Origin of the sequence: Methyloprofundus sedimenti (assembly GCF_002072955.1) — a bacterium.
Classification (GTDB): domain Bacteria; phylum Pseudomonadota; class Gammaproteobacteria; order Methylococcales; family Methylomonadaceae; genus Methyloprofundus; species Methyloprofundus sedimenti.
On the sequence record NZ_LPUF01000001.1, the window covers coordinates 2113501 to 2228843 of the forward strand.

The 115343-nt window shown below is 40.4% G+C and carries 98 protein-coding genes and 4 pseudogenes (1 of these 102 running past the window's edge); 72 read left to right on the forward strand and 30 right to left on the reverse strand.

Going from position 1 to position 115343, the window contains the following annotated elements; translation table 11 throughout:
- The 9 genes and pseudogenes from feoB to AU255_RS09410 all read left to right on the forward strand — a co-directional run.
- Window positions 1–30, forward strand: the final stretch of a protein-coding gene (gene feoB, locus AU255_RS09370; RefSeq protein ID WP_080522627.1) for a Fe(2+) transporter permease subunit FeoB. Its footprint begins 2283 nt before the window's first position; the window shows 30 of its 2313 coding nt (coding positions 2284–2313); its start codon lies off the left edge, out of view; its stop codon occupies window positions 28–30.
- Complete coding sequence (locus tag AU255_RS09375) at window positions 27–254, forward strand: FeoC-like transcriptional regulator (protein WP_080522628.1); 228 nt, start codon at window positions 27–29, stop codon at window positions 252–254. Before feoB ends, AU255_RS09375 begins: the two co-directional genes overlap by 4 nt.
- Window positions 255–1171: 917 nt before the next feature.
- On the forward strand, window positions 1172–1417 hold the full coding sequence (locus tag AU255_RS09380; RefSeq protein WP_269844807.1) for a transposase: 246 nt from the start codon (window positions 1172–1174) through the stop codon (window positions 1415–1417).
- A 177-nt stretch (window positions 1418–1594) separates the two neighbouring features.
- Window positions 1595–3253 (forward strand): ATP-binding protein, encoded by a 1659-nt coding sequence (locus AU255_RS09385; protein WP_080522630.1) that lies wholly within the window; start codon window positions 1595–1597, stop codon window positions 3251–3253.
- Between the two features lie 233 nt (window positions 3254–3486).
- Window positions 3487–3990, forward strand: a complete 504-nt coding sequence (locus AU255_RS09390; RefSeq protein WP_080522631.1) for a hypothetical protein — start codon at window positions 3487–3489, stop codon at window positions 3988–3990.
- Window positions 3991–4061: 71 nt separating this feature from the next.
- Window positions 4062–4664: a hypothetical protein gene (locus AU255_RS09395; protein WP_080522632.1), complete on the forward strand. Its 603-nt coding sequence runs from the start codon at window positions 4062–4064 to the stop codon at window positions 4662–4664.
- Window positions 4665–4765: 101 nt separating this feature from the next.
- Window positions 4766–5760, forward strand: a pseudogene (locus AU255_RS09400) (IS30 family transposase).
- A gap of 893 nt (window positions 5761–6653) precedes the next feature.
- The gene (locus AU255_RS09405) at window positions 6654–7217 is read left to right on the forward strand and encodes a tetratricopeptide repeat protein (protein WP_080522634.1); all 564 of its coding nucleotides are present in this window, start codon (window positions 6654–6656) and stop codon (window positions 7215–7217) included.
- A 20-nt stretch (window positions 7218–7237) separates the two neighbouring features.
- Window positions 7238–8128, forward strand: coding sequence for a fructosamine kinase family protein (locus AU255_RS09410; RefSeq protein ID WP_233144599.1), 891 nt, complete (start codon window positions 7238–7240; stop codon window positions 8126–8128).
- 115 nt (window positions 8129–8243) lie between these two features.
- On the opposite strand, the gene AU255_RS09415 is transcribed toward AU255_RS09410, so the two are convergent.
- From AU255_RS09415 to AU255_RS09430, 4 genes are read right to left on the reverse strand one after another with little or no spacing between them, the layout of a single operon-like run.
- Window positions 8244–9221 carry a peptidylprolyl isomerase gene (locus AU255_RS09415; protein WP_080522635.1) on the reverse strand — a complete coding sequence of 326 codons (978 nt, stop codon included), beginning with the start codon at window positions 9219–9221 and terminating at the stop codon, window positions 8244–8246.
- Window positions 9222–9236: 15 nt separating this feature from the next.
- On the reverse strand, window positions 9237–9503 hold the full coding sequence (locus AU255_RS09420; protein ID WP_080522636.1) for a BolA family protein: 267 nt from the start codon (window positions 9501–9503) through the stop codon (window positions 9237–9239).
- Window positions 9500–9802: a YciI family protein gene (locus AU255_RS09425; protein ID WP_080522637.1), complete on the reverse strand. Its 303-nt coding sequence runs from the start codon at window positions 9800–9802 to the stop codon at window positions 9500–9502. The genes AU255_RS09420 and AU255_RS09425 overlap by 4 nt, the downstream gene beginning before the upstream one ends.
- Before the next feature lie 5 nt (window positions 9803–9807).
- Entirely contained in the window at window positions 9808–10359 is a 552-nt protein-coding gene (locus AU255_RS09430; RefSeq protein WP_080522638.1) for a septation protein A, read from the reverse strand.
- Window positions 10360–10629: 270 nt separating this feature from the next.
- On the opposite strand from AU255_RS09430, the gene AU255_RS09435 reads away from it, so the two are divergent.
- The 4 genes from AU255_RS09435 to AU255_RS09450 all read left to right on the forward strand — a co-directional run bounded on the left by AU255_RS09435 (window position 10630) and on the right by AU255_RS09450 (window position 15410).
- On the forward strand, window positions 10630–10923 hold the full coding sequence (locus tag AU255_RS09435) for a DUF1244 domain-containing protein (RefSeq protein WP_080522639.1): 294 nt from the start codon (window positions 10630–10632) through the stop codon (window positions 10921–10923).
- A gap of 416 nt (window positions 10924–11339) precedes the next feature.
- Entirely contained in the window at window positions 11340–12671 is a 1332-nt protein-coding gene (locus AU255_RS09440) for an ABC transporter permease (protein WP_080522640.1), read from the forward strand.
- Window positions 12668–14266 (forward strand): ABC transporter ATP-binding protein, encoded by a 1599-nt coding sequence (locus AU255_RS09445; protein ID WP_080522641.1) that lies wholly within the window; start codon window positions 12668–12670, stop codon window positions 14264–14266. Before AU255_RS09440 ends, AU255_RS09445 begins: the two co-directional genes overlap by 4 nt.
- Window positions 14267–14414: 148 nt before the next feature.
- Window positions 14415–15410 carry an IS30 family transposase gene (locus tag AU255_RS09450; protein WP_143735847.1) on the forward strand — a complete coding sequence of 332 codons (996 nt, stop codon included), beginning with the start codon at window positions 14415–14417 and terminating at the stop codon, window positions 15408–15410.
- 44 nt (window positions 15411–15454) lie between these two features.
- On the opposite strand, the gene lpdA is transcribed toward AU255_RS09450, so the two are convergent.
- Genes lpdA through AU255_RS09465 form a run of 3 tightly spaced genes read right to left on the reverse strand, consistent with a single transcriptional unit; the run spans window position 15455 to window position 20984 of the window.
- Window positions 15455–16894, reverse strand: a complete 1440-nt coding sequence (lpdA, locus tag AU255_RS09455) for a dihydrolipoyl dehydrogenase (RefSeq protein WP_080522642.1) — start codon at window positions 16892–16894, stop codon at window positions 15455–15457.
- 14 nt (window positions 16895–16908) lie between these two features.
- Window positions 16909–18147, reverse strand: coding sequence for a 2-oxoglutarate dehydrogenase complex dihydrolipoyllysine-residue succinyltransferase (gene odhB, locus AU255_RS09460; RefSeq protein ID WP_080522643.1), 1239 nt, complete (start codon window positions 18145–18147; stop codon window positions 16909–16911).
- A complete protein-coding gene (locus tag AU255_RS09465) occupies window positions 18144–20984 on the reverse strand; it encodes a 2-oxoglutarate dehydrogenase E1 component (protein ID WP_080522644.1) in 2841 nt (946 codons plus the stop codon). Before AU255_RS09465 ends, odhB begins: the two co-directional genes overlap by 4 nt.
- 303 nt (window positions 20985–21287) lie before the next feature.
- Here AU255_RS09465 and AU255_RS09470 point away from each other — a divergent pair, with 303 nt between their 5' ends.
- Both AU255_RS09470 and AU255_RS09475 read left to right on the forward strand, forming a co-directional pair.
- On the forward strand, window positions 21288–24905 hold the full coding sequence (locus AU255_RS09470; protein WP_080522645.1) for a hydantoinase B/oxoprolinase family protein: 3618 nt from the start codon (window positions 21288–21290) through the stop codon (window positions 24903–24905).
- An 11-nt stretch (window positions 24906–24916) separates the two neighbouring features.
- A complete protein-coding gene (locus AU255_RS09475; RefSeq protein WP_198942579.1) occupies window positions 24917–26458 on the forward strand; it encodes an SLC13 family permease in 1542 nt (513 codons plus the stop codon).
- A 188-nt stretch (window positions 26459–26646) separates the two neighbouring features.
- Here AU255_RS09475 and AU255_RS09480 read toward each other — a convergent pair whose 3' ends face one another.
- From AU255_RS09480 to AU255_RS09495, 4 genes are all read right to left on the reverse strand, one after another.
- Window positions 26647–27453 carry a hypothetical protein gene (locus tag AU255_RS09480; protein WP_080522646.1) on the reverse strand — a complete coding sequence of 269 codons (807 nt, stop codon included), beginning with the start codon at window positions 27451–27453 and terminating at the stop codon, window positions 26647–26649.
- 317 nt (window positions 27454–27770) lie between these two features.
- A complete protein-coding gene (alsS, locus tag AU255_RS09485; RefSeq protein WP_080522647.1) occupies window positions 27771–29417 on the reverse strand; it encodes an acetolactate synthase AlsS in 1647 nt (548 codons plus the stop codon).
- Window positions 29418–29430: 13 nt separating this feature from the next.
- A complete protein-coding gene (locus AU255_RS09490; RefSeq protein ID WP_080522648.1) occupies window positions 29431–29613 on the reverse strand; it encodes a hypothetical protein in 183 nt (60 codons plus the stop codon).
- 365 nt (window positions 29614–29978) lie between these two features.
- On the reverse strand, window positions 29979–30650 hold the full coding sequence (locus tag AU255_RS09495) for a spondin domain-containing protein (protein WP_080522649.1): 672 nt from the start codon (window positions 30648–30650) through the stop codon (window positions 29979–29981).
- Window positions 30651–31609: 959 nt separating this feature from the next.
- Between AU255_RS09495 and AU255_RS09500 the strand changes: the two genes are divergently transcribed.
- The 5 genes from AU255_RS09500 to AU255_RS09520 all read left to right on the forward strand — a co-directional run bounded on the left by AU255_RS09500 (window position 31610) and on the right by AU255_RS09520 (window position 34834).
- On the forward strand, window positions 31610–31897 hold the full coding sequence (locus AU255_RS09500) for a sll1863 family stress response protein (RefSeq protein ID WP_080522650.1): 288 nt from the start codon (window positions 31610–31612) through the stop codon (window positions 31895–31897).
- Between the two features lie 215 nt (window positions 31898–32112).
- A complete protein-coding gene (locus AU255_RS09505) occupies window positions 32113–32289 on the forward strand; it encodes a PLDc N-terminal domain-containing protein (RefSeq protein WP_080522651.1) in 177 nt (58 codons plus the stop codon).
- Between the two features lie 60 nt (window positions 32290–32349).
- Window positions 32350–32628 carry a hypothetical protein gene (locus tag AU255_RS09510; RefSeq protein WP_080522652.1) on the forward strand — a complete coding sequence of 93 codons (279 nt, stop codon included), beginning with the start codon at window positions 32350–32352 and terminating at the stop codon, window positions 32626–32628.
- Between the two features lie 611 nt (window positions 32629–33239).
- Entirely contained in the window at window positions 33240–33998 is a 759-nt protein-coding gene (locus AU255_RS09515; protein WP_080522653.1) for an Ntn hydrolase family protein, read from the forward strand.
- The gene (locus tag AU255_RS09520; RefSeq protein WP_080522654.1) at window positions 33995–34834 is read left to right on the forward strand and encodes a transglutaminase-like domain-containing protein; all 840 of its coding nucleotides are present in this window, start codon (window positions 33995–33997) and stop codon (window positions 34832–34834) included. Before AU255_RS09515 ends, AU255_RS09520 begins: the two co-directional genes overlap by 4 nt.
- 213 nt (window positions 34835–35047) lie before the next feature.
- Here the strand turns inward: AU255_RS09520 and recN are convergent, their stop codons facing one another.
- Complete coding sequence (gene recN, locus AU255_RS09525; RefSeq protein WP_080522655.1) at window positions 35048–36724, reverse strand: DNA repair protein RecN; 1677 nt, start codon at window positions 36722–36724, stop codon at window positions 35048–35050.
- Window positions 36725–36726: 2 nt separating this feature from the next.
- On the reverse strand, window positions 36727–37608 hold the full coding sequence (locus tag AU255_RS09530; protein WP_080522656.1) for an NAD(+) kinase: 882 nt from the start codon (window positions 37606–37608) through the stop codon (window positions 36727–36729).
- 84 nt (window positions 37609–37692) lie between these two features.
- Here AU255_RS09530 and AU255_RS09535 point away from each other — a divergent pair, with 84 nt between their 5' ends.
- The 5 genes from AU255_RS09535 (at window position 37693) to AU255_RS09555 (ending at window position 42305) form a co-directional block, all read left to right on the forward strand.
- A complete protein-coding gene (locus AU255_RS09535; protein ID WP_080522657.1) occupies window positions 37693–39504 on the forward strand; it encodes a Na/Pi cotransporter family protein in 1812 nt (603 codons plus the stop codon).
- Between the two features lie 21 nt (window positions 39505–39525).
- On the forward strand, window positions 39526–39777 hold the full coding sequence (locus AU255_RS09540) for a hypothetical protein (RefSeq protein ID WP_080522658.1): 252 nt from the start codon (window positions 39526–39528) through the stop codon (window positions 39775–39777).
- Between the two features lie 278 nt (window positions 39778–40055).
- A complete protein-coding gene (locus AU255_RS19780) occupies window positions 40056–40406 on the forward strand; it encodes a hypothetical protein (RefSeq protein ID WP_143735896.1) in 351 nt (116 codons plus the stop codon).
- Window positions 40403–41608, forward strand: coding sequence for an acetate/propionate family kinase (locus AU255_RS09550; RefSeq protein ID WP_233144600.1), 1206 nt, complete (start codon window positions 40403–40405; stop codon window positions 41606–41608). The genes AU255_RS19780 and AU255_RS09550 overlap by 4 nt, the downstream gene beginning before the upstream one ends.
- A gap of 169 nt (window positions 41609–41777) precedes the next feature.
- Window positions 41778–42305 carry a hypothetical protein gene (locus AU255_RS09555; protein WP_080522661.1) on the forward strand — a complete coding sequence of 176 codons (528 nt, stop codon included), beginning with the start codon at window positions 41778–41780 and terminating at the stop codon, window positions 42303–42305.
- Window positions 42306–42339: 34 nt separating this feature from the next.
- Here the strand turns inward: AU255_RS09555 and AU255_RS09560 are convergent.
- Window positions 42340–43482: pseudogene (locus tag AU255_RS09560) on the reverse strand (IS3 family transposase).
- Window positions 43483–43564: 82 nt separating this feature from the next.
- Between AU255_RS09560 and AU255_RS09565 the strand changes: the two are divergent.
- Complete coding sequence (locus tag AU255_RS09565; protein WP_080522662.1) at window positions 43565–43786, forward strand: DUF4357 domain-containing protein; 222 nt, start codon at window positions 43565–43567, stop codon at window positions 43784–43786.
- A 183-nt stretch (window positions 43787–43969) separates the two neighbouring features.
- Here AU255_RS09565 and AU255_RS09570 read toward each other — a convergent pair whose 3' ends face one another.
- The 4 genes from AU255_RS09570 to AU255_RS09585 all read right to left on the reverse strand — a co-directional run bounded on the left by AU255_RS09570 (window position 43970) and on the right by AU255_RS09585 (window position 46757).
- The gene (locus AU255_RS09570) at window positions 43970–44212 is read right to left on the reverse strand and encodes a DUF2442 domain-containing protein (protein ID WP_080522663.1); all 243 of its coding nucleotides are present in this window, start codon (window positions 44210–44212) and stop codon (window positions 43970–43972) included.
- A gap of 95 nt (window positions 44213–44307) precedes the next feature.
- Complete coding sequence (locus AU255_RS09575) at window positions 44308–44490, reverse strand: DUF4160 domain-containing protein (protein WP_233144601.1); 183 nt, start codon at window positions 44488–44490, stop codon at window positions 44308–44310.
- Between the two features lie 107 nt (window positions 44491–44597).
- Window positions 44598–45962 carry an adenylosuccinate lyase gene (gene purB / locus AU255_RS09580; RefSeq protein ID WP_080523323.1) on the reverse strand — a complete coding sequence of 455 codons (1365 nt, stop codon included), beginning with the start codon at window positions 45960–45962 and terminating at the stop codon, window positions 44598–44600.
- Window positions 45963–46136: 174 nt separating this feature from the next.
- Window positions 46137–46757, reverse strand: coding sequence for a hypothetical protein (locus AU255_RS09585; RefSeq protein WP_080522664.1), 621 nt, complete (start codon window positions 46755–46757; stop codon window positions 46137–46139).
- Between the two features lie 866 nt (window positions 46758–47623).
- Here AU255_RS09585 and exaC point away from each other — a divergent pair.
- Window positions 47624–49150, forward strand: coding sequence for an acetaldehyde dehydrogenase ExaC (gene exaC, locus AU255_RS09590; RefSeq protein WP_269844782.1), 1527 nt, complete (start codon window positions 47624–47626; stop codon window positions 49148–49150).
- Between the two features lie 134 nt (window positions 49151–49284).
- A complete protein-coding gene (acs, locus tag AU255_RS09595; RefSeq protein WP_080522665.1) occupies window positions 49285–51237 on the forward strand; it encodes an acetate--CoA ligase in 1953 nt (650 codons plus the stop codon).
- Window positions 51238–51581: 344 nt separating this feature from the next.
- On the opposite strand, the gene AU255_RS09600 is transcribed toward acs, so the two are convergent.
- On the reverse strand, window positions 51582–52457 hold the full coding sequence (locus AU255_RS09600; protein ID WP_080522666.1) for a universal stress protein: 876 nt from the start codon (window positions 52455–52457) through the stop codon (window positions 51582–51584).
- Between the two features lie 583 nt (window positions 52458–53040).
- On the opposite strand from AU255_RS09600, the gene rimK reads away from it, so the two are divergent.
- From rimK to AU255_RS09630, 6 genes are all read left to right on the forward strand, one after another.
- The gene (gene rimK / locus AU255_RS09605) at window positions 53041–53967 is read left to right on the forward strand and encodes a 30S ribosomal protein S6--L-glutamate ligase (protein ID WP_080522667.1); all 927 of its coding nucleotides are present in this window, start codon (window positions 53041–53043) and stop codon (window positions 53965–53967) included.
- A 4-nt stretch (window positions 53968–53971) separates the two neighbouring features.
- Window positions 53972–55015, forward strand: a complete 1044-nt coding sequence (locus tag AU255_RS09610; protein WP_080522668.1) for a succinylglutamate desuccinylase/aspartoacylase family protein — start codon at window positions 53972–53974, stop codon at window positions 55013–55015.
- Window positions 55016–55172: 157 nt separating this feature from the next.
- Window positions 55173–56585, forward strand: a complete 1413-nt coding sequence (gene mgtE / locus AU255_RS09615) for a magnesium transporter (RefSeq protein WP_080522669.1) — start codon at window positions 55173–55175, stop codon at window positions 56583–56585.
- A 33-nt stretch (window positions 56586–56618) separates the two neighbouring features.
- Window positions 56619–59060, forward strand: a complete 2442-nt coding sequence (locus AU255_RS09620; protein WP_080522670.1) for an amino acid permease — start codon at window positions 56619–56621, stop codon at window positions 59058–59060.
- A gap of 25 nt (window positions 59061–59085) precedes the next feature.
- Window positions 59086–61152 (forward strand): hypothetical protein, encoded by a 2067-nt coding sequence (locus AU255_RS09625; RefSeq protein ID WP_080522671.1) that lies wholly within the window; start codon window positions 59086–59088, stop codon window positions 61150–61152.
- Between the two features lie 12 nt (window positions 61153–61164).
- Complete coding sequence (locus AU255_RS09630; RefSeq protein ID WP_233144602.1) at window positions 61165–61776, forward strand: YdbL family protein; 612 nt, start codon at window positions 61165–61167, stop codon at window positions 61774–61776.
- Between the two features lie 272 nt (window positions 61777–62048).
- Here the strand turns inward: AU255_RS09630 and AU255_RS09635 are convergent, their stop codons facing one another.
- Window positions 62049–63044 (reverse strand): transposase, encoded by a 996-nt coding sequence (locus AU255_RS09635; protein WP_158083096.1) that lies wholly within the window; start codon window positions 63042–63044, stop codon window positions 62049–62051.
- Between the two features lie 26 nt (window positions 63045–63070).
- On the opposite strand from AU255_RS09635, the gene AU255_RS09640 reads away from it, so the two are divergent.
- On the forward strand, window positions 63071–63949 hold the full coding sequence (locus tag AU255_RS09640; protein WP_080521034.1) for an IS982 family transposase: 879 nt from the start codon (window positions 63071–63073) through the stop codon (window positions 63947–63949).
- Window positions 63950–63973: 24 nt separating this feature from the next.
- Here the strand turns inward: AU255_RS09640 and AU255_RS09645 are convergent.
- Window positions 63974–64378: pseudogene (locus AU255_RS09645) on the reverse strand (transposase); the annotation flags it as partial.
- Between the two features lie 123 nt (window positions 64379–64501).
- Here AU255_RS09645 and AU255_RS21380 point away from each other — a divergent pair.
- Window positions 64502–64630, forward strand: a complete 129-nt coding sequence (locus AU255_RS21380; RefSeq protein ID WP_143735897.1) for a transposase — start codon at window positions 64502–64504, stop codon at window positions 64628–64630.
- Between the two features lie 677 nt (window positions 64631–65307).
- On the opposite strand, the gene AU255_RS09650 is transcribed toward AU255_RS21380, so the two are convergent.
- A protein-coding gene (locus tag AU255_RS09650; RefSeq protein WP_143735875.1) for an IS3 family transposase occupies window positions 65308–66449 on the reverse strand; the annotation gives its coding sequence in 2 pieces (ribosomal slippage) (window positions 65308–66194 and window positions 66194–66449; 1143 coding nt in all).
- Between the two features lie 149 nt (window positions 66450–66598).
- On the opposite strand from AU255_RS09650, the gene ltrA reads away from it, so the two are divergent.
- Both ltrA and AU255_RS09660 read left to right on the forward strand, forming a co-directional pair.
- Window positions 66599–67912, forward strand: coding sequence for a group II intron reverse transcriptase/maturase (gene ltrA / locus AU255_RS09655; RefSeq protein ID WP_080522674.1), 1314 nt, complete (start codon window positions 66599–66601; stop codon window positions 67910–67912).
- 561 nt (window positions 67913–68473) lie between these two features.
- Window positions 68474–69064 carry a M20/M25/M40 family metallo-hydrolase gene (locus AU255_RS09660; RefSeq protein ID WP_080522675.1) on the forward strand — a complete coding sequence of 197 codons (591 nt, stop codon included), beginning with the start codon at window positions 68474–68476 and terminating at the stop codon, window positions 69062–69064.
- Here AU255_RS09660 and AU255_RS09665 read toward each other — a convergent pair.
- Window positions 68983–70563, reverse strand: coding sequence for an IS66 family transposase (locus AU255_RS09665; protein ID WP_080520980.1), 1581 nt, complete (start codon window positions 70561–70563; stop codon window positions 68983–68985). The two genes, AU255_RS09660 and AU255_RS09665, sit on opposite strands and share 82 nt — an antisense overlap.
- A 36-nt stretch (window positions 70564–70599) precedes the next feature.
- Between AU255_RS09665 and AU255_RS09670 the strand changes: the two genes are divergently transcribed.
- The gene (locus AU255_RS09670; RefSeq protein ID WP_080522676.1) at window positions 70600–71370 is read left to right on the forward strand and encodes a M20/M25/M40 family metallo-hydrolase; all 771 of its coding nucleotides are present in this window, start codon (window positions 70600–70602) and stop codon (window positions 71368–71370) included.
- Between the two features lie 376 nt (window positions 71371–71746).
- Here AU255_RS09670 and AU255_RS09675 read toward each other — a convergent pair whose 3' ends face one another.
- The gene (locus tag AU255_RS09675; RefSeq protein ID WP_080522677.1) at window positions 71747–72079 is read right to left on the reverse strand and encodes a transposase; all 333 of its coding nucleotides are present in this window, start codon (window positions 72077–72079) and stop codon (window positions 71747–71749) included.
- A gap of 381 nt (window positions 72080–72460) precedes the next feature.
- Here AU255_RS09675 and AU255_RS20340 point away from each other — a divergent pair, with 381 nt between their 5' ends.
- The 6 genes from AU255_RS20340 to AU255_RS09700 all read left to right on the forward strand — a co-directional run bounded on the left by AU255_RS20340 (window position 72461) and on the right by AU255_RS09700 (window position 79455).
- Window positions 72461–72856, forward strand: coding sequence for a TetR/AcrR family transcriptional regulator (locus AU255_RS20340; RefSeq protein ID WP_198942580.1), 396 nt, complete (start codon window positions 72461–72463; stop codon window positions 72854–72856).
- A 14-nt stretch (window positions 72857–72870) separates the two neighbouring features.
- The gene (locus AU255_RS20345; RefSeq protein WP_198942581.1) at window positions 72871–73113 is read left to right on the forward strand and encodes a hypothetical protein; all 243 of its coding nucleotides are present in this window, start codon (window positions 72871–72873) and stop codon (window positions 73111–73113) included.
- Complete coding sequence (locus tag AU255_RS09685) at window positions 73103–74281, forward strand: efflux RND transporter periplasmic adaptor subunit (protein ID WP_198942582.1); 1179 nt, start codon at window positions 73103–73105, stop codon at window positions 74279–74281. Before AU255_RS20345 ends, AU255_RS09685 begins: the two co-directional genes overlap by 11 nt.
- 104 nt (window positions 74282–74385) lie before the next feature.
- A complete protein-coding gene (locus AU255_RS09690; protein WP_080522678.1) occupies window positions 74386–77559 on the forward strand; it encodes an efflux RND transporter permease subunit in 3174 nt (1057 codons plus the stop codon).
- A gap of 398 nt (window positions 77560–77957) precedes the next feature.
- Complete coding sequence (locus AU255_RS09695) at window positions 77958–78776, forward strand: IPTL-CTERM sorting domain-containing protein (protein WP_080522679.1); 819 nt, start codon at window positions 77958–77960, stop codon at window positions 78774–78776.
- 403 nt (window positions 78777–79179) lie between these two features.
- A complete protein-coding gene (locus tag AU255_RS09700) occupies window positions 79180–79455 on the forward strand; it encodes a hypothetical protein (protein ID WP_080522680.1) in 276 nt (91 codons plus the stop codon).
- 158 nt (window positions 79456–79613) lie between these two features.
- Here AU255_RS09700 and AU255_RS09705 read toward each other — a convergent pair whose 3' ends face one another.
- The 4 genes from AU255_RS09705 to AU255_RS09720 are packed head-to-tail and all read right to left on the reverse strand — an operon-like array spanning window position 79614 to window position 82236.
- Window positions 79614–80186 (reverse strand): HvfX family Cu-binding RiPP maturation protein, encoded by a 573-nt coding sequence (locus AU255_RS09705; RefSeq protein WP_080522681.1) that lies wholly within the window; start codon window positions 80184–80186, stop codon window positions 79614–79616.
- The gene (locus tag AU255_RS09710; protein WP_080522682.1) at window positions 80176–80994 is read right to left on the reverse strand and encodes an HvfC family RiPP maturation protein; all 819 of its coding nucleotides are present in this window, start codon (window positions 80992–80994) and stop codon (window positions 80176–80178) included. The genes AU255_RS09705 and AU255_RS09710 overlap by 11 nt, the downstream gene beginning before the upstream one ends.
- A 9-nt stretch (window positions 80995–81003) precedes the next feature.
- Entirely contained in the window at window positions 81004–81852 is an 849-nt protein-coding gene (locus AU255_RS09715) for an HvfB family MNIO-type RiPP peptide maturase (RefSeq protein ID WP_080522683.1), read from the reverse strand.
- An 18-nt stretch (window positions 81853–81870) separates the two neighbouring features.
- Window positions 81871–82236, reverse strand: coding sequence for a hypothetical protein (locus AU255_RS09720; protein ID WP_080522684.1), 366 nt, complete (start codon window positions 82234–82236; stop codon window positions 81871–81873).
- A gap of 746 nt (window positions 82237–82982) precedes the next feature.
- Between AU255_RS09720 and AU255_RS09725 the strand changes: the two genes are divergently transcribed.
- The 26 genes and pseudogenes from AU255_RS09725 to AU255_RS21385 all read left to right on the forward strand — a co-directional run.
- Window positions 82983–83402: a MarR family winged helix-turn-helix transcriptional regulator gene (locus AU255_RS09725; RefSeq protein WP_080522685.1), complete on the forward strand. Its 420-nt coding sequence runs from the start codon at window positions 82983–82985 to the stop codon at window positions 83400–83402.
- 134 nt (window positions 83403–83536) lie between these two features.
- A complete protein-coding gene (locus AU255_RS09730) occupies window positions 83537–84061 on the forward strand; it encodes a hypothetical protein (protein WP_080522686.1) in 525 nt (174 codons plus the stop codon).
- 202 nt (window positions 84062–84263) lie between these two features.
- Window positions 84264–85757, forward strand: a complete 1494-nt coding sequence (locus AU255_RS09735; RefSeq protein WP_080522687.1) for a SulP family inorganic anion transporter — start codon at window positions 84264–84266, stop codon at window positions 85755–85757.
- Window positions 85757–86623 carry a universal stress protein gene (locus AU255_RS09740; RefSeq protein ID WP_080522688.1) on the forward strand — a complete coding sequence of 289 codons (867 nt, stop codon included), beginning with the start codon at window positions 85757–85759 and terminating at the stop codon, window positions 86621–86623. The genes AU255_RS09735 and AU255_RS09740 overlap by 1 nt, the downstream gene beginning before the upstream one ends.
- Window positions 86624–87253: 630 nt before the next feature.
- Window positions 87254–87688, forward strand: a complete 435-nt coding sequence (locus tag AU255_RS09745; protein WP_080522689.1) for a DUF6524 family protein — start codon at window positions 87254–87256, stop codon at window positions 87686–87688.
- A gap of 493 nt (window positions 87689–88181) precedes the next feature.
- Window positions 88182–90686 carry a hypothetical protein gene (locus AU255_RS09755; protein ID WP_080522691.1) on the forward strand — a complete coding sequence of 835 codons (2505 nt, stop codon included), beginning with the start codon at window positions 88182–88184 and terminating at the stop codon, window positions 90684–90686.
- A gap of 14 nt (window positions 90687–90700) precedes the next feature.
- Window positions 90701–91027: a J domain-containing protein gene (locus tag AU255_RS09760; protein WP_080522692.1), complete on the forward strand. Its 327-nt coding sequence runs from the start codon at window positions 90701–90703 to the stop codon at window positions 91025–91027.
- Window positions 91027–91686, forward strand: coding sequence for a nucleotide exchange factor GrpE (locus AU255_RS09765; RefSeq protein WP_080522693.1), 660 nt, complete (start codon window positions 91027–91029; stop codon window positions 91684–91686). Before AU255_RS09760 ends, AU255_RS09765 begins: the two co-directional genes overlap by 1 nt.
- A 3-nt stretch (window positions 91687–91689) precedes the next feature.
- Complete coding sequence (locus tag AU255_RS09770) at window positions 91690–93450, forward strand: Hsp70 family protein (RefSeq protein ID WP_080522694.1); 1761 nt, start codon at window positions 91690–91692, stop codon at window positions 93448–93450.
- On the forward strand, window positions 93450–93845 hold the full coding sequence (locus tag AU255_RS09775) for a hypothetical protein (RefSeq protein ID WP_080522695.1): 396 nt from the start codon (window positions 93450–93452) through the stop codon (window positions 93843–93845). Before AU255_RS09770 ends, AU255_RS09775 begins: the two co-directional genes overlap by 1 nt.
- 56 nt (window positions 93846–93901) lie before the next feature.
- Window positions 93902–97303, forward strand: coding sequence for a mechanosensitive ion channel domain-containing protein (locus tag AU255_RS09780; RefSeq protein ID WP_080522696.1), 3402 nt, complete (start codon window positions 93902–93904; stop codon window positions 97301–97303).
- Window positions 97304–97693: 390 nt separating this feature from the next.
- Window positions 97694–98098: a tol-pal system-associated acyl-CoA thioesterase gene (ybgC, locus tag AU255_RS09785; protein ID WP_080522697.1), complete on the forward strand. Its 405-nt coding sequence runs from the start codon at window positions 97694–97696 to the stop codon at window positions 98096–98098.
- The gene (gene tolQ, locus AU255_RS09790; RefSeq protein WP_080522698.1) at window positions 98091–98765 is read left to right on the forward strand and encodes a protein TolQ; all 675 of its coding nucleotides are present in this window, start codon (window positions 98091–98093) and stop codon (window positions 98763–98765) included. Before ybgC ends, tolQ begins: the two co-directional genes overlap by 8 nt.
- Window positions 98765–99187 (forward strand): protein TolR, encoded by a 423-nt coding sequence (gene tolR, locus AU255_RS09795; protein WP_080522699.1) that lies wholly within the window; start codon window positions 98765–98767, stop codon window positions 99185–99187. The genes tolQ and tolR overlap by 1 nt, the downstream gene beginning before the upstream one ends.
- A gap of 51 nt (window positions 99188–99238) precedes the next feature.
- Window positions 99239–100144, forward strand: a complete 906-nt coding sequence (gene tolA / locus AU255_RS09800) for a cell envelope integrity protein TolA (protein ID WP_233144658.1) — start codon at window positions 99239–99241, stop codon at window positions 100142–100144.
- Between the two features lie 94 nt (window positions 100145–100238).
- A complete protein-coding gene (gene tolB / locus AU255_RS09805; protein WP_233144604.1) occupies window positions 100239–101504 on the forward strand; it encodes a Tol-Pal system beta propeller repeat protein TolB in 1266 nt (421 codons plus the stop codon).
- Between the two features lie 113 nt (window positions 101505–101617).
- On the forward strand, window positions 101618–102202 hold the full coding sequence (gene pal, locus AU255_RS09810; RefSeq protein WP_080522701.1) for a peptidoglycan-associated lipoprotein Pal: 585 nt from the start codon (window positions 101618–101620) through the stop codon (window positions 102200–102202).
- A complete protein-coding gene (ybgF, locus tag AU255_RS09815; protein WP_080522702.1) occupies window positions 102202–103086 on the forward strand; it encodes a tol-pal system protein YbgF in 885 nt (294 codons plus the stop codon). The genes pal and ybgF overlap by 1 nt, the downstream gene beginning before the upstream one ends.
- A gap of 5 nt (window positions 103087–103091) precedes the next feature.
- Window positions 103092–103739, forward strand: a complete 648-nt coding sequence (gene queE, locus AU255_RS09820) for a 7-carboxy-7-deazaguanine synthase QueE (RefSeq protein WP_080522703.1) — start codon at window positions 103092–103094, stop codon at window positions 103737–103739.
- 600 nt (window positions 103740–104339) lie between these two features.
- Entirely contained in the window at window positions 104340–105347 is a 1008-nt protein-coding gene (gene rluB / locus AU255_RS09825) for a 23S rRNA pseudouridine(2605) synthase RluB (RefSeq protein ID WP_408606480.1), read from the forward strand.
- Window positions 105348–105517: 170 nt separating this feature from the next.
- Complete coding sequence (locus AU255_RS09830) at window positions 105518–106489, forward strand: FAD-binding oxidoreductase (RefSeq protein ID WP_080523329.1); 972 nt, start codon at window positions 105518–105520, stop codon at window positions 106487–106489.
- A 230-nt stretch (window positions 106490–106719) separates the two neighbouring features.
- Window positions 106720–110622, forward strand: a complete 3903-nt coding sequence (hrpA, locus tag AU255_RS09840; RefSeq protein WP_080522705.1) for an ATP-dependent RNA helicase HrpA — start codon at window positions 106720–106722, stop codon at window positions 110620–110622.
- Between the two features lie 335 nt (window positions 110623–110957).
- Window positions 110958–111299 carry an IS66 family insertion sequence element accessory protein TnpA gene (tnpA, locus tag AU255_RS09845; protein ID WP_080522706.1) on the forward strand — a complete coding sequence of 114 codons (342 nt, stop codon included), beginning with the start codon at window positions 110958–110960 and terminating at the stop codon, window positions 111297–111299.
- A gap of 9 nt (window positions 111300–111308) precedes the next feature.
- Window positions 111309–111599 carry an IS66 family insertion sequence element accessory protein TnpB gene (tnpB, locus tag AU255_RS09850; protein ID WP_080522707.1) on the forward strand — a complete coding sequence of 97 codons (291 nt, stop codon included), beginning with the start codon at window positions 111309–111311 and terminating at the stop codon, window positions 111597–111599.
- A 137-nt stretch (window positions 111600–111736) separates the two neighbouring features.
- Window positions 111737–112084, forward strand: a complete 348-nt coding sequence (locus AU255_RS20350; protein ID WP_198942583.1) for a transposase — start codon at window positions 111737–111739, stop codon at window positions 112082–112084.
- Window positions 112085–112269: 185 nt separating this feature from the next.
- Window positions 112270–112578, forward strand: a pseudogene (locus AU255_RS21385) (IS66 family transposase); the annotation flags it as partial.
- Window positions 112579–112613: 35 nt separating this feature from the next.
- On the opposite strand, the gene AU255_RS21390 reads toward AU255_RS21385, so the two are convergent.
- Complete coding sequence (locus AU255_RS21390; protein ID WP_080522708.1) at window positions 112614–112733, reverse strand: transposase; 120 nt, start codon at window positions 112731–112733, stop codon at window positions 112614–112616.
- A gap of 1067 nt (window positions 112734–113800) precedes the next feature.
- Window positions 113801–114082, reverse strand: a complete 282-nt coding sequence (locus AU255_RS09870; protein ID WP_080522710.1) for a hypothetical protein — start codon at window positions 114080–114082, stop codon at window positions 113801–113803.
- Window positions 114083–114386: 304 nt separating this feature from the next.
- On the opposite strand from AU255_RS09870, the gene AU255_RS09875 reads away from it, so the two are divergent.
- The gene (locus tag AU255_RS09875; protein ID WP_080522711.1) at window positions 114387–115322 is read left to right on the forward strand and encodes a LysR family transcriptional regulator; all 936 of its coding nucleotides are present in this window, start codon (window positions 114387–114389) and stop codon (window positions 115320–115322) included.
- Window positions 115323–115343 lie beyond the last annotated feature (21 nt).

Here is a 115343-nt window from a genome sequence, read left to right on the forward strand (position 1 = left end):
AGGACTGAGCTAAGGGGGAAAACAGCATGATTTTATCTGAGTTGCGTGATTATTTAAAACAACAGCAGCGACTTTCTTTGCTCGAGATGGCTAATCATTTTGATATTGAGGCAGATGCTTTACGCGGTATGTTACTTAAATGGATTAGTAAAGGTAAAGTTAGACAATTGGATAAAGGATCTGCCTGTGGTACAGGTTGTTGTAAATGTGACCCTGCAATGACCGAGCTTTATGAGTGGGTGGATAAAGTTTAGAGTTCTTTCATCCATATGATAATTTCAAATGCGTAAGCCAGCTCTGCTGGGGGACTAGTAAAGTTTTACAATTACGGGAATCGTCGTGAGTCTCCTTATCCGTGAACCTCTTAAAGTTCAATAGATAAGGAAACAAACGATGAATACCTCATATAATTTGGCTATGCACCGTTAAGTATTGAAAATCACCCAGAGCGGAATGTAACATTGCTCAGGTGTTAGATTGTGGTTCCGACCCATAATTCTGCACCAAACCAAATAATTAGGTAAATCCTTGGTTGCTACACCATGACTGCAGTCTAGCCATGCTTTAAAGTGGTGGTATGCATTTTCATTTTATATATTGATGGGCCTCTTTAGTAATTCGGCTGCCCTTGACGCATATTAACGATTTTATGAGATACTTTTCAGCTTTACAAAATGCACCATAAGTTGGATTGCCATCACTCACAATGAGAGCATCCTGGTCTAGCATTAGCTTAAACCTAGAAATATCAGTTGAGCACGGATTTTTAGAAAATCTGAGTGTGAAAGACACTGCACTGTACGCAGGTAATGGCCCGTAACCCTTGGCAAGAGCTGTAACGCAGTATTTCGTGCTCAGGTTTATCCTCAAAACTGTGAAGCGGAGTAGAGTCACTCAACAGGTGACAAGCATTTACGATCATTATATTTTTATTCAGTCACTTATAATGTTTTATAGCGGTCAACTGCGGTTTCTAGGTTTAAATGAGTATCAAGAACAATTTTGCTTATTGGGCTATTGCCTGTTGCAAAATCTACTGTTTGTTTTGAATGATCACGAGCAATTAGAATGCAAACTTGCTCATCAGAAATTCCCCCGCTTAGTCGCACAGCCCCTTTTTCTAGCTAGATAAAATCCACATTTAACAGTGACATAGCCTATTTTAATCTCGATTCCTCCCAAATATTCAGTGTCACAGGTTGTTGTATTTATTAAAGGGCAATGTGCTATATCGATTACCCGAACCTATATGGGGCGAAGCAAGAATTTTACAGGGCAGAGTTTCTGGGCAAGAGGTTACTATTTTTCCATAGTGGATAGAAATGAGAAAACGGTGAGAAATTATATTAAGCATCAGGAAGACGAGGATAAGCGAATAGGTCGATTCGATTTAAATAAAGCTACTTACCACCTTTAGTTGGTAAATGAATTAACCCACTTCGAGCGGTTCACGATTACAAGCCTCCTGCTTGGCCGAAGGTATTTGACTTAATCAGCTGGAGTAAAAAAGCGTCGGCGTTTTTAGCACGCTCTCTTAACTAAAACAGAAAACTGGGCTAAGCTAACATCATTATCTAAATAATAGGGAATCTTAATGGCAGAGCAGCAATCCAATATTTTAATCGGTATTCTAACGGAAGTGAGGGGCGATGGCATGGAAGCTCGTGTCGTCGAAGAATTCGCGACTGAAACCCCCGTACTGATTATTGGTGACGAGCAAATGTTGGCTGCCAGTATTGGCTCCTACGTGGTTATTCGACAGGCCAATATAGCCGTTTTGGCGATGGTTTTTAAAATGCGTGAGCAAGATCGTTTTGAACATGGAGAGCGACGAACTGATCGTTTCTTTGCTTTAATTCCCGTGGGTGAATTAAAAGGAAATGAAACCTTTATTCGAGGCGTGCGCCATTATCCAACACCGGGGGCCAAAGTTTATGCCGTGGGTCTTGCCGAAATTAATGCTATTTTTTCACAATATAGAAGCTATGAGTTCTTTATTGGACAACTTTCTGCGCACAAAGATTATCATTTAAGTCTTGATCCTCGTGCCTTATTTGGACGGCATTTTGCCATTGTTGGGCAAACAGGATCAGGTAAGTCCTGGACTGTCACCAGTTTAATTCAGAATACCATAAAATCCATGCCCAAATGCAACCTTCTGTTGCTGGATTTACATGGTGAATATTGCTGGAAAGATGAATCAGGCAACATTCAATCGGCTTTTCCTCCTGCGGCAGTTAATTATGTTGCAGCAACAGAATTGGAAATGCCATACTGGATGATGACTTATGCGGAATTAGTCGACTTATTTATTGACCGATCAGAATCAGGCGCATCCATTCAAATGGCTTTTATGCGTGAGATATTACAACACTTAAAGCGTGAGACTGCTAAAGAACTAAACTTGGGTGTTGTCTCAGTTGATACGCCTATTTATTTTTCATTAGCTGAAATGTACCGTCAATTTAAAAATGCCAATGAAGAAAGGAAAGAATTTGGCAAAGTGACAGGCCCGTTATTTGGACAGTTCGATGAGTTTTTAGTGCGCATGCAAAGCCGTTTCAATGATGTGCGTTACGACTTTTTACTAAAACCCAAAAAACGTACTAGTTCAGATACCATGGCAGATTTATTACGTGAATTTGTAGGTATAGGAGCGTATAACTCTAACGTGACCGTGATCGATTTAAGTGCTATTCCTACCGATGTAAGGCCCGCTGTTTGTGCACAGGTGGGTAGACTTGCTTTTGAATTTAATTACTGGAACCCAAGACGACGTGAGTTTCCGATTACTTTGATTTGTGAAGAAGCACATGCCTATATTCCCAGAGAAAAGTATGGTCAATATGAAGGAACCAAGCGCCAGATGGAGCGTATAGCGAAAGAAGGGCGTAAATATGGAGTTTCGATAGGAGTCGTCAGTCAACGACCTACAGAGTTATCAGAAACTATGCTGGCCCAATGCAGTTCGTTTATTTGTTTGCGTACCACTAATCCGGACGATCAGGATTATATTCGGGGTCTGGTACCAGAAGCTGAAGGCGATTTAGCGGATATTTTGGCTTCATTAGGCCGAGGAGAGGCGTTAGTGTTAGGTGAGGCCGCACCATTGCCTACGCGAGTCCAAATTTATAAACCTGATCCTGAGCCGAAAAGTAATGATGTAGACTATTTTACCAGTTGGCGAAAAGGAGTAGATGATATAGATGTGGATGAAATCGTACATCTATGGCGAACTCAAACACATAAATAAAACCACGCCTACTTTATGAGTTTGAGTAGGTGCAAATATATCAACATGGGTATAATAGAATTCTAATAATCCTGAGTAGTTTAGGCAAGATGATGTAGTATGTTATTAATGTACCAAGTTTTATTTGATAGCTTGAATATCCGCTTATTCTAAAGGTTTATGTATATGCTCTTTAATATTATCAGTGAGTCATTAAACATGGCGAATCTTTAAGCAATACCAAGATTAAAAGTATGGAACAGCCAAATAATTTTGATAAAGAAAATGCTGTTGAGAATGATATAAAACTTGATATGCATGCACCTCATTCCGATAAGGAAATGCTGATACATGTGGCCCTAAAATTTCTTTTAGTGTTTATCATCATCCTGAGTTTTGATTTTCTGATAGATTTAACACTTATGGCGCTAGAACTCATTTTTGAAGTCATTCATTTACTGATTGAATTTATTGAGGAAATTCTGGAATCAGTAATAGCAGAGACTTTTTCGACCGCTAAGCATCATAATGAAGTAATTATTGTTAATGTAGCACTGATTATTGTTTTGTTTGGTTTATACAAACTATTTCATGGCGTAAGATTTGTCTATCGTCTGAAAAGGCATCTCACGGTTGACTGGTTAAACTATAAAAAGCGTAAATCTTCACACTGGCAGTCGCTTTCATTAGCTAGCAAGATTAAATTGGTCTGTGCTTATTGTTTGGGTTTTACGCTGATTTTTTTGTTTGCTTTTTGATGGGAATGGTTTTTATATGAACTTATATCAAAGCAAGTTATTTTTTTAAGTGACTATAAATATAGGATAGTATGTCAATTTTTCAGCTAATCAAAATACCGATCATAACTTTCTCAGTCTTTAATCTACTAGCGTGTGTTCAACAGGTAGATCAGCAAGAAAATATCCCGATAATCTGTGTATTTCCGAATCAGCAGGCGGCGCCTGGCTGGATCTGTGGTGGGCCTGTTTCTGGATTAGATATTCAAGCTGTTGGTGTTGTAGATAAATCGGTTGCAGGAATAAATTATATGCAAGATATGGCTGAAATAGCTGCACTTAAAAATCTTACCGAGTTATTTAAATTGAAAGCGGGTAAATCAGTCACCCAATATCTCACTTCGCTTGGAGTAGAGAATAAAAAAGCGATTAAAGCCGGAGCGAGTACAATTAATAATATTTCGGTGGAAACACTGGATGTAGCTAAGCCATATAAGTCGCAACTTGGGCCAGAGGGCAGGATGTATGTGCTGGTCGGCCTGGATAAAAATACCAGTAAGACTTTACTAGAAAATGCAGTAAAAACCAGTATGAAAAATGATATTGTTATATGGCAAAAGATGCAAACGCAAAAATCTCTGGATGAAATGACAGCTGGTATAGTCGCAATGGAAAGCGTTAACGCTAAGCAATAAGCGTGTGAACCCGAATTCATATAATAACTGCAACACCTCTTTAAAGGGTTAGATGGTATAGTTTCCGTCGACTAAAACCTGAAACTAAAAAGAGGTGCTCAATGAACACGTTTAACCATCTAACCCAAGAGGAAAGATTTTACATTTATACGCAACTAAAACAAGGCGTTTCTAAGAATCAAATAGCCATCACATTGGGGCGTCATAAATCGACTATTGGACGTGAAATTACGCGTAATACAGGTCAGTGTGGTTATCGTTACAAGCAAGCTGAGAGAATAGCTAAACAACGCCATATTGATAAGCCCAAAAACATCAAGATGACGGCTGAGTTACAACAGATAATAACGCCTTTAATCAAAGAGAAATGGAGTCCTGACTGTATTTCAGGACGCTTAAAACAACAAGGTAAGGACTCCGTCAGTCATGAGACTATTTACCGTTATATTTTAGCTAACAAAGCAGCCGGTGGCGATTTGTATACTTATTTGAGGCATCAAGCCAAACCTTATCGTAAGCGATATGGAAAAAATGATTATCGCGGAACGATACCCAGCCGTGTTGATATTGATGAGCGACCAAAAGTGGTTGATGATAAAACGCGTTTAGGTGATTGGGAAGCAGATACTGTTATCGGTAAAGGACATAAAGGCGTATTGGTGACGCTGACTGAACGGGTCTCAAGGCTCAACTTCGCCATCTCAATTGAGCGTAAAGAATCTGAATTAACGAAAGAGGCGATTATCAATGCTCTTGAGCCTTTTAAACGTTGGGTTCACACGATTACCTTTGATAATGGACGTGAGTTTTGTGGGCATGAAGCCATTGCAAAAACACTCGACTGCGGCACTTATTTGCCAAACCGTATCATTCGTGGCAACGAGGTTTAAATGAAAACCACAATGGCTTATTAAGGCAATACTTCCCTAAAAAAGAACCTTTGGATAAGGTAACTCAAGATGAGGTTGATAGTGCAATTACAGCACTTAATCATCGTCCAAGAAAAGGGTTAAATTACAGAACTCCATGGGAAGTATTTTGCCAAATAACGGGGGTTGATATAAATAAATCACAGGGTGTTGCATTAATTGCTTGAATTCGCGGAAGTTTAATGTTTAGTTATTTTGAATACAATAATTGAGGATAGCTACTTTCCTAGTTTACGCTTTATTGATTTGCTGAGTTGGGGAATACCTCGTAGACTTAAAATAAGCTTTTTACCTGCGATAAAGATTTTTACTTCTCGTTTGAATACATTCAAATTTCAACCTGATTACCCACAAGCTTCAGCTATCTTTAAAAATGCGTATAAATCTAATGTAGACCGTATGGGGTTTACGGAATGTGAGGAATAGATGCCATGAATATCCCCTATTCCGCTAGCACCATAACGGGCTACAAAGAATTTTAGTTATAGGCTGACGTTATACGTATTTAGGAATATTATTGCTTTCATTACATTTTTTGTAGTTACAATCGCTATCGCAGGAAAGTTACTCAAGAAAATTAATAATCTCATTTGTTTTATGTCTCTCTATAGATTTATTTATAGCAGTGATGACAGTATCCATTTTCGGTTTCAATCTATCAAACTTTAACGCTATACTTCGCGTGGCCACATATGCGGTTTTCTAGCGGCCGACTTTAGCCGATAGCCGCGTTGCTGAAACAGTTGCGTAGCTTGCTATACATCAGTTTCACCGCCTTTCTCTCGACTAAAATCAATTCGTTATAAATTCCGCACTCGCGACCACACGTAGTATATATTAAACAGGTATTTATCCAGGCTCCAGATTTCCGACATTAGCTGTTTACAATACCAGAATAACCAAATGTGGAAAAAACTCAACACAGAATGGGATATAATTAGCAGTTATAATAATTAGGTCCGTGTGAGTTATTTATTTTTATGAATAATTATGTAATGAGTTGTTGTTCTTGGATAATTATTTTCAATGTGTTGTGTTGTTTCAATAAACTATTTTTAATATGAAAAAAAAAATTACGTTACTTGTTTGTATTGCCTGGCTATTAGCCGGTTGTAGCAGTTTTGGCAGTAAGCAAGCTCCCGCGCCTGTTTATGAGAAAATTGACCGCTCCGCCAATAAGGAAAAAAAGTCTACAATTAATACAATCCCGGATCAAACAACACAGATTAAGACCGTGCAAGATCCTGTTATTATTAAGCAGCAAGACCTTGACCCTGCTGTTAATGTTAATTCTCAGCCAAAATCATCGACTGTGGTTATCGCATTACTTTCAGAAGCAGATTCCAGTTATAAGCAGGGCAACCTGAATGAATCAGTGGCAACTATTGAGCGCGCATTGCGTATAGAACCACGCAATGCATTGTTACTGTATAAATTAGCTACATTACGATTGCAGCAAGGTCAGCCTGACATGGCTGAGAACCTGGCAAAGAAATCTGAATTATTAGCTGAAGGCAATGCACAGTTAAAGAGACAGAACTGGTTATTAATTGCAGAGGCGCGTAAACAACTGGGAAATATGGCAGGGGCAGAACAGGCTAGAAAGAAAGCCAGTCAGTATTAGGTTTACGAGGTTTTTCGGTAATGCAGATGCAAGAGTGGCAAATAGTTATTGAAGCGATCGAACAGGCGACAGGAAGAAGCTTTACCCTGTTAAAAGCCAATGCAATACATGGTGGAGATATTAATCAGGTTTTTCATTTGCAAGGCGCAGAGCAAAGTTACTTTGTTAAGCTGAATCGTGCTGATTTACTGGCTATGTTTGAAATGGAAGCTTTGGGGCTACAAGAATTAGCGCAAACTAAAACTTTACGCATTCCAGAAGCTATTGCATACGGGATATCAGGTCTATTTGCCTTTTTAGTACTGGAGTATGTTGAATTAAAGTCGGCACTACAATCGACCCAGCAACAGTTAGGCAGCAAGTTAGCAGAATTACATGAAATAAAGCGAGATTATTTTGGCTGGCATCATGATAATTTTATCGGTAGTAACCAGCAAAAAAATACCAGGGATAATAACTGGGTAAATTTTTGGCAGGAACAGCGATTAACTGCACAGCTTAAATTGGCAGCAGACAATGGTTATACGGGTAAAATTCAATCGCAAGGTGAGAAGCTATGTCAGCTAATCCCTGTTTTTTTCTCTGATTACCAACCTCAAGCCTCTTTATTGCATGGCGATTTATGGTCCGGTAATGCAGCCGCAGATTTAGCTGGCCAAGCGATTATTTACGATCCAGCTTGCTATTATGGAGATCGAGAGGCGGATATAGCGATGACCGAATTATTTGGCGGATTTAGTGCAAATTTCTATGCAGCTTATAGTGAACACTGGCCTTTAGATTCAGGGTATAAAACACGAAAGAATTTATATAATTTATATCATATTCTGAATCACCTGAATTTATTTGGTAACGGTTATTTGCGTCAGGTAGAAGTGATGATGCAGCAATTAATAAGTGAAAGTACTTAAAAATTACGGCTAGAATTTGTATCTAGGGTATATTGCTCATGTGTACAAGCAAAATTGGTTGCTAGCCCTTGAAGAAGGGCTAGCAACCATGATTTTTCATCTGGGTTAAACAATACTACTCTGCAGTAGGTACTGCTTCTACTTCATCTACTGTTTCAGTGACAGTATCCGAGGTAGGTGTTATTTCTTCTACTGTGTCAGTGACAGTGTCAGTTGTTGGGGTTGCTTCCTCAGTGACTGTTTCAATAACAGCTACTGGTTCAGGTTGTTCGTCTGAAATAAGAATTTCAACTTTTGCATCTTTAAGTAGTGAATCTAGATAAGCCGTCATTTTTTGTCTTTGAACTAAAGGTTCTAGCTGTGCCTTAACTGCTTCAAATGGAGGTGGTGTTTGCTCTCTTGAATCTTCGCGTAAAATGACATGCCAGCCAAACTGAGTTTTAACCGGTGTTTCAGTATATTTGCCATTTTCTAAAGCAACCACGGCCGCTGAAAATTCTGGAACCATTTGCTTAGCAGCAAACCAGCCTAAATCACCGCCTTGTGTTTTGGACGGGCCGGTAGATTTTGTTTTAGCCAACTCTGCAAAATCAGCACCTTTATCAAGTTCAGCAATAATTAATACAGCCTCACTCTCTTCAGGTACTAAAATATGACTTGCTTTATATTCTGTTCCAGCAACTGCAGCGATTTGTTTATCATATTCAGCTTTTAGTTCAGAATCTGTAACAGGGTTTGCTTTCATGTAATCTTCAATAGCAAGCTGTGATAACAGCGCATTTTTCATCATGGCTAGACGTTCTTGTGTTTCAGGTGTCTGGTCAAGGTGCTTGCTTTCAGCTTGCTGAACTAATAACTTACGTCGTACGAGTTCATCTATAAGTTTCTCAGTTGGAATTTTTTGTCCACGAGCACGTTCGCTAACTTCTTCGGTCAAAGTTTCCAGAGCAAATTTGCTGATATATTGACCATTAACAACCGCAACTGCATCTTCTTTCTGAATGGTAGGTGAAGTAATGTTATTGGCATTTTGTTGACAAGCAGTTAATAAAACAGATCCTGCTAGTAAAAAAGGGATTACTTTTAATTTCATAATGGTCATTTTCCTCTAGTGTGACTCAGTTGGTGTGAAAGCATCTATACCCAGGGCATGAATTTCGTGTTTCATCAAATCGCCCAGGGCTTTATAAATTAGTTGGTGGCGCTGTACTAATGATTTACCTTCAAAAGCACTGGATACAATTCGCACATGATAATGGCCACCACCACTTCGAGCACCGGCATGGCCAGCGTGAGCCTGACTATTATCGGCTACTTCAAGTTGCTCGGGTGTTAAGGATACTGTAAGTAATGATTTAATTAAATCAACGGTCATTGTGGGAATACCTGCTTAAAAGGTTTAACGGAAACTTTTGCATAAACACCTGCATCAATATAAGGGTCATTATCAGCCCAGTTTTTTGCCGCTGTTAAATTATCAAATTCGGCAATGACCAGGCTGCCAGTAAAGCCTGTATCACCTGATGTGTTACTGTCAACGGCTGGGTGCGGGCCTGCGATGACGAGGCGACCTTCATTCTGAAGGGCCTGCAAGCGTTCTAGATGTGCAGGGCGTGCAGACATTCTTTTTTCCAGGCTTTCAGCAATATCCTCACTTAGGATAGCGTATAACATGATATTTATTCCTTTGATTCAGATTCCGTGTCAGGCATGAAGCGATACATAAAAATAACCTGTAGCAAAATAAAGACGGACATTAATGCAGGGACTCCAAAAGTTTTAAACTCAACCCAGGTTTCAGTATCGTAATTAAACATCACATAAATATTGATACAGCCAACACTAATAAAGAATAGCGCCCATACAAAATTTAAAATAGACCAGATTTTATTTGGTAATTCAATATTACCCCCCATCATTTTTTCAATAATGGTTTTTTTGCCGATAAAATGGCTGCCAAGAATGACTATGCCAAATAACCATTCAATAATGGTTAATTTCCATTTGATAAATTGCTCATCTTGCAAATATAAGGTTGCTCCACCCATGACAACCATTAAGCCTAAAGTAACCCACTGCATTGTTTCTACTTTTCTGTGCCTAAACCAGTTATAGCCAACCTGTACGAAGGTTGCGGCAATAACAACAGCAGTGGCAACAAATAAGTCGTAGGTTTTATAAGCGATAAAAAACAGGACGATAGGGAAAAAATCAAAAAGTAGTTTATTCATGAAAATAGAAGTGGGGACTGGTGAGTAAAAATCAATACTTTTATTGGGTAATGGAGATAAATTCTAAACATAATTGTTAACCAGAATGTTTTTAATTAAGCACCTAAGAATAAATGTCTGGCATAGGGCATATTATTCAAAAAAAAATTTATAACTAATAATGTCAGGTTTATAGGAAAACTTTTATGTGATTGTAGGTGTTTTTTTTACTTTTGTACATGATCTGCTTAGGCTTTCTGCTAGAATAAATCTTTTTTTTGGAGGGTAATCATGGACGTTAATACGCAAACGCAACTTGAAGCAGCCGCTTTTCGGCAATTAATAGTGCATTTACAAGAACATACAGAAGTACAAAATATTGATTTAATGAATTTAGCCGATTTTTGCCGTAATTGTCTGGCAAAATGGTATATGGCTGCTGCACAGGCAGAAGGCGTGCCTATGAATTATGATGTTGCGCGAGAATATGTTTATGGTATGCCTTATGACGAATGGAAAGATCAATTTCAAAAACAGGCAACCGCTGAACAACTCGCTATATTTGAAAGTAAAAAACAACAGTAATCAAGAGGGAATGTCATCCAGTTTGATGCCATTTTTTAGGTGTGGTATGTCATGAATGCAACACTTTAAAATTACTTTTCCATTAGCGACAACACTGAATTAATTGTTAGGGGAGACTGTTAAAAATTATGCCGATGCATATTCGAGCTCGCGTTTTATGCTCTGGAGTTGAGCAATATTACCGGGTATTTACTACTTTATTATTTCTTTTGGCAAATGAATCGCTTTTTTTATGTTGATAGTGAACAAACAATACAAAACCAGGCAAGATTAACGTTTAAGGAAATGGACAGAACGGGACGACTCACTAGCCTTCCTTATTAGTTCATTTTTGGATTATACTGTTCAGGTTTTATTTAACTGATTTTTAATGCTGTCCATAGCAGGCTAGAATCTACTTTACAAAATATAAATTTATGATCATTTTATGGACTGATGCACTGATTTATATACTTATATCGGTCATCACCTTACTTTTACTGAATTTACGCGGCAAAGAACATTTTGTACGCCCATGGGAAAAAATTACACATAACAGAACAGCAATGACTGCGCTAGTTTTTCTGGTATTTTTTCTGTTTATTGGTTTATTAGACTCAATACATTTTAGACCGAGTGGCAGTCAAAATAATGACATTATCAGTGTATTTGATTATTGGGCTAACCCGATACGTTTACGTCATGAAAAAACTTATTCTGCTCCTTTTTCGGCATATTTATACAGTAAGGAATTAATAATGGTCGCTGATCAGGCGCCTTATTGGGGGTACCCCCGCTTGGAATATGGGGGTAGTCATTTAAGTGATGTTCAAGCAGAAAAAATTGCTGATATATTACACAAAGCGTGGATCGGTTTTGTTAAAGGTTCGTCCGTTATCATAATCTTTTTTTATGCTTATCACTGGTTATGGCATCAAACGAGTTTTAATAATAAAACAGTCAATACGGTTTTTTCCACCCTTTTATTTTTGAGTACTCTCAGTTATATGTTAGTGGAGCTTTCTGCTGATTATCATGTGATGGGTACGGATAAAGTGGGAGAAGATGTTTTTTATCAGACACTTAAAAGTATCCGCACAGGGTTGGTGATAGGCTCTTTAACCACGCTTATTATGCTGCCTTTAGCTATAATTTTCGGTATTTTAGCGGGTTTTTTTCGCGGCTGGGTAGATGATATTATTCAGTATGTTTACACTACGTTAAACTCAATTCCCGGGGTATTGCTAATTGCCGCATCTATTCTAATGGTACAAGTGTATATGGCGAACCATCAGGAGCAGTTTACCAGTCTGGTGGTGCGAGCCGATATGCGCCTGCTATTTCTTTGTTTAATTTTAGGTGTGACTAGCTGGACCGGCCTGTGTCGTATGCTCCGCGCGGAAACCTTAAAGTTGCGTGAAATGGAATATGTACTGGCTGCACAGGCATTAGGTGTTCCTCGCTATGCTATTTTGTATCGTCATATTCTGCCCAATGTGATGCATATCGTACTTATTTCTGTGGTCCTGGATTTCAGTTCTTTGGTGCTGGCCGAAGCGGTGTTGTCATACGTCAATATCGGCGTTGATCCAACGACTTATAGCTGGGGAAACATGATAAACGGTGCACGTCTGGAAATGGCACGTGAGCCAATAGTCTGGTGGTCATTGTCGGCATCTTTTGTGTTTATGTTTACCCTGGTTCTTGCGGCAAATCTATTTGCAGATAGTGTGCGAGATGCTTTTGATCCGAGGCTTGCGCAATCATGAGCACGCCTTTATTAACTGTTGAAAATCTGCAATTAAGCTTTGCTACGGAGCGTGTCATTAAGGGTATTAGCTTTTATATTAATAAAGGTGAAACCTTTGCCTTGGTAGGTGAGTCTGGCTCTGGAAAATCTCTGGCAGCACTTTCAGTTATACGACTACACCCTGCTCAAGCTACTTTGCAGGCTGATAGCATACAGCTTGCAGATATTGATATATTACGTACTCCTGAAGCCGATTTATGTCGTGTTCGTGGACAGCGTGTCGCTATGATATTCCAGGACCCGATGAGCTCTCTCAATCCTGTAATGAGCATTGGTCAGCAAATCGCAGAAACCATACAGCTGCATTTTTCTTTAACTAAAGCACAATGCTCTGAAAAAGTTCTGCTTCTTTTAGAACAAGTCGGCATTCCTGATGCATCACGACGCATTAATGAATATCCACATCAATTGTCGGGAGGGCAACGTCAGCGGGTAATGATTGCGATTGCTCTGGCAGGTGAGCCGGACTTATTGATTGCCGATGAACCTACGACTGCTTTGGATGTCACAATTCAAGCGCAGATATTACAATTATTAAAGAAAATTCAGCAGGAAAATGGCATGGCTTTATGGCTAATCAGTCATGATCTGGCACTGGTGTCGAATATGGCTGATCGGGTTGCAGTAATGCAATCCGGCCGTATTGTTGAAGTCGCAGAGAATAAAGATATTTTTAGTCATGCTCAACATCAATATACGCAAAAATTACTCAATGCCTTGCCAGATATAAATTATCGTGCAGAAAAAGCAAAGCCGGAATCAACTGCTATTCTAAAATTAACCGGTTTTAAAGTGTATTATCCCATTAGAAAAGGATTGTTTAAGCGCATTGTCGATCATGTTAAAGCCGTTGATGATGTGAGTTTTACACTAGAAGCAGGTAAGACTTTAGCATTAGTGGGTGAATCCGGTTGTGGTAAAACAACCTTAGGAAAAGGGCTCTTAAATCTGCTTCCCAGCACGGCAGGACAGGTTGAGTTTGCCGGGGTAGATCTAGCATCTCTTTCAAGTGAAGAACTACGCGCGCAACGTTCAGCGATGCAAATTGTCTTCCAGGACCCCTTTGCTGCGATGAACCCAAGAATGCTGATCGTGGATATTATTGCTGAAGGACTCCGGACTTTGCATGCTGAGTTAGAGGAGTCAGAGTGCATTGTTATTGTATCCGGCTTATTAAAACAAGTAGGCCTGGATGAAACGGCACTATATCGTTACCCGCATGAATTCTCAGGCGGACAAAGACAAAGGATTTGTATTGCCCGTGCCTTGGCTGTTAAGCCTAAGTTAATTGTTTGCGATGAGCCGACCTCAGCTTTAGATGTCTCGGTACAAAAACAAATTATTGCATTATTAAAGCATCTACAGCAAACTGAAAATATAAGTTACTTATTTATTACTCATGATCTTGCCGTAGTTGCTGAAATAGCCGATGAGATTGCTGTCATGTATCAAGGTAAAATTGTTGAGTATGGCACAGTCGATCAAGTATTAAGGCATGCTGAACACCCGTATACGCAAAAACTGTTAAGTGCTGTGCCAGTGTTAATGCATTGATAGTTAAAGAGACCTCAAGCTCTTTTCTTTTCATAATTGCGGACCATTTCAATTGTCCCGAATTCATATAATAACTGCAACACCTCTTTAAAGGGTTAGATGGTATAGTTTCCGTCGACTAAAACCTGAAACTAAAAAGAGGTGCTCAATGAACACGTTTAACCATCTAACCCAAGAGGAAAGATTTTACATTTATACGCAACTAAAACAAGGCGTTTCTAAGAATCAAATAGCCATCACATTGGGGCGTCATAAATCGACTATTGGACGTGAAATTACGCGTAATACAGGTCAGTGTGGTTATCGTTACAAGCAAGCTGAGAGAATAGCTAAACAACGCCATATTGATAAGCCCAAAAACATCAAGATGACGGCTGAGTTACAACAGATAATAACGCCTTTAATCAAAGAGAAATGGAGCCCTGACTGTATTTCAGGACGCTTAAAACAACAAGGTAAGGACTCCGTCAGTCATGAGACTATTTACCGTTATATTTTAGCTAACAAAGCAGCCGGTGGCGATTTGTATACTTATTTGAGGCATCAAGCCAAACCTTATCGTAAGCGATATGGAAAAAATGATTATCGCGGAACGATACCCAGCCGTGTTGATATTGATGAGCGACCACAAGTGGTTGATGATAAAACGCGTTTAGGTGATTGGGAAGCAGATACTGTTATCGGTAAAGGACATAAAGGCGTATTGGTGACGCTGACTGAACGGGTCTCAAAGCTCAACTTCGCCATCTCAATTGAGCGTAAAGAATCTGAATTAACGAAAGAGGCGATTATCAATGCTCTTGAGCCTTTTAAACGTTGGGTTCACACGATTACCTTTGATAATGGACGTGAGTTTTGTGGGCATGAAGCCATTGCAAAAACACTTGACTGCGGCACTTATTTTGCCAAACCGTATCATTCGTGGCAACGAGGTTTAAATGAAAACCACAATGGCTTATTAAGGCAATACTTCCCTAAAAAAGAACCTTTGGATAAGGTAACTCAAGATGAGGTTGATAGTGCCATTACAGCACTTAATCATCGTCCAAGAAAAGGGTTAAATTACAGAACTCCATGGGAAGTATTTTGCCAAATAACGGGGGTTGATATAAATAAATCACAGGGTGTTGCATTAATTGCTTGAATTCGCGTGTCATTCACAGGCAAAGTTTTACTGAATTGCGGATATCAAACAGAAATATGTAATGAACGCCCGCTTAAGGATAATGCACTTTCGTGAATTGCTTCAGAGAGAGTCGGGTGGGCATGGATTGTCCGTGCCAGATCTTCAGCGGTTGCCGAAAACTCCATTGCTAAAACAGCCTCGGCTATTAATTCAGAGGCCAGAAAACCGATGATATGAACGCCTAATATGACTTCTGTATCAGCCTGCATAATCATTTTCACCATACCTGACGTTGTGCCCTTAATTTGCGAGCGACTGGTTGAGCTGAAAGGGAAGTTGCTGGTCTTGATATTCTCGCCTATGGCAAGCAGGTCTTGTTCCGTTTGACCTACCCAGGCAATTTCAGGGTCGGTATAAATGACATTAGGAATAGTGTGATAGTTAATCGGGGATTGCTGGCCTGCGATCAGTTCAGCGACAAAAATTCCCTCTTCAATACCTTTATGCGCTAACATTGGTCCTGATAATGTCAGGTCACCTATTGCATAAACGCCCGGTAGTGTTGAACAGCAATTCTCGTCGACATGCACAAAGCCTTCTTCATCGAGCAGCAAATCTGCGGATGCTGCTATGAGAGTTTCCGTATTGGGTTTTCTGCCTGAAGCGACTACCAGTTTTTCAAAAAAACATTGATGTCGTCCTTGCTTGTCTTCATATTCCACATTTACCTGGTTTTGTTCTATATTAGTGGAAATAACCCGTGCGCCCAGACGAATATCCATGCCTTGTTTACAGTAGAGTTTAAAAGCTTCATCAGATATTTCCTGATCAGCCATGGTCATAAAAGATTCTTGTGCTTCAAGCAGAACCACTTTTGTACCTAATTTATTCCAGATACCAGCCAGCTCGATACCTATTGCGCCGGCACCAATAATTCCCAGTGTCTTTGGGACACTTTGTAAATTCAATGCCTTTTGCACATCAATAATAAATTCATTGTCTATCGGGGCGAATTTCAGCTCCACAGGGCTAGAGCCTGCAGCAAGAATGATTTTATCAGCGGTAATGACTTTGGGTAAGTTGTCGCTAAAGGGAATTATTTCTACTCGATTAGGATTGATAAGTTGAGCATGGGCTTTAATGGTTTTAACTTTATTATCGATAAATATTTGTTCCACTTGTTGATTTAATAAGGCAACTATAGCTTCTTTGCGCTTCTGCATTTTGGGAATATCAGCCTTTATATTGTCTGCACTGATACCATGATCAGCCAGGCCATGATTGGCTAGATGAAATAATTTAGCTGACTCTAATAGTGCGACGGCAGAAATACATCCTCCATTGACATAATTGCCACCAAGACAAGGAGTAGATTTTTTTGAGTCCCAATTATCAATACAAGCCGTTTTAAGACCAAGTTGAGTAGCGCGGGTCGCCGCAACATATCCTGCGGGTCCGGCACCTATGACAATAACATCGAAATCATTTTTTTGTTGAGACATGAGGTAATCCTAACTTAAATATTAAGTAGTAAATGAGCAGGCGATTCCAGACCTTCTTTAATTGCATATAGAAACTGCACTGCATCACGTCCATCTACCAGGCGATGATCATAAGATAAAGCAAGATACATGATTGGGCGAATAACAATTTCCCCGTTTTCTACGATGGGTCGCTCGGTAATTGCATGCATACCTAAAATTGCACACTGTGGCGGGTTTAGAATAGGAGTAGACAGCATAGAGCCAAAAATACCTCCATTGGTAATTGTGAAAGTGCCACCATTGAGTTCTTCATAAGTAAGTTTACCGGCTTTGGCTTTCTGGCCAAAATCAACAATATTCTTTTCAATACCCGAGAAATCGAGCTGATCTGCATCACGTAACACAGGCACTATCAAACCACGGGGGGAAGATACAGCGATTCCCACATCATAATAACCATGATAAATGATATCTTCACCATCAATGGAAGCGTTAATAGCAGGAAAGCGCTTAAGTGCTTCGATCGAGGCTTTAATAAAAAAGGACATAAAGCCCAATTTAACATCGTGTTTAGCAATAAAACGCTCCTGGTACTGCTTACGCAGGTTAATTACGCTTTGCATATTTACCTCATTGAAGGTAGTCAACATGGCCGCGTTTTGCTGCGCCTGCAATAAACGTTCCGCGACTTTAGCACGTAAACGCGTCATAGGTACACGTTGTTCAGGACGTGCACCGTTAGTATTTAACAGTGGGCTAACCTGATTAACAATGGATTCTTTTTCCGGTGCTGCGGGTTCTGGATCTATTTTTGCTTCAGGGAGAGCGGGAGGTGTTGAGTTTTGTGCTAAATAATCTATTACATCACTTTTGGTGAGGCGACCACCTTTACCCGTACCTGTAATCATGGCTGGGTCGAGATTATTTTCAAAAATAATATGCCGTACAGCAGGACTTAACGGGATATCACTATTTGTAACTTCGGTCTTGGCGGGTTCTTGCACTGGATCCTGAGTTGCTGATTCAGTTTCAGTTTCAGTGTTAATTTTAGCCAGCAAATCACCACTGACGACCAGACTCCCGTCTTGTACAAGTATTTCACTTAATACGCCTGAGATCGGGGAAGGAACTTCAAGTACTACTTTATCAGTTTCCAGATCTACCAGATTATCGTCTTTCTGAATAGTGTCACCTACTTGTTTATGCCAGGTGATTAAAGTCGCATCTGCAACTGATTCGGGTAAAGCTGGAACGCGTATTTCAATGCTCATGATGTTTTCCTTGCTGCAGCAGCTTGGCCGTATAAAGCCATTTCTACAACTTCTTTTTGTTGTTCTAAATGTTTGGCCAAATTACCGACAGCCGGTGATGCAGACGCCTGGCGACCACAGTAAATTAGTTTCAAATGATCAGGTTTGAATATATAAAAATTATGTCGTGATTGATACCAGGCACCTTGATTTTGAGGCTCTTCCTGGCACCAGATGACTTTTTCTAAATTGGGGTACTTGGTAAATTCTGCGGAATAGTCTCTAATCGGGAAAGGATATAATTGCTCAATTCTCACTATGGCGACGTTATCTGGATTATTCTGGGTTCGTGCTTCTAGCAAATCATAATAAACTTTACCCGAACAAAGTATTAACCGGGTAACTTTGTTAGCATCTATTGTTGTATCTATCTCGGAAATAACCGTATGAAAATGGCCATCAACCAGATCTTCCAGAGTTGAAACAGCCGCTTTATGCCTTAATAAACTTTTCGGCGACATAACAATAAGTGGTTTACGGTAATCACGTATCACTTGTCTGCGTAATAAATGAAATATCTGTGCCGGGGTTGACGGTATGCAAACCTGCATGTTCTGGTCAGCACATAATTGTAAATAGCGCTCCAGACGGGCAGATGAATGTTCCGGACCTTGTCCTTCCATACCATGAGGCAAGAGCATGACCAGCCCCGATAAACGTCCCCATTTGCTTTCACCAGAACTAATAAACTGGTCTATTAATACTTGTGCGCCATTTGCAAAATCACCAAACTGAGCTTCCCATATAGTTAAAGTTTCAGGAACTGTTGAACTGTATCCATATTCAAAGCCTAAAACACCCGCTTCAGATAGAATTGAGTCAAAAATTTGTGCATGGCCTTGTTTAATATCCAGGTGCTTAACAGGAATATAGGATTCTCCATTGATTTGATTATGCAAAATAATATGCCGATGAAAAAAGGTACCACGCCCAACATCCTGCCCCACCAAACGCACATTGAATTGATTCATAAGCAGGGTTGCATAAGCCATGTTTTCAGCAAAACCCCAGTCTAATGGCATTGCTCCAGCCGCCATTTTGCGTCGATTTTCCATAATTTTAGAAACCCGAGGATGTAATTCAAATCCTGGTGGTAAACGTTGAGACTGGTTATTACAAAAGCGTATCCGTTCCAGAGGAACCCTGGTATCACAAGATATATCCCATTGTTGGCCGACATACTTGTCCCAAAGCTTGGAATAGGAGTAGTTGGAATCAATAATGGGGCGTGAAACCGTTTCACCTGTATCCAGTAGATCCTGATAGGACTGCTCCATGTCCTGCACCTGTTGTTCGGTTAAAAACTTCTGTTTAATCAGTTTGCTAGCATACAGCGAGCAAGTAGTGGCTAAGGAATTGATTTTTTTGTACATCATTGGCTGAGTGGTCGATGGTTCATCGGCTTCATTATGACCACGGCGACGATAGCAAATAAGATCGATAACGACATCTTTGTTAAAAGTAGCACGGTAATCAATGGCCATTTGAGTGACAAAAAGTACGGCTTCGGGATCATCGCCATTCACATGAAACACGGGTGCCTGAATCATATTCGCAACATCGGTGCAATACAGTGTAGACCGTGCATCGAATGGATTGCTGGTGGTAAACCCTATCTGATTATTAATTACAATATGAATTGTACCTCCGTTATCAAATGCGCGAGTTTGTGCCATATTCAAAGTTTCCATAACAATGCCTTGTCCAGCAAAAGCAGCATCACCATGAATAAGAATAGGAATTACCTTGTTTTTACTGTCTTTTCCATATCTATCCTGACGAGCTTTAACAGAGCCTTCGACGACAGGATTGATAATTTCTAAATGCGATGGATTAAATGCCATAGTCACATGCGCAAATCCGCCATCAGTCTGCATATTTGAAGAAAAGCCCATATGATATTTGACATCCCCGGTAATCACGCCCCGATCAGTTGTAGCAGTGCCTTTAAATTCACTAAAAAGTTGCGCAGGATTTTTGCCTAGTATATTAATCAGTACATTTAGGCGACCTCTATGAGCCATGCCAATAACGATCTCTTTGGTATCATGTTTGCCCGAGCGTTGAATAATTTCATCCAGAATAGGGATAAGGCACTCACCACCTTCCAGTGAAAAGCGTTTTTGGCCGACAAAATTACGATGCAGGTATTTTTCTATGCCTTCTGCAGCGATTAATTGCTGTAATAACCAGATCCTTTTTTTATTATCAAGATCTTCGCCTGGCTTTGAACCCTCCAGATGGTTTTTAATCCAGCGCTTAATGTCGGCATCAAAGATATGCATATATTCAGTACCAACATTGCCGCAATAAATTTCTTTTAACGTGGCGATAATTTTTTTTAAGGGTAAACGATCTACACCATATAAGGTTCCGGTATCGAATAAAGTATCCATATCAGGTTCAGATAAACCATAATAATTCGGATCCAGATCGGGTACATGACGGTGGATTTCACCCAGCGGATTATTGGTCGCCATTTCATGTCCATGCGAACGAAAATGATTAATCAAACGTGCCACTGATGATTGTTTTTTGACGCTTTCTTCAGTAAATCCTTGTAATTCAGCAATGCGTGATGAGTTAGACGAAGCAAGCAGGGCAAAACGTTCTACGACCGGGCTGTGTGCAATATCGCGTTTATTGTGTGTCTGTGGTAATTGCGAGAATTTTTCACGCCAGGTTTTTTCAATGGAATCAGGATCTTCCAGAAACTGTTCGTACAAATCTTCTATATAAGGTGCATTACTTCCATAGAGAGCAGAGGTATCTTGAAAAAATTTAAGCAAGTCACTCATGAAAAAATCCAGTTAATCGTACAAGTTGCGGTATGTTTAACTGTATATTACCAAGAAAGTTTAACTTGGTGAAAGGCTTAGTGAAATAAAATTCAATACCGGAGTTTTAATAGCTGGCTAGAGTGCTTAATGATGTATCGTTTTTTTCTAAAGGCCTGTAGGATGTGGCGTTAACCCTGCAGCATGGCATAATAATCAGCTTAATGCGACATCTACATTATTTGCACTGATAAAGTAATAGCTGCGTAGTCAGTCGCTAAAAAAATAATTTTCCAGATTTAATTAAACCTGAATCAATTACTAATGAACAACTCTGATAAACAATGGCAATTCTGGATTGATCGTGGCGGCACATTTACAGATATTGTTGCACGGGCACCCGATGGCCAGTTAATAAGCCATAAGTTACTTTCTGAAAACCCTGAACAGTATAAAGATGCGGCCTTACAGGGTATTAAGGAATTGCTGGAGCAAGATAATAATCAACATACTCAGGAGATTTCAACGCTAAAAATGGGTACCACCGTGGGGACTAATGCGCTGTTAGAACGACAAGGTGAGCCAACCGTATTATTGATTACCCAGGGGTTTAAAGATTGTTTACGCATTGCCTATCAGAATCGCCCTGATATATTTGCCTTAAATATTCAGTTGCCGGAATTGCTTTATCAACAAGTGATTGAAGTTGAAGAAAGGCTGAATATACATGGAGTGATTCTAACGCCTTTGAATAAACTTCTGGCAGAACAGCAATTAAAAGCAGTCTATCAACAAGGTTTCCGTTCTATGGCTATCGTGTTAATGCACGCGTGGGCATACCCAGAGCATGAACTGCAGTTAGCTAAGCTGGCTGAGAAGATAGGCTTTAAACAAATTTCAGTTTCACATCAGGTCAGTCCGTTTAGCAAAATTGTCAGTCGGGGTGATACCACAGTAGTCGATGCTTATTTATCGCCTTTATTAAGACGTTATGTAGAACAAGTCAGTAAAGACTTAGATAAGTACTCAGAGCAGTCTAGTGATAAAACTCAGTTGTTGTTTATGCAATCCAATGGAGGATTAACAGATGCAAAGAGCTTTCAAGGCAAAGATAGTATTTTATCTGGGCCTGCCGGAGGAATAGTCGGCGCCATTGCCACGGCTGAGCAAGCAGGTTTTAACAAAATCATAGCATTCGATATGGGCGGTACCTCAACCGATGTCGCACATTATGCAGGTGAATTAGAACGTAGCTTTGAAACTGAAGTCGCAGGGGTAAGAATGCGTGTGCCTATGATGAATATTCATACCGTTGCGGCTGGCGGAGGATCCATTTTATTTTTTGATGGCATGCGTTATCGGGTAGGACCCGATTCAGCAGGTGCAAATCCAGGCCCTGCGAGTTATCGTAGAGGAGGCCCACTAACAGTTACCGATGCTAATTTGATGCTAGGTAAATTGCCGGTATTCCCCGCTGTATTTGGTGAAAATGCTGATTTAACGTTAGATATCGATAAGGTAAGACAATTATTTACTGAATTGTCAAATCAGATACAAAATGCTACCGATGAACAGAAAAGTCCTGAGCAGGTTGCTGAAGGCTTTATAAGTATTGCTATTGAAAATATGGCCAATGCCATTAAAAAGATTTCAGTACAAAAAGGATATAACGTCGCAGAATATACTTTATGTTGCTACGGTGCGGCGGGTGGGCAACATGCTTGCAAAGTCGCAGACCGCTTAGGTATGCAACAGATAATGTTGCATCCTTTTGCCGGGGTGCTATCAGCATATGGTATGGGGCTTGCCGATTATAGATTATTAAAAGATAAAGCTTTAGAACAGAACTGGGATGAACTGAGTTATACAAAGCTGAAAGAGTTTTTTGCGATATTGCAGCAACAGGGGCAAGCGGAAATGCGCGCGCAATCTCCCAATTTGCAGTCTTTAGAGTTTGTTGCTTCTGTGCATTTACGTTATTTAGGAACAGATACTGCTTTAGTGGTTGCATTTGCTGATAAACCAACTATGTTTAACGCATTTGAACAGGCTTATCGAAAACAGTTTGGTTTTGTGTATAAGCATAAACCCCTGATTATTGAGTCTTTGTGTTTAGAAGTGATTGCAAAAAATGAATCGCTGACACAGTCAGTATATTTAAATAATGACGTGCAAGAGCAAAAAGGCATCGCCTTTATGTATACCCAGATGTTCAGTGATAATGCTTATCATGCAACACCGGTCTATCAGCGTCATGAACTTGTAACAGGCCAGGTTATAAAAGGAGCTGCTATCATTATTGAAGCAACATCTACTACGATTATTGAGCCAGACTGGCAAGCACAAGTGAGTGCACAACAAGACTTGATTTTAACGCGTAGTTGTTACAAACAACGTCAGCTTGCTATCGGTACTTCTGTTGATCCGGTGATGTTAGAGATTTTTAATAAGTTGTTTATGTCGATTGCAGAACAAATGGGGTTTGTGCTGCAAAATACGGCCTATTCGGTCAATATTAAAGAGCGCCTGGATTTTTCCTGTGCTTTGTTTAATGCACAAGGCGAGTTAATCGCTAATGCGCCACATATTCCTGTGCATTTAGGCTCAATGGGGGAAAGTGTACTCGCCTTACTGAAAAACCAATCTATTAACATTCAAGCCGATGAGGTGTATTTAATTAATTCACCCTATCATGGTGGTAGCCATTTGCCTGATATTACCGTTGTTACGCCGGTTTTTGAACAGCAGAAATTATTATTTTTCGTGGCCTCAAGAGGGCATCATGCTGATATAGGGGGGATTAGTCCTGGCTCAATGCCCGCACATAGTAAAACCATAGATGAAGAAGGATTACTGAGTGCCGGGATGAAAATTGTCATCAAGGATGAATTTCAAGAACACATTGTTCGTGAGTGGTTAACGTCTAGTCACTATCCTGCGCGTAACGTTGAGCAGAATATGGCTGATTTACAAGCGCAAATTGCGGCCAATAATAAAGGCCGGCAAGAGCTCGAAATAATGGTTGCACATTATTCCCTGACAACCGTATTAAGTTATATGCAACATGTGCAAAATAATGCGGCAGAGTCGGTGCGCCAGATATTAGGCACATTAAACAATGGCTGTTTTGAAAATGTCATGGACAATGGCGCAAAAATTGTCGTTTCAATTGACGTTAATCAACAACAAAAAACGGCAACAGTTGACTTTACAGGGACAAGTGCACAATTACACAGTAATTTTAATGCTCCTGCCGCTGTCTGCAAAGCGGCAGTCTTATATGTTTTTCGCACCTTGGTTAAAGATGACATTCCTTTAAACGCAGGCTGTCTGCAACCTTTGAACATCATTATTCCGGAAAATTCAATGTTAAATCCCCAATACCCTGCAGCAGTTGTTGCGGGTAATGTTGAAACTTCGCAATATATAGTTGATTGTCTGTATGGCGCCTTAGGAATTCTAGCCAGTTCGCAAGGAACCATGAATAACGTCACTTTTGGCAATCAGGAATATCAGTATTATGAAACGATATGTGGTGGTGCCGGTGCGAGTGCTGATTTTGATGGCTGTGATGCAGTGCATATACATATGACCAACTCCAGAATCACTGATCCCGAAGTTTTAGAATGGCGATTCCCGGTTATATTAGAAGAATTTTCCATTCGCAAAAATAGTGGCGGGGCAGGCAAGCATCATGGTGGTAATGGAGTAACCCGGAAAATTACATTTTTAAGTCCCATGATAGTGAGTATATTATCCAGTCATCGTCTAAGACCTGGTTTTGGTTTGCAGGGTGGATTAGCAGGCAGTTTAGGGCAGAATACAGTAAAGCGATATAACGGGGAAATAGTCAATCTTGAAGGGTGCGCTGAAATTAACATGCAGCAAGGCGATACCCTGATTATTAAAACACCGGGTGGAGGTGGCTTTGGTAAGCTATAAGGAGAATTTTCTTGGTTCATAACAGACTAAAATCAGGCAAGAGTACTGTGCAAATATTAGGGTTAATTCTAGGTCCGTTGCTTTTTATAGGCACCTTGTTATTTAGCAATATTGCCCCGGAAAACCCGGTGTTAATCCGGATGATAGCAGTGACTCTGCTGATGGTAGTCTGGTGGATCACCGATGCGATTCCTCTGTTTGCGACTGCGCTATTGCCGATGATTTTTTATCCTTTGCTGGGTATTCTAAAAAGTACGGCCACTGCACCTATTTATTTTAATAGTATTATTTTTCTGTTTCTGGGCGGCTTTATGATTGCCCTGACTATGGAAAAGTGGAATCTGCATAAACGCATTGCATTATTTATAATAAAAATTATTGGCGGCGGGCCGCACAGAATCATCCTGGGATTTATGCTTGCCTCGGCATTTTTGTCAATGTGGATATCCAATACAGCGACTGCAATTATGATGGTGCCGATAGGATTAGCCATAGTCTTGCAGTTGGAAGAGGATTTTGGCGTGGTTGAAACCGGGAAATTTACCACCTGTTTAATGTTGGGCATTGCCTACGCATGTTCCATAGGCGGTATCGCTACTTTGGTAGGTACTCCGCCTAATCTCTCTTTTGTGCAGATCTTTCATATCACTTTTCCTGCGGCGGAACCGATTGCGTTTGGCGACTGGATGCTGATGGCCTTTCCCATTTCTGTACTTATGCTGCTTGTCGTCTGGCTAATGCTGAGCAAAATATTGTTTCGCATCCCTGCCAGGCTCAGAATTGATCAGAAGATTATTAATCAGGAATATGTCGCTTTGGGCCCTATGCGTTATGAGGAAAAAGCGGTAATGATTATCTTTTCTTTAACAGCTGTTCTGTGGGTGTTTAGAAAAAGTTTAAATCTTGGTTTTGTTACCCTGCCTGGCTGGTCGCAATTGCTGCCTTATCCGGCATTAGTTGATGATGCTACAGTGGCTTTAACGATGGCTATGTTGATGTTTATTATTCCAGCCCAAAATAAGAGTGTTAAGAGTGCTACCTTAATGGGCGCGGACGTTGTTAATAAACTTCCCTGGAATATTGTTTTACTTTTTGGTGGCGGGTTTGCACTGGCAAAGGGCTTTCAAGTCACGGGACTTTCTGCATTTATAGGTAATCAATTTAGCGGACTTGCTGGAACGCCACCATTAATGATGATTTTATCTATCTGTTCGGGCATAATATTTTTAACCGAGCTGACTTCAAATACCGCGACGACTGAAATGATTCTTCCTGTTTTAGCCTCGGTAGCTGTCGCGATGCACACTAATCCATTATTGTTAATGATTCCGGCAACGCTGTCAGCGTCATGTGCGTTTATGTTTCCCGTTGCTACACCGCCGAATGCGATTGTTTTTGGCAGTGGGCGAGTTAAAATTTCTGATATGGTCAGGGCAGGGATCTATATTAATATTGTAGGTATTTTGCTTATCTCACTTTTATTTTATCTCATTGGCACAGCTGTTTTTTTAATAGATCTTGATGTTTTTCCTGCCTGGGCAGAGACAGAATAGAGAATTGTTGCGTCCATAAGAACATAGGCGGGATAGGGCAGGCGTTGCATGCCTAAGGGAGCATCTAGAAACCTGAAATTCCATACCAATTCATTTAAAAGTAAAAATGGGCTGTATTGACAGCAAGCCCCTCTGCTTGTTCTTTCCGTAGCAGGCTTTCTATTCGCGGACAGCCTCTTAAGTAGGGGTTATGAAGCTATACAGGTCAGATCAGAAATTCGGTATATTTTGAAGTTGACATATCTTATTATCGAATGGTCTAACAGGTGTAAAACTTCTTTGGCATTTTTCGGCCTGACTTCTTCAATATCAATAATAGGTTTGTTCAGCAGAAGAGCGTGAGTATGAGCTAATAAGTTATTATTTTTAGCAAAAGGATTGTAATATAAGACAGAAGATAATTTCTCATTAATGTCCGTCATTTTTGGATCGTTATGATCGCTGACTACCGCTGTAATGGCTAAATTAACATTGTCTTCGATATAATCTTTTTCAGTATAATATTCCTGTGCGTTTTTGAAAATATTTTCATGATGAATTGGGGCTCTGGTAATCGATTTTGCATAGACTTTTGATAGCTCAACGCAGCCGACAACGGCAAACGGGCATTGAATCTTATCAAAAATGGCTTGATATAGATCAGCTAAGGTTAGCTGACCCTCAAAAGAGAAAAATTTTGCATTCAAATTGGGCTTAGTTCCTTTCGGAATAAGAAATATTCCCGAAGTAACAAATTCAGGCCCCCACATTAATGGATCACGCTCCGAACGGCTGATATCGGTTCGGCTGGAGTAGATCATACCATTCAGCAAAATGCTCTCACCTAAATTAAATATTCCCTGCGGTGAAGCCAGTTCAAAGCCATATTCAAAATCACTCGCTAAAAACCTTCTATTGATCAGGTTTTCAGGAATAACGCCTTCGATAACATTATTGACATGACCAATATAAGCTAATGTTTCATAGTGCTCATTGAGTTCGGTGATTTTAAACATAATCTGTTCTATTAATAAAGGTTAGGAAAAGGAGGTATATACGTAATCAGGAAGAAAAAGATTGAAAGTTAGAGCAAACTGATTTTTTTGAATAAATTATGTAATTAAAATTACTTGGCAGGTTCATTTAGATAAAGCCCCATTGGGGCTTACATGAGGTACTAACTCCCCTTTGAAGGAGTTACCTAAAACCACCCGCTACGCGTGTGATACTTGATTTGTTTTGCAACACCGAAGACGGACAAAAAGACAAGTTAGTCGCCTAAGTTATTTCGTGTACGTTCCTTAAGTTTCTTAGCCAGGGTTAACATGATTGATCAACCAAAATCAGGGTCGTGGGCATCAAGAAACATCATTGAATTGTCACTATAATCGATGGCAACATCAATAAGAGTTGGTGATTGAACTGCTTGAGCCTTCACTAAAGTTGTGACAATATCATTCGGGTCTCTGATCACATATCCTTTGGCTCCAAAGGATTCAGCAAATTTCGGTATATTGATAGCGCCAAAGTTAACACCGGAAGTTCGATTGTATTTCATTATCTGCTGCTCTTTGACCATGTTATAGCCGCCGTCTGTCCAGATAAAATGAGTGAACTGAATTTTTTCTCTCACGGAGGCCTCTAATTCCATTGCAGAAAAAAGAAAACCGCCATCGCCGGAGATACTGATCACCTTTTTCTTCGGCACGGCTAATTTAGTCGCGAGTGCCCATGGTAAGGCGACTCCAAGTGTTTGTTGGCCATTGCTGAAGAGTATCTGATGTGGGTAGTTAGAGATGAGGTATCGTGCTAACCACATATAAACGGAACCGATGTCGCAACAGATGACAGTATCCTGATCAATTACCTTGTTTAACTCGTGAATAAATCTTAAAGGGTGAATGGTATTGCCTTTGCCAATTTTATTTTTGCCGCTATTGATAACGACGTTTAACTCATTTTGCAGCTCAGGGTAAGATACATGATTAACGGTTGAGGTCTTTTCAGTCACTAAATTGATATTGTCATGAATATTACCAAGCAGCTCTAATGATGGCTGGTATTGATTATGAATGTTGGCGGCAATCGAATCGATATGGATAATATTCTTATCCTCATTTGCATTCCATACTTCAGGGTCATATTCTACTAAATTAAAACCGATGGTAATAATCAAGTCAGATTTGGCGATCAGTCGATCACCTGGCTGGTTTTTAAAGAGTCCTACCCGACCATAAAAACAGTTCATTAGATCTTTGGGGATAACCCCCGCGCCCTGATAAGTACAGACCACCGGAATCCGGTGTTTTCTGACTAAATGTTGAATGGCCGATACGTTTTCAGGAAGCGTTGCCTCTTCACCAAGTAGTAACATAGGTGAAGAGGCTCTGGATAATGCTTCGGAGGCCTTATCAATATTGACTAAAGTCGCATGGCCATAACAGATATTAGCCACAGCGCGAGAGGGTTTGGCATTGCTTTCCATCATGAGAACATCTTGCGGCAAACTGATGAAGCAGGCGCCTGATCGTGCAGCAGTTGCAATACGAAATGCATTGGCAAAGGCTTCAGGCACAGTTTCAGGGGTGGTGACTTCAATGCTTGATTTAGTGACAGGGGCTAAAAGCCTGGCATTATCGGTATTTTGATGGGTCTCTTTAAACTTCATACTAAGTGGGACATTACCCGCAATGGCAATGACCGGGTCGCCCTCAGTCGTTGCCGTTAGTAGTCCGGTTGTTAAATTAGCCGCACCAGGACCTGAAGTAACCAAAACGACACCTGGCTTGCCGGTTCTTCTACCATAAGCTGCCGCCATAAACGCAGCATTCTGCTCGTGGCGACAGACAATCAGTCTGATTTTAGAGTCAACCAGTGCGTCGAAAACAGTATCAATCTTGGCACCGGGAATGCCAAAAATAATTTCAACGCCCTGGTTCTCAAGGCACTTAACGACTAAATATGCTGTTTTTATCGACATATGCAGGATTTTTTTATATTAAATTGATAGGGATTTTATCGTACTTTTCTAAACAATGAAATTGATGAAAAGTCAGGATTGAGCGAATCACTAAAACAGAGGGCATTGTCCCTCCCGCTTCTCGCGTTTCCTTGTTGCGATAAATGAATGCCGGCAACTCGCTATCACTTCCATCCGGCAAGAGCTTGGCGTTCATTTGGTTTCCTTAATCGAGCAAGGTCGATAATCCCAGCGGGTGAAAGTCCTGCTCTGGGATAAGGCACAATCAAAGGGGGCGGGTGGCTGACGATTCTTTTTGGTAACTTATTTGCCAATAAATTCGCAATTCGGGACCTGAACATCCCTCTGCTTTCCGCTTTCCCACGCACAGAGCGTGGGAACGGATAAAATGCGGTGGCGTGTATTCGCTTGGTGCATAACATATACGAATAATTATTCAAAATCCATTACACTGCCCCTTTGATTAATACAACATATTGTTTATAAATAACTTTATTAACTTGATGGCAATGACCGTGACCGTGGGAACAAGGATAAAGTATACAAATTTAGAAATGAGGCTTAATCACCAAAAATGCGTGTAATCTCGATCTGAGCAACAGGATTCCTCCAGTCATACTTTGCTGCAGCAAGATCACCGATACCATGAATGCCTGGATGAATATGAACGAAGCCTTCACCACCGGCAGTGGATACTCCTTCTCCCGTGCAGACACTTGCCGGGCCGGGAATATGTACGCACGATTCGTCATTTAATTCACTTCCAGCATCATAAGCGACGGAAAAATAAGTATCAGTACCTTTAGCCGGCAACGTAGCACCGTTGAGGGCAAAAAAAGCATCGTTGGTCGGTATTAGCATGGCAAGTACAGAAACATTTGTCATACCATCGGCTGCTTCGAATTCAAGGATTACGCTTTCTCCTGGCAACAAGGGTGCGCCTGTATCATGAGCGCCGCTAATAAGGTCTGGCAGAGTGGCTAAAGCTTCTTTTGCCGGTTCAGTATTGCCGGATTCTGCAAGAATGGCGACCTGAGGAAAAGCTGGCTGACCGAGCGTAAATGCTTTTATCGCTGGACTATGGATAAAACCGAGAATGGGTGTAAACACTTGACCTTGAGTAATATTGGTGACTTTAACCTCATAATCATGGGCAGAGACATTATTGGCAGCGATAAGTGTGCTTATGCTAATTAAACTGGCAATACTGTTTTTACTAAGAAATCTTTTCATTGTAAGCTCCTAAGTTATAATAAATTGGATTATAGGCTGGTTAAATATACCCTCAGTTTATTGAAGTATATATTAGATTTAGTGCAGATAGTCCAGAAATCGTTGAGACGAATTCAGGTTGAACTTCCTTTGTTTAGTATTAGATGGGAAGCATAAGCAATACTATATTATTTGGGAGAAAGCACTTGAATTAAAAAAGATATTTTTTTAAACATTATGATAATTTTCTCTTGATAGAGAGTCAAGTAGATAAATGAGACGCTTATATATACCGAATAATAGCTTACTTACTTTTTTACTGAAGCTGAATTTTTAAAAAACGAAGTTCCAGTCAATGGTGGGCTTTCGTTAAATATTTAAACTAACAATGATAAAGCCTTCTTCTCAATCCCCGACAACTTTGTTACAAGCCTAACATCTACCTTATACTTTTGTATTGATTTAAGTGGCGTTGGCCAAAAATTCGCAATTAGTGACCTGGCCCTCTGCTTGCTGGTTTTAGCATGGATGGTAGGGCAGGACGAAAGAATCCTTGAAGAACAAATTGTCCGCATTTGGTCGCAGAAAAGCAACTAATCGTATGGCGCACCTTTTTGTTGAGTTGCGCCGGCGTTTGCGCTTTTGCGGTTTTAATTGTAAAGAAGCCATGTCGTTTCCTCTGAATCAACCTGGCTTTATTAAACGAACCTCAACTGAAATAATCCTGATCAACCTATCCCACTAGCAGCGCTAGCAGACTTTGATGTCACCTATTTAGAACCCGTCAGTCTCACATGGTTAGCACAAAAGCTTTAATTCATCTGACTTACTGCAAAGTTTATCAGTGTATTTTTATGTTCATTATCAAATGATAAAGCGCATCTATTGCAAGCAGTGTAGGATGCATAACATCCATTTATACATTACTTTGTAAATGGGTAAAGCAATGAAACGCAAAACTTATCAAATGAGGTTTTAAAATGAGTAATAAAAATGCTTATGTACAGAAAATGCAATCCAAATTGGATGAGTTGGATGCCCAGATCGACCTGTTACAGGCCAAAGCATCCGGTGCTAGCGCGGATGCCAAAATTGATTTTAATGAACAAATAGATAGCCTGAAAGAATACCAAAAGGAAGGCAAAGAGAAGCTGGCAGAATTGAATGACGCTAGCGAAGGCGCCTGGGAAGACATCCGCGATGGTATGGATTCAGCCTGGAATAAGGTAAGCACTGCATTCAATGGTGCTAAAAATCGCTTTAGCTGATAGTTGAAATTTGACATTAAAAAAATAAACGTCTACTTATCGCATGGATTAATCCAGGCTGCCAAAGCGAGAAGAAGGGTATTTTGCCGTGATAATTGCAGTTTAACCCTTCGTCTAACAAGGTTGTCAAAATTCGATGTGCGATGAGTAACTATGAACCACTTATCTATTAGACAGGGTTCTGATCCGTTAACCACTATAAAGAGGAAACACCTATGGAACTTCAAACAGGAGGATTGTTGGGCATCGTTATTTTAGTTCTGGATATTTTAGCGATTCTCAAAGTTATACAAAGCGGTATGCCAGTCCTGAATAAAGCGTTGTGGATAGCTATTATCTTAATATTACCCGTTATTGGTTTAATTTTATGGTATCTGATTGGCTCAAGATGATAACTCGAAATAACTGTTTTCATGCTTTAGACAGTTTTTAAGAGAAAATTCAAATTTCAAATGGAGAAAATAATAAAAAAATTAGTATTAATTCTGATTTGCAGTTTTGCGTCATTTTCAGGAGTATTAAATGCAGCAGAAACTATAAATGAAAAGATACAGGATCAATCCAATGATATACAGCGTGAAGCAACTCAAAAAATTCATCGTATCGAAGAAGCTGCCTGTATGAAAAGTGACCTAGAATGCTTGAAAGAAAAGGCGGCTAATCGTGCTGAAGAAACTAAACAGACAGTCGAAGATAAAGCAAGTGAATTAAAAAATGACGTTGACGACTAGAATGGCAAACCTGGCTTATATTTAATAAGTCTTGAAATACAATACGGACGCTTACCTAGGTCCGTTTCAATTTAATAATAGGGAAGTTATTTATGCATACCACGATTAATCAAGAGTATCTGAAATGTATTGACACCTGCCAACTTTGTGCTACCGAGTGTGAGTTATGCTTAACCGCGATGACGGGTATGCAAAGTTCTAACGATTGACCTGTAAACTGTTATATATGTCTGGAGTCCTGCTTGCAATGCATACGTGCATTGATCAGAGATCAGTCAGTTTTCTGAGAGCCATTGTCAAATATGTGCAGATTCTTGCAGGCAATGTGCTATAGAATGTCGTAATCTGATTCATTAGCTGAAAGCTGATGTGCCTAAACAAGGCCGTGATATAAGACCTTACTAGACCCACCTGATTTTTTTAGCAATAGAAGTATAGAAAAAAGAGGGTTTAGCGTAGCCACTTCAATACAAGCATATTATAGTTTAAGTCATTTTAGGACAGTTGAAATTTTCCATATATAAAATGTGAACAGGGACTGGATAAAGTACAGAATAAATTAAAAATCCACATTCTTAGGAATCGGGAACAAAACCATTGAGAAATAAAAAATGACATTTTGTCTGGGCATCAAAATAAAACAAGGCTTGGTTGCAATAGCAGATACGCAAATTGTGAAAGGCGCCGAACGTCTCAGCAAAGCCAAAATATCGCTGGTTGATCATAATTCACAGTCACTTTTTATTATGACATCCGGTTTACGCTCTGTTCGCGATAAAACGGTGATCTACACCGAGGAACAACTCAAAGATAGTGCCGAGTCATGTCAGCGTCTTTACCAGGTCGCTAACATTTTTGGCAGCCAATTGCGCCGGGTTAAAAACGAAGACGGTGCGGAATTGTCCCGTGGCAATCTGAGTTTCAATTTGCACGCGATTATTGGCGGCCAGCTATCCGACGATCCGGAACCCACCATGTTTTATATATACCCGGAGGGAAACTGGATTGAGGCAACGGTTGATGCGCCATATTTTGTCATCGGTCGTACACCATACTGCAAGCCGATTCTCGACCGCTTGTTACACGGCGATACGAACATACAAACGGCTGCAGGTTTAGGCTTTTTAGCTTTTGATGCAACCCGCACTAGTGTTACTGACGTTGATTATCCACTGGATATGATCGTGTATGAAGCCACCCAACAGCATTTACGTCAACATCGGTATAGCGCGGAATCACTGAAGGGCCTGGGTCAATGGTGGCAACAGCGTCTCAGCACATCAGTGCAGGAAATGCCCCAGGATTGGCTTGACCCGCTGTTTCAGAATTATCCAACTCTAAAATTACCAAAGGATGAAACTTCATCATGAGTCTCATAGAAGTCAAAAGCGAACTGATTTATAACGTAACAGCGCCGACAAGTTTCCTGTTCAATATTGCGCCGGTACAAAACGAATATCAGTTTATTCGCCAGGAAGTCATCACTCTCAATCCGGCATTTCCCTATGCCTTTAAAGAAATCGGAACCTTAGGAAACCGTATTATTCGCTTTTCAGGCAATCCGGGCCAATTACAGGTGTCCTATCAAGCAACGGTGGAATTAAGTCAGGATCGCGATAATCCGCCACAGATCGAAGAAAACAATTACAGTGATTTACCTGATGAAGTTCTACCTTATCTGAATCCCAGCCGTTATTGTGAGTCAGATAAACTTGGACGGTTTGCCATGCAGGAATTTGGACAATTGGCGCCTGGTTTTTTGCGCGTCAGAGCTATTTGCAACTGGGTCCATCAGTCTCTGGAGTACGTTCCAGGGACGACCGATGCTCGTACCGGTGCCTGTGACGTGCTGCTGCAAAAAACCGGTGTTTGCCGTGATTATGCTCATCTGGCAATCGCCCTGTGCCGTGCCTTGTGTATCCCGGCACGATATGTGTCCGGCTATTCGGTAGGTTTGGAACCGCCTGATTTTCACGGCTTTTTCGAAGCTTTTTTAGGCAGCCGCTGGTATTTGTTTGATGCCACTCGCATGGCGCCAACAAATGGAATGGTGCGTATTGGGACAGGTCGGGATGCAGCCGATACGTCGTTTGCAACCCTCATTGGTGCAGCTACCCTGGAACAAATGATGGTTTCGGCGCAGGAATTAACTGATGATATTTCGCTACAGTCAAACGGTGCAGACGAGGCAATTTCTACAGTCTAAATGTCGTCAACAACTGATGGCTAATATACGTTAGTAAGCAAAATCAACATTTCACAATTACAATCAAAGGGGGCAGTATTATTGATTTACTCCCCCTTTGATTCTACTTAGATGACTGCTCTATACCTGCAAAAATATGTTCCAATCGAGACTAAGGCTCACCCGTAGTTTTTTTCATTTTTATTATTAACTATAGGGTCTCAGGAGCATCAATTATTTTTTCATACCTGACATTAGCATTTCCCTGGCATGAGTCAAGGTAGAGTCTGTTATATTAACTCCGCCTAACATGCGTGCTGTTTCTTGTATCCTTTGTTCGGTTGATAAAGTTTTAACTTGTGATGTGGTCATGGCTGCATCACTGGTTTTGAACACAAATAAATGTTGATGTGCCTGTGCTGCAACCTGGGGTAAATGGGTCACACATAAAACCTGCGCATTCTTGCCTAAAGTACGTAGTTTCTGGCCGACAATTTCTGCGATGCCTCCACCAATTCCTGAGTCAACTTCATCAAAAATCATCGTTGGTGCATCTTTGTCATGACTGGTGGTAACCTGTATGGCTAAACTAATCCTGGATAATTCGCCACCTGAAGCAACTTTAGCTAATGGACGTAGTGGCAGGCCAGGGTTAGCACTGACTAAAAATTCAATTTTATCGCTACCATTAATTTTAGGCAGATTAATGTCTTGTGCAATCACGCTAATACTGAATTCTCCCTGAGGCATACCCAGTTCCTGAATCATTGCAGATATAAGGACAGAGAGTTTTTTGCCTGCTTCAGTACGTTTTAGGTTTAAAGCTTTGGCAAAAGAAAAGTAATCCTGTTTATTCTGCTCCACGAGTTTCTCTAGTTCATCTATGCGCTCAGTGCTATTACTTAAATTATTCAATTCAAGCCGGATTTTTTCTGCAATATCCGGCAAGTCTTCATGGGCTACATGGTGCTTACGCGATAAGGAGTGGATAATACCGATCTGATTTTCCAGTTCTTGCAGGCGCTGCGGATTTATCTCTTGAGCTTCAAGAAAATGGCGCAATTGTGACGAAGCTTCCTGAATTTGAATTTGTGCTTCAATTAATAACTTATTAGGCTCTTCAAACTCACCTGCTAAAGAACTCAAATCAGATAGGGCGCTAATACTTTGTCCAACCATCTGGTTAGCAGATTGATGTTCATTTTCAGAGAGCAAATCAAGTTGTAATTGTCCTATTTGTAATATTTGCTCCAGGTTTGCCAGTCTGGAATGTTCTGCTGAAAGTGCTATATAGTCATATTGAATCAGGTCTAGCTGTTCAAGTTCGTTTAGCTGATAGAGGTATAAATCTTCCTGATTACTGAGTTCGGTTGAGGATTTAATCAACGCCTCTAACTCAAAATGATTGCTACGCCATTGTAAATAGGCCTGGTTGGTTTTGGCGAGTAAATCTGTATTTTGCGCATAATCATCAAGAAATTTACGTTGCTCCTCATTATCCAGCAGAGTCAGGTGCGCATGTTGACCGTGGATTTCAACCAGTTGTGAACTGAGCAGCTTTAATGCCTGTAAGGTAGTTGGACGGCCGTTAATATAGGCCTTTGAGCGACCATCCTGACGGATAGTACGACGAATCAAACATTGCCCATCGGCATCAAATTCATTTTCTTCCAGCCAGGCCTGAGCGGCAGGCGCATCAGATAAATCAAAGCTTAAATTGATTTCAGCACGTTCACAGTCAGGACGCACATAACTCGCATCTGCACGATCACCTAAGGCCAGGCCCAAGGCAGTGAGCAAGATAGACTTTCCTGCGCCTGTCTCCCCGGTGAGTACCGATAAGCCTTTTTCCAGATTTAAATCCAGAGACTTGACGATGGCAAGGTCAATAATATTAAGATTTTGTAGCATGATTAGAAATGGTAGCCACTGCTCCAGTTAAGTTTATCGCGTAAGGTATGGAAAAAATCGTGATTCTCCGGGTGCAGAATAGTAATTGGGTTAGGGTCTTTTTTGATTAAAATTGTATCACTTATTAATACATCAGGAAGTGCAATATGATCGCATGTGACCTGGGCATTAATTTCATTAGTTTTGATAAAGTTGATTTTAATTTCAGAGTTACCATCAATCACAATAGGGCGATTAGATAACGTGTGTGGATTAAGCGGGACTAACAGCAAGGCGTTCAATGCAGGATGAATAATTGGCCCGCCTGCTGATAAAGCATAGGCGGTTGAACCCGTGGGGGTGGATACAATTAAGCCATCCGAGCGCTGAGTATTAAGAAATACGCCATCAATGGTTGTTTGTAATTCAATCATGCTGGGGGTTACCCAGCGGTGTATAACCACTTCGTTGACTGCAGTTTCTTGATGAATTATTTGATCATTGCGTATTATTTTTGTGCGTAGTAAAAAACGCTGTTCCTGACGGTGCTTACCTTGCAGAATATCATCCAGTTTTGTGAGTAATTCATCAGGTGAAATATCCACTAAAAAACCAAGTCTGCCCAGATTAACCCCAATTAATGGAATATGACAACCCGCAGCGGCTCGAGCAGCCGTTAAAAAGGTCCCATCACCCCCCACTGCAATAAGAATGTCACAGTGCTGAGCAAGAGATGACAAAGGGTAAATGGAGCCTGAAAAATCAGGAATTAGCTTGGCACTGATGGGGTCAATAGCTACTTGATAGCGTGGCTTAAGAAATAGATAAAGTGCTTTTAGGGTGTCGGCTATTTCAGGATCGCTGGACTTTCCTAAAATGCCAATCGTTTTAAAGTCTGTAGGCATAAGTATTTTAAGCATCAGATAGGTGAGCAAGTATAGCCTATAATAGCCTTATATATTCCTTAGGTCGTAAATGGTTTGGTTAAGATGATAAAAAAAATACTGTTACCCATTATTTTCATGATTCTAGCGTATGCTTTATGGATAAGTGCTGATTTTAATCAAATTGCAGCGGGTGTGGCTATTTTTCTTTTTGGTATGCTGTCTTTAGAGCAGGGTTTTCAAACTTTTACGGGCGGGACTTTAGAGAAAATATTACGTGTCAGTACCGATAAACTATGGAAAAGTCTTGGTTTTGGGGTGATTTCAACGACATTGATGCAATCGAGTTCTTTGGTAACGGTTATTACGATTTCATTTTTGAGTGTTGGAATACTTGATTTAACGGCTGGCATAGGCATTATTTTTGGCGCCAATTTAGGGACAACGACCGGTGCATGGCTGATTGCCGGATTTGGTTTAAAAGTTAATATAGCTGCCTACGCTATGCCTATGCTGGTGTTTGGTATTTTACTGGTTTTTCAAAAGAATAAAGCATTAAACGGGCTGGGAGCTATCGTAGCGGGCATGGGGTTCCTGTTTTTAGGTATATTTTTTATGAAAGAAGGTTTTGAGACTTTTCGGGAAACCCTTAATTTAGCTGAATATGCTTTGACAGGTGTAAAGGGATTGTTAATTTTTACTCTGATTGGTATTGCGGCAACAGTGGTTATGCAGTCCAGCCATGCGACCATGGTCTTAATTATTACCGCTTTATCAGTACAGCAAATTAGCTATGAAAATGCTCTGGCATTGGCGATAGGCTCAAATATAGGCACGACGGTTACTGCGATTATTGGGGCAATGAGCGCTAATATTGAAGGCAAGCGTTTAGCCGGGGCGCATTTTATATTTAACTTAACGACCGGGATTATTGCCCTGCTATTTATAAACCAGTTTATTGATGCAGTTGACTGGATAGCCAAAGTGATACATATTTCAGCCAGTGATCACACACTTAAACTTGCCATTTTTCATACTTTGTTCAATCTGATCGGTGTAGGCATTATGTTACCCTTTATCAATCAAATGGTGTCTTTGTTAGAAAAAGTATTTAAGGGGGAAAGCATTAAAATGGATCAACCTAAATACTTGAATGAATCAGTAATGGCATTCTCGGATACCTTGGTATCAGCCTTACGTCAGGAAACGGTGCGTCTGTATCAACATGCCAGCCATATTATTTTAAAAACGATAGGCTTGTCTGCAAGTAATGTGTTTTCACAGCAGGATTTACAGCAACAGGTAGATGCAAGTAAAAAAATAACGCCTTATGATGTAGATGCAGCCTATGAGCGTAGTGTAAAAGGAATCTATAGTTCAATTATTGCCTATATCAGTCAAGCGAGTTTTACCTGGGAAATGCAACAGTCGGGTAGTTTATATTGGTTACGTGAAGCCAACAGGCATATAGTCGAGGCGATTAAAGATACTAAGCATTTGCAGAAAAACTTGTTAAAGATGCGCTTTTCTGCGAATCATTTTGTGAAGGACGAGTACCAGAAAATTCGTTTTCAAATTGCAGATTTATTGCGTGAATTAGAGTTATTTCGTATTCAGCTAGACGCGGAAGGAAGTGATATAGGCTTGTTATCCTTTGATGTTTATAAAGTAAAAATTAAAGAACAGGACCAACAAATGAATGCAAGAATCGATGGTTTAATCAGAGAACATAAAATTTCGCCAGAAGCAGGAACGTCACTTATTAATGATAGTGCTTATATGTATGGGATAAAAAAGCATCTAGTCGATATGGCAGAAACAGTCTTTGTGGTACAAAAAGCAAATACCTCGCAAGCTCAGCGCGAATTAGTGCTTGATGATAATGAGCTAGTGAAAGTGTTGCAGTCTGAAAATTAATTTTTAAGAGAGTGGATTAACATGGGCAAAAAAAAATTATTACATAAACTGCAGGATTTTTTTAATGCAGACCAGCGTGAGAAAGAAAAACGGTTCGAGGATATAAAAAAAATTCTGAAGCAGTTAAAAGACAAAGAAAGAAAAATAGCACAAAAACTTGCTGATTGTGATGACGCAGAAAAAGCAGCAGAATTACAGCAGGAGTTAGATATTATTTATGCACAAAGAAGCAAAGGCGTTAAAATTATTAAGGACATGAATAATAAACCCTAATTATTAGGCTCTTTTAACAGCAGGCGGTTAACCGACAATTGAGACAACTCAGGCATATGACAAACAAAGCATATTCATGATCACTGAGATATTTCAACAAGCATTGCCTATTAGCAGTAGCAAGTATAATCAGACCGTTGTTGATTTTGTGGATTGCTTGAAGCCAAATATGGCAACTGAAACGCTTTTAAACCAAAGGCTATTATATGTCCCTTGCTTTTTTAAAAGGGATCAAGTAAAACCAGCCGCAAGCATAAATGACCTTTGACCAATTTTATATGTATATAAATAAAGCGTATTTAATGACCAGGAAAAAAGTAAAAAATGCAGAGTTAAGCCTCGCAAAGCGTAACTTGAAAGCGATACATACTATGCAAATTGGCGAAAGTGCAGTGCAACCTTCAGGATTACTCAACATCTGGAACTACAGGGCAACGCATAAACAACTCGCTCCCAGCATAAAAGCAGTCAAAAGCATTAAAAAACATCGGGAAGTGTTTAACTCGGTTATTCAGCTAGCAAAAAGAAAAACCAGAGGATGTCACGTAAAACACTTCAAAATAATCACTTATTTACTGACTGGAAAACTGGATTTTTCTACAGTAAAGACGCATTACTTACTCTCTTGAAAATCAAAAAAAGCGCTGTTTTAGTACTAAATTCCGGCAGTTCATCCATAAAATATGCTTTGTTTGATATGCAGACACAAACTGCACAGATACAAGGGTTGATTGACCGAATTGGTGATCAGGGAAGTGCGCATCAGTATCGTACTAAATCAGGTAGCACACAAACCTTTCCTGTCTTGATTGAAAATCATCAACAAGGCCTAAAAGCAATTTTTCAGGTCTTATCAGAACTCTCTTTGCTGACAACTATTTCAGACTTGCTCTGCATAGGTCACCGGGTAGTCCACGGAGGTGAAAAGTTCTGTCAGCCTGCTTTAATAGATGCAGCGGTTTTAGCAGAAATAAAAAAAACGATCCCGCTTGCTCCTTTGCATAACCCTGCCAATACCATCGGAATCGAGGAAGCAATGGATTATGCAAAGGGCGTGCCACAGGTTGCTGTATTTGATACTGCTTTTCATCAAACCATGCCTGATTATGCGTTTCGCTATGCAGTGCCTACACAATGGTATGCAGAGCAAGGCGTGCGCCGTTATGGCTTTCATGGTACATCACATTTTTATGTTGCAAAACAGGCTGCACAGTACCTCAATAAACCTTTAGAAACGTTGAACCTGATTACCTTGCATTTAGGTAATGGTGCCAGTATGGCGGCCATTGCTGCGGGTGAAAGTATCGATACCACGATGGGCATGACGCCTTTAGAAGGTTTGATGATGGGTACGCGCAGTGGCGATTTAGACCCTGCTATAGTATTTTATTTAAGTCGTACGCTTGGGCTTGCCAATAATGAAATTGATAATGCCTTAAATAAACAGAGCGGCTTAAAAGGTATTTGCGGTGAAAATGATATGCGTGCTGTGCATAAAATGGCGGACGAAGGCGATCAACAAGCGCAGTTGGCATTGGCGATGTATAGTTATCGCATTAAAAAATATATCGGTGCATATACCGCAGTTTTAGGTCGAGTTGATGCTCTGGTCTTTACCGGCGGTATTGGTGAACATGATGCCTGGCTACGAGAACAGTGTTGTTCCGAGTTAAGCGTGCTGGGAATTGAGCTTGATGCTATAAAAAACCAGCAGTCACAGGGTGACTTAAGAGAAATAAATCAGGCTGGATCATTAGCTAAAGTATTGGTTATAGCCACTAATGAAGAGCTGGAGATTGCGCAACAGGCGGAGCAGTGTGTGGTAGGTTAAAGTAATTTATTGCTGGATATAATTTTAGGGTGATTTTCCCTATTTTCAATATTATCAAGAAGAATTACCCTGATAATCAAAAATAAAAGAAAATTTGCCTGAATTAACGGGTAATTTCAGGTTGTGAGGGCAAAATTGATTGATAATAATATAGTTAAGTTCAATATAAATGAAAATATTTCCAACTAAACAAGAAAAAATTATCACTATCGCAATAGTATCTTTTTTATTAGGCATATCTATTGGATTATTAACAGCTTTAGAGAGTACGGAGCGAAAAGACTTAATCCCTTCAGTTGCAGCTCTATTTGCAGCATTTTTTGGTGCATCTACAGCGTTTTTTCTAGAGTCTCGATCAAGGAAAAAAGAAAAACGAGAGGCTCAACTTGATGCTGCAAATCAACTCTTATACGTTCTTTTTGAACGGCTAAACATTATAAAATTATTCCAAATTGACTTTATTAGCCCTGTTAGAGATCAGTCAGACAGAATGATAACTATGCAGCCAGTGGCTAATTTTCATACGCCAGAGTCCGAATTAAAGGTGGAAAAGGTTTCATTTTTATTCCAAACTTCTCATAAAGAATTAATGTTCGAATTACATGTTGTAAATGAGCAATTTCAAGAAGCTGTAAATTCAATAATATATCGCTCACACATGCACTTAAATGTATTTCAGCCTTTATTAGAAATGTAGTGGTCAAGTAAATTCGTACATAACGATCGGTTTTTTAAGCGGCTTCTTTCTCCGCTTGGATTGGGGTTAAATAATTGTTATAACTATGTACACGGAAACTATTATAATACTTGATGTATTGCATAATATCTTTCTCTGCCTGTTCATAAGATGAATAAAAAGTCTTAGGCATCCATTCAGATTTAAAGCTTCTAAAACAACGCTCCATAGGTGCATTATCCCAACAGTTACCACGCCGACTCATGCTTTGCTTGATCTCATATTCCGACAATTGCTGCTGGAATACCTTACTGGTGTAATGGCACCCCTGATCAGAATGAAACATCAAGTTCTTGGGCTCTCCTCTAGCCGCATAAGCTAATTTTAACGCTCGTGTAGTTAAATACTGAGTCAGGACTAGTTGAGCAAGCCCACCCCACGATACGGCGCGCATTTAAATCAATCACCAATGCTAAATATATCCAGCCTGTACCCGACCAAATATAGGTGACATCACCACACCAAACTTGATTAGCCAGTTCGGTAGAAAATTCACGGTTTAAGTGGTTATCCGCTATGTTTGATGGCTTTTCAGCCACCTTGTAACGATGTGCGCCTGGCTGTTTACTTGTCAGCTCCGCTTCTTGCATTAAACTCCGTGTTTTGAAGCGTCCAACAGATTCACCTTGCTGTTTTAATTGAGCAGAAAGGGTACGACTCCCCGCTGAACTGCGGCTCGCTTCATGTAACGCAATAACCTTGGATTTTAACCTGTCTCGCTCAGGATCTACCTTGTTTGCATGCTTACGGTGGTAGTTGTAACTACTACGACTCATCTCAAATGTTTGCAATAATTCGCATTGTTTGTATTGCTCTCTTAACTCATCAATTAGCATTAAAATTGATACACGTCCGATATTAAGAGAGCTGAAGCCTTTTTTAAAATTTCTTTTTCCCTTGTTAATTTCTTTATTTGGGCTTCCAGGTCTTGAATCTTTTGCTGATCAGAAGTAATCGCTCGGCTTCCTTTTGGCGTAACACCATGACGCTCTTCTTTTAATTGAGTGACCCAACGGCGCATTGCTGTAGTACCAACGCCCATAGCTTCGCAAGCATCATTTATGGAATATGCCTGATCTAATACCAGACTGGCCGCTTCATGTTTAAATTCTGTTGTATAACTTTTTCGTTTACTCATTGGTCTGCATCTTTGATTAAGGGGTTATTATAAACTCCTATCGTTTAGTACAGGATTATTAGACCACTACAATTCAGAGAGCATGCCCGGTAAACTTTCAACTATTAAGGAAAAGTTGTTGGTCGAAGGAATATTAACAGATGAGGGTGCGTACCTTGTCGCATCGGAAGATATTCTTTTTAACTCTTCTAGCTACGCAGCTGCAATAGTGGCAGGAACTTCTCGTAGTGGTCCTCAAAGTTGGAAAACGGCAAAAGGGAAAACTATAAAGAAGGTCGAGGATGATGAGCTTAGCAATGCATAACGAACAAGGTTAGATTGTGATCGCGAAGAGAGCCACAAAATGATGTTTAACAGAAGCGTAGGGGGCTACTATAGAATTACGGCATTAGGGTCAGCCAGCTTGATTTTGAGTGGGAAGCAAACATCATGCTCTCACAATCTTGTTATAACTAAAAAATCAACCAAACTAGTTGGTTATTTTGTGTTAGCTTTCAAAAGAAGTGCTTAATAAATAAAGAGTGTCTTTACTAAAGTCTTGTTCGTGGGGCCATTCAATTGAACCAAAGGCGACCTTTACTTGTTTAAAATAATTAATATCTTTTAATTCGTTGAATATGCCTTTGTCCAGAAAAGGACGGGCATCAAATAGCCTTACTTCCTTGTTTTCAAACGCTAACTTTAATACGTATTCTTGTTTTACTTCAACTCCAACAACATAAGGGTTCATTTAAGCTTCCTATTTTAATGGGTCAATTTTAAAAATTGGCTCACCGTTCATTGCGAGCTCCCAGTCAGTCACAAGTTCATCTCTGTGAATTTCATTCAGGCATCCACAAGTTTCTGTTTGGCTTTTGGTAATTTACCTTCAATGATTGTCCCGCTAGGTATCTCAATAATAGCGTTATAATCTTGATAATACGCATGAATATGGGGTAGGCTGTGCTGTTGATTGTCGAAAAAGTACATGCGTATAATAATTCCGTAAAACATTGAAATTGTAGGCATACGAATTCCTAAAGTTGTGTAGGTTAGAGTTGGGGATGCTGTTCTAACCCAACTTTTTCGCACATGCGTTGGGTTACGAAAAGATGTAACCCAACCTACCTATTGGCTTAAATTTCTGACGCTAATTGTTCTGCATAACCGGTGTAAGTACGTGGGGATAATTCACGTAACACTTGCTTAGCTTCTTCAGGGATTTCCAGGTTTTCGATAAAGGCTTGCATGTCCGCATTAGTAATACGTTGTCCGCGGGTTAATTCCTTTAATTTTTCATAAGGTTTTTCGATGCCGTAACGGCGCATCACTGTTTGTACGGGTTCGGCCAGGACTTCCAGGTTGGCGGCTAAATCAGCTTCAATAATCTCTGCATTAATTTCTAATTTAGAAATACCTTTTAAGGTCGCTTGAATCGCAATACTGGTATGTGCAATACCAACGCCAATATTACGCAAGACGGTTGAATCCGTTAAATCACGCTGCCAGCGTGAAACCGGTAATTTTTCGGCTAAATGATGAAACAGGGCGTTGGCTAAACCAATATTCCCTTCTGAATTTTCAAAATCAATCGGGTTAACTTTATGTGGCATAGTCGATGAGCCAATTTCGCCAGCAATGGTTTTTTGCTTAAAGAATCCCTGAGAAATATACCCCCAGATATCACGATCAAAGTCTAATAAGATCGTATTGAAACGCGATAATGCATGGAAATATTCTGCAATATAGTCATGTGGCTCAATTTGAATAGTATAAGCATTCCAGAATAAGCCTAACGACTGGACAAAGTTTTTGGAAAATTCTTGCCAGTTTACTTCCGGGTAAGCTATGGCATGGGCATTGTAATTCCCTACCGCGCCATTGATTTTGCCTAAAATTTCAACGGCTTCAAACTGGTCTTTTTGACGCAACATACGCGCGACTACATTGGCAAATTCTTTACCTGCGGTTGTCGGGCTGGCTGATTGCCCATGCGTACGTGATAGCATCGGCTGAGCTGCATTATCATGGGCCAGGTTTCTTAGTGCTTCAATACAATCGGTGATTTGCGGAAGAATCGCAACGCGGCCTTCTTTAAGCATTAATGCATAAGAAAGGTTGTTAATATCTTCTGAAGTACAGGCAAAATGAATAAATTCACTCACTGCATTTAATTCAGCATTATGCGCAATTTTTTCTTTTAAAAAATATTCTACCGCCTTAACATCGTGATTAGTCGTACTTTCAATATCCTTAACGCGCTGTGCATCTGCTGCTGAAAAGTCCGTCACCAGTGCATCTAGTAGTTGATTGGCTCCAGCGCTAAAGGCAGGAACTTCGGTAATTTGATTATGTTGTGCCAAAGCCTGTAACCAACGAACTTCGACTTGAACACGAAAACGAATTAATCCATATTCACTGAAGATAGGTCGTAAAGCTTCGACTTTATTTGCATAGCGTCCGTCGATTGGAGAAATAGCGGTAAGAGAGAAATTCGTCATGATTTTATATAAGCAAGTTGTAAGCTGGAATGATGCCGGTATTTTAACAAAAGATAGATGATACGGGTGCATAAAAACGCCTGAGTCGTTTTAAGCGCTGCTAAGGTTTGTTGCAAACAGCTTGTATTTTTTGGCAATTCCATTTGCCGCACAGTATGCTTTTATTAGTTTAGGTTATTCTTTTTGACCGTCATCGTTAGCGTCAGACCAGTCATGACGTATTATTTTGAAATTTTTTCGCCAGCCTTCAACGTCGCCATAGTCAACAAACTTTAGCGTGCGTTCGTGCGTGTCCAGACGTCGTTGTGCATGTTTTATCGGGCACCAGTATTGTTCTGTACGAGCAATAACTTCGCGTGTGTAGGCAATCAGGCCGTTGCCATAACCACAATAGACACAATTCAATGATTCGATAGCATTCAGATAAGGCAGGCGGTGCCGGTCAATAACGATATGCTTGGATCGATTCACCAGTGGGATACCATAGATACGAAAGCAGGTATGTTGAAAAAAGCTAATCGATATATCCAGAATAACCAGAGGTACTATTAAACTGTAGATAATGGGTGATGATAAGATATGAGCCATAGGCGCTTTACGCAAATAACTCCATAAACCAGTTCGTTGCTGGCGTAGCAAACGGCGTACATTTCGCTCAAAAACCACTTTGCCACGTCGTAGATTGTAATGAAATAGTTCACGCCTGTCTTTTAATAGGCGCTCGATTTCAGCTTCCAGTTCCTGTTGGGTTACCCGCAGGCGTTCAATAATTTCATCTAACTTCGTTTTAACCATAGCATGTTCCATTAATGTAATTGACTGGCATAAGAACCAATAGGTAACAACTCTGGTCTGGTTCCTGGTAGGCTGGCTGAAAATAAAGCAAGTGAACTTTCGAATGGTGAAACTCAACAGTGAACCTGGTTAACATTCGATAGGGCTTTATTTCGCCTACGGTTCAGTGTCAATAGAAAACTTGCTTGTAAATTAGAAGCTTAACAATAATTTTCTTTATGACGTTGATTTGCAATAGTCTGGCAACTTTACAAATTCGACCATAGTTATATGACGGCCATTAAACCATAAACAAAGCTGTCAGGGTATTTTTACCTTGCAAACATGATTATTAAATACAAAAAAAACGTATTTCTGGAAATGAGAAATGACACATTATCTCATTCCACCATTAGAAAAAATACTTCAATCCTGTTCAGGCTTGATTGCTTTCCTGTTCAGGCTTGATTGCTTTCAATTTAAGGATAAGGCAAAGTAAACATCAATAACTTTGACTGATCATTCCATATTAAATTATTATAAGAATGTTTGGGAGTGAGGTGAGTATAGATTTCAGTCATTAGAGCGTAAACTTTATGTTTACTTGTAAAGTTGCGGTGTATAAAAAACAATAATAAGACCACCAAGACCCAGGATTGAGATTATTATTCAACTCACTACCCTTTTATAAAGTAAAACGCCCCCCCTGCGGTATATTTTGCATAAAGCCCTGGTGGTTTTTGGGTTATACAATTTAAGAATAAATCTCGTTCCCATGCTCCGCGTATGTCCATGTATTCCAGCGCAGTGCGTTGAAATAAATTAGGTGAGGTTTTAGTACTATGATAGACCGTAACCTTTTTTGATTATTCATTCTAGTGGAGTTTATGAAAATGATATATGCCGCACCTAATAAGACTGATAGTAAAGTTGATTTTAAATCACGTTATGGAAACTATATCGGGGGAGACTGGGTTCCCCCGGTTAAAGGCCAATATTTTGACAATAAAAGCCCCGTTAATGGTCAGGTTTTTTGTGAGATTCCCTCTTCAACTGCAGAAGATATCGAGCTGGCACTAGATGCTGCGCATAAAGCAAAAGATGCCTGGGGAAAAGCATCAGTAACCACACGGACAAATATCTTATTGAAGATTGCTGATTGTATTGAAGCCAATCTGGAAAAACTGGCCGTTGCAGAAACCTGGGATAATGGTAAAGCGGTAAGAGAAACTCTGGGGGCGGATATCCCTTTATGTGCTGATCATTTTCGCTATTTTGCCGGTTGTATGCGGGCGCAGGAAGGGTCTATCGGAGAAATTGATGAGAACACCGTAGCCTATCATTTTCACGAACCACTTGGTGTCGTTGGGCAAATTATCCCCTGGAACTTTCCTTTATTAATGGCTTGCTGGAAATTAGCGCCTGCTTTAGTTGCTGGAAATTGTGTGGTGATGAAACCGGCAGAGCAAACGCCTGTTTCTATTTTGATACTGATGGAATTGATTGGCGATCTATTGCCTGCGGGTGTACTGAATATTGTGAACGGTTTTGGTAGCGAGGCAGGTCAGGCTCTGGCTAGCAGTAAACGTATTGCCAAAATTGCGTTTACTGGATCCACACCTGTGGGTTCGCATATTCTGAAATGTGCTGCTGAAAATATTATTCCTTCTACCGTTGAATTGGGCGGTAAATCGCCGAATATTTTCTTTGCTGATGTCCTGGATCAGGAAGATGAATATGTCAGTAAGTGCATTGAAGGTGCTATCCTGGCTTTTTTCAATCAAGGAGAAGTGTGTACGTGTCCATCGCGGCTTTTAGTTCAGGAATCTATTTATGATGCCTTTATCGAAAAAGTAATTGCACGTGCAGAAAAAATCAAACGGGGTAACCCTCTTGATACTGAAACCATGGTCGGTGCTCAGGCATCAAAAGCGCAGTACGATAAAATCCTGAATTATGTTGAGATAGGTAAGCAGGAGGGCGCTAAACTTTTGATGGGAGGCAATATTGAAGCACTTGGAGGTGAACTGGATGAAGGTTACTATATTCAACCGACCGTGATGCAGGGACATAATAAAATGCGTATTTTTCAGGAAGAAATTTTCGGCCCCTTTGTATCTGTTACAACTTTTAAAGATGAAGCAGAAGCTCTGGCTATTGCCAACGATACAGAATTCGGTTTAGGTGCAGGGCTGTGGACGCGTGATATGAATCGCGCCTATCGGATGGGACGTGGTATTCAGGCAGGGCGTGTGTGGGTCAATTGTTATCATCATTATCCTGCTCACGCTGCTTTTGGCGGTTATAAAAAGTCAGGTATTGGTAGGGAAACACATAAAATGATGCTCAATCATTATCAGCAAACCAAGAATATGTTGGTTAGTTATGATATAAACCCATTAGGTTTTTTCTAGAAACTCTCAGTCAGGGCGGTGCTATAGCCCGCTTTCTGAGGCATGCAAGGCAGGCTAAAGTATCGCCCTATTTGTGTTTTGTCTGGAAATTCTTATTATCTAATCTTAAGCCACTTTAATTACTTGTGAACCCTATGTCCAGTCATCACACCTACGAACACAAAACCTACCCGGTTAAAGCTGAAATTGCACAAAACGCTCATATAAACAACGAGCAATATTTAGCTTTATATCAGCAATCTATCGAACACCCGGAAACCTTTTGGGCAGAACAGGCGGAGACTATTTTAGACTGGCAAAAGCCCTGGGAAAAGGTCATGGATTATGATTATACTCAAGGTAAAATTAGCTGGTTTGAGGGCGGGAAACTCAATGTGAGTGTGAATTGTCTGGATAGACATTTAGCTACCCGAGGTGAACAGATGGCATTGCTTTGGGAGGGCGATGATCCTGCCCAAGATAAAAAAATGACCTACCGAGAGTTGTATCAAGAGGTGTGTCAGTTTGCTAATGTTTTAAAAGCGCAAGGTGTTAAAAAAGGTGATCGGGTATGTATTTATTTACCAATGATTATTGAAGCCGCTGCGATCATATTAGCCTGTACACGTATTGGAGCAGTGCATTCGATTGTGTTTGGCGGTTTTTCAGCTGAAGCCTTAAAAGACCGGATTAATGATTCTGATTGTAAGCTGGTCGTTTGTGCGGATGAAGGTTATCGAGGCGGTAAAATCATCCCTATTAAAGCAACAGTTGACAAGGCCATCGCATCCTGTCCCTGCGTGCAAAGCGTGATAGTGATTAAAAATACGGCAAATCCAGTCGCATGGAATGCTGAGCGCGATGTCTGGTATCAGCAGGCGATGGCAGAGGCAGCAATAACATGTGAACCCGAATGGATGGATGCTGAAGAGCCCTTGTTTATACTTTATACCTCTGGCTCTACAGGCAAGCCCAAAGGTTTATTGCACACCACAGGCGGTTATTTGCTGTATGCGGCTATGACACATAAATATATCTTTGATTATCAGGATGGCGAGATTTATTGGTGTACGGCTGATATAGGCTGGATTACAGGTCATACCTATATGATTTATGGCCCCTTATGTAATGGCGCGACTACTTTACTCTTTGAAGGTGTGCCGACTTATCCCGATGCCAGCCGTTTTTGGCAAGTGGTCGATAAGCATAAAGTAAATATTATGTATACTGCGCCTACGGCACTGAGAGCATTAATGGCACAAGGTGACCAATACTTAGAAAATACAGATCGTAGTAGTTTACGTGTATTAGGTTCCGTCGGTGAGCCGATCAATCCTGAAGCATGGGAATGGTATTATCAACAGGTGGGCAAAGAAAATTGTCCGATAGTCGACACCTGGTGGCAAACCGAAACGGGGGGTATTTTAATTACGCCTTTGCCAGGAGCAACAGAATTAAAACCCAGTTCAGCAACGCGTCCTTTTTTTGGCGTTAAGCCTGCAATTTTGAGTAATGAAGGGCAGGTGATAGACGATGGTTCTGAAGGTGTTTTAGTACTAGAACGTCCGTGGCCAGGACAGGCGCGCAGTATTTATGGTGATCATCAGCGTTTTATTGATACTTATTTTAAAAGTTATCCCGGTTATTATTTTACCGGTGACGGTGCACGATGTGATGAGCGCGGCTATTACTGGATTACTGGCCGTGTTGATGATGTCATTAATGTTTCCGGGCATCGCATGGGTACCGCAGAAGTAGAATCTGCACTTGATGAACATCCTTTAATCGCTGAGTCTGCCGTTGTTGGTTATCCACATGATATTAAAGGGCAGGGAATTTATGCTTTTGTGACTTTGCATATAGGTATAGAAGGCAATGACGCATTAAGAAAAGAACTGGTGGATTTAGTCCGTGCTGATATTGGGCCAATTGCTAGTCCTGATTTAATTCAATGGGCACAGCAACTCCCTAAAACTCGTTCGGGGAAAATTATGCGCCGTATTTTGCGTAAGGTAGCGGCTAATGAGATTGACAGTCTGGGTGATACCTCAACTTTGGCTGATCCTGAAGTGGTGGAAGACATTATTAAAAACAGACTAAATAAATAAGTCGGGCAGTACTAAATTAATAGTGTTTCTTAACTATACTGAAGTTTCTCAGGAATTTATCAAGTTACTCTGCGTGTAATATCGTCGCTACGAGTGAATTGACCGGGGTAGTTGAAGTGTTTAATGAAAAAAACTCAGCCAAAATCAGTTACCAGTCCTGCTTGCGCAAAAATACCTCGAAGATATGCGATAGCAAACGTGGGTGAACATTTCACTTTATGTCTGCGTTCGGGGCTGGTCTTTAATCGATTTGCATAAATCAAAGTCAGGGTCGATGCTATTGTTTTTGAATAAACAAAGCGCATGCAAAACAAACGTTTCCAGCCATCATGCCTGCTTAACAGCTAAACTTTAAGCAATAGTACATCAGCCTCAAGAATAGGTAACACCTCTTGAGCCGTGTTACCAATAAATATCCGTTCTAAACTGTTGCGCGAAACTGCCCCCATAATGACTAGATCAATATCCAGTGTTTGGCATAATTCTTCAATTTCCTCTGCCGGATCACCTGCAATAAGGTGAACATTATGACTGTCGATATCATATTCATCTATAATTTCGTGGGAATTTTCTCTATATATTTTTTCAAGACATTTTTGTATTTCATGGTCAGCCAAAATTACGGGCGAGTAGCAGTGGATGATATGTAATTTCGCTTGGCATAGGTTAGCAATTTCTGCCGCAGTGGCCAGTATTTTATGATCAAGCGCCGATTGTTTGTCATTTTCGTGTGTCGGATCAATGGCGGCCAGGATATTTAAAGGCATACGCCAGTTTTTTTCTTTCGCTATATACGTTGGAATAGGGCAGTTTCGAAGTAATTGCCAGACAATATTTGGAATGCCTATTTTTGCGGAACTTTGCGCTACCATCCAGGTATTTTCTTGCTGTTTTACCAGATTTATAGCCGCTTCGAAAAAAGGCTTTTCGGTGATCATTTTATAGCTGGCTTGTACATGATATTTTGTTACAAACAGTGCCTGTAGAGCGTCTAATTGATCCTGGATTTGTTGCTTTTCTGCTGCATGCAATTCTGCAAGCTTCGTATTTGATAAACGTAAGCCTTTAAATATTCTGGGTGTATCTGTAGCATTTAACATCGTAACAGGTATTGAGAAAACATGCGCCAAGGTGTGAACTTTACGCCAATATAAGGCCTTTACAGATCGTTCTGCCGGGTGCTCTATCGCCCAATATAAGTGTTTAGGTAAATTACTCATTATAAATGACTCGGAAAAGGGTGATTAATTTACCCTAGATATAAGATTTGCTAAATGCAACTGTATCCCAAGCTGAACTTAAATTCCAGTTTAAAGAATACCAATGCGAAACTTTTTAGAGTTGATTATTTAGGCTTAAAGATTTGTGACAAAAAGCCTCTGGTAATAGTTTCTATGCTTTATAATGATGTTTTGAGTGAAATAACTAGTTACTAACTTAGACGCATTTTTTAATTGTAAGGAGGGGCTTGAACCCGCCTTTACTACCGTTATCGGGTGTTGGTGAGCTGAAACCACCCCCTGTGAAAATTAAATAATCTTCTTAAGTTATTATACAACACACAAAAATTAACTTGATATATTAGCGTATTAACATAAGAATTAAGCTTAAGGATTTATTAGAATCCTGAGGTCACAAATCAGGTCATTCTGATGTTTTAGATAATTTTTATATTGCTCTGATTGCCCCCGTATGACCTTAATTCACAAGAACACTGGCACATGTATTATTGCCTCTGGTTATGTGGGTTATGATTCAAACAGAATGACAAACTTACTTATTGTTTAACTTAGGAAATATTTTATGAAAATTGCAATTTTATCTCGTAATGCCGGGCTATACTCTACCAGACGTTTAATCGAGGCGGCTGAAAATCGGGGTCATGAGGTAAGAGTTCTTGATGCATTGCGTTGCTATATGAATATCACATCCCTGAATCCATCGATTCATTATCGTGGCGAAGACTTAACAGGATTTGATGCAGTTATTCCAAGAATTGGTGCATCAGTGACATTCTATGGTACTGCTGTACTAAGACAGTTTGAAATGATGAATGTTTTTCCATTAAATGAATCAGTAGCCATTAGTCGTTCACGCGATAAATTACGTTCTACCCAGTTATTAGCGCGTAAAGGCATAGGCTTGCCAGTCACTGGATTCGCTAATAACCCGGATGATATTGAAGATTTAATCAGAGAAGTTGGCGGCGCACCGCTAGTGATTAAATTACTAGAAGGTACTCAAGGAATAGGTGTGGTTTTGGCAGAAACGCATAAAGCCGCAGAAAGTGTTATTCAGGCTTTTATGGGGCTAAAAGCGAATATTATGGTGCAGGAATTTATTAAAGAAGCGGGGGGATCTGATCTGCGTTGCTTTGTTATCGATGGCAAAATCGTTGCCGCGATGAAAAGACAAGGGGTTGAAGGCGAGTTCCGTTCTAATCTGCATCAAGGTGGTAGTGCGAAACTGGCTAAATTAACACCAGAAGAGCGATCTACTGCGATCCGTGCCGCAAAAATAATGGGCTTGAATGTCTGCGGCGTGGATATACTGCGTTCTAATCATGGCCCGGTAGTGATGGAAGTAAATTCATCACCAGGCCTTGAAGGTATCGAAGGTGCGAGTGGTAAAGATGTTGCGGATTTAATTATCCAGTGCATAGAAAGAAAAGTGGCTCCTATTGCTACAGCGAATAGTTTGCCTAAAACCCGTACTCACGGTAAAGGCTGATACCATGCAAACCGATCTTGTTATCAATGGGCAGGTGATAAAACCGGGGAGTAATTTGGTGGTCGATTTGCCCTTACCACCTTTATATACACATACCCCAATGACTATGCCGGTACATGTGATTCATGGTAAACGCCCTGGACCTCGGTTGTTTGTCAGTGCAGCTATACATGGCGATGAATTGAACGGGGTGGAGATCGTACGGCGCTTATTAAAACAATCTGCTTTAAAGCGATTGAAAGGTACTTTAATTGCCATTCCCATGGTGAATGTTTATGGCGTTATTCATCATTCTCGCTATCTGCCTGATCGTCGTGATTTGAACCGGTCTTTTCCGGGGTCGGCTAAAGGTTCTTTAGCTGCCAGGCTGGCAGAGCTATTTATGCGTGAAATTGTCGCGCAGTGTACGCATGGTATTGATTTGCATACGGGCGCGATTCATCGCAGTAACTTGCCGCAAATTCGTGCAAATCTGGATCATGAAGAAACTTTGGCTTTGGCCAAAGCCTTTAATGTGCCTGTTTTAATTAATTCTAATTTACGTGATGGTTCCTTGAGAGAATCTGCGGCAGAGCAGGGCATTCCGATGTTGCTTTATGAGGCGGGAGAAGCTTTACGCTTTGATGAGTTTAGTATACGCGCAGGACTGCAAGGCATATTAGAAGTGATGGGGTATTTGCAAATGATTATTGCAAGGAAAAATAGAAAAGGGATAAAAGAGCCTTATATCGCACGTTCCAGTAGTTGGGTAAGAGCACCTGCAAGTGGTATTTTTCGTACTGTCAAATCGTTAGGGAGTTATATTAAACGTAAAGAAGTGTTAGGTGTTATCAGTGACCCGATCAGTAACGCAGAGTTTGAAGTGTTGTCTCCGTATAATGGGTTGGTGATAGGGCGCTCGGAAATTCCATTGGTGTATGAGGGAGAGGCGGTCTATCATCTGGCTAAATTCGAAGATCATAAGGAAGTAGCAGAACAATTGGAAACTTTTCAGGATCATCATATTACGCCATCTATGGATGATGATGACGAGTTTATTATTACCTAAACTTGATTAAAACGTAATTTTCCCGCAAATATCACACCTTTTGATAAAGGTGGGCTGAAGCCGCATAACGTTTGGCACATGTAATAAGATTTATATTATTTTCTGAGTCATTGATCGAAATACCTGGTTTCTTAATATTTAAATCAAGGAGTTCATTATGCATAACGGGTTTATTAGCAAAGATCATCTCAAGCAAGTTTTGAATGATGTTCAACATTTTTTGATTCAGCATAAAACACCGAAAAGCGCTCAAATTCCCTTTGTTAAATTAAGTGAACAACAGCAACAGCGCCTGAAGCAAAAACTCAGTCATCTACATGCTGCTGATATTGCACATATTCTCGAAAGTTTAGCAACAGAAGATCGGCGCGATGTCTGGAAGCAGATTCCAGTAGAACAACGCGGTGAGATACTGTTGTCTTTAGCTGAGCCAGTGAGAGAATCAATGCTGGCAGATATGCCGATAGCAGAGATGGTAAACGCTGCAGATAAATTGCACAGCAAGGACATCGGTGATTTGGCCAATCTGGCTTCGAGTCTTCCTGAGCAGGCGGTTAATCTTATTCTGCAATCGCTGACAGCAGAGCAGCGTAAGCAACTGGAACAAGCATTATCCTATCCTGCCGGTACAGTTGGGTCGCTGATGGATTACAGTATGCTGACTGCAACACCAGAGGAAAGTGTTAAAGAGGTACTTGCCTATTGTCGTAAGTTAGGTACTTTACCTGAGCATAGTCACTATATCTATATTGTTGATCAGCATAATACTTTGATGGGGTTATTGCCGCTGCAAAAACTAATTACCTCTGCGTTTGACAAAAAAGTCAGTGAGGTGATGAGTCACAGTACGATTACGTTCGCGACGGGTGATAGTGCAGAGCAAGCGACTTTTACTTTCAATCGTTATGAATTAATAGCAGCTCCGGTTGTTGATGACGAAAACAAACTCATTGGTCGTATCTGCGTTGATGATATTGTAGATTTTATGCATGAAAGCTCGGAGCAGCAATTGCTTCGCCAAATTGGTTTTGTTAATAGTGAAGATCGTTTTTCGGGTATTTTTTCCAGCGCTCAAAATCGTTGGCTATGGCTAGCGATTAATTTATTTTCTGCCTTTATTGCCACGCGCGTTATTGGCGCATTTGAAGATAAAATTGTTGAACTAGTCATATTAGCCACCCTGATGCCGATTGTGAGTGCTACGGCGGGTAATGTAGGCAACCAGGCCTGCACTTTGATTATTCGTTCTCTGGCATTAGGGCACGTAACAGATCATAATATTCGCCAATTTTATATCAAGGAAGTGGGTATTAGTTTAATCAACGGCGTGATCTGGGGGGGTATCATGGGCGTTTTTGTCGGCAGTTTATACAGTGCCGGAATCGGTACGGTGATGGGTTTCGCAATGTTATTAAATTTTGTGCTGACTGCTTTTGTTGCTGTTTCAATTCCGTGGTTACGTCATAAATATAATTTAGATCCTGCGATGGGCGCTCATGTGCTGGTTACTTTCTTCGCTGATGCGTTCGGCTTTTTCATTTTCTTAGGTATGGCGACAGCTTTTCTGTAAAACCGCAGTCGACTTATAACAATCAGACACGCCATGAAAACTTCCGCTAAATTAGGCACTTTTGCTGGTGTTTTCACACCTAGCATTCTTACTATTCTTGGCATTATTCTCTTTTTACGTTTGGGCTATATTGTCGGTACCGCCGGCGTGGCACAAACTTTAATTATCTTAGTATTAGCCAATTCAATTTCTGTACTCAGTAGCTTATCTCTTGCAGCTATTTCTACTAATTTACAAGTTAAAGTGGGCGGGATTTACTACCTTATTTCCCGGACTTTAGGTCATGCTTTTGGTGGCGCTATTGGTATTGTTTTATTTTTAGCGCAGGCCATTTCCATCGGTTTTTACAGTCTCGGTTTTGCTGAAATACTGATTACCATGTTACCTGATACTTTAGCTCTTGGTGTTCAGTCATTAGCCGCTATAGCGATTTTGGTGCTGGGATTTTTTGCCTGGTTGGGTGCGGATTGGGCGAACCGTGTGCAATTTTTTGTAATGGGTATTTTGGTTTTGGCGATTGTTTCATTTTTTTGGGGTGCAACTCAGTCCTGGGATGTGGAGATATTAGCAAGTAACTGGGCTGCGGTAGATAATAATGTCCAGTTTTGGGTGATATTTGCCTTGTTTTTTCCCGCTGTGACGGGTTTTACACAAGGAGTAAATATGTCCGGTGATTTAAAAAATCCGACTTATAGCCTGCCTGTGGGTACTTTTAGTGCGGTTTTCTTGTCGATTGTTGTCTATTTGTTGGCAGTGTTCTTTTATGCCGGGTCTATGCCTAAAACGGACTTGATTAATGTTGCTAACCCAATGACTCAGGTAGCTGCGCTTGATTATACTATTGTCGCGGGTGTATTTGCAGCGACACTCTCATCCGCATTAGCTTCTTTTTTAGGTGCTCCCAGGGTTTTGCAATCTTTGGCCAGTGATCGCTTATGGCGGTGTTTATTGCCTTTTGCTAAAGGGGTTGGAGAGACAAATAATCCTCGGCGTGGGGTTTTATTATCAGCAGTGATTGCGCTGTTCACTGTATTTATGGGGCAACTTGATATGATTGCGCCCGTGGTCAGTATGTTTTTTTTGATTTCTTATGGCTTAATCAATTTTGCAACATACTTTGAAGCTTCTTCTGAGAGTCCCTCGTTTCGCCCGACATTTCGCTGGTTTAACAAAAATCTCAGTTTATTGGGTGGAATGCTGTGTTTAGGGGCCATGCTGGCGATTAATATTATTGCTGGCGTTATTGCGCTGTCGATTTTAATTGCCATTTATTATTATCTGCGTAATACCGGCATGCGGTCTCGCTGGGCGGACGGCTGGCGTTCTTTCCATCTATTCCGGGTGCGTGAGCATTTGTTAGCGGCCTATAAATCACCAGAGCACCCTCGTGATTGGCGGCCTAATATTTTATTATTTCCGATTCACTATCCCGGCAGCAAAATGCTGTATCAATTTGCTTCATTGCTAGAACTACAAAGTGGCTTTACCACAGTGGTCAAGATCGTTCAGGGCTCAGGTGCTGAATTAGTAAGACGCAGGCAGCAGGAAGAGGCGGCTTTGCTGGCAGAATTGCAGCAACAGGACCTGCAGGCGTTTCCTTTAGTACTTACTGCGCCATCTATTAGTACCGGTATTCATACTTTAATACAGGCGCACGGTATCGGACCTTTGCGCGCCAATACCGTTCTTTTGCCCTGGCAGATTAAGAACGATAACTTAAATTCACGACCCGGTATTCAGCATTTGCGAGTAGCTCTGAAATTAGAGTGTAATTTATTGATTCTGGTCGAGCCTAAGATTGAATTAGATATTAGTTCGGTCAGTGATGTTGCCAAGCGTATTGATATATGGTGGTGGGGTGGTGATAGCAGTCATTTGGCCCTGTTATTAGCGTACCTTATGAAGCGCAATCAAGCCTTTGAAGATTGTGAATTACGTTTGCTTTGTTTGCCTGTTAACGGTAAAGCAATTAATACTGATGATTTGCAGCAGCACCTTATCGATATTAGGATCCCAGCAAACTTAAAGTTAATTGACAGTATAAGTCATGATACGATGATTGATGAGTCGGCAGATGCGGATATGATTTTTTTACCGTTTAAATTGCATCAGCAACAATTTTTGACAATTGGTGGCGATTCATTAGATGAAATAATATCGGATTTGCCGCCTGTTGTACTTACCTTAGCAAATCATGACTTTGAGCTAGATACCGAACCTGAAAATGGCACGGCAGCTGATAGTGCTGAAATACTTGATTCTTTAGAAGATGCACGTGATTTATATCATTTTTTCCAACAAAAATTGGAAAAGTTACAGGACGAAAAAGAACAACTTTTAGAGAAAGAAATCGAAGATTCCGCTGATGACCTGGCTAAATTAGAGGTAGAGTTGCAAAAAGTTGTGAGACGCCACGGTAAGGCAAAAGCAAAATTAATTTATGCGGAAAAACTGGCAGAGAGCTTACATAGTTAATGAGAGTTAAGGTGCACCATTCAAAATGCAAAAAAAATATGCGGGTTTAAAATTTTGTACACGTGTTATTTTACTCGCATTTTGTTGTGCTTTCAGTGTCTATGCTGTGGATTCTATAACCTTTAACGTGAATCAAATAACGGCAGATGACTGGGCATTAAAGAATGCAATACTGACACTGAGCCAACTAAATCAAACTCCTCAAATATCACTTGCTTCAGCAACACTGGTTTTACCTTCTCCCCTGGAGCATATTACATCAGTCAGCGTTCAGTGCCAGCAAATTGAGTGGCATGAAAATTATTTAAATTGTACAAGGGGGCTGGGGCGTTTCCATTCAAAGCAATTTAAAACACTTGCCTTCGATTTTTCCTTACAGGTTAATCATGATAAAAGTAAATTAGAGATTAACCACTTGTCCCTATTCGGTGGACAAATCTCCATTTATGCTCAAGAAAATGCTGAAAAATGGCAAGTGCATATTAAAGCGAAAAATATTAATCTTGTCGATTTAAATGCTATGTTTGTATTGGATTTTGCCAAGATAACTCAGGGCTTGGTTGATTTTGAAATAAAGCTAACGGGTAATCATGACATTGTACAAACTCTGCTTGTTTCAGCCGTAATGAAAAATTTATCCATGCATGATGAGAGCGGTGGCGTGGCGAGTGACAATGTCATGTTAGTAACAGAACTCAATGCAGTTAAACAAAAGAATGGCTGGCAATGGCATAATAACAGTCGTATTCAGGAAGGTGGATTGTTTGTAGATCCGGTATTCCTGCAAGTTGATAAAAACAATCTGCTAGCTTTAACGGCGAACGGGTTTTGGCAGCCAGATCAGAAAAAAATCCAGATAGATATGCTTACCTTTGAACACCCTGAGGCTATATTGTTACAAGGTAATGCAAGGCTGAATTATCATGCTGGACTAAGTATAGAAGAAGCTGCTTTGTCAGTGCATATTGCTCAGTTAAAGTCTGCTGCACCGGTTTATCTACTCCCTTTTCTGGAGTCGGGTGTCTTTGCTGGCATTGATTTGACGGGTTCAATTGATGCAGAGCTCCAGTTAAAACTGGATAGTGTCTCGGAAGTCAATATAGAGCTTAAAAATCTGGTTCTAAATGCTGCAGAGCAAGGCTTATACATTAATCAAGCAAACGCACAGATAAATTGGGCAAAGCACCTGTCTGCTATTCAAGCCTCTTTTATTAACTGGCAGCAATTAAAAATTCATGCGATTCCATTTCAGGCAGGGCAGCTGGACTTTATCAGTTTTGATAGACAGCTCAAGCTATTGAAACAGGCTGATTTAGCGGTTTTAGGAGGGATTTTATCGATCAATAATTTTAGTTTCGCTGCTGTGGAGATTAATAATGATGCAACCGTACATTTCGACGGCTCAATTAATAATTTATCATTAGAAAAGTTATCTACAGCTCTTAACTGGGAACCGCTTTCGGGTACTATTAACGGTTACATCCCCTCGGTACGCTATGAAGATAAAACCTTGTCTTTGGATGGTAAATTGAAAATGCAAGTATTTGATGGCGAGGTGAGCATTAAAAACCTGGCCTCTTCCGGTTTGTTTAGCCATCTGCCTCAATTTCATGCCGATATAGAATTTGATAATCTGGATTTAGGCGTTATTACACGTAAATTTAATACTGGATATATTGAAGGACGCTTATCGGGTTTTGTGCAAAATTTATATCTGGAAAATTGGCAACCCGTTTCTTTCTATGCATGGTTAGGCACTCCCGAAGATGATAATTCTACCCATCGAATAAGCCAGAAAGCAGTAGAAAACATTGCTAGTATTGGCGGGGGGGGCGCAACAGATGTATTATCTAGAGGCTTTCTAGGTTTATTTAAAACTTTTGGCTATAACAAATTAGGTTTTGGTTGTTATCTGCATCAGGGCGTTTGCCAACTGATGGGCGTTGAAGCTATAGACAATGGTTTTTACCTGATCAAAGGAGGAGGCCTGCCAAGAATTGATATCATTGGCTATAATCCTAGGTTAGACTGGAATGTATTAATAAATCGATTAAAAAGAATTACGGCCTCTGATCAGGTCATTATTGAGTAATGGGATAAGATCATGAATATAAAAAAGATAACTTTTCTAAGTGCACTGTTTTTAACAGCCTGTGTCACGATTAATATTTACTTTCCTGCAGCCGCGGCTGAACAGGTTGCGGATGAAATAATTCAGGATATACAGAGTACCGAGCCTGAAATTCCACAAAAAAAGGAGTCACCTCAAAAAAAGGAGTCACCTCAGTCTCGATCACCTGAATGGCAAACAAATATTTATAAGCTGGTTGATCAGGCGGTCTCTGTGTTTATTAGCTCAGCGCATGCGGAGGCGAACCTGTCTGTTGATAGTGCCGATATTAGACGCATCACAGCAAGTATGCGTGCCCGGTTTGCCGAGTTAAGTGTATTTTATCGGCAAGGAGTGATTGGTATTAAATCTGATGGATTTTTGACAGTAAAAGTGGAGCCATCATTAAAAGATCGTAACAAAGTCAATAAATTGATTGCGGCAGAAAATGCAGATCGTAATAAATTATATCAAGCGATTGCCCAGGCAAATGGACATCCAGAATGGTTTGAGCAAATTAAATCAACTTTTGCTGATCGTTGGATAAGTAATGCAGAGTCTGGCTGGTGGTATCAGACACCGAGTGGTAGCTGGAAACAGAAATAATGCGATTATAAGGTGGATTTTATAGTCCGCTGAAATATCCAGCACTCAATGCATCGATACTCAACCATTTGTCTCTTTGATACTTAGAAACGTGCATGAAATAACTTAAACAAGTTAAAAATCTGTAGGATGGGCAAAGCTATAGAGGCTATGAAAGTATTCATCACTAAATCCCCATTTTTTTAAAACAGGGCCTGTTTTGCAAGCTTTTAAAGTATATATTTCTAAAAATGACGTTTTTTCTTAGAAAAAAGTCCTTTTTCCCACTATTTTTAAGCATATTGGCTGTTTTTTAATTTATTTTTTTGTCGTTGGACGCAATAATCCCTTAGAAAATCGACGCCGAGCAGGTTTATTACGCGGACAAAGTTATAACCTAAGACCATTAAACCAAATTCACCACCGTATTTTTCTAATCCGCGCATCAAAAAGTGATTTATGCCTGCTCGATGTTTTAATGTACCAAAAGGGTGTTCAGCTAATGCCGCTCGCTGACGCATTTTATTGGGATTTTTTGCCATACGTTGCTTGTGGTGGTCAACGACTTCTTCATGCTCCCAACGCTCTATTTGTTTTGATTTTGCTTTTTCACTCAGACATTTTTTTTGCAAAGGACATTCCGCACAAACAGCGGCATCGCTTTTGTAACGAATATAGTTTTTGCCACCTTTTTGCAAAGGCTTGCCTCGTCGAGTCAGTTTTTCATCTTGAGGGCAAACATAGCAATCTTGCTCAGTATCATATTCAAATTGTTCACGGGTTAATCGTCCTTTTTCAGCCATGCGCCTAGACTTATCAGGGACAGGGACATAAACCGTGATATTTTGATCTTCACAGGCTTTTATTTGGCTTCCATTGAAATAACCTGAGTCCCCCAGGCCATCAAGATTTTCTGATTGCAAAATGCTCTGAGCCTTTTCCAGCATCGGCGCAAGCTGCTGCATGTCATTACCGTCTTGCACCACGTCCTCGGCAACAATCAAACGGTGTTTGTTATCAACAGCGATTTGAACGTTATAGCCCGCCACCGTTTCTCCGCGTTTGGTCAAAAGCCGCGCATCTTCATCAACTGTAGAAATTTGCTTTTCACCACGGTCTTTTAACTGTTGCTGCAACGCTTCTTTTTCTGCCTTTTTCTGTTTGATTATCGCCAGCTTTTCAACCAAGTTTTTATCTTCATTTAACGAGTCTTGATCTAATTTAACCTGAGTTCGGGATAAGAAAAGGTGGGCAGTCTTTTGAAAATCTGAAAAAATAGAAACAACCAAGAATTTATTTTTTCTAAGACTGCCCAATGCTAAGTTTAACCCGATTATTTTGTGATGTAGATGATTTTTGTAAAACCTTTTTACCCCACTGGGAGAAAACCCAAATAGAAAACGGTGAAAAGAAAAGACGGAAAAAGCGTTGCATTAGCCCCAGTGAAATAATTACTTTGATTGTTTACTATCATCAGTCAGGGTATGACACATTTAAATGGTTTTATTTACGCTACTTGCCCAAAAACTTATCTAAAGCTTTCCCAAAGGTGCCGAGTTATAACCGTTTCATTGAATTATTGCCCGATATTATCGGTCCTTTAACGGCTTTTATGCAAACACGTTGTGGCCGAAGTGAAGGTATTGCATTTGTTGATTCAACACCCCTTTGCGTTTGTAAAAATATTCGTATTCCGCGCCATAAAACTTTCAAAGATGTGGCCCAACGAGGCAAGTCTTCTACGGGCTGGTTCTATGGGTTTAAATTACACATTATTGTGGATGATCGAGGGGAAATACTTTCTTTTTCAATCACGAAAGGGAATGTTGATGACCGTAAACCCGTACCAAAATTGGCTAAAAATCTGATTGGAAAGCTTTTTGGCGATAGAGGATATATTTCTAAAAAACTCACTGAACTTTTAGCAACCGATGATGTTGAGTTAATCACAACTCTCAAGAAAAATATGAAACCACGAGTCATAGCTGCTTTTGATGCACTTTTATTGAGAAAGCGTAGCATTATTGAAACTATCAATGATCAACTTAAAAATATTTTTCAGCTTGAGCACTCTAGACATCGTTCGCTTACGAATTATATGATCAATATTGTTGCTTGTTTAGTTGCTTATTCTTACCAGGAAAAAAAGCCTGCACTCAACTTACGTAGAGAAGATTTATTACCTTTGTTATGACGTCTTATCCCGAACTCAGGTTAATTTATTATCGGCAGTATCCTGTTTATCTAGTTCATCTTGATATTGGGTGATTTTCTTTTCCAATGCCTCAAGCTGTTTTTTAAGCTTATCCTCGGTGTAAATACCTTGCTTACTGACGTCGCCTTTAAAAAAACTCCCATCCACCGCGACTGTCTCTCCACCAAATAAGGACAGTTCTTTACATAGCAACAAAAAGTCACGATTAGCCGCTTTCAATGCCGTACTATTGCTTTTGCGAAAATCGGCAATCGTTTTGTATGTGGGTAACAATCCTTCAACTAGCCACATCACCTCCAAATTACGTCGAGTCTCACTTTCCAATTTGCGACTGCTGCGAATCCCCTGCAAATAACCATATAAATAGAGTTTTAATAAAGCAGCAGGATTAAAAGGCGGTTGTCCTGAAGTGATAATAGTTTCGGTGTGCTGAAATCCTAGTTCCTTAACATCTAATGTATGTAGTGGTCTAATAATCCTGTACTAAACGATAGGAGTTTATAATAACCCCTTAATCAAAGATGCAGACCAATGAGTAAACGAAAAAGTTATACAACAGAATTTAAACATGAAGCGGCCAGTCTGGTATTAGATCAGGCATATTCCATAAATGATGCTTGCGAAGCTATGGGCGTTGGTACTACAGCAATGCGCAGTTGAGTCACTCAATTAAAAGAAGAGCGTCATGGTGTTACGCCAAAAGGAAGCCGAGCGATTACTTCTGATCAGCAAAAGATTCAAGACCTGGAAGCCCAAATAAAGAAATTAACAAGGGAAAAAGTAGGCGAAAGCAAGGGTGTCCAAAGAAACTCCCGGTAGCTACCCAACAGGGAAACACGGTTATTGGGAGCCAATGCGGAATCTGAAGGAAGCTCTAGCCAAATCGATCACCTAAACGAAAGTGAACCTTCGTAAGGCGGCAACAAGGGGATAGGGTGCCCGCGACCACCGAAGTCCAATATTCTCACCGTAACGTGTTGTTGTATTGAAGGTAGGTAGATCGAGAGATAGTTGACTATCTTACCCAGTGAAGAGCCGTCGGCTTTGGGTCGGAGTAACTGCGACTCCTTAAGCCCTAAGCGCTACAGTAATGTAGACGTTATGAACCGAGGGTTTTCAGATGAAGCCATAGTAATCGTAAAGTTTGGTGCCGATGAATTCATGGTGACATGAAGGAGGGTAAAACATCAAATCAGCAACAGGACGTTGGAGGTGAAGGGCGGAACACGTAAGCGGCCATGGCCGTTGATTATAAACTGATGGACTGAGATCAGCCTAACAGGAACAACCCTCTATTCTGTAGTGGTCAAGTAAATTCGTACATAACGATCGGTTTTTTAAGCGGCTTCTTTCTCCGCTTGGATTGGGGTTAAATAATTGTTATAACTATGTACACGGAAACTATTGTAATACTTGATGTATTGCATAATATCTTTCTCTGCCTGTTCATAAGATGAATAAAAAGTCTTAGGCATCCATTCAGATTTAAAGCTTCTAAAACAACGCTCCATAGGTGCATTATCCCAACAGTTACCACGCCGACTCATGCTTTGCTTGATCTCATATTCCGACAATTGCTGCTGGAATACCTTACTGGTGTAATGGCACCCCTGATCAGAATGAAACATCAAGTTCTTGGGCTCTCCTCTAGCCGCATAAGCTAATTTTAACGCTCGTGTAGTCAATACTGAGTCAGGACTAGTTGAGCAAGCCCACCCCACGATACGGCGCGCATTTAAATCAATCACCAATGCTAAATATATCCAGCCTGTACCCGACCAAATATAGGTGACATCACCACACCAAACTTGATTAGCCAGTTCGGTAGAAAATTCACGGTTTAAGTGGTTATCCGCTATGTTTGATGGCTTTTCAGCCACCTTGTAACGATGTGCGCCTGGCTGTTTACTTGTCAGCTCCGCTTCTTGCATTAAACTCCGTGTTTTGAAGCGTCCAACAGATTCACCTTGCTGTTTTAATTGAGCAGAAAGGGTACGACTCCCCGCTGAACTGCGGCTCGCTTCATGTAACGCAATAACCTTGGATTTTAACCTGTCTCGCTCAGGATCTGCCTTGTTTGCATGCTTACGGTGGTAGTTGTAACTACTACGACTCATCTCAAATGTTTGCAATAATTCGCATTGTTTGTATTGCTCTCTTAACTCATCAATTAGCATTAAAATTGATACACGTCCGATATTAAGAGAGCTGAAGCCTTTTTTAAAATCTCTTTCTCCCTCTTTAGTTTCTTTATCTGACTTTCCAAATCTTGAATCTTTTGCTGATCAGAAGTAATCGCTCGGCTTCCTTTTGGCGTAACACCATGACGCTCTTCTTTTAATTGAGTGACCCAACGGCGCATTGCTGTAGTACCAACGCCCATAGCTTCGCAAGCATCATTTATGGAATATGCCTGATCTAATACCAGACTGGCCGCTTCATGTTTAAATTCTGTTGTATAACTTTTTCGTTTACTCATTGGTCTGCATCTTTGATTAAGGGGTTATTATAAACTCCTATCGTTTAGTACAGGATTATTAGACCACTACATTCGCGTCGTAAACAGTGAACGAATCGGTTGTGCGAGATTGAAGAAAGCCCATTGCAAAAGAAAGAAAAAAAAGTGAAATGAACGAACACGACCTATTAATAGAGGAACCCAGACTTTTCGACCAGTTATGCTCAACCTTATACTTGGGCGTCGCTTTTAAACAGGTAAAGAAAAACAAAGGTAAACCCGGCATAGACGGAATAACCATTGCAGACTTTGAAACTCGTTTAGACGAAGAGCTAAGTCAGTTGCAAGAGGAACTCGCAAACTGGACTTATCAACCCTCGCCAGTCCGTCGAGTAGAAATAGCCAAGCCGGGAGGCAAAGGTGTACGACTACTCGGCATACCGACGGTACGGGATCGAGTGGTACAAACAACATTAAAGCTACTGCTGGAACCGGTCTTTGATCCGCATTTTTCACCGCACAGCTATGGATTTCGCCCAGGGCGAAGCCAGCACGAAGCGGTACAAGCGGCACAACAGATAGTGAACAGTGGCAAGCCCTACGTGGTGGATATAGATCTATCCAAGTTTTTTGATAGAATCCATCACGACAGGCTGATAGCCCGAATGGGCGAGAAAATATCCGACAAACGGATACTTCGCCTAGTCGGAAACATGTTGCGTAGCGGCGTCATGATCAATGGCATCGTCAACCCCAGCAAGGAAGGCGCAATGCAAGGGGGCTCACTCAGTCCCTTGCTGAGCAATATCGTTCTGGATGAACTGGATCAGGAATTGGAAAAACGTGGACTGGAATTTTGCAGGTACGCGGACGACTGTAATATCTTCGTAAAATCGCAAAAAGCGGCAGATCGAGTGATGGAAAAAGTCAGCCAATTCATCGAAAAGAAGCTGAAACTGAAAGTGAATCAGGAGAAAAGCCAGGTGGCTAAATCCGATGCGGTAAAGTTTTTAGGTTTTACCGTGGTTAAGGGGACAATTGCCATTGCGCATAAAGCCCTGCAAACAGCCATGAGTAAAATCGAAGAACTGACACCGCGAGGTACACATCAGACTCTGGATACATCACTGGACGAGATCAATCAATGGTATGTGGGCTGGTCAAATTACTACAGTTTGACTTACTACCCCTCACAATTGAATAAAATCGAAGCCCATATCAGGCGACGACTACGATCACGAATAGTCGATCAACAAAAGAGAAAACAGCATCTATATCGAAAACTGGCCAAACGGGGCGTACCACGAAAACAAGCATCAAAAGCCGTCTTTTCAAACAACAAACGGTGGCAACTCTCCAATGCGCGAGCAGTGACGAGGGCTTATCCGAACAGTTGGTTTATAAATCTGAAAGGGCAGGAAATACGATCCGACCGAAAGTTAGAGCATTGGTTTGAAGTTTCTCAATGGATACGTCTTGCGTGAGGAGCCGTGTACGGACCCGTACGCACGGTTCTGTGGGCAGACGGGAGCTGCGGCTCCCTCTGACCCGATATAGCGAAGGTGGAGACAAAATACAAGGTATTTCGACACGACACAGAATCAAGTTATTTGTGGTAGTACTTGTGAAGCCAGTGTCGAGCTTGCGATGGCATGGCGAAGCGGCACGGACGCAGGATGAACGCGGGCTGTGGAAGGCAATAGTTGCCACGTAGTTTTTCGCTGCGGAGACTGGACGGATCCTGTCGCAACTTTCGCGAACGATAGTGGCGCGCTTAAGCAGCCTCAGAGATTGACGCCCCATTTGGATTAGAAGATCAGAAAACCCTCTTTCAAGAGAAAAAACTGATAGCAGTTACATTCTTTCAGGCTTACTTATATAAATAGTAATTAACATAAGTCTTAACAAAATTTATGCCTGATTTTTAGTAAAATTTACAGGGCCCAAGAAACATCCTTTGAGATCAAAATCTATTATATTGATCTCGAGTTAACAATAATCAAAAACACCTTCAACAAAAATTCACCCCACTTAATGTAAAACCTATGAAAAAGATGCGTTGTATCTCCACCTTTGTACTACTGTTAATTATGCCCCCTTTTGTGGCTGGGGCGAATGAAATACCGCCGGAGAGACTATTTAAAATGGCGAAGGAAGAGCAGGCTGCTTTTCTGGAAACCTTACAGACATTGGTTAATATAGACTCGGGAACAGGAAATGAAGACGGTTTGAGCAAGGTGGAGAATATTTTAGTGCAACGCCTTACAGAGTTAGGCGCAAATGTCGAACTGAAACCGGCTCAACCCGGTGTAGGCAATATTGTCCTGGGGCATCTGCAAGGAGCAGGGGACACTAAATTCTTATTAATGATTCATTATGACACGGTGTTTGCCAATGGCGAAGCTCGAAGGCGACCGTTTCGTAGCGAACACGGGCGTATTTATGGGCCGGGCGTGGCGGATGCAAAAGGTTCGCTGGCCCTCATTCTGCATGCTTTGAAGATGCTTAACACATTAGATTACAACGACTTCGGAGCCATTACGGTAACTTCTCATTATCCACTGGCAGCGGCCGCACGAATGACTTCCGATAACGGAGGAATCCCTTCTAACTTCAGTAAGCGACTTTTTAAATAACCCCAAAATGACATGCCGTGCTTTCGGCAGGTCTTCTTGAGACTGGCAAAAGTATCACGGGCTTTCCGCCCTGCATCACTTCGTGTACTCCCGCTGATTTTTCGTTTCTTGACGTAATCCCTTATATCCCGTTCGCTTAAATTGTTATGAAGTGGGAGGTAGGGTTTGTCGAGTACACGGAGGAGTTCATGTTGATTTTTCCCCATTCGCCCGAGGGCCTGGTTAAGCGTTTCGTAACAGGTTTTGGTACTGCATAGGATTTGAAAGCGCTGCCTGATACTGCTCGCCTGTTCGGTAACAGGATTAAGTTTATAAGCTTTCAGGTCATGGTAAATCGACCAAAGCTGGTCGCGTGCGTCATCTACTGCCTTGGTATGGCTGTCATTTAAAGGAATCAGGCGATTAATCACTCGTTCGGCATGGATCCAGCACAAGGCATGATCAAAGACGTTAAACTGCCCTGCATCATCACTGATAATTGAAAAGTCAGAGGAAATGCCTTGGTCTAGCAGCCCTCCCATCAAAGCACCTTCCGTGACTATTTTTCTGTGCCGAGGTTTAACGATGCCTTGCTGATCCAGCCATTCGCACCAGTCAGGTGCCGTGTTAATGCAGACACTGATATTTTCCAGTGTCGCCAAGATTACAACAGACAGCTTATTTTGTGCCATGTATTCAATGGCACCTGTGTTCAATGTATAAAGCGTTGTTTTGCCTTGTGATAGACAGTTTAAAAAATTGATTCTGCTTTTACTTTCTGTACTACTGAACCAGGCAAAAAAATCATTGCCAATATGTGTGCAATAGCCATTTTGCCCTTTATGCCGTGCGCCAGTATCATCTGTATGAATATATTTAGAAACGGATAATCCCGTCTTCAGTAATTCATCTTTTTCGGCATGAAAATCGTCCAGATCTTCTGTTAGTATATAACTGAGCTTACCGCTCGAAATATCGACGCCTAAATCACGAATTTGTTCCAGTAGTAATGGCTGTGTGACATGTTGGTGATGGTATTGATAGAGAATAAAGGCAATAAGGCTTTTACCAAAGCTACCTCCCTGAATGTCTTCGGGAAGCTGACCTAAAATCGTAAGACCCTCTGGCGTTATATATTCTGCTAAACGATAACGAATGTTATGAGTTTGAAAGGTAATATCCTGAATAACACGATCCTGATACCCTTTAAAGCGTGAACCCTCTGGGATTTCATCCGGCTGAATAATTTGGGTTTCATCTATTTTGAGGTTGCCTTTTTTACTGCGCCTTGGGCCTTTTTTCCTTTTTGATGAGGAGTCATCACTTCCTGGGGCACCCTCCTTATCCATTGTACTCGGTTTGATTTTAGGCTTTGTGGTTTCGCCTTTAAGCTTGAGTATCTCTTGTGCTAACTCATCAATCTGCTTTTGTTGCCAGGCAAGCATTTCCAATAACACATCGACTAGCGGTGTGCGATCTTCTTTGTTTATCTCTGGTAATTCAGGTTTAGGCGAGTTCATAGAATATATTGTAAAGCAACTTTTTAATATTTTCCCGTGGATAATGAGAAGTTTCCCATTACGGTGTTGTTCAACCCTGATGAGGAAAAAGGCTCTTTCGGTTCCCGTGATCTGATTCGGGAAATTGCCTCCCGGCAGGACTATGTATTGTCTTATGAACCGCCAAATACCGATGCCGTGACCGTCGCCACCAACGGGATCAATTATCTCTTCCTCGACGTGGCAGGGCTTGCATCTCATGCCGGTTCGGCACCCGAGCAGGGAAGTAACGCTATCATTGAATTGTCTCATCAACTACTCCAGTTGAATGATCTTGGCAATCTTGAAAAAGGAACCACGGTGAACTGGACCCTCGTTAAAGGCGGTGAAAAGCGCAATATCATTCCCGCTCAAGCAGCGGCGGAAGGTGATATGCGATATTCGGATTACAGTGAAATTGAACGCGTCACTAACGATGTGCAGAAAATCATACAGCGCCAGCTTGTTGCCGGCACTCAGGTAAATTTCCGTTTGCAATCCGGCCGCCCTCCGCTACCTCGCAACCCGGCATCGCAACAGTTAGCTGATACAGCGCAAAAAGTGTATCAGGACATTGGCCTTGATCTTGGTATAACTATGATGCGTTTTGGAACGGACGCCGGTTATGCTTATCAGGAAGGAGCAGAAACACCCAGGGTATTGGAAACCCTGGGTCTGGTGGGTGGCGGATTGCACTCAGCACAAGAATATGCATTGCTGGATAGCATAGCGCCCCGGCTTTATCTGACTATGGCCTTGATCATTGCATCTTCAAAGCATTCGAAATGATGAAAATGCGAAAAGCCAAGGGAGAGTTGTCCTTTTTGCCCACGGCATCAATAACGAGCTTGGTATTGTTACGGTCACTCATGGACCATCCGATGACTTGACGAGAATAGAGATCAAGAATCCTGGCAACCCGATTAACATACACCTGTTTTCCTGATGCAACTAAATCCCGATGGATGCGTGGGGCGAACCCTACTGTTCCTTGCTTTGCTGATGAAAGCTGCGTATTTTGGTAAGTAGTCGCCTATATTAGTCAGGTTGTAGCACTCCCTAGTCACTTTAGCCAATCATAATAACCGCTGACAGATACATTGAGTGCTCAACATAAACGACTCACTTTATGCTGACAACGGGGAGCATTTAATGAATGCGTATTTCACTTGAGTTCTCTCGCAAAGTACGCTGCGGCCTTTTGTAAAATATCGACTTCCTCCTTCAGGCGTTCATTTTCCAGTCGAAGAGTGCTGACGTCGCTTTGGTTTTCTTTCGCAGGACGAGCACGTTTTGTAGGGAAGGCTTGATCACCGTTACTTTCAAGTTGTGCTTTCCATTTATACAGCTGATTACACTGAATACCAAGCTCAGTAGCGATTTCAGAAGCGGGTTTATCTGTCTCGTTCATCAGTCGAACAGCTTCAACTTTGAATTCGCGGGTAAAGGTATTAAAAAATTTATTTTCACTTAGATCATAAATTAGACATACTCTCAAAGTCTATTTATCTCCATCTAGTTCAATATCATTCTAACTAAACTGCATAATCCTAGAAACCGCAGTTGACCGCTATAAAACATTATAAGTGACTGAATATAAAATATAATGATCTTAAAAACTTGTCACCTGATGGGTGACTCTACTCCACTTCACGGTTTTGTTGATAAATCTGCGTACGAAATACTGCGTTACAGCTCTTGCCAAGGGCTACGGCCATTGCCTGCGAGCCGCGCCTTGTCTTTCACACTCAGATTTTCCACAGTATCCGTGTTCAACTGAGGTTTCCAGGATAATGCACAATACCTCTCAAATAGTATTTGACTGACTAGTCAAATACTATAAAATACACGTTCTTTTCTCAATAATTGAGTGGTACTAATGGGCCGTCCTCCTACCGATACAAAATCTAAACTCCTACTCACGGCAAATGATCTGGTATGGCAGAGTAGCTATGGCTTTGTGAGTGTTGATGATATCTGCAAAGCTGCGGGGATAAAAAAAGGTAGTTTTTATTACTACTTTTCTTCAAAAGCAGAGTTGGCGGTTGCTGCTATGGAAGAGTCCTATCAAAGCTATGAATCTGAAGTAATGAGCATATTTTCTTCAGACCTTTCCCCTATTGAACGTTTTGAAAATCTAGCTGACTTTGTCTATGAAAAACAAATACAAGCATACGAAAAATATGGTCGAGTTTGTGGTTGCCCTTTTGCTTCTTTAGGCTCTGAAATGGCAGGAAATGAAGAACTCATACAAAAAAGGCTGATGAGATATTAAATCGTCAGGGCAATATGTTTAAAGAAACCTTACAGGAGATGGTCGACTCGGGTTTTTTGCCCGTTAAAACAGATATTTCTAATACAGGTTCACAAATTATCACCTCCATTTTAGGTCAAGTCATGGTGGCACGCATTCAAAACGACTTAAGCAATTTGAAAAAAGACGTAAAACTCAGTTTATTTCAAACGCTTGGCCTAAAAACCAATATTTCAGAAATGTGCGCTAAGCTTCAGGAGCAACAAAATGATCAATAAATCTCGCACTGTCACTATACTAAGTGCCGCCATGGTGACCGCCATAATTGGCACTGCTGGTTTTATACATAATGTTTCTGCAAAGGAAGCGCAAACCTCGTTGACTCGTAAGCCGCAAGCAATGCCTGTCGAAGTGTTTATCGTCGAAGATCGTGCAATACGGCTCTGGAAACAATTTTCAGGACGTCTTTCTGCGGTCGATTATGTTGAAATACGGCCACAAGCAAGCGGTTTAATCACTGAAGTAAAGTTTAATGACGGCCAGCATGTTGCTAAAAATGATATTTTGTACGTTATTGATCCTCGTCCACTGAAAGCGATAGTCGAACAAAAAAAGGCGAATTTAATTTCTGCAAAAGATAGTTATGATTTTGCCATAAAAGAATCTACAAGAATTACTGCTTTAGTCGCTAAAAAAATGGTGGCTCAACAAGTTCTTGATGATCGTATCAATAATAAACTCGTTGCCAATTCAAACGTAAAACGTGCTAAAGCTGAGTTATCAGCGGCTGAAATAAACTTAAGCTACGCCTATATCAAAGCTCCAATTTCAGGCACAATCAGTCGTACTGAATTAACCGTTGGCAACTTAGTATCATCGGGTTCTAACGCGCCATTATTAACGTCGATTGTGGCGAATGATCGCGTTTATGCAGATTTTGAAGTGGATGAACATACCTATTTACATTTTCGTGAAAATACATCACCTGGACTAAGCGCTAAGATTCAAAACCCAGTTGAGCTCAGTTTAGAAGACGGTAATGACGTATATCACGGAAAAATTCATTCCTTTGATAATAAAATAGATCCGACAACAGGTACGATTCGTGCTCGTGCGATATTTGATAACTCCGAAGGAAAATTATTATCAGGTATGTATGCTCACCTAAAATTGGGTAGCGCTACTGAAGAAAAGACTATTCTTATCAGTGAACGTGCCATAGGGACAGATCAAGATAGAAAATTTGTCTATGTAGTCAATGATGACAATAAAACAGTCTATCGAGAAGTCATTATCGGTGACAGTATTGAAGGAACTCGAATTGTACATTCAGGACTAAAAAATGGAGACAAAGTAATTGCAAGGGGCTTGATGCGAGTTCAGCCAGATATGCTTGTTGAGCCAAAAGTATTAACAGCGACTGAATTAAAAACAGATAAATCGTGATTTAGTATCAGGTCGAACTTATCTATTTGAAATAGCGCACCAATACCTATTTTCTAATATTATTTTAAGCATCCAGGACATGATGTTCTGAGGGTAAATGTACCATGAGTTTTTCAAGTCACTTTGTTGACAGGCCAATTCTGGCAAGTGTGATCTCCTTATTGATCTTTGTGTTTGGCGCTGTGGCAATGCTTCAATTACCGATTTCTGAATATCCAGAAGTTGCCCCGCCTTCGGTCATTATTAATGCATCCTTTCCAGGGGCTAGCCCTTCTGTCATTTCAGAAACTGTTGCAACACCGTTAGAGGAACAGATTAATGGTGTCGAGAATATGCTTTATATGAACTCGCTGGCATCAACTGATGGCCGTTTAACCATCACCGTAACCTTTGCCATTGGATCTGACGTTGATCTATCCCAACAGTTAGTACAAAACCGTGTTTCACAAGCACTACCAAGACTCCCCGATATTACACGTCAACTAGGTGTTACGGTGACTAAAAGCTCACCAGACTTAACCATGGTAGTACATTTACGTTCACCTGATGAACGTTATGACATGCTATATTTACGTAATTTTGCAACGCTGCATGTGCGCGATCAATTAGCAAAAATTTCAGGCATTGGAGAAGTCAGATTATTCGGATCAGGTGATTATGCCATGCGAATCTGGCTTAATCCCGACAAGATTGCTGAACATAACATGACACCCGATCAAGTTATCAACGCAATTCGCGGGCAAAATATTCAAGTAGCCGCGGGTGTAATTGGAGGCCCACCATACAAAGATAACATTGAACTACAACTACCGATCAATGTGCAAGGCCGATTACAAAGTGTAGAAGAGTTCGAACAAATACTGGTCAATCGTGATGCCAATGGCGTTGTTATTCGATTACAGGATATTGCCCGAGTTGAATTAGATGCCGAAAGTTATGGCTTACGTTCTTTGTTGAATAATCAGCCTGCGGTTGCGATTCCTATTTTTGCAGCGCCTGGTGCTAATGCATTAGATATTTCTGACAATGTACGTTCCACAATGGAGCAATTGAAGCAGAATTTTCCTGAAGACCTTGATTACAGTATTGTCTACGATCCTACGGTATTTGTTCGTAGTTCAATTAATTCGGTCATCGTTACCTTGTTCGAAGCCATTGCTTTGGTTGTATTAGTCATCATTCTCTTTTTGCAAACCTGGAGAGCATCGATCATCCCGCTGCTTGCCGTACCTGTTTCAATTGTTGGTACCTTTGCCTTTATGTATCTTCTGGGATTTTCGATTAATGTCCTGTCATTATTTGGCTTGATATTGGCCGTGGGGATAGTGGTCGATGATGCCATTGTTGTGGTTGAAAATGTTGAACGGAACATCCACGAAGGTAAAACACCACGTAATGCCACAGTACAGGCAATGAAAGAAGTAACTGGCCCTATTATTGCGACTTCATTAGTACTTGCTAGTGTGTTTATTCCTATTGCCTTTATTTCTGGTCTGACCGGTATGTTTTACAAACAATTTGCCTTGACCATTGTTATTGCAACCTTCATCTCTACGTTGAACTCACTCACATTGAGTCCTGCTTTATGTGCATTATTACTACGTTCGCCTGATGCCCCTCAGGACAGACTTGCTAAAATCATGCAATTTTTGTTTGGCGGGTTCTTTAATCTCTTCAATAAAGTATTTAATAAAAGTCAGCAAGGCTATGTTAAAGGGGTGCGCATCTTTGCCACTCGTAAATTGATTATGATGACGCTATTCTCTATTCTTATTGGTTTTACAGTTTATAGCTTCTCCTTGGTGCCGCCAGGTTATATTCCTGCACAAGACAAACAATATTTAATCAGCTTTGCACAACTTCCTACCGGTTCAACACTTGAGCGTTCTGAAGAGGTTATCCGTGAAATGGCTGATGCAGCACTCGCAGAAAAAGGGGTAGTTAGTGCTGTTCAATTTCCAGGCTTATCTGTTAATGGTTTTGTGAATTCAGCTAGCGCAGGTATTGTGTTTGTCACCTTAGATGATTTTGCAAACAGAACAGATCCAAATCTAAGTGCCAACGCGATAGCGGAACGTTTACAAAAAAAATACGGCACTATCGAAGAAGCATTTATTGCCATATTTCCACCACCCCCAGTACGTGGACTTGGAACGACGGGCGGCTTCAAACTACAAATTGAAGATCGTACCGATCAAGGCTATAAAATATTGGATGATGTTGTTAATGAAGTTAAATTAAAGGCTAATCAAGATCCAGCCTTGGTCCGCGTGTATTCAAACTACAACGTCAATGTGCCTCAATTATTCGCTAATCTTGACCGTACTAAAGCAGTACAACTTGGGATTCCTGTCGAAGAAGTATTTCGTACTCTGCAAATTTATTTAGGTTCGCTTTATGTAAATGATTTCAATCAGTTTGGTCGTACCTATCAAGTCATTGCCCAGGCAGATAAGGAATTTCGTTCTACGCCACAAGATATCTCTCGTTTGCAAACTCGTAATAGTAAAGGCAACATGGTGCCTTTAGCGACGATAATTCAAGTTGAAGAAGCTTTTGGGCCAGAAGTCGCCATGCATTACAATTCGTATCGCTCGGCAGATTTAAACGGCAACGCTTCCGCGGGCTATTCTTCTGGGGAAGCACAAGCAGCTATCACTAAAATCCTTGATGAAACTTTGCCGTCTGGAATGGAATTTGAATGGACAGAACTGACCTATCAACAAATTTTGGCAGGTAATACTGCAATCTATGTCTTCCCGCTCTGCCTATTTCTTGTTTTCCTGGTGCTTGCTGCTCAGTATGAAAGCCTTGCATTGCCTTTAGCGATCATTCTTATTGTACCCATGAGTATTTTATCCGCCATGATCGGCGTGTATATCTCGGGGGGTGATAATAATATTTTTACCCAAATAAGTTTATTTCTACTGGCAGGCTTAGCGTCTAAAAATGCGATACTTATCGTTGAGTTTGCCCATAATTTAGAACATCAAGGACGCACGACACTTGAAGCTGCTATTGAAGCTTCAAAGTTGAGATTACGCCCTATCTTAATGACTTCTTTTGCCTTTATCATGGGTGTAACACCTCTAATGCTAAGTCATGGTGCGGGTTCAGAGATGCGTCAAGCGATTGGAACCGCGGTATTTTCAGGTATGTTAGGTGTGACATTTTTTGGTTTAATCTTTACACCGGTTTTTTATGTGTTATTTCGTAAAGTTGAAATTTATTTGTCTAAGGATAAAGATAGCGACAACATTAAAGCTGAACTTTTGTAAGTTTCGCAAAAGCAACACTACTAAATGTGTCGCTTTATCGACAAACCATTAATTTCGCTAATATATTGTTGAGTAAAACTAGGGTCAGAGTAAACTTAAAGTTTCTATTATATTATCTCACTTTAGGCAGAGCTTGACAGCAAAAAAGGGGAGAGATCTGTTGGTTGGCGGAAGAAAAAAACAATTAAATAATCTGAGTATACTCTGCCCACCCCCCGTTTTACTCGATCCCAGTTTTCCTTTTTTGATAGCCTCTTTTTTGATGGTGTTTTTGTCCTAGCATAAAAGCTAAGTTATTTGTAAAAAAATTAAAATAGTATACTATTAAATATGACTTACTTGAATTTGAGCAAGATTAAGTAAGCTAAACTAACTTGAACTTCAAGGAGTATCACAAAATGTCAAATCATTTTAAAATTTTATTTCTTTTTTTAACCTTTTTCTTTACTAGTCAAACACAAGCTGTTGAACTTTGTCTATCTCTTGATGGATCATCAAGCATAATTCCCGCTGACTTCCAATTACAGCTTGAGGGTGTTGCTGCTTCTGTTGAAAACTCAAGCATAATTCCTCAAGATAGCAGTGTATACATTTCTGTTGTCCAATTTTCTGACAATGCTACAGTTGAAGTTGGATCAACACTAATTGCTGATCAAGATACTGCTGATATTTTGGCAGCTAAAATCAGAAATATCAAACAAGTAAAGGGCGGCACAAATATTGGCGCGGGAATAACTTCCTGTACTAGTACCTTTGTCACTAATGATAAACAAATAATCGATGTTTCAACTGATGGTGTTTCTCAAGTAAACCCAATACCTGCAAGACAGGCAGCCGTTCTAGCTGGTGTCGATGTTGTTAACGCCATAGGTGTTGGGACAGGAATCAATGAGGCTCAATTATCTGCCTTAGTATGGCCTCAACCAGAAACACCTATTCCGGGTCCTGGTTTTGTTGTTTTAGTAGCTAGTTTCCAAGAATATACAGCAGCAATTGAAGCAAAAATTAAAGCCGAAGTTAAACCTGATCCTGAGCCTGGTCCTGGTCCTGAGCCTGGTCCTGACCCTCAGCCTAACCCTAGTCCTAACCCTGAGCCTAGCCCCAGCCCCAGCAATGGTACTCAACCAATTCCAACCTTGAATGAATGGGGGTTGATTTTATTAAGTTTACTTATGTTAACAGTCACTATGAGAAATAAAAAATTCCGCAATACTTAAGCTTTGTTGCCATTCCTTGGGAGGCTTAAAACCTCCAGCTTCAGCTGGTTGCTTTAAGCCCCTCTTCGGACTTGGTTGCCACATCGATACGGCTTAAAACCTCCAGCTTCAGCTGGTTGCTTTAAGCCTTCCCCCTGTATACTGAGTTAATGACAGAATACAGAAGGGTTAAATATTTTGTATCTGCAACAGCCAGCATAAAACTAAAGTATTTCAGTCATTGATGACTATTCTGCCTATAATATGTAAAAAGCCCTGATGCTTAAGAAGGGTTGCTCAAACATGCCCTTTGTTGGTAAAGTCTGTATTCCAGCAATATATACTTCAGGTGGCTTTGACTGTGTGAAGTATGGTGAATTGGCAAAACTTATTTTTGAATGAATTTTAACTTAGAGGGAACCCTATGAAACCCGTACTATTTGTATCCTTAATACTGACACTAGCCACTAGTTTAACTGCCTGTGATAACAGCAGTAATACCGATAAAGGTACTGAGGTATCAGCGCAGTTAAAAGAAACTGGTGCAAAGGTTTCTGAACCAGCTGAAAATTTTAGCGCTACTGTTGCAACTGAAGCAGAGCAAGTGAGTCAGTCGGCACAAGAAGCGACTTCAGATACTACTGAGATAATCGAAGACAATCTGGAATCGATTCAAGAGAATGTCGAGAATAATCCTTGAGACCATTCTGATAGACAACTGTTGATATCCTGATCTACTTGAGCATGAATTGCTAACAGGCATGTATTGAAATAATTATTAACATCATTAGTCTCGTTCCCACGCTCTGCGCGGGAATGAATGGAGCGATGCTCAGCGTCGCGGAATTCAGAGCCTGTTTAGTTCTTTCTATATTGAGTTAAGACATAATCTAAACTCCATTTCCCCGGTCCATTAAACAGTAATGGCATAAACATGATCAGGTAAAGCAGTGGCAATTTAAAATTTCCATGGCCTTTATTGCTAATCGCGTAGCCTTGCCATAGTTCCGCCAGTGTGCTCCATTCGGCAGGCCAATGGACGGTATTAATCGCAACGATGGTTAGTATGATTAACGATAATGAAAAAAAGCGTGTCCCTAAACCCAGTAGTAAAGCAATAGCACCGATAATTTCGATCCAGGTTCCCATAGTCCAAAGCATATCGTTGGACAACAGACTAAAGGGTAGAGGGAAGGTGATATGACTAAACCAGTTCTCGCCTGTATATTTCATCATGCCAGCCTCCCAGAATTCATAAGCCAGTATCAAACGAAATAAGAAAGGTGGTAGTGGAGCTGCACAGTCGTTAAGTAACGCTATGATTTTGTCATAGGCCGCGAAGAGAGATGAATGCTTGAGGTTTTGGCTGATGGCAGGCTCGGCATTGTTTGCTTCTGTGTTGATTATTGATTGCGAGATTTTAATGTTCATGCTGGGCTCCAATAATAATATGTTGTGTTTTTAGTTGCTGCAATATGTCAGAGCCGAAAGGTAAAATGGTTTCATAGACGTCATAACGCAGTTCAGCCGCTAACTGAAGTAATGCCTGTTCACCTGTGCTAAATCCTTCTTGCATTAATTCAATTAGCCTTGCTGTTACGGCATTCAGTTCAATAAAATAAATTTTAAAGTCTGCATCTCTGATGCCAGCTAAAATAACTGGTTCCTGTGCGTAGGGAGTAGGACGGTTTTTCCAGTTTTTCCAGTGTTCCTCCGCAGGGCTAATTGATTGCACTGGAAAGCGGTACTGTAGCAAATGCAAAACGGGATTGAGTGCTGGTGTGATTGCTAATAAGTCATCGTTAATGGCAAATATAGGATTAACTTTAGCTGGTTTTTCAGTTTCCAGAACTAATTCCATCCATTCATAATGCGCAAGGTCATTCATGAATTCCGGCAATTCTATTTGAGAATTTTCATTTATCAGGTAATCGATAAATTCATCGGGTATTTCACGGTACAAGGGCGATTGACAGCGATGCCCCCGGATGAATTCCTGCACTAATTCCTGCCAGAGCGCAGCCCCTAATAATTCACGAGTAATGGGGAAACAGGTATGCAGACTAGCATCTATTTTACTGTGCAAGAGTTTTGCATAGATGTTAACTCTCGTTGGTAATGATGCTGGTAAACTTTCATCATTCTGCGGATTGCGCAAATAATCAACAAACTGGTGCTGGTAGTTTAGAAATGAAGGAAGCTTGGTTTTATCAGGTTGAGTGTTCATAGGTGGTGGCATGAGATACTCCTAAGCACTTTTTCTAAGTGTCTGAAGCAACGACTGGTTTTGTATTGAAGCAATCTTTTCAACTTCACTCACCAGATCGGCTAAAGGGGGAATATTGCAATCCCTTTCTAGCAATGTCGGGAATACTCCAAATTGTTCATAGGCAATTTCCAGCAAGCGCCATACGGGGTCAATCACAGCTTGTCCATGGCTGTCGATAATTAAATCAGGGCTATCATGATCATGGCCGGCAACATGACCATACACAATCCGTTCTCCAGGTAAGCCTAATAAAAATTGTTCCGGGTCATAGCCATGATTTACACTGTTGACGTAGATATTATTAACGTCTAGATGCAACCAGCAGTCAGCTTCTTCAATAACGGCACGGATAAAGTTTAACTCATCCATATCAGAGATAGGTGATGCCGCATAATAGGAGGCATTTTCAATCGCTATCGGTTGTTCCAGAATGTCCTGTGCACGCCGAATACGGGCTGCAACATAATGCACCGCTTCTTCGGTAAAAGGAATCGGCAAAAGATCATATAAATGACCCTGATTAGCGCAATAACTTAAATGTTCCGTATACAGTCGGATTTTATGTTCTGCCAAAAAATCCTTAATGCGATGCAAAAATGCCTCGTCTAAAGGGTCAGGTCCACCGATGGAAAGTGATAATCCGTGAGCGACAAAGAGATATCGCTCGGTAAACCAGCGAAAATCCTGGGCTCTTTTGCCACCCAGATCGAGATAGTTTTCTGGTGAGATTTCAAAAAAATCAATAGAGCTCGGAACGCCGGTCATCAACGGAAGCATATGCTCCCGCCGAAGACCCAGTCCGGCTCCGTCTAAATGCAGACTATTCATGACGGGAGCCTCTTCTTTTTATTGAGCGGTATCAGGTTTATCCATGGTTCCGTTACAACCACCTTCTTTCATCTTATCGCCACATTTGCCTTCTTGCGCTTTTTCCATGGTGCCATTACAGTCACCTTCTTTCCTTTTATCGCCGCTTTTTCCTTCTTTCGCTTTTCCCATCTCTCCGTTACAACCGCCTTCTTTCATTTTCATATCGCCACATTTACCTTCACCGCATTTACCATCAAGGCCTTTTTCCATTTCGGCTAAGTGTGTTGCAGTAGTAATGTTTTGTAGGGCAAAAGGGCTTTCTCCCGCTTGAGCTAAAGGTGTGGCTAACAAAGAGGCTGCGAATGCACCGCCTAAGGAAGTAATGAGTTTAATTTTGTTCATGAGGGTAATCTCCTGAAATAGTGTAATGATTGTTTAGTTGTATCAGCAGCGTTAATTGCTAACGGTGATTAGTCGTTGATAGTTTGATAAGCTTACAAAATATAATAAAAAAAATATATTTGATAAAACAAAGCACAGCTTAGATAGAATGACAGATAAAAGTGCTGACTAGTTGATGTAGCAAAGCAATCAGAGCAAGGACAGTAGACTGTGAAAAAAATTCTGATCAGGCAATGTATCAGGCGCAACAATCTGGAAAAGGCCAATGGGCTGTCCGCAAGAAAATTTCTGAATAAGATGTGATTGATTCAGAGATTCAATTAAGTTCTTGAAAAAATGATATTTACATACCAATACGCTTGCACTTTCATTAAACCTAGAAACCACAGTTGACCGCTATAAAATATTATAAGTGACTGAATATGAAATATAATGATCGTAAATGTTTGCCACCTGTTGGGTGACTATACTCTGCTTCACGGTTTTGTGGATAAATCTGAGCACGAAATACTGCGTTACAGCTCTTGCCAAGGGCGACGGCCATTGCCTGCAAGCTGTGCCTTGTCTTTCACACTCAGATTTTCCACAAAATTCGTACTCAACTGCGGTTTCTAGGTTAGATCAGACAAGTTAACTTCTAAACACTGTTTACCAAATGAAAACAATCTATATACTATTAAGATCATTTTTATATAATATTATACGTATATAATACCTTTTGCTTACTATATCAGGTATACCTATTTATGCAGTCAAAGTTTGGTTTTCTCAGTTATGAGATTAGTCATGTTATTAGACAGCGCTTTAATAAAGAAGCTGAAAACTTAGGGTTTACTCATGCTCAGTGGCGAGCATTAGTATACCTTTCGGAAAATCAAAATTGTCGTCAAGTAGATTTAGCTGAAATTTTAGAAGTTAAACCCATAACTTTGGCAAGGCAAGTCGACTTACTTGAAGAATCAGGACTGGTTCGACGCAACAAGGACAGAGAAGATAGACGTGCCTATCGATTGGAGATTTTACCAAAAGCATTACCTATTATGAAAGAACTTTGGGAAATTGCTGATGCAATCGAAGAAGATGTATTGAATGTATTAACCACTCTAGAAAAAGAGTCTTTGTCTAAGATGCTGGTTAAGATAAAAGAAAAGCTTTTGGAAAAATAAATCGTAAATCATAAGTCATTCCTTAATCCTGAAAGGCATAGCTTTTATGTTAGAGTTATTTCTTTCATATTTATATTAACCCTTTTAGATACTCGGTATTTTTGGCTATGTTATATACAATGACAACGAGCTTTATGAAATTCAAAAAAGTGAGCTTAATAGAAAAAGTTAAACGCTATCTTCAGAAAACTCCCTATGAAAGGCGTAATCAAAAGAGGTATGAGTCAGATCGAGAAATGTTGATAAGAGTCGCTAAAAAATTTGCTATTCTATTTTTGGTTATTTTAATATTCGATACATTACTGGATTGGTTTTTAGGGTTAATAGATGCTTTGTTACATCTGATTCATCTGGGAATTGAGGCGATTGAGTATTCAATTGAAATTTTTCTTGAGCATATCTTTCACGCCAATCACCACCAAAGTGAGATCATTATTATAAACGGTGCAATAATGATTGCTTTGTATCTTGCCCATCGTTTATACCTAGTATTTCCTCAGCTGATTACTCGTTTTAAAAGAAATTTTCTTGCTCTCTGGTTGAAGCATAAACGCCGTGAAACATTTTACTGGCGATCAATGCCCATACTTTACAAAATCAAATGGGTTTGTGCCTATAGTTTCGGCACAACGTTGCTTTTGTTTTTTATGCTGCTTTAATAAAACGATAATCATCCAAACATCCAATACGAATCCCTTAATAAAATAATGGAAAATCTACAATTTACGCCAGTCTAACAAATTTTTCCCTATTGGAAAATACCGCTTCCACGGTTTTTCTAATATTACATGCCCTATCATATTACTAACCTCTGATGATAATTAAGCTTGCATCAAAATACTTTATATTAACAGGATAACTATGCTCTTACTTTCTAACAAACAAGACTGGTTTGGAAACATTCGCGGGGATGTTTTAGCTGGACTTGTTGTTGCACTTGCACTCATTCCAGAAGCCATTGCTTTTTCTATTATTGCTGGGGTAGATCCAAAAGTCGGTCTTTATGCTTCATTTTGTATTGCAGTGATCACCGCCATCGTGGGTGGACGATCAGGCATGATTAGTGCGGCAACAGGGGCAATGGCCTTGTTAATGGTCACCTTGGTCAAAGATCATGGGCTGCAATACTTATTGGCCGCCACCTTATTAACCGGTGTTTTACAAATTATTGCGGGTTATTTAAAACTTGGCAGTTTTATGAGTTTTGTTTCTCGCTCAGTGGTTACAGGGTTTGTCAATGCGCTGGCGATACTTATTTTTATGGCGCAATTACCTGAATTAACTGATGTAACATGGCATGTTTATGCGATGACCGCAGGAGGGTTAGCAATTATTTATTTATTTCCATATCTTCCTTTTATCGGCAAGTCAATTCCATCGCCATTGGTGTGTATTGTGGGTTTAACTGGCTTAGCCATTTATCTAAATTTAGATATTCGTACTGTGGGTGACATGGGGGAATTACCTGATACCTTACCCATTTTTCTTTGGCCCCAAGTCCCCTTAACCTTGGAAACACTACAAATTATTTTGCCTTATTCAGTGCCTTTAGCAGTTGTCGGTTTACTGGAATCTCTGATGACAGCGACGATTGTTGATGATTTAACGGATACAGAGAGTAATAAAAACCGTGAATGTAAAGGTCAGGGTATCGCCAATATAGGTGCCGGTTTATTAGGCGGTATGGCAGGTTGTGCGATGATTGGGCAATCTATTATCAATATTAAATCAGGTGGACGTGGACGTTTATCAACCTTGTGTGCAGGTGTTTTTTTACTGCTCATGGTGGTTTTTATGGATGAGTGGTTAAAGAAAATTCCTATGGCTGCACTGGTTGCTGTAATGATTATGGTGTCCATTGGTACTTTTAGCTGGAGTTCAATTATTGATATTAAAAAGCACCCGCTATCTGCTAATATCATTATGCTGGCAACGGTCGCTGTAGTGGTCTGGACTCATAATCTGGCCATTGGTGTTTTTGTCGGTGTATTACTTGCCTCGCTCTTCTTTGCAAATAAAATCAGTCATTTTATGTACGTTGAATCAACGTTGGATGAAGAAAGTGATACACGTACCTATCATGTACATGGGCAAATATTCTTTAATTCAGCAGACCCTTTTGTTGCTTATTTTAATTTTAAAGAAGTTGTCGAAAAAGTGGTTATTAATTTAACTGATGCACATTTCTGGGATCTTTCAGCTGTATCAGCCTTAGATAAAGTAGTTATTAAATTTCGTAGAGAAGGTGCGGATGTTAAATTAATAGGGTTAAATAAAGCCAGTACCACCATAATAGACCGTTTTGGTGTACATGATAATCCTGAAGAAATTGAAAAAGTAATGGGGGGCCACTAATGAAAAACCAACAACCTAACGTTCTCGCCTGCATTGACGGGGCTATGCTCACTGAAGCCGTTTGCGACTATGCCGTCTGGATTGCTCAACGTGTAAATGTGCCGTTAGAATTATTACATACGATAAACCATCATCATGAAACAGCTACCACTACTAATTTGTCGGGTAATATCGGTTTAGGCAGTCAGGAGCATTTGCTGGAAGAAATCAGCGAGCTGGAGCAACAACAAAGTAAGCTCAAATTGAAAAGAGGTAAATTATTGTTGCAAGCGGCAAAAAATCATGTGATAGCAGCAGGTATCTCTGATCCAATCTGTAGCAAGCTGCATGGCGGGCTCATAGAATCCTTAATTGAACTGGAAGAAAACATACGTGTATTGGTGCTTGGTGTTCGTGGTCAAGTGCATGATAACCAGGCGAATAAAATAGGTGCCAAGCTGGAGTCCGTGATCCGTTCCTTGCATCGCCCCATTTTGATTGTCAATGACAAATTTAAAGCACCCGAACGTATTATGATTGCCTATGATGGCAGTAAAGCCGCTGATAAAGCCGTAGATATGGTCGCTGTCAGCCCTTTATATAAAGGATTGAGTTGTCATTTAGTCTGTGTTAATAATGCAGATACAGCAGCCAAACTTCTCGAGCAAGCAACACATAAATTGCAAGCAACAGGTCATCTTGAAATCACCTCCGTTAAACTTACAGGCAAGGCTGATCAAGCATTATGTGACTATCAACAACAGCATGATATTGACCTGACAGTCATGGGCGCATTCAGTCATAACCGATTGCATGACATGGTACTTGGCAGCTTTACTCATAAAATGCTGGTTAATACTAATAAGCCGTTGCTTTTACTTAGATAACTATCGCTTTATATTAGGGTATTTGTCTTCGATGAGTACCCTGATATAACTGGTAAGTACTATTTCATGAAATTCATCCAAATTGATATACTTACGCAGTCACGTTTGCGGATTTTGAAAATACCTGAAATTTTGGGTTCAAAAGTGTTTTTGTGTGTATCTTGAATGTTCTTTTTACATTATTAAGACAGTCTTTTATCGTTTCTTTAAAATGAAAAAATACATAATCTTTTCCAGTTTTTTCTTCGTCTAATAAAGGCTTGGATTCATTTCCTAAAAAAATCTCTGGTTTCTCTGGGTCTGCTTTTTATGGAATAGCAGTCATTTTTCGACACTTCATTTCAGGGTGATTATGTCTGAACCCATGATAAGTCTCATCGATTTCATCTTCTGTAAATTTTATTTTGAGCATGAATAAGTGGTCCAATAAAATTTATAAATGATAGCAATATTTTTACGCATCCCTGATCGCGCGAAGTATATATGATTTCATCCGACAGATTCATAGAATGCCTGCATATTAATTTAATATAAGTAAGTCCATAGATACTGGACATTGCTAAACAAAGTATATTCTCAGTAAAATGTAAAGCTTATGTTGCTGCTGTATATTAATTTAAGGTAATTGACGTGAATAAATTTAACTTTCTAAGTTTTATACTCCGCCTGGCGGGAGCAATAGCACTGGTACTATTAACGTTTAATCCGGCGGGTTATTCATATTTTCATTGGGTTCAGAATGCGCTTGCAAGTGAGGGAACGGGATTTGAGGCTGAGCATGCATTTTGCGGTGTTGTTATCTTGATTGGCTGGACTATTCTGATAAGATCAACTTTTCGGGCTTTGGGCGCGCTAGGCTTAATTTTGGCAATTGCATTTATAGGCACTCTGGTTTGGCTTATGACCAGTTATGGAGTGGTTGAAGTGGGATCCTCCACTGCAATTACCTGGGCTGCTTTAATCAGTCTTGCCGCATTATTAGCAATAGGCTTGTCATGGTCACATATTCGTAGACGCTTGACGGGGCAGGTTGATGTTGATGATGTAGATGATCTTCGAGATTAAGTCTTTATTGGTTCAGAAACAAGGGACAGAAGGTACCCAGATATAGTCAGAATCAGGTTAGCCAAATATTTATCCTTGATGCTGTATCGCATATGTAACCGCGCGAAGTATATAAGCAAATAATAGAATCCAGGGCATCTTCATTACTTTTTAGAGCCTGCTCCTGTAATGATTCAGTATGAGAATCATTCATTATTTGACGGGTTAGCTCCTTTATCTCTAGCTTCAGAATCCTGCTGGCTTTAAGGTTGCCTAGTAACGCTGCCAGCTTTATTTGTCTCGCTCTTCTTTCTGTCACTTTTCCTTTTTATATTTTAGTCGTTTAATTAGGGAAAAGATTTCAATCAGAACAGGGTTCGGGTAGCATTCAATCTGCCATTGATTGCCCTTTAAATGGTTAAACCCAGCCTTTATTTGTATTATCCGGCTATTAATAACAGTAAATGTTTTATAATAGTTTAATCTCATTTCACATTAAATCTTGTTAGTTTAAATGAAGAAACAAGCCTCCATTCCAGGGATAGCGGAACATGACTTAGAATCCCAGGCCCTGTCCCTGCAACAAAAAGCTAAATATAAAGACGCGATAAAGCTGTATAAGAAAATATTACAGGTTTCTGATAACGTGTCATGCAAGCAGAATCTTGCTTATTGTTATATACAGCGAGCAAAAGATTTTGCTGTAAAAGGCATGTATAAGGAAGCGCTAGTGTTGTGGGAGAATCATCGTGTATATGCCCACAGTCCATACGCTGCTTATGATCAATATATTATCTGGTTGATACAAACAAATAACCTGACTAAAATCGAGGCTAGCCTGGGGGAATTAACAGCTCAACAACTGGATACGCAATATCCAGCATTGGCAAACGTTCTGGGTTTATTGATGCTTTCCGGGCACCCGGAATTTGCACATAGTTTGCCACAAGACTCTTTACTTATCGCACATTTTAATCTTGTTCAGACTGCACTACAGGCATATCAGGATAATAATACTGAAAAGCTCAACGAGGCTTTACGGCAGTTACCTTACCGCTCTGCTTTTAGAGATTTTCGGACCTTATTTAACGCTATCCTTGTTATGCCTGACTCACCCGCACAGGCGCAGATAGTATTGGCTAAAATCCGTGTTAGTTCGCCTTATGCGCAGGCAGCAAAAATATTGCTTGCTTGTACCAGAGAAGGTGCTGAACTTGCCGGGAAACTTGTGCAACTAAATTATCAACAACGTAGTTTTGTTAGTGAAATTAAAGGCTTGAGTAAAAATCAACTGGATTTTATTGAACACTTTTGCCGCCAGCATAAAAGCTTGTCAGACAAGGTACAATTTAACCTGGCAATTCAATATCAGTCATTAATAGGCGCTGAGCTGGCACAGCATTTTTGTCAGACATTACTGGCTAGCTATCCTGCTGGAAACAAAGAGTTTAACAAGCACTTTAGCGAGGCGAGTGAGCTTGAAGAAAATCGGGTTAAGGCATTATTCTGTGAACAGGATAATAATCTTTATGATGCAGAATATTATTGGAAACAGTGTATAGACATTCTGGATAATGAAGCGGCTGATAATAGTTTGAAAATTGCCCTGATTTTACAGCGCATGGCCGCCACTGAACCGGAAGGAGAAAAACGAACCGGTTTATTGATCGATAGTGTGGCGTATGATCCGGACAATCGTAATACTTATTTGCAAATTATTCATTATTTTAGTCAGCAGCAGAAGACATTAAAGGAGCATAAGCAATGGTTAGTAAAAACCCTGGAAAAGTTTCCGCAGGATGTCGAGGTTTTAACTCAGGCAGTTAAAGCCGCAACACGGAATAAGACCCATAAAAAAGCCAGTCAATATGCCAGTAAAATATTAAAAATTGATCCGCTCAATACTTTTGCCAAACAAACGCTATTTTCCAGTTATCTGGCACATGCACGGCGTTTGATGCGCGAAAAAAACTATCATTTGGTGGAAAAAGAGATTAGTAAAGCTGAACAGCTCAATATAGGCAAAGCGTATCTTAAGCAAGTGCAGTTAATGCGCGCGCTATTGTGTTTTGCCAATATCAATAAACAACAAGGGTTGCAGGACATTAGTTCTGCACTCGATAATTTGTATGCCGATCCAGTCAATATTCAATTTCAGGCGACTGTGTCAGCCTTGCTCAATGGTTTACCTGTGGCTACTCTTTTGCGTGAACTGCCGGACACAAAAGAGCATATATTATCTGCACAGGAATTGACTGTGCTTATACAGCAATTAAATCAGTATGCTAATGACCATGAAGACAGGGACTATTTATCTAAAGCACTGGATAAAATTAAACCCCCGTTGAAAAAATCGCTTACAGAGCATGAATATGATGAAAAGCTGTTATTAAATTTATGTCAGGCATTAGATACGGTTGAGCATTTCGAATTATTACGCCATTGTGCAAAACTGGCCCAGCGTAAATGGGCAACGCCAATCTGGATGTATTACCGGGTGTATGCAGATAATAATGGTGATGCAACAGAGTGTTCTGATCTGGATGTGTATCGTTTGCAATATGCTAATCATCAAGCTGCCGAGGATAAAGACTTTCCGACAGCCATATTGATCGATAAATTTCTGGATAGTTATTTTGATGCTCATCCACAGCAAGCAGCCGGATTTCTTGAAGGACTGTTCGGTGATTTTATGGACGGCGATGCTAAGGAGTTCGATGATCCCTTAGCAGAGTTATTTGACCATCTTTCTGATCGTGTGATGATTGATCTTAATGCCAGGGCGGAATCATTATTAAAAACAATGACACCGGAAAAATTGACTCAGGAGTTAGCTCAACAAGTTGGAGAGGAACAATCGTTGTTCCTCGCGATGATGGTAAACCCTGAGATATTTTCTGCGCTAATACTACTTAAAGCCGCTGATGAATTACACATTGATATCGATGCGAATATTTATGATGTTATTGAAGTTTTTGGTATTTCTGACAAAAAAAACTCATTTCCACTCCCTTTTTAAGTGACTATTTTACTATGCAGACTCCTTATCAAATACTCGGTGTAGACATTGATGCCACTGATGATGAAATTAAACAGGCTTATTTACATCAAGTTAAACAAAGTCCACCTGATCGCGATCAGCAACAGTTTCAGTTAATACACGATGCTTACACTGCCATTAAAGATCATAAAAGCAGAGTCAGTTATGATTTGTTTACTCTTCCGGTAGCTGATTTCACTACCATACTAGACAAAGCATTACAGACTGGGCTGTCGGGTGCCATGAACGCTGAGTCTGTAAAAAAATTATTAACTATCAGCATTGATAATGCCAGTTTATTAGCCAGCCTTGAGAAATAATGACTACAGAAGCACAAAAGACTGAATTACTGGAAGATTTCCAGAGGTATTTACAGCAGAACGTCCCTGAATCATTTGCCTCTCAGGAACAGCCTGACCTGCATACCTTGCTCGGAGAATTAACCGGTTTAAAAACTGAAGTCAAAGCGGAATCCAGACAGTTTAAAAATACGCTGGATACCCTGAGCTCGGCACTGGAAACAGTACAAAATGATAATAAAGTCTTATCTGCCGAGCTTGCTGCAAGTACGGATCGCTTGGTGCGACAGCAAGCTGAAATGATGCGCAGCATGCTGCTGGACATGGTAGATTTGTATGATCGTTTAAGTACAGGCCTGGATGTGTTGCAAAATTATCGACCAGTGAATGCTTTGTTTAAACATTCCAGGCAAAAAGACGTACGTTTTATTGAACGTTTTAAGCAAGGGCAGGAAATGACCCTTAAACGTTTTGAACAATTATTGCAAGGCTATCAGGTCAGGACTGTAAACTGTAAAGGTCAGACTTTGGATCCTTTGACCATGAAGGCCATTGCAACAGAAGAGAATTCTAAATTTGCTAATGGCATTGTGCTGGAAGAATTGCGTAAAGGCTTTTTGTATCAAGATCAGGTGCTGCGTTTAGCAGAAGTTAAAGTAAATAAAATCAAGGTTGGATAACGCATGAACGATATTATTATTGGCATAGATTTAGGTACCACCAACTCAGAAGTTTCTATCGTCGAAAACGGTAAAGTGATTGTCATTGCTGATGGCGACAAGAAAATGCTGCCTTCTTTTGTTGGTATGGATGATAACGGACAGATTATCGTAGGCGAAACTGCGCGCAACCAGTATCTGGTTTATCCGGAAAGAACCATTAAATCGATCAAACGTTTGATGGGCCAGGATATTCATGTTGAATTAGCCGGGCAGGCCTACACACCGCAGGAAATTTCAGCCATCATTCTTAAACGCCTGAAAGCTATTGCTGAAAACCATCTAGGACAAGTAGTGAGCAAAGCGGTAATTACCGTGCCGGCTTATTTTTCCGATGCACAACGGCAAGCAACTCGCGAAGCTGGAGAAATTGCTGGCTTAGAAGTTGTGCGCATGATTAACGAACCGACCGCTGCCGCGCTTGCGTATGATGCGAAGCAATCTGAATCCAGGAAAGTATTAGTGTATGACCTGGGGGGGGGAACTTTTGACGTATCGGTAGTCAATATAGAATCAGGTGTGGTTGAGGTATTATCTAGTCATGGTGATAATCAGCTGGGGGGTGATGATTTTGATCAGCAGATCGTTGAATATCTGTTGCAGCATATACTGGACACGCAGCACGTGGATGTACGTCAACACAGTAAAGCCATGGCACGAATTACCCGTGCTGCAGAAGAAGCAAAATTTTTACTTTCCGATCAGCCTTATGCACAGATTGATGAAGAATATTTACTAGAGCATGAGGGCGTTGCCATTCATTTATCGCATGAGCTTTCCAGAATAGCTTATGAAGAGATGATAGAAGATTATATTAATGTCACCCTGGATGCCGTACATATTGCTTTGAAAGGGGCAAAATTTACGACTATGGATATTGATGAAATTATACTGGTGGGTGGTTCTACACGTACGCCATGTATACGCGAGCGCCTGCTGAATGAATTTGGCTTCGAGCCGCATAGTGAAGTCGATCCGGATTTATGTGTCGCCATGGGCGCGGCCATTCAGGCAGCGATGATTGCAGGACAGGAAGTGGATACGGTATTGGTTGATGTTACACCTTATACCTATGGAACCAGTGCAATTGGTTCACTGGATGGAGCACCGTATCCTTTTATGTACGTGCCTATTATTCATAAAAATACAGTCTTGCCGAATCGTAAATCAGATGCATTTGCAACCAGTTATGATGGTCAGGAAGCGGTTGAAATTACGATATATCAGGGAGAAGACCCTGATGCATTAAATAATGTCAAAATCGGTGAGTTTCGGGTTGAGGGTTTGCTGGATGTTGCTGCTGGAAATATTATTACTCTTACTCTGGCACTGGATCTGAATGGCATTTTGCAGGTTTCTGCGCAAGAAAAAGATACTGGCCTGGAGAAATCTATTACCATTAAAAATGCTTTATCTCAGTTTGAAGGCTCGTCTCTGGATACCGCAAAACAACGTATCAACTCTTTGTTAGGGCACATGGATCCTCGTGTCATTGAACATGAGTCGTCGACAGAAAGGGAACAGGCGGTAGCAGCGGAAATTTTAGCTGCACGAGAGCTGATTGCTAAAGCCGAGGGCTTATTTGAGCAAGTATCAAATGAAGACAAGGAAGACATGATTGATTTAATTGAAACGCTAACCAGCTGTATCGCCGCAAATGATATTCAGGGTCTGGATGATCCAACCACACAATTACGGGATATTATTTATTATCTGGAATCCTGATGCTGCGTTGTCCCAGCTGTAATGCACGCTTAAATGAGCGAGTGATATGCTCCAGATGCCGGGCTGATCTGACTGCGCTGATTAGCGCAGAACAAGCTGCGCAACAGTGGTTTACTAAAGCAGTCGAGTATTATTTAGCAGCTAATGTTGAACAAAGTATTACTGCATTATCGATTTCCCTAGGCTTAAACACGACCCGCTTGGCTATTGTGTTTCGTGAATTTATAATCGAGCGGCAGTGCTACGAGATTCTCGATTTACTGGCACAAAAACGTGTATTGGCTGCAAAGCGCAGTTTGTATAAAGTTCATTTTTTATTCCCCTATAGCAAACAGTTGCTCCATTTAAACTTATTTAGCGATTATTTATTAGTAAACAGAACGGGTGGTGCGTAGATAATTCGATCAGTTTGGTAATCACTGTATAGTCTATTATTTTTTCCAGGAACGCCATGAAAATTAGCATAAACTCTAGCATTATCAGTCATTGTGGAAGGCTATTCCTGTTTATTTTTTTTGTATGTAATAGCGCTTATGCGGCTAATTCACTGATTGATATCTATGCAACACAGGCCCCCGTTTCATTAAAGACGCTTGCTGCAAAAATCAAAGATGCTGAAGCAAATGTTGAACTGAGTGAAACAACAAAAATACAATTACTGGAGCTTTACCGAAAAACCAGTAATTATCTGGAGCAAGTTCATACCAATAATGCCATGATCGAAGCATTGGTTTTATTTAGAAACCAGGCTCCGGAACAAGTTAAACTGCTCAGAAAAAAAATAGAGATAAATCAAGCCAAAGCATCTCGTACAACTGTCATGAGTATTAATGCGGATACTCCCTTTGTTATTATCGAACAGCAACTGTTCAATGAACAAGCGAATCTTGCAGCTGTTAAGGCTAAACTCTCTGACCTGGAGCAGCAGTTAATGCTTGCGGCCGCTAAGCCAAATGAAAATAGACAACGTTTAATTGAAACAAGGCGCAGCCAGGAAACAATCACAGCGCAATTATTATTGCTTGCAACAGCTAATGAAATTTCTATACTAACGGAAGCATCACGCTGGAAATTGGAGGCTCAGCGCCTGGCATTACGCTCGGAGATTGGCGTACTGGATCAGGAATTACTTAGCCTGCCAGTACGCATTGATCTGCTTGAAGCTGAGCGAGACATAAATGCTTTTAAGGTTGAGCAATTAAGCAAGCAAGTCACTGCTATTCAGAAAGTTGTTAATATTCAACGTCAAATTGAAGCTGAGAAGAATAAATTATCCGCTGAAAAAACTCAACATGAACTCGAAGGTAAACATGTAATAGTACAGAAATTGGCTGAAAAAAATGCTGATTTGACTAGAATTTTAAGTCAGTTAACGCAACAGATAGACAATATTGTTATTGAAAGTAATGCAGTCAAAAAGGAAACTGAGAGCATTTCCGATCAATTTAAGAATGTGCGTAAAAGACTTGACGTTGGAGGCTTTGGTCAGGCATTGGGACGTGTGCTATATGAGCAACAAAGGCAACTACCGCGTCCCGCTGTGCTGCAGAATAGATCAGAAAATCGAGCCATTAGCTTGGCAGAAGTGGGTTTACTGGAACTGCAATATACTGAAGAAAATAAAGTACTGAATGATATTGATACGTATATAAATCAACTCACTGCATCAATCGGTGACCTAGAGCAGGAAAAAATAAAAGCTAATCTGGAAGCACTGGCTAAAAGCAGGCAACAAATGCTCAAGCAATTGATTAATCTTAGTCGATCTTACTTACGGTCAATGAATGATTATGAATTCAATGATCAGGCTTTGCTTGCTATCATACAAGAGTATAAAGCTTTTCTTGCTCAACGTCTGTTATGGATACGCAGTGGCCCCATGCCTAACCTGGCGACAATCCAGGAAATTCCAGTGCAGCTAGTACAGATGATAAGAACAGAACGTTGGCAGGAATTAGTTATGGTGCTAGATGGAGATGAATCGCTTTCAGCGGTGACTTTCTTTGGAATAATCATAACAATAGTGCTTTTCTGGAAAACTAAAACGATGCACCGTATGCTGGCTTTGACAGGGATGAAAGTAGGCCGGCTTTCAAGTGATAGTATAGTCTATACTTTTTATGCGCTGGGTCTAAGCTTTCTTTTAGCAGCATCCTGGCCCTCATTGTTATTACTGATTGCCTGGATGCTTAGCGTGTCAGAACACACAACACTGTTTACCGAAAGCATTTCATCCGCATTCATCTGGGTTGCTGTACACTTATTCGGATTCCGTATATTCCGAGCTATTTACGCACCTAAAGGTGTTGCTATCCAGCATTTCCATATTCCAATATTAGACGCCCAGTTACTGTACCGTGAACTGGGCTATCTGATGCGTATTTTTCTCCCCTCGGGTTTTATTTTTTCTATTTTATTCAATTCGGATTTAGCACTATCAACAGGTGAACTGGGACGTTTGTTGATCGTGGTGAGCTTAATCGCATTAACTGTATTTTTTCAGCGAATCACGACTACTCAAAAGTATAAACGAAGTAAAAGCCGGGTAGATTTTTTGCGTCTATTGCTTATTGCAGTACCCTTGATACTGATTGTGCTTGCTATCATCGGTTATGTCTATACAGCGGCACTGATTACTATGATGCTGGTTAAGACCTTATGGTTTATTCTAGGGTTGATTGTTGTTCAACGACTTGCAGTGAGATGGATCGTACTGGCTGAGCGCCGTCTTGCATTCAAGGCAGCCCTAACTGAACGTGCTGCAATTGTGGCAAAGCGTGAAGAATTAGTATCTAACCATAGACAAGAACCTGAAAGTGAAGAGGGTGAAATAGAAGAACCTGAAGTTGATTTACCTAGCTTAAGTGAACAAGGGCAGCATTTGCTTAAGATTGCTTTGATAGTAATAGGTGTATTGGGTTTATTAATGATCTGGTCTGATGTATTGCCAGCATTCACATTATTAGAAGAAATTAAACTCTGGAATCATGCGACTATCATTGCTGGTGAACAACAAATAATGCCTGTCACTTTACTTGATCTTAGTATGGCCTGCCTGATATTGTTTGTGACTATCGTCGCTTCCAGAAACCTGCCGTCACTTCTGGAAATTATCATGTTACAAGCCAGCACGATGACAGCAGGAAGCCGCTATACTGTCACGACCATAACTAACTATATAATTTTCGCACTTGGCTTAATTCTATTCTTTAATAGACTCGGAGTAGACTGGTCGAAACTTCAATGGCTAGTAGCCGCATTAGGTGTTGGTATCGGCTTTGGTTTACAAGAGATTGTCGCTAATTTTATCAGTGGAATTATTATTCTTTTTGAACGCCCTATTCGAGTCGGGGATATGGTTTCTATTGGTAATAATGATGGATTGGTTGTGCGTATCCGTATTCGTGCGACAACGATTAGAAATTTTGATAGAAAAGAATTACTGGTGCCTAATAAGGAGTTTATTACTGGTCAGTTGATTAACTGGACATTATCTGATCAGACAACACGAATAGTTATTCCAGTTGGCCTAGCCTACGGGGGGGATGTGGAGGCAGCATTCAAACTGATGCTGGAGTCAGCACAACAACATCCATACGTGTTATCAGACCCGCCGCCTTCTGTGGTTTTTGATGCATTTGGGGATAATGCCTTATCTTTAAAACTGCGCTGTTTTGTGGCCGATATAGATTACCGGGTACCGACGATCACTGAGTTACATAAAACCATCAATCAAAAATTTAATGACGCAGGTCTTGTGATTGCTTTTCCGCAGCGGGATATTCATCTGGATTTCAAAACACCACTGGATGTTCGTATGCAGAGTAAGCAGCTCAATCCAGAATCAGACTAAATGTTGAAGGCTCTATGTGAATCGTAATGGGTTAACTTATATCGACAAAACCAGAGACTAGGGCTTCAATGTCGATAATATGGGGTATCATTGCTTATTGTTTTTATGTGATTGAGTATTGACGGGATCTGTTACCCTATTAAGACACGGATAGCGATGCTTTCTATAGTCAGGGAAGATTAATTATTAAATTGACTGTATTGTCTTTCTATGGAATAAAATTTGCTTAATATTAATAGTATTATGTAATTATATATTTCTTGCATTGAAAAACTCCGTTAAAATATCATATCTTAGTTGTGTATGTTTAACGCCTTTGAGCTAAAAATAAATAATTAAGACAGCTTACTTTAATTGGCTTGTATGGCCTGAAATGTAAAAACATATAATATGAGCAATATTTTTATTTGGCCTGTGCGTGTCTACTACGAAGATACTGATGCGGGTGGTGTGGTTTTTTATGCTAATTATTTAAAATTTTATGAACGTGCACGAACGGAAATGTTGCGTGCAATGGGCTTTGAGCAAGACGAGTTGATTACACATGAAGCGGTGATATTTGTCGTTCGCTCAGTACAGGTTGAGTATTTAAAGCCTGCCAGATTTAATGAAATGTTAAATGTAAGCGCTGCTTTATGTAAAGTTAAAAGTGCTAGTTTGACTTTTGAGCAAACAATTACCCGTAATGATGAGATTTTAAATACTGCCAGTATTCGTATTGGCTGCCTGGATTCAGACACGCTAAGGCCTAAACTTATTCCTGACGCACTAAAGCAAGCAATAAACTATGCATAACGATTTATCTATTTTTTATTTAATTACTCAAGCCAGTTTAGTTGTTCAACTGGTGATGCTTATTTTATTATTCGCTTCGTTGATTTCATGGACCTTTATTATTTCGAAACATAAAGAACTAAAACGAGCAGTTAGGGTAACTGAAGAATTTGAATCTCATTTCTGGTCTGGCGGAGATTTAAGCCGCTTGTACACACAGCTTAGCGCACAAGGAATGCAAGCAGAAGGACTGGAAAAAATCTTTATTGCGGGTTATAAAGAATTTTCGCGGATGCATAAAATCAGTGGCATACCGTCTGCTGAAAAAGTAGCAAATGCACAACGAGCTATGCGTATAGAATTAGCGCGAGAAATGGATAGACTGGATGAAAGTTTACCGTTTTTAGCGACAGTCGGGTCAACTAGCCCTTATGTGGGATTATTTGGAACTGTATGGGGTATTATGAATTCCTTCCGCTCACTTTCGATGGCAAAGCAGGCGACTTTGGCGCAAGTTGCTCCTGGCATTGCTGAAGCACTGGTGGCAACTGCGATTGGTCTATTTGCCGCAATTCCTGCCGTCGTTGCCTATAATAGTTTTGCCACGCGAATATATCGTTTAACGGGGCGTTACGAATTATTTATAGATGAGTTTGTTGTCCTGTTGCAGCGGCAGGCGCATTCATAATGAGAGAACGTAAGCCTAGAAAGCCGATGGCAGAAATCAATGTCGTTCCCTATATCGATGTGACACTGGTATTATTGATTATTTTCATGATTACCGCGCCTTTGATTCAATCAGGAGTCGATGTTGATTTACCTCAGGCAGATGCGCAAGATATCAGCCTTGAAGATTTGCCGAATCCGGTGATTATTACTATCACCAAAGCAGGTCAGTTTTTTATTGATTTAGGTAATGGTGAAGATGATGAACCTGTGACTGCGAATGAAGTTTTACTATTAACCCAGGCCGTACGTAAAAATAAACCGGCAACACAAGTTTATATTCGCGGAGATAAAGAAGTGGAATATGGAAAAGTCGTTACCGTGATGGCAGCTTTGAAAAATGCAGGCGTACCGAATGTCGGATTAATGACGGAAAATTTTTAAACTGTATTCTGGAAAAAAGTGACTATGGGTAAATATTTCCTTTCATTTCTAATGTCATTAACTTTGCATTTGAGTATTATTGCCTTGTTCGTGTTTAGTTTCCCTATGGATACCCCGGTCTCTGAGATAAAAAAAGAGACCCCGGTTATTATTGAAGCCACCATATTAGATGAGAGTGTTGTTACAGCGAAAGCTAATGAACTAAAACAGCAGCAGGAGAATAAAAAGCGTCTGCAGCAAAAACAACAAGATGATGTTGTAAAAAAATTAGAGCAAGAAAAACAAGATTTACAGCGATTAAAAGCTAAGCGTCAACAAGAAGAACAAGAAGCAAAAAAGCAAGCTGAACAGCTTAAAGTTGCGGCTCAAGAAGAGCAGAAAAAACTGCAGGACATCAAACAAAAGCTTGCTTTGGAAAAGAAAAAACAACAAGAAATTGATGGGCAGCGCCGGGCTGAAGAAAAAAAAAGGGAAATAGAAAAACAACGTAAAGCAAAAGCTGAGCGTATTGCAGAAGAACAACGCCAATTAGAAGCGGCAAAGATTGAAGCAGAAAAGCAGAAGAAAATAGCTGAAGTTAAAAAACAAAAAGCTCTGGAAGAAAAATTACGTCTTGATGCTGTCAGAGAGGAAGAAGAAAATAGGCAACGAGCAGAAAATGCTAGAATTGCTGAAAAAGAAACAGCAGATGCAACAGCTTTAATAAAGCGTAAAATAACGCAAAGCTGGAATAGACCAGTTTCCGTGCACAGTAATTTGAAATGTAAGATTAGAATTGGACTGATTGCTAGCGGAGATGTCATGTCAGTTGTTATAGTTGAGAGCAGTGGAAATTCTGTATTTGATGATTCAGCTGAACGAGCTGTAAGAAAAGCGTCACCATTACCAGTACCTAAAGATCCAAATATTTTTCAAAAGTTTAGAAGTTTTAATCTGGAGTTTGCACCGGATAAATAATGATTCTAGTGGTTGTTGCCTTTCGGGGTATAAATTAAATTAATGAGTAAACGTGATTAAATTAAGCAAAAATATAGCTGTTTTTTTAATAACCATGACTGCCTTGATATATAGTCATGTCTTACAAGCAGAATTAACGATAGAAATTACCGAAGGTGTGCAAAGTGCTTATAAAATAGCAGTTGTGCCTTTTGCTGCACCTGAGGGAGGGGCGCTAAATACCGATGTTGTGCAAATAATTTCTCAGGATTTAGCCGGAAGTGGCTATTTTAAGGTGCTCCCCAGAGGAGAAATGCTGACTTACCCTACGCAGCCAGCCCAGGTTAAATTTCGTAATTGGACTGCAATAGGCCAGGACTATCTGGTAATAGGTGCTATCACTAAAGATAATAACCTTTACCATATAGAAATGAGTTTGTTTGATATTTATAAAAAAGAGCAATTAAAAGGTTTACGAATTACTGTTGGAGCTTCGTCCTTAAATATGGCGGCACATCATTTAAGCGATGTAATCTATCAGCAAATTACGGGAATTGCTGGTGTTTTTAGCACGCGCATTGCTTACATCACCAACCAATTCGATGCGCAAAATAAGCCGCAATATAAATTACAAGTTGCTGATTATGATGGTAAAAATGCGATATCAATTGCCCAGTCAAAAGAGCCTATTATGTCGCCGGCCTGGTCGCCTGACGGACAAAAAATCGCCTATGTGTCTTTTGAAAATAAAGTCTCTGAAATTTTTGTTCAGACACTGAAAACTGGAGAACGAAAAAGCGTTGCCAAGTACAAAGGCATTAATGGATCACCAGCCTGGTCACCTGATGGAAAAAAATTGGCTATTACTTTATCCAAAGACGGTAATTCGGATATTTATATATTAACGTTGGCTGACTTATCTTTAATAAAATTAACCCGGTCCTTGGCGATAGATACCGAAGCTTCCTGGTCTCCTGATGGTAAACAAATCCTTTTTACTTCGGATCGTGGCGGATTGCCGCAAATATATGTTATGCCGAGTAATGGACAGGGAAGTGCAAAGCGGATAACCTTCGATGGCAATTATAATGCTCGTGGTGCATTTTCAGCAGATGGAAAAAAGATAGTCATGGTGCAGGGTACACAAGGTAAATACCGAATAGCCTTATTAAATTTGACAACAGGCGCAAACACAGTATTGACGGAGGGTCCCTTTGATGAATCACCTAGTTTCGCACCGAATGGCCAGATGATTATTTATGCCCGTAGAAAGGGTAATAAGGAAATTTTATCGACCATTACCCTGGATGGGCTGGCCCGAAAGGATATACAAGCTGCATATGGTAAAGTTCGGGAGCCTGCGTGGGCTCCACGTAAGTAATGCAATAAAACGTAACAACGCTGAATAAATTACCTGGATTTTAACAGTCCATGATTTTTGTATTTGTTACAAAAGGATTCAGTACATTAACTTTTTTCAAAAGGCTTAGAAATATGAAATTTAATAAAACAGTAGTTAGCCTCTTTATCTTTATTATGGCGACTTTATTATCCGGATGCAGTACTGATGCAATTAAAGGCGGCTTATCAGATAGCTCAAACCCTGATGATGCTAGCTCAGACAGCCAGAGTTATGTTTATAATGCCGATGGTGCGCAAGTAACTGAACTTAAACTGGATAAAAATCAAAATCTCAGTGCAGCTGAACAGTTAATGCTTAGCCCTGAATTTTCTGATCCCTCTAGCCCTTTATCTAAGCGGACGATCTATTTTAAATATGATAGTAGCCAGGTATTAAATGAGTTTATTCCTGTGATTAACGCGCATGCGCAATATTTAATGAACCACCCCAACCAAAGAATTACCCTTGAAGGTCATTCAGATGAACGTGGGACACGTGAGTACAATATTGCTCTTGCTGAACAACGTGCAAAATCAGTATTTAAAATGTTGCAATTGATAGGTGTTATGAGCAATCAAGTTGATATTGTGAGTTATGGCGAAGAAAAGCCGGTTGCACTGGAACATAATGATGATTCATTTGCCCTTAATCGCCGGGTAGAAGTGGTATATAAATAATGAGCAAGTTTTATCTATTAATAGTCTTTTGTATTTCCGGTTTAGCCCATGCTGAATCCAGAAAACTGCCGCCTATTATTAATAACTCAAGTTATGCAAATGGTGCTGCCTATATTGATCAGGCCTCTGCTAATCAATCTATGCTGGAGATGCTAGGCCGGGTAGAATCCTTACAAACCGAGATACAACAACTTCGTGGCCTGATTGAGCAGCAGAGTCATGAAATAAATATTTTAAAACAGCGCGAGCAAAATATTTATGCAGATATAAATATACGCCTGCAGCAATTAGAGAGCGCAAGCGGCATTCCTGTAAGCGCTGCTGTTGTTGCAAAGCCTGAGACATTAAATATTCCGGTTAAGCAAAGTAAAGTAATTGCGCCTAGCGCTGTTGTTGCAAAGCCTGAGACATTAAATATCCCGATTAAGCAAAGTAAAGTAACTGCGCCTGTTACTGTTAAACAAGCTCAGGTTCTGCCAGAAAAAAAGGTAATACCTAAATCAAAAAGCGATGAGAAAGCTGCTTTTGACAAGGCCTTTGCCAGTGTGAAAAATAGTCATTATCAGGAGGCGATTACCGAACTTGAGCAATTTTTGCTAGATTATCCAGATGGAGTGTACACAGATAATGCTCACTTCTGGCTAGGTTCTGTATATAAAGTAGTAAATGATATTCCGGCAGCAAAAACAAATTTTCAAGCCGTTTATACTCAATATCCAAAAAGTGAGAAGGCGGGAATGGCGATGCTTAAGCTAGCGGATATATACAGCGAAGAAAACAATATCACAAAAGCGCAACAATTGTACGTCCGCATTATCAGCCAGTATGCTGATAGCACAGCTGCAAATATGGCAGAAAAAAATTTACAGAGTCCAGGTCAGTAAGTCTAGTGAAAAGTGATGATTTACGTATCAGTGAAATTTTTTATTCACTACAGGGAGAATCCAGGTCAGTCGGCATACCCACTGTTTTTATTCGTTTAACAGGATGCCCTTTACGTTGCCAGTATTGTGATACGAGCTATGCTTTTTCAGGTGGTGAAATGCGAAGTCTAGCCAGTATTATTGATCAAGTGGCCCAATATAATACCCGCTATATTACCGTGACAGGTGGTGAGCCATTAGCACAGCGGGGGTGCCTGGAATTACTTAAGCAATTAGCAGACAAAAATTATAGTGTTTCTCTGGAAACCAGTGGAGCCATTGATGTATCAAGTGTTGATGTACGCATAGATAAAGTAATGGATCTGAAAACTCCGGCATCGGCTGAAGAGCATCGTAACCGGTATAATAATCTACAATATCTGAATAGCAAAGACCAGATTAAATTTGTTATTTGCAATGCAGAAGATTATGCATGGTCTAAAGCAAAAATGGCAGAACATGAATTAACACAAAAATGTGAAATTTTATTTTCTCCATCTTTGGGACAACAAGATCCGACTGAATTAGCTGAATGGATTTTAGCCGATCAATTACCTGTCCGCTTTCAAGTTCAGTTACACAAATTTCTTTGGGGTGATGTAGCAGGTAAGTAAGTTAACACTTTTTGCGTGAAGATTAATGTGTCTGGAAAATAACATGAACTAAATTTATCAGTGTTTATACTTCGCGCGGTTACATATACGGTTTTATAGCGGCCTATTTTAGCGAATAGCTGCGTTGTTGAAACAGGTGTGTAGCTTGATATGCGCCTATTTCAGCGCCTTGCTCTCAACTAAAATCAACTTGATAAAAATTCCGTATCCGTGACTGCGCGAAGTACATTAAGTTACTTATCAGTATTACACAAAAAAACTGTCTGCTGGCCCCCGCAACTCTTTCAGAATCTATTTATAATATATTTCGCTGTTTACAGCGACACCATGCACTCGGTCTTAAATGGTTCGGTTCGGATTGGCAAGATTTTAATCCCAGAATGGTCATATTAAAAAAATCAATGAAACGTGATACCAGTACCCAGTATCATGAGTAAAAGAGTTGCTATAAATCAGGTTATCATTAAATTTAAATAATGGAAAATTGGCAGAGTAGTTGTGCCTGCTAAATTATCCAAAAAATCAATTCTTAGATGGTGTATCATTTTCATTTGAAACTATCTAAAATCAAACAATTATCTCCTAAGCAAAAAATAAATCGTGAAAACTCAAGCCCCTGTTATCAATATAAAACCTTATGCAGCTGATAAGGATACTGCAGATGTTACTAACCAGACAGCTAAGACTCCCAAAAGTGAAAATAAACTTGAGGGTGAGCGTATTCAAAAAGTATTGGCAAGAGGCGGGGTAGGCTCACGTCGGGAGGTTGAACGCTGGATAACTGAAGGGCTTGTACAGCTTAATGGCCAGCCCGCTACTTTAGGGGATCGTTTAAAAGCAGGCGATGATTTAGTTTTAAAGGGGCGCCCTTTAAAATGGGAAAAATTTACTGTACAACCGACTCGGGTATTGATTTATCACAAACCAACAGGCGAAGTGGTTACTCGCAATGACCCTGAAGATCGTCCTGTCGTGTTCAAAAAACTACCTAAGTTATTAACGGGGCGCTGGATCGCAGTTGGGCGTTTGGATATCAATACTCAGGGGCTATTATTATTTACCAACAATGGCGAGTTAGCCAATCGTTTGATGCATCCTTCATCGGAAATTGATCGTGAATATGCTGTGCGTATTTTAGGTGAAGTGTCTGATGATAACCTTGCGCAATTAAAAAAAGGCGTGCAATTAGAAGATGGTCTGGCGAAATTTGATGACATACAGTTTAATGGCGGTGAGGGCGCTAATCGCTGGTATCATGTTACTGTAAAAGAAGGAAGAAACCGCCTTGTTCGTCGTTTGTGGGAAGCTTTGGAGTTCCAGGTTAGCCGCTTAATGCGAGTACGTTATGGCCCTGTTTTTTTACCGGATGGTCTCGGTGCGAGGCAGACATATGAACTAACATCCAAAGAACTGGATGATTTGTTAACCTTTGTAGGTTTGCCCACTGAAAGGTTTGAACATACTGTTAAACCAAGAGCGCCAGGTAAAACTAAGTCGCAAGTAAAAGTCAGTGATAAGCCCAATGCCAGGCAATCTAAACCGTCAGATGAGCGCAGCCGGACAGAAAAAAAGTCATCTTATGATAAAAATAGACGTCCTAGACGATAGGCAATATTTTGTTATGCTCTGCAGCACTCACTGAACGTAGAATTTAAAAAGTATTGGTTGGCGCTTTTATCTTCGCCGTCATTAAGTTAATAAATCCTGTGATTTTTGCTTCAACAAATGGCAATAGCGTAGATTCTCAAACACTTAAAAATAGATATATGGACTTTAAAATGATCAAATTAACACTGGGTGAAGAAAGTTATACTTGCTTGCCTGAAGAATCGGTACTGGATACCTTGATAAGAGCAGAAGTAGATATTTCGTATGCTTGTAAAAAAGGCACTTGCCATAGTTGTATTGCACGTAGTGTTAATCATGCGCCTCCAGAAGTTGCTCAAAAGGGCCTTAAAGCGACTCAGAAACAACAAAATTACTTTCTTGCCTGCCAATGCTATCCTGAGCGGGATATGCAGATTAAGCTCCCGGATCAATCCGAGATTTTTAGCCAGGGAAAAGTTATTCTTAATGAAATGTTGAATCACAACACCCTATTATTAAAAATTGAGTGTCAGGATATACAGGAATATTTTGCTGGACAGTTTGTGAATTTACAACGTGATGATGGTTTGATTCGCAGTTATTCAATCGCTAATGTGCCGCAGCAAGATGGTATTTTAGAATTTCATATACGTCGTTTACCAGATGGTAAATTTAGTGAATGGTTACATGATGAGATAAGAATTGGGGATAATATTGCGGTTTCAGAACCACATGGACATTGCTTTTATATTCCTGAACGTGCCGAGCAAGGGCTTTTATTGGTAGGCACAGGAACTGGTTTGGCACCTTTGGCGGGTATTCTGGAAGATGCACTAAAACAGGGACATACAGGGCCTGTAAAGTTATTTCATGGCTCTAGTACGGTTGAAGATCTATATCGGGTCGATGAATTACGTGAGTTTGCCAGGAAATACACTAATTTTTCTTATTTCCCCTGTGTCTCTAGTGAGCATGTTCCCGAAGGATATGTCGCCGGGCGTGCCGATAAAGTGGCTTTAGCGCATATGGATGACTGGAAAGGCTGGCGAGTTTTTTTATGTGGGCATCCTGATATGGTAAGCTCAATGAAAATTGAAGCGTTTATGAAAGGTGTCTCTATGGGGGATATTTTTACTGATGCTTTTGTGACAGCAGCTAGTTGAATTTATTATTTTCTTAAATATCGTTTAGCTACTCTGTGTTTCTTGACTCAGGGCGTCTATCCATGTATTGCGCAGAGCGTAGGGACGAGATAGCCGAGGCTTTAGCTCGGCTAGTGGGTAGCCCAATCCATACCGTTTTAGACCCGTTATTATCATCCTTCCCAAGCCCTGCGCGAGAATTTGTGTAAAGGTATTTGCTGTAACCATCATTCTCTTGTGTTTTTATCTATATGCCATCGCAACAACTTATTAAACAAATTTCTAAAAATCTATCCAAAACGCTTAATAAAGACCGGCAGCCGATCAAGCGACAACTTGATCGCTTACGCAATGAATTAAGAAAAGGACAGCAAGTTGAAGAAAAGTTACGCCAGCTGGAACTCAAACTTAAGCAATCGATACAAAAGCGTCATACCCGTTTAGCCAGTTTCCCTGTTCTGGATTTCCCCGATTTACCTATTTCCGCTAAAAAAGACGAAATCGCTGAACTTATCAAAAATAATCAGGTGATGATACTCTGTGGTGAAACCGGTTCAGGTAAAACCACGCAATTACCTAAAATATGCTTATCTATCGGGCGTGGTGCAGCAGGCTTAATTGGACATACTCAGCCCAGGCGTATTGCCGCCCGAACAGTTGCCGACCGTATTGCTGAGGAACTCAAACAGCCTCTAGGTCAGGCAGTCGGATATAAAGTCCGGTTTCATGACCAGACGCGGGAAACGTCACTCATTAAATTAATGACCGACGGGATTTTGCTTGCAGAATCCCAGAATGATCCGTATTTAAGTGAATATGACACGATCATTATTGATGAAGCTCATGAGCGCAGTTTAAATATTGATTTTCTGTTGGGTTATATGCGTTGGTTATTACCGCGCAGGCCTGATCTCAAATTAATTATTACTTCCGCAACTATTGATCCTGAACGTTTTTCCGAACATTTTTTTAATGCGCCAATTATTAACGTATCAGGGCGTACTTTTCCTGTCGAAATGCGCTACCGACCGATTGAACAGGATGAGGAAGAAGATGAAACGACCAGTGATGTGCAGCAAGCTATTTTAGATGCGGTCGATGAATTGCAGCATGATATTAGCGGTGATATTCTGATTTTTCTTAGTGGTGAACGCGATATACGTGAAACCCATGAATCCTTGAGTAAGCATAATCAGGGACGTTTTGAAATTTTACCCCTGTATTCAAAACTCAGTGTCAGCGAACAGGAACGAGTGTTTAAAACCAGGGCAGGTAAACGACGCATAGTCCTGTCAACCAATGTTGCAGAAACATCACTGACTGTACCAGGGATACGTAGTGTTATCGATGTTGGTCATGCACGGATTAGTCGCTATAGTCATCGTAGTAAAATTCAGCGCCTGCCGATTGAAAAAGTTTCGCAAGCCAGCGCCAACCAAAGAGCAGGGCGTTGTGGTCGTGTTGCTGAAGGGATTTGTATCCGTTTATATTCACATGATGATTATTTAAGCCGTCCTGAATTTACCGAGCCAGAAATTAAACGCACCAGTTTATCAGCGGTTATTTTACAAATGGCATCGCTTAAATTAGGTGATATACGCGACTTCCCTTTTGTAGAGCCACCCGAAGATAAAATGATTCGTGATGGTTTAAATACCTTGCAGGAAGTCAACGCGCTGGATAATTCAGGCAAACTAACGCCTATAGGTCAGAAATTAGCCAAACTCCCTGTAGACCCAAAATTAGCTCGTATGTTAATTGCTGCTGATGCAATGTCCTGTCTTAGTGAAGTGGCTATTATAGTTTCAGGTCTCAGTATTCAAGATCCGCGTGAAAAGCCAGCTGACAAAATGCAGCAAGCGGACAGCAAACATGCAGAATTTATTGCAGAAGGCTCAGATTTCCTCAGTTTTATTAATATATGGAATACTTTTGAAGAGCGTAAAAAACATTTATCCAATAATCAGCTTCGTAAATGGTGTAAGCAGAATTTCCTCTCTTATGTACGGTTAAAAGAATGGCAGGATGTACATACCCAGATTTTACAAGTGATTAGGGGGGAATTAAAGCTCAAGCTGAACAGCACAGAAGCCTCGTATGAAGCGGTGCATCAGGCGCTATTACCGGGCCTGTTATCCAATATCGGATTTAAACATGAGCAGAATGAATATTTAGGCGCACGAAATTTAAAATTTTTTATTTTCCCGGGTTCAGGGCAATATAAGTTACGCCCAAAATGGATTATGGCCGCCGAGCAAGTGGAAACCAGTAAAGTGTATGGGCGCTGCGTGGCAAGGATTGAGCCACAATGGATAGAGCGTTCTGCACAGCATCTCATTAAGAAAAATCATTTTGATCCGCATTGGGAGAAAAAAGCGGCGCGTGGCGCTATTTTTGAACGCACTTTATTATTTGGCATCACGCTACAATCACGACGTAAAATTCCCTACGAACATGTGGATGCAAAAGCGGCACGACAAATGTTTATTCGCCAGGCATTAGTGGAGCATGATTATCAAACCAATGCGCCATTTTTTAAAGCAAATGAGAAATTATTAGAAGAAGTCGGTTATATTCAGCATAAAGGCAGACGCGTAGATTTAATTGAAGATGAAGAATGGCTATATGATTTTTATGAGCAGAAATTACCTGAAACGGTGGTTAATGGCATCACTTTTGATCAATGGCGTAAAACAGTCGAGCGAGAACACCCGCGCTTATTATTCCTGACCAAGGAAAACTTAACGCGTCATGATGAAGGACATATTAGCTCTTGGGAATATCCGGACGAGAAACAAATTGGCCGTTTAACATTGCCACTACAGTATCGGTTTGAGATCGGTCATGCGGAAGATGGTGTCACTGCTGTTATTCCCGTCCATCAACTCAATCAATTGACCGAGCAAGCCTTTGAATGGCTGGTCCCTGGTTTATTAAAAGAAAAATTAATAGCATTAATCAAAGGCTTACCTAAGCAATTACGTAAACATTTTGTTCCTGTACCCTCGATGGTAGACTGCTGCCTTGAAGTTGAGCCGGACGGTAAAGGCTCTTTGTATGAATGGCTATCCATGCGATTACGTAAACTCACAGGTGAATCTATTCCTTTAACCGCCTGGAATACAGAACTGATAACTGATCATTTACGCATGAATTTTAGGGTGATAGACGAACAAGGTATACAACTTGATAACAGTCGTGATTTAAAAGCCCTGCAGCGTAAATACAATGAAACAGCCGGGGATAGTTTTAATCAACTGGCAGAAGACGAGCTAAATTATACAGGTTGTATTAAATGGGTATTCGGTGAATTACCTGAAGTTTATCAATTTGAACAAAATGGCCAAAATTTTATTGGCTATCCTGCCATTATTGATGAAGGCGATGCGGTCGGCGTGCGTATTCTGGATACCCAGGAAAAAGCTGATTTACATAATGAGGCAGGCCTTTCCCGTTTATTCCAGTTGCATTTAAAAAAAGATACCAAGTATATCCTTAAAAACCTGCCATTTTCACCTGAGTCCGAACTGGCTTATAACCGCTTGAGCATGCATGGCGATTTAACTCGGGATATCAGGAGTTCTGGTTATAAAGAAGATATGCTCGGTTTGGTTATTCGATCGGTATTTGTATCTGGACGTATGCTGCGAACAGAAGAACAATTTGAGCAATGTTTGAAAGATAACAAACCGGAACTTATTAACACAGCAAATAAAATTGGTGAGCATGTTGTTAAAGCATTAACACTGTATACGCAGATTAAAATACTCGTAGATCGTTTGCCTCAGGATGACAAATCTGTAATCGATGTACAGCAGCAATTAGCACGTTTATTTTATCAGGGCTTTCTGACAACAACGTCAAATGAGCATTTAAAGCACTATCCGCGTTATTTAAAAGCAATAGAAACTCGTTTGCAAAGTATGTTGCAACAGCCTGATAAAGATCAGCAAAAAATGCAAGAAATGGCAAAATTTCAGCAATGGTTCTGGCAAAGTATTGCAAAACGCCAGAAAGATGAAATTGTTAATCCGGAACGCGAGGTATTTCGGTGGATGCTGGAAGAATTTAGAGTGTCCTTATTTGCTCAGCAACTAAAAACGCCTATCCCTGTGTCGGCAAAACGTCTGGAAAAAGCATGGAATAGTCTATAGAGCGCGGACTGAAGCTTGTTACTATAGTCCGTTGACAAAAACTTACTCCCCCCCTGATAAGCCGGTTTATTGACAGTTGTTTCTGTTAATAACAACTCATTTGCCAGCTGCTGATATTAAATGGCTTCAGTTATAAAGTTCAGTACTGATTCTCTTATTGCATTTTCGGTCTCTGTAATCAATATCTAATGGTTATTAAGTTCCGCATTAATGAATGGATATCAGGAGCCCCAATGGCAAGATTGGGGTTCTTTGTAAGCGTCAATTCAACCACACATTCTAAACCTCTATAAAAAAGGGCACACTAATACCTCCATTTAACTTCAGAGGTCTTTATGAGCCCATCTCAAAATAAAGCGGCTATGCAAGAGCATATACCGCAATGGCAAGCCAGTCGTTTAACTCAGACCGAGTATTGCAAGACCCATGCTATCAAGCCGCATATCTTCAGTTATTACAAAAAGAAATTCAGTTCGGCCAGCTCGTCAGGGCAACAAACCAGCCGACTGGTTCCGGTAAAACTTGTTGCCGAAGACAATTTAATTGACCCAAGGCTATCTTTTCATCCATCGGTTATTAAAGTCACTCATATTAATGGCTTTATCCTGGAAATACAGGCCGATACGAAGCTCAGCGTTTTAAAACCGTTATTGGAATTGGTGAGATCTTTATCATGATAAACGGTCTTGTTGTTAATCAGGTGTATCTGGCAACAGGTTTTACCGAAGTCCATTAATGGCTTGTCCCTGATTGTGTCAGAGCAGTTGGGTCATGATCCCTTTACCGGGAGTGTTTTTGTCTTTTGTAATCGCTCTCGCGATAAACTGAAAATACTCTATTGGGAATGTAATGGATTCTGGCTTTATTATCGTCGCCTGGATAAGGGAAAGTTTCAATGGCCAACCGAGTCGAACGAACAGACTCTGACACTCAACTTACGTGAATTACACTGGTTACTGGATGGTTTATGCTATTGATCAAGCGACTCTATTTTGCATAAAAAGAATCCATAAGAAAGCAAGTTAAACCTTATTTACCAGCCTTTTAGTGGTATAATATTCACCATAAAACACTTCCTGAGACACTGCCAGATGAAACGAATGCACTGCAAAAAATGGTGCTGGATTATCAGTCGACAGTGTATCAATTACAGGAAAAACTGACATGGTATGAGGAGCAGTTTCGTCTGTTTCAACACCAGCGCTTTGGAGCATCCAGTGAAAAGTGTCCTGATCAAATGGCGTTGTTTAATGAAGCGGAATCGATTCTTGACGCCTTAAAGCAAGAGGAGACTGATCTTGAAGAAACGGTTAGCTATCAGCGTAAAAAGCCAGGTCGTAAACCGCTCTCCAGACATCTCCCACGAGAAGTGGTGCGCTATGAATTACCTGAAGTAGAACGTATGTGTGTGACTGTGGCCATGCCTTGCATGAGGCTGGCGAAGACACGTCAGAGCAGTTAGAAATCATACCTGCTCAAATCAAACTGATTCAACATGTGCAGGTAAAGTATGCCTGTCGTGCCTGTGAAAATGGCATGATCAGTGCGCCTAAACCGGCACAACCTATTCCACGCAGTTTTGCTTCGGCCAGCTTACTAGCCTACATTATTGTGGCCAAGTTTATGGTGGATAGCTTGCCACTCTATTGGGGTAACCTGAGCTGCTATATTGATGACGGAAATATACACATTGATAATAATGCAGCTGAACGTCGTATCAAACCGTTTGTGATTGGGCGTAAAAACTGGCTGTTTAATCAAACACCTCGTGGAGAAAATGCCAGTGCACTGCTATACAGCCTGGTGCAAACAGCGGTTGCCAATAATCTGGAGCCTTTTGATTATCTGAAGTATTTGCTTACTGAGCTACCCAAGCTTGGCAGGCATTATGAACCAGAAGCACTGGATCAGTTTCTACCCTGGAACTTGATTGAAAAAGTTAAGCCTTTAATGTAAGTGGAGTAGCTTGTCTAGGTGGGAAGAATCGACGGTTACTTTAATTCAATGACTTCACACCCCGCTCTCTCTGTATGAGCATAAATACTCTGGTAAACAAATTTTCCAATATCCCCTTTTAAAATTCGATAACGATACTTTGGCACAAAAACAATATGGTACTGTCAAAACCATATGACATGTGATAATTTTTGAAATCTGCTCATTTGTCTCTCTTAGTTAAATTGCGGGAACAACTTAACTTGTTGATACTCTTGAGCAGACTTTTACGCAAAGCTTTTTTTGCCCCCGCCCACAGGGCGCGGTTATCTAAGTTGTAATATAGTTAGCGTATAGAAATGTGTTGTTTGTACAGGTAGAGGAATCTATGAAAATTGCCTATTTTTCTAATTAATTTATATGGAGGATAAAAATCTCTCAACTTAATGCTATTTTGCTTATTTTTTGCAGGAAGGTTACAAACCTGTATGTCAATTATTAAAAGGTATATTTGATGAAGACAAGAGTTTTGACGTTTTTGGTTTTGATTCTAGTGCTGGTTACTGACCTTGGGCCGGTACCGACGATTAGTCTTATTTTCCTTTATGTTGTTAATTTTAGACCGTTATGGTTTAAACGGCTTGTAGATGAGATTTATCGATGATAACAAGAATAATAACCTCTCTGGTACTGGTAATTTTAGCAATTATAGGTATTGGTCCTATCCCGACAAGCAGTCTGATTGCTATTTATGTTGTGCTTTTCAGGCCAAAGTGGTTTAAGCATTTGGTTGATAGCATTTACCAAAATGATTAGTATGCATGCACACGATCGGGAACCTCGAGAAACCTGAAATGGCTATTTAGACTATTTCAGACACACTTAGCCTGTTAAAAGGAAAAAGCAGGCTTAACATTGCACTTTTTAGGCTACATAAACGCGTCAAATTGCAGGCGGGAGTCAATAATGTAGCAGATTGGAGTGCTGGATATCTAGATGCGCCGGGTAGAAAAACAGCAAAAAATATAGGTTTTCGTCACGAAGGGATAAAAACAGGTATAGATAACCAACATAAAAATTTCATGGCTAGTTATCTAGTGATGACCGTTATAGCAATAATCCTGATTACATATTCAGTCATCGTTTTGGCATCAAGGATATAAATACAGGCATCTCAAAGGTCTCAAAGTCAACAAACTCTTGTGCAAGTGCTTGGTTGAAAAGTTGTGCTGCAGATCGGTATTTAAGGTGTATTCTTTTTAAAAATTTTGAACCATACCCATACAGAACAAGTTGTACCAAGTGCAACGTAGGCATAGTTTGCAGTCAATTTGAGTAAGGTATTGCCCGGGTCATGCTGTAAAGTATCTTTTAAATCCGGAGTAATAAAGTAGGTCCAGAGCAGGGCAGGGATAAAAAAGGCCAGGAATCCTGTTAAAGCCATAGGAACGGGGTTTTTACCTGCATCTAATGCGGATTTAAAAAACAGGACGGTGATAATAATTGCTGCGAGAGTACCAGGCATCGAGACCTCCTTAAGTTTAGTCGCATGTATCATAGCCTGAACAACTATGGCTGTCTATTTCGAAGGAGATATGTGGTATTTTCTAATGATCAAAAAAAACGCCTAATTATAAAAGCTTGAGCTAGTTTTCATTTCTTACTTAAAAGTATAAATTCAAAAGAATTAAGAAACTGTGCTGCAAACTAAGCATATAATTAAGCGTTTCGTTATCTCCGAGACATATTCTATAGGTACACCAGAAATTTATATAGATAGCATAAAGTTTATATTATATAAACCCCTGGTTTATAAAAACGAGTGAATAATGGATAAGCTAAAAAACATGCAGGTATTTTGCCGTATCGTCGAGCTGGGAACGTTTGCAGCGGTTGCGCGGGAAATGGACGTGTCCGCCATGATGATCAGCAAATATATGCGTAGTTTAGAGAATTCTTTAGGTATTTCATTAATTAACCGTAAGACACGGCAGTTATATGTGACTGAATTAGGCCAAGCATACTATCGTCAGTGCAAACAAATTTTAGAGGATTTAACGGATTTAGAAAGCTCGATTGTTGAATCCGGGAAGCTGGTAAAGGGGGTGCTAAAGATTAATGCGCCAATTGATTTCGGTGGAATCTATATGTTGCCGGTCATTAATGCGTATCAACAGAAATATCCTGAAGTGGATGTATTAATGTCACTGGATAACACCTTTGTTAATTTACGCTCCGGAAAATATGATATTTCGATAGTTGTTACCGATAGGCTGGACCAGGGCGTGGTCGCACGAAAAATTGCGCAGACGTCTTTATGTACCTATGCGTCTCCTGATTATCTGCAGCGATTTGGAACACCTGAAACTATAGAGGATTTAGCTGCGCATAAATGCTTACACTATTTAGATACACCGCATGCCGACGCCTGGGTCTTTAATAAAGGTCAGGAGCGTATCGAAATTCGACCAAAATGGATTTTTGCATCAAATAATGGCGGTGCCCTGTGCCAGGCTGCTTCATTAGGCATGGGAATTGTGCGCTCGCCAGCGCTGTCAGTAAGACGTTACGTGCAGTCAGGTGAATTAGTTGAAATACTGGAGGATTTTAAACTGCCTACTTTATCTGTTTATGCAACTTATCTACAGCGTAATTATTACCCGGCCAAAATAAGTACTTTTATTGATTTTCTGGTGGATTCTTTTCTTGATAAAGGCCACACAAAGAATAAAGAGACTGGTAAACACACTGGGCAGTCAAAATAAAGTCAGTCAGTTATTGTATTT

Excerpts from the sequence above, each read along its gene's own strand:
- AU255_RS09775 (WP_080522695.1), top strand. The coding sequence starts at position 93,450 with ATGCTGCGTTGTCCCAGCTGTAATGCACGCTTAAATGAGCGAGTGATA.
- AU255_RS09830 (WP_080523329.1), top strand. The coding sequence starts at position 105,518 with ATGATCAAATTAACACTGGGTGAAGAAAGTTATACTTGCTTGCCTGAA.
- AU255_RS09570 (WP_080522663.1), bottom strand. The coding sequence starts at position 44,212 with ATGAACCCTTATGTTGTTGGAGTTGAAGTAAAACAAGAATACGTATTA.
- AU255_RS09490 (WP_080522648.1), bottom strand. The coding sequence starts at position 29,613 with ATGAACGCCAAGCTCTTGCCGGATGGAAGTGATAGCGAGTTGCCGGCA.
- tolA (WP_233144658.1), top strand. The coding sequence starts at position 99,239 with ATGTCATTAACTTTGCATTTGAGTATTATTGCCTTGTTCGTGTTTAGT.
- AU255_RS09505 (WP_080522651.1), top strand. The coding sequence starts at position 32,113 with ATGGAACTTCAAACAGGAGGATTGTTGGGCATCGTTATTTTAGTTCTG.
- AU255_RS09705 (WP_080522681.1), bottom strand. The coding sequence starts at position 80,186 with ATGAACATTAAAATCTCGCAATCAATAATCAACACAGAAGCAAACAAT.
- AU255_RS09390 (WP_080522631.1), top strand. The coding sequence starts at position 3,487 with ATGGAACAGCCAAATAATTTTGATAAAGAAAATGCTGTTGAGAATGAT.
- AU255_RS09765 (WP_080522693.1), top strand. The coding sequence starts at position 91,027 with ATGACTACAGAAGCACAAAAGACTGAATTACTGGAAGATTTCCAGAGG.
- mgtE (WP_080522669.1), top strand. The coding sequence starts at position 55,173 with ATGCATAACGGGTTTATTAGCAAAGATCATCTCAAGCAAGTTTTGAAT.
- ltrA (WP_080522674.1), top strand. The coding sequence starts at position 66,599 with ATGAACGAACACGACCTATTAATAGAGGAACCCAGACTTTTCGACCAG.
- purB (WP_080523323.1), bottom strand. The coding sequence starts at position 45,962 with ATGACGAATTTCTCTCTTACCGCTATTTCTCCAATCGACGGACGCTAT.
- AU255_RS09870 (WP_080522710.1), bottom strand. The coding sequence starts at position 114,082 with ATGCCTGGTACTCTCGCAGCAATTATTATCACCGTCCTGTTTTTTAAA.
- AU255_RS09535 (WP_080522657.1), top strand. The coding sequence starts at position 37,693 with ATGATAAAAAAAATACTGTTACCCATTATTTTCATGATTCTAGCGTAT.
- AU255_RS20340 (WP_198942580.1), top strand. The coding sequence starts at position 72,461 with ATGGGCCGTCCTCCTACCGATACAAAATCTAAACTCCTACTCACGGCA.
- AU255_RS09480 (WP_080522646.1), bottom strand. The coding sequence starts at position 27,453 with ATGTTTAAAATCACCGAACTCAATGAGCACTATGAAACATTAGCTTAT.
- alsS (WP_080522647.1), bottom strand. The coding sequence starts at position 29,417 with ATGTCGATAAAAACAGCATATTTAGTCGTTAAGTGCCTTGAGAACCAG.
- AU255_RS09770 (WP_080522694.1), top strand. The coding sequence starts at position 91,690 with ATGAACGATATTATTATTGGCATAGATTTAGGTACCACCAACTCAGAA.
- AU255_RS09440 (WP_080522640.1), top strand. The coding sequence starts at position 11,340 with ATGATCATTTTATGGACTGATGCACTGATTTATATACTTATATCGGTC.
- AU255_RS09760 (WP_080522692.1), top strand. The coding sequence starts at position 90,701 with ATGCAGACTCCTTATCAAATACTCGGTGTAGACATTGATGCCACTGAT.
- AU255_RS09755 (WP_080522691.1), top strand. The coding sequence starts at position 88,182 with ATGAAGAAACAAGCCTCCATTCCAGGGATAGCGGAACATGACTTAGAA.
- AU255_RS09630 (WP_233144602.1), top strand. The coding sequence starts at position 61,165 with ATGAATATAAAAAAGATAACTTTTCTAAGTGCACTGTTTTTAACAGCC.
- AU255_RS09575 (WP_233144601.1), bottom strand. The coding sequence starts at position 44,490 with ATGCCTACAATTTCAATGTTTTACGGAATTATTATACGCATGTACTTT.
- AU255_RS09740 (WP_080522688.1), top strand. The coding sequence starts at position 85,757 with ATGAAAAACCAACAACCTAACGTTCTCGCCTGCATTGACGGGGCTATG.
- tolQ (WP_080522698.1), top strand. The coding sequence starts at position 98,091 with ATGCATAACGATTTATCTATTTTTTATTTAATTACTCAAGCCAGTTTA.
- AU255_RS09780 (WP_080522696.1), top strand. The coding sequence starts at position 93,902 with ATGAAAATTAGCATAAACTCTAGCATTATCAGTCATTGTGGAAGGCTA.
- AU255_RS09715 (WP_080522683.1), bottom strand. The coding sequence starts at position 81,852 with ATGAATAGTCTGCATTTAGACGGAGCCGGACTGGGTCTTCGGCGGGAG.
- AU255_RS09620 (WP_080522670.1), top strand. The coding sequence starts at position 56,619 with ATGAAAACTTCCGCTAAATTAGGCACTTTTGCTGGTGTTTTCACACCT.
- ybgF (WP_080522702.1), top strand. The coding sequence starts at position 102,202 with ATGAGCAAGTTTTATCTATTAATAGTCTTTTGTATTTCCGGTTTAGCC.
- acs (WP_080522665.1), top strand. The coding sequence starts at position 49,285 with ATGTCCAGTCATCACACCTACGAACACAAAACCTACCCGGTTAAAGCT.
- AU255_RS09405 (WP_080522634.1), top strand. The coding sequence starts at position 6,654 with ATGAAAAAAAAAATTACGTTACTTGTTTGTATTGCCTGGCTATTAGCC.
- AU255_RS09425 (WP_080522637.1), bottom strand. The coding sequence starts at position 9,802 with ATGTTATACGCTATCCTAAGTGAGGATATTGCTGAAAGCCTGGAAAAA.
- odhB (WP_080522643.1), bottom strand. The coding sequence starts at position 18,147 with ATGAGCATTGAAATACGCGTTCCAGCTTTACCCGAATCAGTTGCAGAT.
- AU255_RS09725 (WP_080522685.1), top strand. The coding sequence starts at position 82,983 with ATGCAGTCAAAGTTTGGTTTTCTCAGTTATGAGATTAGTCATGTTATT.
- AU255_RS09410 (WP_233144599.1), top strand. The coding sequence starts at position 7,238 with ATGCAGATGCAAGAGTGGCAAATAGTTATTGAAGCGATCGAACAGGCG.
- AU255_RS09555 (WP_080522661.1), top strand. The coding sequence starts at position 41,778 with ATGAAAATATTTCCAACTAAACAAGAAAAAATTATCACTATCGCAATA.
- AU255_RS19780 (WP_143735896.1), top strand. The coding sequence starts at position 40,056 with ATGTATATAAATAAAGCGTATTTAATGACCAGGAAAAAAGTAAAAAAT.
- hrpA (WP_080522705.1), top strand. The coding sequence starts at position 106,720 with ATGCCATCGCAACAACTTATTAAACAAATTTCTAAAAATCTATCCAAA.
- pal (WP_080522701.1), top strand. The coding sequence starts at position 101,618 with ATGAAATTTAATAAAACAGTAGTTAGCCTCTTTATCTTTATTATGGCG.
- AU255_RS09385 (WP_080522630.1), top strand. The coding sequence starts at position 1,595 with ATGGCAGAGCAGCAATCCAATATTTTAATCGGTATTCTAACGGAAGTG.
- tnpA (WP_080522706.1), top strand. The coding sequence starts at position 110,958 with ATGAGCCCATCTCAAAATAAAGCGGCTATGCAAGAGCATATACCGCAA.
- AU255_RS20345 (WP_198942581.1), top strand. The coding sequence starts at position 72,871 with ATGTTTAAAGAAACCTTACAGGAGATGGTCGACTCGGGTTTTTTGCCC.
- exaC (WP_269844782.1), top strand. The coding sequence starts at position 47,624 with ATGAAAATGATATATGCCGCACCTAATAAGACTGATAGTAAAGTTGAT.
- AU255_RS09585 (WP_080522664.1), bottom strand. The coding sequence starts at position 46,757 with ATGGTTAAAACGAAGTTAGATGAAATTATTGAACGCCTGCGGGTAACC.
- ybgC (WP_080522697.1), top strand. The coding sequence starts at position 97,694 with ATGAGCAATATTTTTATTTGGCCTGTGCGTGTCTACTACGAAGATACT.
- AU255_RS09530 (WP_080522656.1), bottom strand. The coding sequence starts at position 37,608 with ATGCCTACAGACTTTAAAACGATTGGCATTTTAGGAAAGTCCAGCGAT.
- AU255_RS09470 (WP_080522645.1), top strand. The coding sequence starts at position 21,288 with ATGAACAACTCTGATAAACAATGGCAATTCTGGATTGATCGTGGCGGC.
- AU255_RS09660 (WP_080522675.1), top strand. The coding sequence starts at position 68,474 with ATGAAAAAGATGCGTTGTATCTCCACCTTTGTACTACTGTTAATTATG.
- AU255_RS09515 (WP_080522653.1), top strand. The coding sequence starts at position 33,240 with ATGACATTTTGTCTGGGCATCAAAATAAAACAAGGCTTGGTTGCAATA.
- AU255_RS09625 (WP_080522671.1), top strand. The coding sequence starts at position 59,086 with ATGCAAAAAAAATATGCGGGTTTAAAATTTTGTACACGTGTTATTTTA.
- AU255_RS09500 (WP_080522650.1), top strand. The coding sequence starts at position 31,610 with ATGAGTAATAAAAATGCTTATGTACAGAAAATGCAATCCAAATTGGAT.
- AU255_RS09720 (WP_080522684.1), bottom strand. The coding sequence starts at position 82,236 with ATGAACAAAATTAAACTCATTACTTCCTTAGGCGGTGCATTCGCAGCC.
- AU255_RS09430 (WP_080522638.1), bottom strand. The coding sequence starts at position 10,359 with ATGAATAAACTACTTTTTGATTTTTTCCCTATCGTCCTGTTTTTTATC.
- AU255_RS09415 (WP_080522635.1), bottom strand. The coding sequence starts at position 9,221 with ATGAAATTAAAAGTAATCCCTTTTTTACTAGCAGGATCTGTTTTATTA.
- AU255_RS09730 (WP_080522686.1), top strand. The coding sequence starts at position 83,537 with ATGAAATTCAAAAAAGTGAGCTTAATAGAAAAAGTTAAACGCTATCTT.
- AU255_RS09445 (WP_080522641.1), top strand. The coding sequence starts at position 12,668 with ATGAGCACGCCTTTATTAACTGTTGAAAATCTGCAATTAAGCTTTGCT.
- rimK (WP_080522667.1), top strand. The coding sequence starts at position 53,041 with ATGAAAATTGCAATTTTATCTCGTAATGCCGGGCTATACTCTACCAGA.
- tolR (WP_080522699.1), top strand. The coding sequence starts at position 98,765 with ATGAGAGAACGTAAGCCTAGAAAGCCGATGGCAGAAATCAATGTCGTT.
- AU255_RS09700 (WP_080522680.1), top strand. The coding sequence starts at position 79,180 with ATGAAACCCGTACTATTTGTATCCTTAATACTGACACTAGCCACTAGT.
- AU255_RS09610 (WP_080522668.1), top strand. The coding sequence starts at position 53,972 with ATGCAAACCGATCTTGTTATCAATGGGCAGGTGATAAAACCGGGGAGT.
- AU255_RS09395 (WP_080522632.1), top strand. The coding sequence starts at position 4,062 with ATGTCAATTTTTCAGCTAATCAAAATACCGATCATAACTTTCTCAGTC.
- AU255_RS09375 (WP_080522628.1), top strand. The coding sequence starts at position 27 with ATGATTTTATCTGAGTTGCGTGATTATTTAAAACAACAGCAGCGACTT.
- AU255_RS09540 (WP_080522658.1), top strand. The coding sequence starts at position 39,526 with ATGGGCAAAAAAAAATTATTACATAAACTGCAGGATTTTTTTAATGCA.
- AU255_RS09685 (WP_198942582.1), top strand. The coding sequence starts at position 73,103 with ATGATCAATAAATCTCGCACTGTCACTATACTAAGTGCCGCCATGGTG.
- AU255_RS20350 (WP_198942583.1), top strand. The coding sequence starts at position 111,737 with ATGGTGCTGGATTATCAGTCGACAGTGTATCAATTACAGGAAAAACTG.
- AU255_RS09465 (WP_080522644.1), bottom strand. The coding sequence starts at position 20,984 with ATGAGTGACTTGCTTAAATTTTTTCAAGATACCTCTGCTCTCTATGGA.
- AU255_RS09875 (WP_080522711.1), top strand. The coding sequence starts at position 114,387 with ATGGATAAGCTAAAAAACATGCAGGTATTTTGCCGTATCGTCGAGCTG.
- AU255_RS09695 (WP_080522679.1), top strand. The coding sequence starts at position 77,958 with ATGTCAAATCATTTTAAAATTTTATTTCTTTTTTTAACCTTTTTCTTT.
- lpdA (WP_080522642.1), bottom strand. The coding sequence starts at position 16,894 with ATGTCTCAACAAAAAAATGATTTCGATGTTATTGTCATAGGTGCCGGA.
- AU255_RS09710 (WP_080522682.1), bottom strand. The coding sequence starts at position 80,994 with ATGCCACCACCTATGAACACTCAACCTGATAAAACCAAGCTTCCTTCA.
- AU255_RS21380 (WP_143735897.1), top strand. The coding sequence starts at position 64,502 with ATGAGTAAACGAAAAAGTTATACAACAGAATTTAAACATGAAGCGGCC.
- tolB (WP_233144604.1), top strand. The coding sequence starts at position 100,239 with ATGACTGCCTTGATATATAGTCATGTCTTACAAGCAGAATTAACGATA.
- AU255_RS09435 (WP_080522639.1), top strand. The coding sequence starts at position 10,630 with ATGGACGTTAATACGCAAACGCAACTTGAAGCAGCCGCTTTTCGGCAA.
- AU255_RS09690 (WP_080522678.1), top strand. The coding sequence starts at position 74,386 with ATGAGTTTTTCAAGTCACTTTGTTGACAGGCCAATTCTGGCAAGTGTG.
- AU255_RS09450 (WP_143735847.1), top strand. The coding sequence starts at position 14,415 with ATGAACACGTTTAACCATCTAACCCAAGAGGAAAGATTTTACATTTAT.
- AU255_RS09600 (WP_080522666.1), bottom strand. The coding sequence starts at position 52,457 with ATGAGTAATTTACCTAAACACTTATATTGGGCGATAGAGCACCCGGCA.
- AU255_RS09665 (WP_080520980.1), bottom strand. The coding sequence starts at position 70,563 with ATGAACTCGCCTAAACCTGAATTACCAGAGATAAACAAAGAAGATCGC.
- AU255_RS09520 (WP_080522654.1), top strand. The coding sequence starts at position 33,995 with ATGAGTCTCATAGAAGTCAAAAGCGAACTGATTTATAACGTAACAGCG.
- AU255_RS09640 (WP_080521034.1), top strand. The coding sequence starts at position 63,071 with ATGCTAAGTTTAACCCGATTATTTTGTGATGTAGATGATTTTTGTAAA.
- AU255_RS09510 (WP_080522652.1), top strand. The coding sequence starts at position 32,350 with ATGGAGAAAATAATAAAAAAATTAGTATTAATTCTGATTTGCAGTTTT.
- AU255_RS09735 (WP_080522687.1), top strand. The coding sequence starts at position 84,264 with ATGCTCTTACTTTCTAACAAACAAGACTGGTTTGGAAACATTCGCGGG.
- AU255_RS09420 (WP_080522636.1), bottom strand. The coding sequence starts at position 9,503 with ATGACCGTTGATTTAATTAAATCATTACTTACAGTATCCTTAACACCC.
- AU255_RS09495 (WP_080522649.1), bottom strand. The coding sequence starts at position 30,650 with ATGAAAAGATTTCTTAGTAAAAACAGTATTGCCAGTTTAATTAGCATA.
- AU255_RS09565 (WP_080522662.1), top strand. The coding sequence starts at position 43,565 with ATGCCCGGTAAACTTTCAACTATTAAGGAAAAGTTGTTGGTCGAAGGA.
- recN (WP_080522655.1), bottom strand. The coding sequence starts at position 36,724 with ATGCTACAAAATCTTAATATTATTGACCTTGCCATCGTCAAGTCTCTG.